80 protein-coding genes and 2 tRNA genes are annotated in these 81,269 nt (G+C 62.6%); 49 read left to right on the top strand and 33 right to left on the bottom strand.

Annotation, left to right across the window (positions count from 1 at the left end; genetic code table 11):
* Window positions 1-291, bottom strand: a 291-nt coding sequence (locus RMR13_RS07250; RefSeq protein ID WP_310599972.1) for a GTP-binding protein, incomplete at its 3' end; no start/stop codon positions are given.
* Window positions 292-325: 34 nt separating this feature from the next.
* On the opposite strand from RMR13_RS07250, the gene RMR13_RS07245 reads away from it, so the two are divergent.
* The 7 genes from RMR13_RS07245 to RMR13_RS07215 all read left to right on the top strand — a co-directional run bounded on the left by RMR13_RS07245 (window position 326) and on the right by RMR13_RS07215 (window position 10,511).
* Entirely contained in the window at window positions 326-1,597 is a 1,272-nt protein-coding gene (locus RMR13_RS07245) for a hypothetical protein (RefSeq protein WP_310599971.1), read from the top strand.
* A complete protein-coding gene (locus RMR13_RS07240) occupies window positions 1,594-3,144 on the top strand; it encodes an AMP-binding protein (protein WP_310599970.1) in 1,551 nt (516 codons plus the stop codon). Before RMR13_RS07245 ends, RMR13_RS07240 begins: the two co-directional genes overlap by 4 nt.
* Window positions 3,145-3,190: 46 nt before the next feature.
* Window positions 3,191-4,453, top strand: a complete 1,263-nt coding sequence (locus RMR13_RS07235) for a hydroxymethylglutaryl-CoA reductase (RefSeq protein ID WP_310599969.1) — start codon at window positions 3,191-3,193, stop codon at window positions 4,451-4,453.
* A gap of 81 nt (window positions 4,454-4,534) precedes the next feature.
* Window positions 4,535-5,491, top strand: a complete 957-nt coding sequence (locus RMR13_RS07230) for a UbiA family prenyltransferase (protein ID WP_310599968.1) — start codon at window positions 4,535-4,537, stop codon at window positions 5,489-5,491.
* Window positions 5,484-8,081, top strand: coding sequence for a PEP/pyruvate-binding domain-containing protein (locus RMR13_RS07225; protein ID WP_310599967.1), 2,598 nt, complete (start codon window positions 5,484-5,486; stop codon window positions 8,079-8,081). Before RMR13_RS07230 ends, RMR13_RS07225 begins: the two co-directional genes overlap by 8 nt.
* Window positions 8,074-9,174: a DUF3419 family protein gene (locus tag RMR13_RS07220; protein WP_310599966.1), complete on the top strand. Its 1,101-nt coding sequence runs from the start codon at window positions 8,074-8,076 to the stop codon at window positions 9,172-9,174. The genes RMR13_RS07225 and RMR13_RS07220 overlap by 8 nt, the downstream gene beginning before the upstream one ends.
* A 107-nt stretch (window positions 9,175-9,281) precedes the next feature.
* On the top strand, window positions 9,282-10,511 hold the full coding sequence (locus tag RMR13_RS07215) for a hypothetical protein (RefSeq protein ID WP_310599965.1): 1,230 nt from the start codon (window positions 9,282-9,284) through the stop codon (window positions 10,509-10,511).
* Between the two features lie 253 nt (window positions 10,512-10,764).
* Here RMR13_RS07215 and RMR13_RS07210 read toward each other — a convergent pair.
* Both RMR13_RS07210 and RMR13_RS07205 read right to left on the bottom strand, forming a co-directional pair.
* A tRNA-Asn gene (locus RMR13_RS07210) sits at window positions 10,765-10,840 on the bottom strand.
* A gap of 158 nt (window positions 10,841-10,998) precedes the next feature.
* Window positions 10,999-11,913, bottom strand: coding sequence for a 50S ribosomal protein L11 methyltransferase (locus tag RMR13_RS07205; protein ID WP_310599964.1), 915 nt, complete (start codon window positions 11,911-11,913; stop codon window positions 10,999-11,001).
* 362 nt (window positions 11,914-12,275) lie between these two features.
* On the opposite strand from RMR13_RS07205, the gene RMR13_RS07200 reads away from it, so the two are divergent.
* Together RMR13_RS07200 and RMR13_RS07195 are read left to right on the top strand one after the other, a co-directional pair.
* Window positions 12,276-12,845, top strand: coding sequence for a type I restriction enzyme HsdR N-terminal domain-containing protein (locus RMR13_RS07200; protein WP_310599963.1), 570 nt, complete (start codon window positions 12,276-12,278; stop codon window positions 12,843-12,845).
* Between the two features lie 79 nt (window positions 12,846-12,924).
* Window positions 12,925-14,274 carry a class II 3-deoxy-7-phosphoheptulonate synthase gene (locus tag RMR13_RS07195; RefSeq protein WP_310599962.1) on the top strand — a complete coding sequence of 450 codons (1,350 nt, stop codon included), beginning with the start codon at window positions 12,925-12,927 and terminating at the stop codon, window positions 14,272-14,274.
* A gap of 62 nt (window positions 14,275-14,336) precedes the next feature.
* On the opposite strand, the gene RMR13_RS07190 is transcribed toward RMR13_RS07195, so the two are convergent.
* From RMR13_RS07190 to lptA, 4 genes are read right to left on the bottom strand one after another with little or no spacing between them, the layout of a single operon-like run.
* A complete protein-coding gene (locus RMR13_RS07190; protein WP_310599961.1) occupies window positions 14,337-14,774 on the bottom strand; it encodes a PTS sugar transporter subunit IIA in 438 nt (145 codons plus the stop codon).
* Window positions 14,775-14,780: 6 nt separating this feature from the next.
* Entirely contained in the window at window positions 14,781-16,232 is a 1,452-nt protein-coding gene (rpoN, locus tag RMR13_RS07185) for an RNA polymerase factor sigma-54 (RefSeq protein ID WP_310599960.1), read from the bottom strand.
* A 44-nt stretch (window positions 16,233-16,276) separates the two neighbouring features.
* Window positions 16,277-17,008: an LPS export ABC transporter ATP-binding protein gene (gene lptB, locus RMR13_RS07180; protein WP_310599959.1), complete on the bottom strand. Its 732-nt coding sequence runs from the start codon at window positions 17,006-17,008 to the stop codon at window positions 16,277-16,279.
* A complete protein-coding gene (lptA, locus tag RMR13_RS07175; RefSeq protein ID WP_310599958.1) occupies window positions 17,005-17,556 on the bottom strand; it encodes a lipopolysaccharide transport periplasmic protein LptA in 552 nt (183 codons plus the stop codon). The genes lptB and lptA overlap by 4 nt, the downstream gene beginning before the upstream one ends.
* 244 nt (window positions 17,557-17,800) lie before the next feature.
* On the opposite strand from lptA, the gene argB reads away from it, so the two are divergent.
* The 19 genes from argB to RMR13_RS07080 all read left to right on the top strand — a co-directional run bounded on the left by argB (window position 17,801) and on the right by RMR13_RS07080 (window position 34,312).
* Window positions 17,801-18,688, top strand: coding sequence for an acetylglutamate kinase (argB, locus tag RMR13_RS07170; protein WP_310599957.1), 888 nt, complete (start codon window positions 17,801-17,803; stop codon window positions 18,686-18,688).
* Window positions 18,685-19,881 carry an aspartate aminotransferase family protein gene (locus tag RMR13_RS07165; RefSeq protein WP_310599956.1) on the top strand — a complete coding sequence of 399 codons (1,197 nt, stop codon included), beginning with the start codon at window positions 18,685-18,687 and terminating at the stop codon, window positions 19,879-19,881. The genes argB and RMR13_RS07165 overlap by 4 nt, the downstream gene beginning before the upstream one ends.
* 18 nt (window positions 19,882-19,899) lie before the next feature.
* Window positions 19,900-20,487, top strand: a complete 588-nt coding sequence (locus RMR13_RS07160; protein ID WP_310599955.1) for a manganese efflux pump MntP family protein — start codon at window positions 19,900-19,902, stop codon at window positions 20,485-20,487.
* 183 nt (window positions 20,488-20,670) lie between these two features.
* On the top strand, window positions 20,671-21,597 hold the full coding sequence (gene argF / locus RMR13_RS07155) for an ornithine carbamoyltransferase (protein ID WP_310599954.1): 927 nt from the start codon (window positions 20,671-20,673) through the stop codon (window positions 21,595-21,597).
* Window positions 21,598-21,644: 47 nt separating this feature from the next.
* Window positions 21,645-22,844: an argininosuccinate synthase gene (locus RMR13_RS07150; protein WP_310599953.1), complete on the top strand. Its 1,200-nt coding sequence runs from the start codon at window positions 21,645-21,647 to the stop codon at window positions 22,842-22,844.
* Window positions 22,844-24,247, top strand: a complete 1,404-nt coding sequence (gene argH, locus RMR13_RS07145; RefSeq protein ID WP_409070272.1) for an argininosuccinate lyase — start codon at window positions 22,844-22,846, stop codon at window positions 24,245-24,247. Before RMR13_RS07150 ends, argH begins: the two co-directional genes overlap by 1 nt.
* Window positions 24,244-25,293 (top strand): hypothetical protein, encoded by a 1,050-nt coding sequence (locus RMR13_RS07140; RefSeq protein WP_310599951.1) that lies wholly within the window; start codon window positions 24,244-24,246, stop codon window positions 25,291-25,293. Before argH ends, RMR13_RS07140 begins: the two co-directional genes overlap by 4 nt.
* 28 nt (window positions 25,294-25,321) lie before the next feature.
* A complete protein-coding gene (gene dapF / locus RMR13_RS07135; RefSeq protein ID WP_310599950.1) occupies window positions 25,322-26,182 on the top strand; it encodes a diaminopimelate epimerase in 861 nt (286 codons plus the stop codon).
* Window positions 26,183-26,254: 72 nt separating this feature from the next.
* Window positions 26,255-27,136: a 4-hydroxy-tetrahydrodipicolinate synthase gene (gene dapA, locus RMR13_RS07130; protein ID WP_310599949.1), complete on the top strand. Its 882-nt coding sequence runs from the start codon at window positions 26,255-26,257 to the stop codon at window positions 27,134-27,136.
* A gap of 22 nt (window positions 27,137-27,158) precedes the next feature.
* Complete coding sequence (dapB, locus tag RMR13_RS07125; RefSeq protein WP_310599948.1) at window positions 27,159-27,971, top strand: 4-hydroxy-tetrahydrodipicolinate reductase; 813 nt, start codon at window positions 27,159-27,161, stop codon at window positions 27,969-27,971.
* Window positions 27,972-27,996: 25 nt separating this feature from the next.
* Window positions 27,997-28,539: a 2-amino-4-hydroxy-6-hydroxymethyldihydropteridine diphosphokinase gene (folK, locus tag RMR13_RS07120; RefSeq protein WP_310599947.1), complete on the top strand. Its 543-nt coding sequence runs from the start codon at window positions 27,997-27,999 to the stop codon at window positions 28,537-28,539.
* A gap of 215 nt (window positions 28,540-28,754) precedes the next feature.
* A complete protein-coding gene (locus RMR13_RS07115) occupies window positions 28,755-28,955 on the top strand; it encodes a YHS domain-containing protein (RefSeq protein ID WP_310599946.1) in 201 nt (66 codons plus the stop codon).
* Window positions 28,952-29,596 (top strand): fructose-6-phosphate aldolase, encoded by a 645-nt coding sequence (gene fsa, locus RMR13_RS07110; RefSeq protein ID WP_310599945.1) that lies wholly within the window; start codon window positions 28,952-28,954, stop codon window positions 29,594-29,596. The genes RMR13_RS07115 and fsa overlap by 4 nt, the downstream gene beginning before the upstream one ends.
* Before the next feature lie 13 nt (window positions 29,597-29,609).
* Window positions 29,610-30,335 (top strand): lytic transglycosylase domain-containing protein, encoded by a 726-nt coding sequence (locus RMR13_RS07105; RefSeq protein ID WP_310599944.1) that lies wholly within the window; start codon window positions 29,610-29,612, stop codon window positions 30,333-30,335.
* Window positions 30,332-30,907, top strand: a complete 576-nt coding sequence (gene pgsA / locus RMR13_RS07100) for a CDP-diacylglycerol--glycerol-3-phosphate 3-phosphatidyltransferase (RefSeq protein ID WP_310599943.1) — start codon at window positions 30,332-30,334, stop codon at window positions 30,905-30,907. Before RMR13_RS07105 ends, pgsA begins: the two co-directional genes overlap by 4 nt.
* Before the next feature lie 132 nt (window positions 30,908-31,039).
* The gene (locus RMR13_RS07095; protein ID WP_310599942.1) at window positions 31,040-31,354 is read left to right on the top strand and encodes a hypothetical protein; all 315 of its coding nucleotides are present in this window, start codon (window positions 31,040-31,042) and stop codon (window positions 31,352-31,354) included.
* 27 nt (window positions 31,355-31,381) lie between these two features.
* A complete protein-coding gene (lepB, locus tag RMR13_RS07090; RefSeq protein WP_310599941.1) occupies window positions 31,382-32,032 on the top strand; it encodes a signal peptidase I in 651 nt (216 codons plus the stop codon).
* A 13-nt stretch (window positions 32,033-32,045) separates the two neighbouring features.
* On the top strand, window positions 32,046-32,978 hold the full coding sequence (locus tag RMR13_RS07085) for an aspartate carbamoyltransferase catalytic subunit (protein WP_310599940.1): 933 nt from the start codon (window positions 32,046-32,048) through the stop codon (window positions 32,976-32,978).
* Between the two features lie 59 nt (window positions 32,979-33,037).
* Window positions 33,038-34,312: a dihydroorotase gene (locus tag RMR13_RS07080; protein ID WP_310599939.1), complete on the top strand. Its 1,275-nt coding sequence runs from the start codon at window positions 33,038-33,040 to the stop codon at window positions 34,310-34,312.
* A gap of 32 nt (window positions 34,313-34,344) precedes the next feature.
* Here the strand turns inward: RMR13_RS07080 and queC are convergent, their stop codons facing one another.
* Together queC and sfsA are read right to left on the bottom strand one after the other, a co-directional pair.
* On the bottom strand, window positions 34,345-35,034 hold the full coding sequence (gene queC, locus RMR13_RS07075) for a 7-cyano-7-deazaguanine synthase QueC (RefSeq protein ID WP_310599938.1): 690 nt from the start codon (window positions 35,032-35,034) through the stop codon (window positions 34,345-34,347).
* Window positions 35,031-35,750, bottom strand: coding sequence for a DNA/RNA nuclease SfsA (gene sfsA, locus RMR13_RS07070; protein ID WP_310599937.1), 720 nt, complete (start codon window positions 35,748-35,750; stop codon window positions 35,031-35,033). The genes queC and sfsA overlap by 4 nt, the downstream gene beginning before the upstream one ends.
* Window positions 35,751-36,037: 287 nt before the next feature.
* Between sfsA and RMR13_RS07065 the strand changes: the two genes are divergently transcribed.
* From RMR13_RS07065 to RMR13_RS07030, 8 genes are all read left to right on the top strand, one after another.
* Entirely contained in the window at window positions 36,038-37,258 is a 1,221-nt protein-coding gene (locus RMR13_RS07065) for a glyceraldehyde 3-phosphate dehydrogenase NAD-binding domain-containing protein (RefSeq protein ID WP_310599936.1), read from the top strand.
* Window positions 37,255-37,731 (top strand): ribosomal protein S18-alanine N-acetyltransferase, encoded by a 477-nt coding sequence (gene rimI, locus RMR13_RS07060; RefSeq protein ID WP_310599935.1) that lies wholly within the window; start codon window positions 37,255-37,257, stop codon window positions 37,729-37,731. The genes RMR13_RS07065 and rimI overlap by 4 nt, the downstream gene beginning before the upstream one ends.
* On the top strand, window positions 37,709-38,884 hold the full coding sequence (locus RMR13_RS07055) for a phosphoglycerate kinase (RefSeq protein WP_310599934.1): 1,176 nt from the start codon (window positions 37,709-37,711) through the stop codon (window positions 38,882-38,884). Before rimI ends, RMR13_RS07055 begins: the two co-directional genes overlap by 23 nt.
* A 76-nt stretch (window positions 38,885-38,960) precedes the next feature.
* Window positions 38,961-39,716: a triose-phosphate isomerase gene (gene tpiA / locus RMR13_RS07050; protein WP_310599933.1), complete on the top strand. Its 756-nt coding sequence runs from the start codon at window positions 38,961-38,963 to the stop codon at window positions 39,714-39,716.
* Window positions 39,713-40,090 carry a preprotein translocase subunit SecG gene (gene secG, locus RMR13_RS07045; RefSeq protein ID WP_310599932.1) on the top strand — a complete coding sequence of 126 codons (378 nt, stop codon included), beginning with the start codon at window positions 39,713-39,715 and terminating at the stop codon, window positions 40,088-40,090. The genes tpiA and secG overlap by 4 nt, the downstream gene beginning before the upstream one ends.
* A 13-nt stretch (window positions 40,091-40,103) precedes the next feature.
* A tRNA-Leu gene (locus RMR13_RS07040) sits at window positions 40,104-40,189 on the top strand.
* A 239-nt stretch (window positions 40,190-40,428) separates the two neighbouring features.
* On the top strand, window positions 40,429-40,950 hold the full coding sequence (locus RMR13_RS07035) for a hypothetical protein (protein ID WP_310599931.1): 522 nt from the start codon (window positions 40,429-40,431) through the stop codon (window positions 40,948-40,950).
* A 476-nt stretch (window positions 40,951-41,426) separates the two neighbouring features.
* The gene (locus RMR13_RS07030; RefSeq protein WP_310599930.1) at window positions 41,427-43,304 is read left to right on the top strand and encodes a 5'-nucleotidase C-terminal domain-containing protein; all 1,878 of its coding nucleotides are present in this window, start codon (window positions 41,427-41,429) and stop codon (window positions 43,302-43,304) included.
* Window positions 43,305-43,433: 129 nt separating this feature from the next.
* Here the strand turns inward: RMR13_RS07030 and RMR13_RS07025 are convergent, their stop codons facing one another.
* The 19 genes from RMR13_RS07025 to RMR13_RS06935 form a co-directional block, all read right to left on the bottom strand.
* A complete protein-coding gene (locus tag RMR13_RS07025; RefSeq protein WP_310599929.1) occupies window positions 43,434-44,657 on the bottom strand; it encodes an HDOD domain-containing protein in 1,224 nt (407 codons plus the stop codon).
* 234 nt (window positions 44,658-44,891) lie between these two features.
* The gene (locus tag RMR13_RS07020; protein ID WP_310599928.1) at window positions 44,892-45,635 is read right to left on the bottom strand and encodes a hydrogenase; all 744 of its coding nucleotides are present in this window, start codon (window positions 45,633-45,635) and stop codon (window positions 44,892-44,894) included.
* 60 nt (window positions 45,636-45,695) lie between these two features.
* On the bottom strand, window positions 45,696-47,207 hold the full coding sequence (locus RMR13_RS07015) for a hydrogenase (protein ID WP_310599927.1): 1,512 nt from the start codon (window positions 47,205-47,207) through the stop codon (window positions 45,696-45,698).
* Window positions 47,200-48,627, bottom strand: coding sequence for a proton-conducting transporter membrane subunit (locus RMR13_RS07010; RefSeq protein WP_310599926.1), 1,428 nt, complete (start codon window positions 48,625-48,627; stop codon window positions 47,200-47,202). Before RMR13_RS07010 ends, RMR13_RS07015 begins: the two co-directional genes overlap by 8 nt.
* Before the next feature lie 2 nt (window positions 48,628-48,629).
* A complete protein-coding gene (locus RMR13_RS07005) occupies window positions 48,630-49,283 on the bottom strand; it encodes a hydrogenase (RefSeq protein WP_310599925.1) in 654 nt (217 codons plus the stop codon).
* Complete coding sequence (locus RMR13_RS07000; RefSeq protein WP_310599924.1) at window positions 49,283-50,197, bottom strand: NADH-quinone oxidoreductase subunit H; 915 nt, start codon at window positions 50,195-50,197, stop codon at window positions 49,283-49,285. Before RMR13_RS07000 ends, RMR13_RS07005 begins: the two co-directional genes overlap by 1 nt.
* 17 nt (window positions 50,198-50,214) lie before the next feature.
* Window positions 50,215-52,170 (bottom strand): proton-conducting transporter membrane subunit, encoded by a 1,956-nt coding sequence (locus RMR13_RS06995; RefSeq protein WP_310599923.1) that lies wholly within the window; start codon window positions 52,168-52,170, stop codon window positions 50,215-50,217.
* Window positions 52,171-52,497: 327 nt separating this feature from the next.
* The gene (locus tag RMR13_RS06990) at window positions 52,498-52,728 is read right to left on the bottom strand and encodes a hypothetical protein (protein WP_310599922.1); all 231 of its coding nucleotides are present in this window, start codon (window positions 52,726-52,728) and stop codon (window positions 52,498-52,500) included.
* A gap of 387 nt (window positions 52,729-53,115) precedes the next feature.
* Window positions 53,116-54,522, bottom strand: a complete 1,407-nt coding sequence (locus RMR13_RS06985; protein ID WP_310599921.1) for a sigma-54 dependent transcriptional regulator — start codon at window positions 54,520-54,522, stop codon at window positions 53,116-53,118.
* A 53-nt stretch (window positions 54,523-54,575) separates the two neighbouring features.
* Window positions 54,576-56,231, bottom strand: a complete 1,656-nt coding sequence (locus RMR13_RS06980) for a DEAD/DEAH box helicase (RefSeq protein ID WP_310599920.1) — start codon at window positions 56,229-56,231, stop codon at window positions 54,576-54,578.
* Between the two features lie 578 nt (window positions 56,232-56,809).
* On the bottom strand, window positions 56,810-57,592 hold the full coding sequence (locus RMR13_RS06975; protein ID WP_310599919.1) for an NAD-dependent deacylase: 783 nt from the start codon (window positions 57,590-57,592) through the stop codon (window positions 56,810-56,812).
* Window positions 57,593-57,595: 3 nt separating this feature from the next.
* The gene (locus tag RMR13_RS06970; protein WP_310599918.1) at window positions 57,596-58,123 is read right to left on the bottom strand and encodes a hypothetical protein; all 528 of its coding nucleotides are present in this window, start codon (window positions 58,121-58,123) and stop codon (window positions 57,596-57,598) included.
* Between the two features lie 153 nt (window positions 58,124-58,276).
* Window positions 58,277-59,155, bottom strand: a complete 879-nt coding sequence (locus RMR13_RS06965; RefSeq protein ID WP_310599917.1) for a TIGR02285 family protein — start codon at window positions 59,153-59,155, stop codon at window positions 58,277-58,279.
* 193 nt (window positions 59,156-59,348) lie between these two features.
* The gene (locus RMR13_RS06960) at window positions 59,349-60,512 is read right to left on the bottom strand and encodes a hypothetical protein (protein ID WP_310599916.1); all 1,164 of its coding nucleotides are present in this window, start codon (window positions 60,510-60,512) and stop codon (window positions 59,349-59,351) included.
* Window positions 60,513-60,515: 3 nt separating this feature from the next.
* Window positions 60,516-61,913 (bottom strand): TIGR01777 family oxidoreductase, encoded by a 1,398-nt coding sequence (locus RMR13_RS06955; protein WP_310599915.1) that lies wholly within the window; start codon window positions 61,911-61,913, stop codon window positions 60,516-60,518.
* Window positions 61,906-62,805, bottom strand: coding sequence for a TIGR01777 family oxidoreductase (locus RMR13_RS06950; protein ID WP_310599914.1), 900 nt, complete (start codon window positions 62,803-62,805; stop codon window positions 61,906-61,908). Before RMR13_RS06950 ends, RMR13_RS06955 begins: the two co-directional genes overlap by 8 nt.
* Before the next feature lie 97 nt (window positions 62,806-62,902).
* Window positions 62,903-63,676 (bottom strand): RMD1 family protein, encoded by a 774-nt coding sequence (locus tag RMR13_RS06945; protein ID WP_310599913.1) that lies wholly within the window; start codon window positions 63,674-63,676, stop codon window positions 62,903-62,905.
* 43 nt (window positions 63,677-63,719) lie between these two features.
* A complete protein-coding gene (locus RMR13_RS06940) occupies window positions 63,720-64,163 on the bottom strand; it encodes a hypothetical protein (protein ID WP_310599912.1) in 444 nt (147 codons plus the stop codon).
* A gap of 203 nt (window positions 64,164-64,366) precedes the next feature.
* Entirely contained in the window at window positions 64,367-64,612 is a 246-nt protein-coding gene (locus tag RMR13_RS06935) for a hypothetical protein (protein WP_310599911.1), read from the bottom strand.
* 225 nt (window positions 64,613-64,837) lie between these two features.
* Between RMR13_RS06935 and RMR13_RS06930 the strand changes: the two genes are divergently transcribed.
* Window positions 64,838-65,818 (top strand): 2-dehydropantoate 2-reductase, encoded by a 981-nt coding sequence (locus RMR13_RS06930; RefSeq protein WP_310599910.1) that lies wholly within the window; start codon window positions 64,838-64,840, stop codon window positions 65,816-65,818.
* Window positions 65,800-66,642, top strand: coding sequence for a 3-methyl-2-oxobutanoate hydroxymethyltransferase (gene panB / locus RMR13_RS06925; protein ID WP_310599909.1), 843 nt, complete (start codon window positions 65,800-65,802; stop codon window positions 66,640-66,642). Before RMR13_RS06930 ends, panB begins: the two co-directional genes overlap by 19 nt.
* A 70-nt stretch (window positions 66,643-66,712) precedes the next feature.
* Here the strand turns inward: panB and RMR13_RS06920 are convergent, their stop codons facing one another.
* Window positions 66,713-67,072, bottom strand: a complete 360-nt coding sequence (locus RMR13_RS06920; RefSeq protein ID WP_310599908.1) for a cupin domain-containing protein — start codon at window positions 67,070-67,072, stop codon at window positions 66,713-66,715.
* 49 nt (window positions 67,073-67,121) lie between these two features.
* A complete protein-coding gene (locus RMR13_RS06915; RefSeq protein ID WP_310599907.1) occupies window positions 67,122-67,421 on the bottom strand; it encodes an MTH1187 family thiamine-binding protein in 300 nt (99 codons plus the stop codon).
* 165 nt (window positions 67,422-67,586) lie between these two features.
* On the opposite strand from RMR13_RS06915, the gene pyk reads away from it, so the two are divergent.
* On the top strand, window positions 67,587-69,377 hold the full coding sequence (pyk, locus tag RMR13_RS06910; protein ID WP_310599906.1) for a pyruvate kinase: 1,791 nt from the start codon (window positions 67,587-67,589) through the stop codon (window positions 69,375-69,377).
* A gap of 164 nt (window positions 69,378-69,541) precedes the next feature.
* Here pyk and RMR13_RS06905 read toward each other — a convergent pair whose 3' ends face one another.
* On the bottom strand, window positions 69,542-70,069 hold the full coding sequence (locus RMR13_RS06905; RefSeq protein WP_310599905.1) for a hypothetical protein: 528 nt from the start codon (window positions 70,067-70,069) through the stop codon (window positions 69,542-69,544).
* A gap of 504 nt (window positions 70,070-70,573) precedes the next feature.
* Here RMR13_RS06905 and ettA point away from each other — a divergent pair.
* The 8 genes from ettA to RMR13_RS06865 all read left to right on the top strand — a co-directional run bounded on the left by ettA (window position 70,574) and on the right by RMR13_RS06865 (window position 78,226).
* Window positions 70,574-72,259 (top strand): energy-dependent translational throttle protein EttA, encoded by a 1,686-nt coding sequence (gene ettA, locus RMR13_RS06900; protein ID WP_310599904.1) that lies wholly within the window; start codon window positions 70,574-70,576, stop codon window positions 72,257-72,259.
* Between the two features lie 142 nt (window positions 72,260-72,401).
* On the top strand, window positions 72,402-73,556 hold the full coding sequence (locus tag RMR13_RS06895; protein ID WP_310599903.1) for a homoserine O-acetyltransferase: 1,155 nt from the start codon (window positions 72,402-72,404) through the stop codon (window positions 73,554-73,556).
* Complete coding sequence (gene metW, locus RMR13_RS06890) at window positions 73,540-74,175, top strand: methionine biosynthesis protein MetW (protein WP_310599902.1); 636 nt, start codon at window positions 73,540-73,542, stop codon at window positions 74,173-74,175. The genes RMR13_RS06895 and metW overlap by 17 nt, the downstream gene beginning before the upstream one ends.
* A gap of 23 nt (window positions 74,176-74,198) precedes the next feature.
* The gene (locus tag RMR13_RS06885) at window positions 74,199-75,167 is read left to right on the top strand and encodes a serine acetyltransferase (protein WP_310599901.1); all 969 of its coding nucleotides are present in this window, start codon (window positions 74,199-74,201) and stop codon (window positions 75,165-75,167) included.
* Window positions 75,164-76,090, top strand: coding sequence for a cysteine synthase A (gene cysK / locus RMR13_RS06880; RefSeq protein ID WP_310599900.1), 927 nt, complete (start codon window positions 75,164-75,166; stop codon window positions 76,088-76,090). The genes RMR13_RS06885 and cysK overlap by 4 nt, the downstream gene beginning before the upstream one ends.
* Before the next feature lie 89 nt (window positions 76,091-76,179).
* Window positions 76,180-76,611, top strand: coding sequence for an MOSC domain-containing protein (locus RMR13_RS06875; RefSeq protein WP_310599899.1), 432 nt, complete (start codon window positions 76,180-76,182; stop codon window positions 76,609-76,611).
* On the top strand, window positions 76,608-77,267 hold the full coding sequence (locus RMR13_RS06870) for a YkgJ family cysteine cluster protein (protein ID WP_310599898.1): 660 nt from the start codon (window positions 76,608-76,610) through the stop codon (window positions 77,265-77,267). Before RMR13_RS06875 ends, RMR13_RS06870 begins: the two co-directional genes overlap by 4 nt.
* A gap of 98 nt (window positions 77,268-77,365) precedes the next feature.
* Window positions 77,366-78,226 carry a DUF1186 domain-containing protein gene (locus RMR13_RS06865; protein ID WP_310599897.1) on the top strand — a complete coding sequence of 287 codons (861 nt, stop codon included), beginning with the start codon at window positions 77,366-77,368 and terminating at the stop codon, window positions 78,224-78,226.
* Window positions 78,227-78,368: 142 nt separating this feature from the next.
* Here the strand turns inward: RMR13_RS06865 and RMR13_RS06860 are convergent, their stop codons facing one another.
* Window positions 78,369-78,827, bottom strand: coding sequence for a hypothetical protein (locus tag RMR13_RS06860; RefSeq protein WP_310599896.1), 459 nt, complete (start codon window positions 78,825-78,827; stop codon window positions 78,369-78,371).
* Window positions 78,828-79,233: 406 nt separating this feature from the next.
* Entirely contained in the window at window positions 79,234-79,923 is a 690-nt protein-coding gene (gene aqpZ / locus RMR13_RS06855; protein ID WP_310599895.1) for an aquaporin Z, read from the bottom strand.
* A 174-nt stretch (window positions 79,924-80,097) separates the two neighbouring features.
* Between aqpZ and RMR13_RS06850 the strand changes: the two genes are divergently transcribed.
* Both RMR13_RS06850 and RMR13_RS06845 read left to right on the top strand, forming a co-directional pair.
* Window positions 80,098-80,646 carry a TusE/DsrC/DsvC family sulfur relay protein gene (locus RMR13_RS06850; protein WP_310599894.1) on the top strand — a complete coding sequence of 183 codons (549 nt, stop codon included), beginning with the start codon at window positions 80,098-80,100 and terminating at the stop codon, window positions 80,644-80,646.
* 39 nt (window positions 80,647-80,685) lie between these two features.
* Window positions 80,686-80,940, top strand: a complete 255-nt coding sequence (locus tag RMR13_RS06845; protein WP_310599893.1) for a hypothetical protein — start codon at window positions 80,686-80,688, stop codon at window positions 80,938-80,940.
* The last annotated feature ends 329 nt before the right edge of the window (window positions 80,941-81,269 follow it).

Here is an 81,269-nt window from a genome sequence, read left to right as displayed (position 1 = left end):
GTCCTCGGAAAAGTCCTGATGGCCGGGTGTGTCCAGAATGTTCACACAGTAGCCGTCATATTGAAACTGAAGCACTGAGGACGTGACCGAGATGCCTCTCTGCTTTTCAATTTCCATCCAGTCGGACGTGGCGGCGCGGCTGTTCTTTTTCCCCTTGACCGCGCCCGCCTGGGCGATGGCTCCGCCGTAGAGGAGGAGCTTTTCCGTCAGGGTGGTCTTGCCGGCGTCGGGATGGCTGATGATGCCGAAGGTACGTCGTTTCTGTATTTCCTTGAGGTGCTGACTGCTCATGTCGGTGCGGTGTTGGGCCTGGGTGTTTTCGGGTATGCCGCGCGGGGCGTCGCGCTATCGGTTGCCGGTGCGTGTCTTCCGGCGAATTCTGCGCCCTCGGGGCATTCAAAAAAAATGGGCCGGAAACCGGCCCATGTACATGCTCGCGGACTGCGCGGCAACCATACAGCATGTGGCGCAATTTGTCCATTCGTCATTCTTTCTGCGCCCCGGCACCGCTTGCCCGTTGGAGGCGCCGTGCGTGGCGGTCACAAGAAAGGGACGACGAGGGGAAAAAAGAAATGGTCAATTGATCCATATTGCGTATCCTGAAAGGAGTGCGGTCCGCGCCACCTCTGCCACCTCCACCACCACCTGTGCCATGTCTCTGCAGATATTCGATGTCGATCAGCTTCTCCCTGATCCGGACCTGGATGGATTCCGGCAAAATGCGCCTGACAAATGTCTGTTCGCCGGGGAAAGCCGCTGCGGCATATGGTTTGCCCGCCCAGGAAGCAACGGGGAACGCTATGGCGTAATCGGCCATTATGGCGCCCGGGACGGTCGTCAGAGCCAAGCATTGCTGACAGCGGCCTGCGATCTCCTGCGGGATGGAGGCTGCTCTGCCGTCTATGGGCCGATGGACGGCAACACCTGGAAATCGTATCGGTTCGTCACTTGGTCGAACGGTTCGCCGCCCTTTCTCATGGAGCCACGGAATCCGCCGCAATGGCCGGAATACTGGCGGCAATCCGGTTTCGCTCCCAGCCATGAATATATTTCCACCCTGGTTACCGATCTCGCCTCGATTGATCCAAGACTGGTAAAAGCGCGGACGCGCCTGCAGGAGGCTGGCATTACCTGGAGGCCGGTCGATCTCGGCCGGTTCGAGGACGAGCTGAAGCAGGTGTACCGGCTGTCCTTGGCGGCCTTCAAAAAAAATGTCCTTTATGCCGAGATCGACGAAACGAGCTTCCTGCGTCAGTATCTTCCCTTTGCCGGCAAAATCGACGCCGGATATGTGCTGCTGGCGCACGATGCGGCAGCGCGTTGCTGCGGTTTCATCTTCGCCATCCCCGACCTGCTGCAGCTACAGCAAGGTTCGTCGGTGGACCGTTTGGTCATCAAGACCCTGGCCGTGCATTCGCACAGAAGCACCGCCGGCCTCGGAGCGGTACTGGTGGACGAAGTCCAGCGGACAGCGGCAAAAAACGGCTTTACGTCGGCAATTCACGCCTTGATGTATGCGGGTAATGTTTCAGCCAATATCGGCAAGGGCAGCACCTTGCTCCGGCGCTACGCCCTTTTTGGCAAGACCCTGTCATGAACGTGGTCGAATTGCTGGCGGCACAGGCCGAACAGCGCGGCAACCAGCTGGCGCTTTGCCACGGCAGCAACAGCATCACCTTTCGCGCCTTGCACGAGCAATCCTGCCGGGGCAGCGCCATGCTGAGATCGCTGGGCTTTGAACCGGGGGATGCGGTCCTGGTTTTCGTGCCCATGTCGATCGACCTCTATTGCATCCTGCTGTCGTTGTGGCGATTGGGGATGACGGCCATGTTCGTCGATCCCTCGGCCGATGCGCAAACCATGCAGGCGTGCTGCGCCAGAGCGAAGCCCAGAGGATTCATCGGCACGCCGCTTGCCCAGTTGCTGCGACTGAAAATTCCGGCGCTTCGCAGCCTCTCGCCCGTCCTGACCACCGGGTGGCTGCCGTTTCACACGTGCTGGTCCGCCGCTTCCCGCTGGTCCGCGGACTTTGGTTCGGTTGCCTGCACACCGGAGACCCCGGCACTCATCACCTTTACTTCCGGGACAACCGGCACCCCCAAGGGAACCGTGCGCACCCACGGATTCCTGCTGGCCCAGAAACGCGTGCTCGAAAAAACGCTCAAGCTGCAAGCGGGCAAGGCCGACTTGGCCACCTTGCCCATCTTTGCCCTGATCAACCTGGCCTGCGGCGTCACCACCATTATTCCGCAAGCGAGCCTGAAACAGCCGGCCAAGGTATCGACCCGCCCTATCCTTGCGGACTGCGCCCGCTTCCGCCCGGCCACGGCGGTGGCTTCTCCCGCCTTTTTCGCGCGTCTGCTGGAAGATCCCCGGCATACGCAACTGCGTTGTCTTGAATCCTTGTATACCGGCGGCGCCCCGGTTTTTCCCGGCCTGCTCAAAAAGTTGGCAACAGCACTGCCCGGCACGGCCATAACCGCCGTCTACGGCAGCACCGAGGCCGAACCCATTGCCGAACTGCACTTCGGCGATATCAGCGACGACGATTACCGCCGCATGACGGAAGGCGGCGGTTTGCTTGCCGGAACGGTGGTGGCGGCAATCGACTGCCGCATCATGGAGGAATGCCGGGGCAGGGAGCTTGGCCGCCTGAGCGCGGCGGAGTTCCGCGGCCTGATCCGGTCGAGCGGGGAGGTCGGCGAGATCGTCGTCCAGGGCGAGCATGTGCTCACCGGCTATCTGGACGGGATCGGCGACGGGGCCAATAAATTTTCGGTCGAAGGCTCGGTGTGGCATCGCACCGGCGACCTCGGTTATTTCGATGCGAACGGACGCCTCTGGCTGCTGGGGCGCTGTTCCGCGGCCATACGGGATGCCAGGGGCGTCGCCTATCCCTTTGCCATTGAAACGGCAGCGAGACAGTTCGAACAGATCGCCAAGGCGGCCTTCTGCCAAGTGGGCGAAGACAGGGTGCTGATCATCGAAACCCATCTTCCGCCCGCTGAAGCCGACCGGCTGCTCGAACCGCTCATCAAAGGATTTCAGCTCGATCGTCTTGTCCTCGGCACCATCCCGATGGACAGACGGCATAATGCCAAGGTCAACTATCCGGAGCTGCGTAAACGGCTCGCATCATCTTGAACCGTTCTCCATATGCCTTCCCGTCCAACTTCACGCCGGTGATTTCATGACCCAGAATTCACAAAAAATTGAACAACTCGCTGCAACTCTCCTCGGCGAGCGATCGCAGGAGGAAGTCCGGAAACGACTCGAGGCGGACACCAAAACGCCGTATGCGCGGCTGGCCAACGTGAAGGGCACGGCCCCCGAGGCGTTGCGCGGCCGCTGGGAAAATCTGCTCGGCCAAGGCGAGCCGATTCCGCCGGCACTCTATAACGGCGAAGACATGGAAGTCTATGGCGCCAATATCGAAAACTGCATCGGCACGGTCAAGTTGCCGGTCGGCGTTGCCGGGCCGCTGCGGGTCAACGGCAGTTTTGCCAAGGGGGACTATTATCTGCCCCTGGCCACCACCGAGGCCGCATTGGTGGCAAGCTACCATCGCGGTGCCGTGATTCTGTCGAAATCGGGCGGATGTTCGGCGGTGATCCTCGCCGAAGGGGTGACCCGTTCCCCGGGCTTTGCCTTTGCCTCCATCGGCGACATGCTGATTTTCGCCCACTGGGCGCTGACCCATAAGGACCAACTGAAAGAGGTGGCGGCAACGACCACCAGGTTTGGCGTCCTCCAGGATATCCGCTTTGCGGCCCAGGGCAGCCATCTCTATCTCTTGTGCGATTTCTCCACCGGAGACGCCGCTGGACAAAACATGGTGACCATAGCGACCCAGGCAATCTGCGATTTCATTATCGAACAGGCGCCGATCGCCCCGCAATACTGGTTCGTCGAGGCCAACGCCTCGGGCGACAAGAAGGCCACCGCCCAGTCCTTCACCACGGTCCGGGGAAAAAAAGTGGCGGCCGAAGCGGTTATTCCGGGGAAATATATCGAACGGTTTCTCCACACCACCCCGGAAAAAATGGTGCAGTACTGGCAGATGTCCGCCCTGGGCGGGGTCATGACCGGTACGATCGGCGTCCAGGGGCACTATGCCAACGGTCTTGCCGCCCTGTTCATCGCCTGTGGCCAGGATGCGGCCTGCGTGGCCGAGGCGGCGGTCGGCATCACCCGGTTCGCCATCCTTGAGGACAATGGACTCTATGTCTCTGCGACGCTGCCCAACATGATTGTGGGCACCGTGGGCGGCGGCACCAAGCTGCCGAGCCAGCAAGCGGCGTTGCAACTCATGGGCCTGGCCGGAGCCGGTCATGCCAGGGCCTTTGCCGAGGTCTGCGCCGCCGCCGCCCTGGCCGGGGAAATTTCCATCATAGGATCCATGGCCGCGGGCGATTTTACCAAGGCCCACGACGATCTCGCCAGGAAACGATAACCTCGAGCGACCACGCACCGTCTCTCGCGAAAATACCCCTGCGGCACATGCCGCCAGGTTCATGGATGAGGAATAGTGACTATGTCGACTCCCCTTGCCGGACCAAGGATCGAGGAACGGAATCTCCCCTTTTACCGCCGATTCTGGATCTATCAGAAGGAACGCTTCCCGCTGGTGGCGCATACCCCGCTGATCCTGGCCTTCAGTTATTGCGCGGTCTCGATTTCATCGAGGCTCAGGGACGATGTTTGGCCGCAATGGCCGTCGGCGGCAGTCGCCTTTCTCACCTGCCTCCTCTTTTTTCTGCAGTTGAGAATCGCGGATGAATTCAAGGACAATGCGGAGGATGCCCGGTACAGGCCGTATCGGCCGGTGCCGCGCGGACTGGTCAAACTCGGCGAGCTTGGCCGGCTTTTTGCCCTGGCCGGGCTGCTCCAGTTGGCGGCGGCGCTTTGGTGGAGTCCGCCGCTGGCCGTCCTGCTGCTCGTCACCTGGGGCTATCTTGCGGCCATGAGCTTTGAATTCGGGATGCGGAACTGGCTCAAGGCCCGTCCCATCGTCTACCTCTGGACCCACATGCTGATCATGCCGCTCATCGATCTTTACGCCTCCTCGACGGACTGGATGGTCGCGGGTCTGGCCTTTCCCCCCCATGGCCTGCTCTTTTTCCTTGCTGCCAGCTTTTTCAACGGCGTTGTCATCGAGATCGGCAGAAAAATCAGGGTGCCTTCCCAAGAGGAAGAGGGGGTGGAAACCTATTCCTTCCTTTGGGGTTGTTCCAAGGCGGCGTTGGTGTGGTGGTTGATGGTGCTGGCGACGGCTGTTTTCGGCTGCTTGACCGCCTGGAAGGCGGGCGCGTTGGCCGCGATTGGCCCCTTGCTGCTTGTGGCCGCCTGCGGCTGCGGCATCGTGGTCGCGGTTTTTCTTTGCCGCCAAACGGAGCGGCTGGCGAAGATGTTCGAGCCGGCATCCGCCCTCTGGACCCTCTGCCTTTATCTGTCGCTAGGCATTCTGCCGGGAGTGATCGCCCATGGATGAAATGATACGGTTTTCGCGGCAAAGCATGCGCCTGGAGGATGTGGGCGGCAAGGCCGCCGCGCTGCATGCGCTGCGGGGACTGCCCATTCCCGAGTGGTTTGTCCTTACTCCGGCCGCCTTCACTGCCAGCGGTTGTATGGAAAGCGACCCATCCCGGTGGCGGGTGAGCGAGGCGCTCCGGGTGCAGCTCGACCAGGCCCTCGAACAACTGTCCGAGGAGGGCGGCTGCTTTGCGGTGCGGTCCTCGGCGATCGACGAGGACGGCCAGGGGTTTAGTTTTGCCGGCCAACTCGACTCCTTTCTGGGGGTTGCCGAAACCGAGGTGGCCGACAGGGTCGCCGATGTCTGGCGATCGGCGTTTTCAGAGCACATCAGGGCCTATCGGGCCGAGCATGGTCTCGGCGCGTGCGTGCCGCCCGCCGTGGTGGTGCAGCGCATGATCGACGCCCAATGCGCCGGTGTCTCCTTTGCCGTCGATCCGATAACCGGCAATTGGGATCATGCCCTGGTTTCGTCGGTCTGGGGACTTGGCAGCAGCCTGGTCGATGGCGAGCTCGATGGCGACACCTACCGCGTGGACCGAAGCGGCCGCATCGTGGAGAAACAGGCCGGCCCGAAACCCTTTGGCATGTATCTTCGAGACAGGGTACCGCAGAAACAGGAACACGATCGGGAAAGGGCCGGGGCCTATTCGCTCGACGACCGGGTGGCGGCGGAAATCGCGGCCTTGGCCAGGCTTTGCAGCCAACGGCGCGGATGTCCTCAGGATATTGAGTGGGCCTATGAAAAAGGGCGGCTCTATCTGCTCCAGTCGCGCCCCATCACCAGTCTCGGCCGGGTGCCCGATCCGGGTGGCAAGCTCAACATCTGGGACAATTCCAATATCGCCGAATCCTACGGCGGGGTGACCACTCCGCTGACGTACAGCTTTGCCCGTTCGATTTACGAGGAGGTCTACCGGCAGTTCTGCAAGATCATGGGGGTTCCGCGGCATGTCATCGAGGCGAACCGGGAAACCTACCGGGGCTTGCTCGGGCTGATGCATGGCCGAATGTACTACAACCTGATCAACTGGTATCGTTTGCTGGCCTGCTTCCCGGGATTTTCCATCAACCGCGGTTTCATGGAACAGATGATGGGGGTGCGCAAGGAGCTTGGCGAAGAACTGCTCCAACTCATTCCCAGGCCCAGAGCGAACCGTTTGCTCAGTCTCGTCTACCTGGGCAAGGCCCTGGCCGGAATGGGACTGAGCTATCTGCTGCTGCCCCGAAAGATAAAGCGGTTCTACACCCGGCTCGACATCGCCCTGGCCAGACCGGAGATTCCGTTGTCGGCGCAGCGGGCCGATGAACTGGTCGCCTTGTACCGGCAACTCGAGGACCGGCTGCTGTTGCGATGGGACGCGCCCCTGATCAACGATTTTTTTGCCATGATCGCTTTCGGCATGCTGTCCAAACTCTGCCGATCCTGGTGCGGCGACGGGCATGGCACCATGCAAAACGATCTCGTGGGCGGCAGCGGCAGGGTCGTCAGTGCCGAGCCGGCCAAACGGGTTGCCGAACTGGCCGCCTGCATCCGGGGCGACAGGGAGGCCATGGCGCTGTTCCAGAGGGGGGCGGACGCGGACATCCTGGCGTATCTCGACGGCAACGAGACCATGGGCCGCCTCTTTCGTCAATATCTCGAACGATTCGGCGACCGCTGCATCGACGAGTTGAAATTGGAGAGCGTGCCCCTGCATGACGATCCCTTGCCCCTGCTGCGGGCCATCGGCCACTTTGCTGCCAGAGAGGAGCGGCAAGGGGGCGGCCAAGCCGTGGATGCTCGGCTCGAAGCGGAACGCAGAGCCTTGGAGATCCTGTCGCAAAGCTCTCTGCGCCGACAGGTGTTCACGTTCATCCTCAAACATGCGCGGGCGCGTGTGGAGGACAGGGAGAACCTCCGCTTTGAGCGGACCAGGCTTTTCGGCCGAGTGCGGGAGATCATGGTCGAATTGGGCAAAAGGTTTGCGGCCCTGGGTGTTCTCAAGGACCACAACGAGATCTTTTACCTGGAAAAGGACGAAATCCTCGGCTTTGTCGAGGGGTTTGCCTCTTGTCCGGATCTGGGGGCCATCGCCGCGGTACGAAAATGCCGTTTTCAGGACTATGCCGCCCTGCCGCCCATTGCCGACCGGTTTCAGACCCGGGGCATGGTGTTCGTCGGCAACGATTTTTCCGTCACCGATGGCGAGCGGCAGCCCCTTGCCGACGAGCAGGGGCAGCGGCAAGGCATAGGGTGCTGTCCGGGCATTGTGCGTGGCCGGGTCCGCGTGGTCAGGGATCCCAGAGGAGTGGAGTTGCCCGCTGGCGCCATATTGGTGGCGGAACGGACCGATCCGGGATGGATCATGCTCTTCCCGGCGGCTGCCGGATTATTGGTGGAACGGGGCAGTCTTCTCTCGCATTCGGCCATTGTCGCCCGGGAATTGGGGTTGCCGGCGGTTGTCTCGGTGCCGGGGGTGACAAGCTGGCTGCAAAACGGTGACCTGGTTGAGCTGGACGGCGGTACCGGTTTGGTGCAACTGTTGCAGGAGGAAGACCATGTCTGATACGGAAATTGCCGCCAAGGCCTCCTTCGATGCGATCCGCTACGCCCAATGCTGGGAAGATGCCGACATCCTCCTCCAGGGCCTGAATGTTCAGGAAGGCGATGTCTGTCTGGGCATAGGTTCCGCCGGCGACAACTGCCTCTCGCTGTTGACCCGGCGTCCCCAAAGGGTGATCGCCGTCGACATGAATCCGGCCCAGTTGGCCTGCATAGCCCTGCGGGTAGCCGCCTACAAGAGTCTTGAACATCATCAGCTGCTCGAACTCATCGGCTCGCGGCCAAGTGAGAGGAGGATGGCCCTTTTCGAACGATGTACAGTCCACCTTGCCGATGAATACCGCGAGTTTTGGCGCAACAACCTCGGCGCCATTGCCGGCGGGATCGGGGGTGCTGGAAAATTCGAACGATATTTCGCTCTGTTCAGGAAATATGTGATCCCCCTGGTTCATCGACCCGACACGGTCAGGCGCTTGCTGGAGGGAGGCGATCGAGAACGCTGCGCCTCGTTTTACGACACAACCTGGAACAATCTGCGCTGGCGCATGCTTTTTCGTCTGTTTTTCTCGCGCTGGCTGATGGGCAGGCTGGGCAGGGACCCCTCGTTTTTCGCCTATGTCGAGGGATCCGTTGCCGACCGGATACTTGCCCGGACCCGACATGCCCTGCGCGAACTCGATCCCGGCAAGAACCCCTATCTGCACTGGATCCTGACCGGCCGGCATGGCGATGTCGTGCCGCACGCCCTGCGGGAAGAGAACTTCGAGGCCATCAGGGACAATATCGACCGGCTGGAAATCCGCCGGGGCACCTTGGAGTCCGTGTTGGCCGCGGAGGGGCCCAGTAGCGTGGACCGATTCAATCTCAGCGATATTTTTGAATATATGTCCGAAGAGACGGCCACATCGGTGCTCGCCCAGGTGGTTGCCGCCACCAGAAGCGGCGGGCGGCTCGCCTACTGGAACATGCTCGCCCCGCGCTGCTGCCCGGCCGAATGGGACGACAGGGTGCGGCGCAGGCACGATCTGGGCCAGCGGCTGCTGGCGGAAGACAAGGCGTTTTTTTATTCGGCCTTCATCGTCGAAAAGGTGCTGTGAATCCCTGGTCGGGTATTTTCTTGGTCCTCGGCAGTCTGACCCTTCTGCTTGCCGGTTGTCGGTACGGTGGCCAGAGGTTCTCGTTGTCGGCGGAACTGAGTCGCAAGATGGTGCATATGGGCATGGGGCTGATCTGTACGCTCTTCCCCCTCGTGTTCCAGGCAACTTGGCCGGTTTTCTTGCTGGCTGGAACCGCTGTCGCCGCTCTTCTGGTCGTCCGGTCTTCGACGGTTCTCCGCACAACGATCGGTTCTTCCCTGCATGGCGTGGAACGCTCGTCCCTGGGGGAAATCTTTTTCCCGGTCGCCGTGGCCGCCGTCTGGTATTTCTCCCTGGAAAAACCGCTCTATTTCAGCCTCTCCATCCTGGTGCTGACGCTCGCCGATGCCTTTGCCGCCCTGGTCGGCACGAAATACGGCCAACAGCAGTACACCACCATGGAGGGCTATAAAACATGGGAAGGAAGTTTCATTTTTTTTGCCGCGACCTTCCTCTGCATCCATATTCCCCTGCTGTTGCTGACAACCACCGGCAGGGCCGAGAGCGTGCTCATCGCCTTGCTCATCGGCATTTTGGTCATGATTGTCGAAGCCGTTGCCTGGCGCGGTCTCGACAATCTGTTCATTCCCCTCTGCGTCTGCATTCTGCTCAATGTCTACGGCAGTTTCAGCGCGTCGCAGATCCTGGTCCGGATTGCCTTTATCCTGCTCGTCATCGTCATCCTCTTTTTCCTGCGTCCCCGCACCAAACTCGATGACGCCTCGATTCTTGGCGCCAGCCTGATCACCTATCTGGCCGTCACCGCCGGCAACTGGCAATGGGCCGTTGCCCCCGTTCTGGTCTTTGTCAACTATGTGCTCCTGAGCAAAGCGAAGAACGCGGTTGGGGAACGGATTCACAATATCCATGCGCTCCTGGCAGTCACCCTTCCCGGTCTTTTGTGGTTGTTGCTCTACTACCGCCAGCAGCAGCAGATATTCTTTTTCAGCTACAACCTGGCCTACATGGCCGAGCTGGTCTGCATATTCATTGCCCAGTGGGCCTTCGAGTTCAAGGAGAGAAGCCTTGTCCGTATTACTTTGAAAAGCAGCCTGTTGAGTTTTGCCATGATTATGGGACCCTGCTTCATTTTCATCTACAGGGAGGTGGGCTTTGCCGGCGTTGCCCTTGCCTTTGTCTGCGCCATGATCAGCGGTCAGCTGTTTCGTTTCACGCAACCGCAGATACGGGACTGTCCGTTGGACAACCAGCGGTTTTTCCGGCAAGGCCTGATTGGTTTCGGTATTTCGGCGGTTCCATGGGTTGGCATGGTTTTTTCGATATCGTGGCCGCGATAATGGAGCGAGTCGACGTGGGGGATCTTGGTCAACAGCGTGAAACGGGGCGCATTCCCCGGCAGGTGGCATGCTGGGCGGTGATGGGCAGGCCCCGGAGGAGGGGCGAAAGGCGCGGTGCGTCTTGGCAGAGAGTTTGGAGTGTTGAGGAGGGAAATGCAAAACCGTCGTAACGACCTGTTGCAGGCAATGACGACGGCTTTGATTTGCTGCTGTTCAACAAAAAAAGGCCGCATTGCTGCGGCCTGACAAATGCTGGCTCCCCGGGAGGGACTCGAACCCCCGACAAGGCGGTTAACAGCCGCCTGCTCTACCAACTGAGCTACCGAGGAATGGAGCTCGTGAAAGGAATCGTACAATCCGCACGACCATTTCAAGACTGGCTAAATAGCACAGAGTATCCGGGCCGTCAAGAAAAAGTTGTGCGTGGATTGCGCCCTGTCCGTGGTGGATGCGCCATGCCGCCCGGCGCGGCCGCCGGCATCGGACTTCACTCCCGGTGCAGGAGCAGAGCCGTCCATTCCTCCTGGTGCAGCTGGGTAAGCGGCTGCAGGCCGAATTGGCGATACACGCGGATGATATTGGCTTCCTGGTCGCCGCTGAGGATGCCGGCCAGCACCACGTGGCCTCCCGGAGCGGTCAGGCGAGCCAGGGTTGCGGCCATGTCCACCAGGACATCATGGACGATATTGGCGCAGACCAGGGGAAAGGTGCCCTGGATGCGGTCCACCGGCGTGATGCCGACCTCGATTTTACCGGCCAAGCCGTTATTGGCGATATTGCCGCGTGCCACTGCCACCGCGTCGGGATCGTTGTCGATGGCCACCACCCGTTCGACGCCGGACAAGGCGGCGGCCATGGCCAGGATGCCGGTGCCGGTGCCGACATCCAGCGCCTCCCGGCAAGGGCCGGCTTCCAGACATTGCCGGATCAGCGCCAGGGCCATGCGGGTCGAGGCGTGCTGGCCGGTGCCAAAGGCCATGCCCGGATCCATTTCGATGACCGCCTGGCCCGGCTCCGGCCGGTAATGCTCCCAGGTGGGCTTGATCACCAGGCCGGGAACGATCTCGACCGGCTTGAAATACTGCTGCCAGCAGGTGGCCCAATCCTGGTCGGCGAGCAACTGGGCCGTGGCCTCGGCCGGCCCGCAGTCGTACAGGGCGAACAGTTCGGTCATCTCGCGTTCGACCCGGGCCAGGAGTTCGCTGGCCTCGTCGGCGGCAAGGGCGTTGTCGGTCGCACCCAGTTGGAAGAAGCCGCTGATCAGGGCGCCGTCATCGTTTTCCGGGCTTTGCTCCACCCCGGTGCCGCTGAGTACCCCCATGAGATCGGTGGCGGGTTCCAGCAGGGGAAGGGGGCAGAACAGGGTGATCTTCAGCCATTGGTGTCCAGTTGCAGAGGTCATCGGTTTTTATTCGGGAAAAGAAGAGGGGATTGCCGTGTCTCCGGCCGGTCCTGGCCAGCATACCCCGGTTTCGGGTCCGCAACCACTTTTTCCTTGCCGTCCGGCCGGGTGGCAAGGCGTGTTCCGTGGAGTGTCCACGGGTTGATACGTTGCGTAAGTAGGTGAAATTGATGATTGACAAAACCTTGGCACCACGATTAAGTAAGTAACTTATTACTTATTTCCAGCTGGCCGAGGTTTGCGTAGCGGCGGAAAGAGAGAGGAACAGAACGCCGAAACAGCCTTGACCGAAGTTTCTTGACGTATCGTTGTTTTCCCTCCGTTTTTTGTCTCTCATATCTCCGTGCTTCAGGATTGTTCCCATGATCGACACGTCGGGCCATCATATCGTCTACGGCGAATTGCGGGATTACCTCACCGGCGAGGTGCTGGCCGACACCGACGATGAGCGCATCCGCCAGGATCTGGCCCGGCTGCTGGTGGAACGGCTCGGCTATGGCAAACACGAACTCGAACCCCGGCTGACCATCGACACCTGCTACAACGGCATCCGGACGCACAGCCTGATCGAACTCGCCGTCCGTATCGACGGCCGGCGGCTGTTCATTGTCCGCTACGGTCCCGGCTCCCTGGTCACCAGGGAAAAAGCGGCGATTGCCGCCGCCCGCATGCTCGAACCCGATTACCGCATCCCCCTGGCCGTGGTCACCAACGGCCGGGACGCGGAGTTGCTGGAAACGGCGCGGGGCAAGGTGCTGGCCACCGGCATGGGCTGTATTCCCGACCGGGGCCGGGCGACGGCGCTGGCCGGCGAATACGCGTTCGAACCCTTTGCCGACCCTGAAAAACGGGACCAGGCCTTGCGCATCCTCAATGTGTTTGACCAGGAGGTGTGCTGTTTCGGCACCGGCTGCCTCAACGATGCTCGCTAAAAACAACGAAAAGCCGGTGTGGTGGCCGACAGCCGCCCAACCGGCACCCGATCAATCCCCCCACCCGACAGTGACAATCATGGAGAAAAAGCGTACCTGGAGCAAGACAAGCTGGCAGAACCATCCCGCCCTGCAACAGCCGAACTGGCCGGACAAGGAGCGGTTCGACGAGATCGTCGAAACCCTGTCCTTGCTGCCTCCGCTGGTTTTTGCCGGAGAAATAAGGGACTTGAAGGCGTTGCTCGCCAGGGCGGTCAAGGGCGAGGCTTTTCTGCTCCAGGGCGGCGATTGTTCCGAGGAGTTTTCCCGCTGCACCGCGCCCAATATCCGCGAGACCCTCAAGGTGTTGTTGCAGATGGCGGTCATTCTCACCTATGCCGGCAACAAGCCGGTGGTCAAGGTCGGCCGCATTGCCGGCCAGTACGCCAAGCCGCGTTCCAGCGATACCGAGAAGGTCAACGGCATCGAGATCCCCAGCTATCGGGGCGACATGGCCAACTCCGCCGAGCCGGTGCTGGAGGCGCGCATTCCCGATCCGGAGCGGATGCTCAAGGGCTATCATTTGTCGGCGGCGACGATGAACCTGCTGCGGGCCTTCACCCGCGGCGGTTTCAGTTCGCTGCACCGGGTCCAGGCCTGGAACCAGGAGTTTGTCAAGCAGTCGCCCATGGGGCGCTCGTACGAGCGCATGGCCAAGCAGATCAGCAATGCCCTCAAGTTCATGGAAACCATCGGCATCTCCACCGACATCCCCCAGATGAAGGAGGCCCAGTTCTTCACCTCGCACGAGGCCCTGTTCCTCGGCTACGAACAGGCCTTGACCAGGGAGGACTCGGTGGCCGGCGGCTGGTACGACTGTTCCGCCCACATGCTGTGGATCGGCGACCGCACCCGCCAGATCGACGGCGCCCACGTCGAATTTCTCAAGGGGGTGCGCAATCCGCTCGGCATGAAGGTCGGCCCCAATTACGATGCCGACGACATCCTGGCGATCATCGAGCGGTTGAACCCGGAAAACGAGCCCGGCCGCATCACCCTGATCACCAGGTTCGGCTACAAGGCGATCGACAAGCATCTGCCGCCCCTGTTGCGGGCGGTCAAGAAATCGGGCTTTAACGTGCTTTGGACCTGCGATCCGATGCACGCCAACACCTTCGAGGCCGAATCCGGGCTCAAAACCCGCGATTTCGAGAATATCCTTTCCGAGTTGCGGTGCTTTTTCGAGCTGAACTGGGTGGAGGGCACCGTGCCCGGCGGCGTTCATTTCGAGCTGACCGGCGACGACGTCACCGAATGCCTCGGCGGGGCGCGCCAGCTTTCCGACGCCCAACTCAGCCAGCGGTATCTCACCACCTGCGACCCGCGGCTCAATGCGGAGCAGGCTCTGGAGATGGCCTTTCAAATCGCGGAGATGATCCGCAGCAGTTGAGGCGGGAAGTCTCGGGGCGCGGTCGGGGAGAAGGGGTCAGGAGGGCCGGGCGACCGGCCGGGTCAGGCGGCGAAGATGGCGGCGATTTCGTCGCGGGAGGTGCTGTCGAGCAGCCGTTGCCGGTTGCCCGGCTGTTTGAGGATCTTGCTGACCATGGCCAGGGTTTTCAGGTATTCGCCGGCCTTGCTGGCCGGAGAAAGCAGCATGACGAACAGGTGCGCGGGCCGGTTGTCGATGGCGTCGAAATCGATGCCGGTCCTGCTGCGCCCGAAGCAGAGCAGGATTTCGTCCAGTCCTTCGAGCTTGCCGTGGGGGATGGCCACGCCGTTGCCGAGCCCGGTCGAGCCCACGGCCTCGCGTTCCAACAGGGCGTGCAACAGCGTTGCTTCGGTAAAACGGCCGCAGACCGTGGCGGCAACGCCCGCCAATTCGCGCAGGGCGGCTTCTTTGGTGGCTGCCTTCATATTGAGCAGCATGGCGTCGTGGTGCAGCCGGGGCATGGCGGATCAGTGAGTCTGTCTCCGGTGCTTGACCGGAAGAATTTTTAATTGTTCCCGGTATTTGGCAACGGTGCGCCGGGCAACGGTGATATTTTCCTTGACCAGCAGCTCGGAGATCTTGCTGTCGCTCAGCGGCTTGGCCGGGTTTTCGCTGTTCACCAGTTGGCGAATCCTGGTCTTGATCGCCTCGGCCGCCACCGAATCGCCGTCCGGGGTGGCCACCGCCGTGCTGAAAAAGTATTTCAGCTCATAGATGCCTTGGGGGCAGTGCACGTATTTGTTGGATGTCACCCGGCTGACGGTCGACTCGTGCATGCCGATGTCCTCGGCCACATCCCGCAGGATCAGCGGTTTCATCGCCGCCGATCCGTATTCGAAGAAATCCCGCTGAAACTTGAGCAGGCTTTCCATGACCCGGTAAATGGTCCGCTGCCGCTGCTCGATCGACTTGATGAACCACTCGGCATTCCGTTTGTTTTCGCGTAGATAGCCGCGCGACTCCGGTGAGAGGCCGTTTTTCTGCTTGAGCAGTTGCTGGTATTCGCTGGAAAGCTGCAGCTGCGGCATCCCCTCGTCGTTGAGCTGGATGACGAATTCGCCGTCGACCTTGTAGACGAACACATCCGGCACCACGTAGTTGGTCTGCTCGTTGCTGAATTCGTTGCCGGGGTAGGGGGTCAGCGTCTGGATGACGGCCACCGCCTCGTGCACTTTCTTGAGCGGGGCACCGGTTTCCTTGGAGATTTGGGCGTAGTTGCGCGATTCGAGCAGGCCCATGTGCTCCTCGACGATACGCCAGGCCAGGGGATGGTCCTGGTCGAGGCGGTCGAGCTGCAACAGGAGCGATTCGCGGATGTCGCGGGCGGCGACCCCGGCCGGATCGAGGCTTTGCACCAGAAGCAGCGCCCCTTCGGCCTCTTCGGGGCTGCAGTTGCCGAAGGTGCGGATATCCTCGATGCTGGCTTCCAGAAATCCGTGTTCGTCGAGGTTGCAGACGATGAAGGTGGTCAGCTCGACATCCAGCTCGGTCATGTCGAGGTGGGTCAGCTGCCACTGCAGGTAGGAGGCCAGGCCGGGCGTGACGGAGATGAAATCGAACTGGGACGGGGCGTCGGCCGGCGGGGCTTCGTGGGAAAAGGAGAGGTCCGAGTCGAAGGCGTTGGAATAATCGTCCCAATTGACCTCGCTTACACTGGCCGGATCGTCTCCCTTGATTCGGTCGGTAACCACCGCTTCCGCCTGGTAGGTGTTTTCTTCGGCGCTGAGCGCCTCGGGGTTGGCGGTCGGCTCGAGGACGTTCGGCACCTCTTCCAGCATGGGATTTTGCTCGATCTCCGCCTGCAGGGCCTCGGTGAGTTCCAGGCGACCAAGCTGCAGCAGCTTGATGGCTTGGCGCAACTGCGGCGTCATCACCAGTTTTTGCGCCAGCTTGAGGTTTTGCCTGAGTTCGAGGGCCATGGAAAATCGGATTTTTTATTTGCTGTTTTGCTGTCGGCGACGGGTCACATGGTGAAATGGTCGCCCAGGTACATTTTTCTCGCCACCGTGCTCTGAATGATGTCGTCGGCACCGCCGCTGGTGAGGATCTGACCGTTATTCATAATATAGGCAAAGTCGCAGACCTGCAAGGTTTCTCGGACATTGTGATCGGAGATCAGGATGCCCAGCCCCTTCTGTTTCAAGTCGCGGATTATATCCTGGAGATCGGCCACCGACAGGGGATCGACGCCGGCAAAGGGCTCGTCGAGCAGGATGAAGCGCGGTTTGGTGGCCAGGGCCCGCATGATTTCCACCCGCCGCCGCTCGCCGCCGGACAGGGCGTGTCCCTTGTTGCCGGCCAGGTATTCCAGCTTCAGTTCCGCCATCAGCTCGCCGATCCGGTTGTTGATCTCGTTGCGCGACAGCCCCAGGGGCTCCAGCACGATGCGGATGTTTTCCTCGACCGTCAGTTTCTTGAAGACCGACGGCTCCTGCGCCAGATAGGTGATGCCGCGCGAGGCCCGTTTGTGGATGGGCAGGGCGGTGATATCTTCCTCATCCAGGAGGATGGCGCCGCTGGTCGGGCGGATGAAACCGACGATCGAATAAAAGGTGGTGGTTTTGCCGGCGCCGTTCGGCCCGAGCAGGCCGACCACCGAGGAACTGTAGACCTGCACGTTGACCCGGTCGACCACCCGCCGGTCGCGGTACTCCTTGACCAGCCCCCGGGTTTCGAGGACAGAGGTTTCGGTCATGGTTTTTTCTTGGATTCCGGGTGGATGATCGCCCGGACCCGGTTGCTGCCACCGGTATCCGGCTCGACGACCGACCGTTTCTCGTCAAGATAATAAACGATGCTCTTGCCGGACACCATGTTCTGGCCCTGCCAGGCCCTGGCATTGCCGCTGAGTACCGCCTTGCGTTCCTTGGCGAAATAATCCATCCGTTCGCCGGCGCCCAGCCAGTCTCCCTGGCTGATCTTGACGTTGCCGGTACAAATCAGCTTCTCCACCTGGTTGGTGGGTTGGCCGGCCTGCTGCTGGCCCTGCGGCGCCTCACCTTTTTTTTCGGTATAGAACACGGTCATCTCGTCGGACTTGATGGTGAGATTGCCTTGGCGGGCATCGACCTTGCCGATGAACACCACCGAATTCTTGTTTTCCTGGGAAACCATGCGGTTGGCTTCGATACTGATCGGCTGGTCCGACTCCTCGGCGGCCGCCTGGCCAATGGCCGGGTCCGGCGGTAGGAGAAAAGTGGTCAGAAGCAGGGTGGTGCAGACGGCGGTATGAAAACGGCCCATGGCTGGCCCCTTGGTCGAAATAAAAAAGGTGGCAATATTTTTTCGGTTTGCTTTTTGCAAGAATTTCCCCATAATACTGGGTTCTCTACTGAATGTAAAGACCCGGAATGGAGACGAGGTCCTTTTCTTTGGCAAGGAAATAGAATGGTTTACACCGGGGGGAAGCGGCGGTACAATGGGCGTTCGCATTTCAGCCGGACAGGGGTAAACGGATTTTAGCATCGCAATCGGACAGGGAAAACACATGATACGCGAGGAAATCGCCAAGGCCAAGGTGCTGGTGGAGTCGCTTCCCTATATTCGTGAATTCAGGGAAAAAACCGTAGTTATCAAGTATGGTGGCCATGCCATGGTCGACGAGGCCTTGAAGCGCAACTTCGCCCTCGATGTCATCTTGATGAAATACATCGGCCTCAACCCGGTGATCGTGCATGGCGGCGGCCCGCAAATCAACCGCTTCCTGGAAAAGATGCAGGTCACCCCCAGCTATGTCCAGGGGATGCGAGTCACCGACGGCGAGACCATGGACGTGGTCGAGATGGTGCTGGTCGGCAAGGTCAACAAGGAGATCGTCGGCTTGATCAACCATTGCGGCGGCAAGGCGGTCGGGCTTTCCGGCCGGGACGGCGATCTGGTGCAGGCCCGCAAGCTGACCATCCAGGGCAAGCCCGCAGCCGAGGACCAGCCGCCGGAGTTGATCGACATCGGCCGGGTCGGCGAGGTGACCCGGGTCAATCCCGAAATCCTCACCGCCCTCGACCGGCAGGACTTCATCCCGGTCATCGCCCCGGTGGGCGTCGGCGAGGACGGCCGGGCCTTCAACATCAACGCCGACCTGGTGGCCGGGGCGATCGCCGCCGAGCTGCATGCGGTCAAGCTGATGCTGCTCACCGATGTCGAGGGCGTGAAGAACCAGAATGGCGAGCTGATTTCCACCATTTACCGCGACCAGATCGACGACTTGATCGCGGCCGGGGTGATCAAGGGCGGGATGATCCCCAAGGTCAATTGCTGCAAGGCGGCCCTGGACGGCGGCGTGACCAAGGCACACATCATCGACGGCCGCCAGGAGCATGCCGTTTTATTGGAAATTTTTACCCGGAAAGGAATCGGGACGGAGTTGGTGGCATGACAAACGCAGAATGGGCGACGAGGGGTAACAAGGTGTTCATCGGAACCTACAGCCGGTTTCCGGCGGCCATGGTCAAGGGCAGCGGTTGCCGTCTCTGGGATGCGGACGGCAAGGAATATCTCGATTTCCTGGCCGGGATCGCAGTCTGTTCGCTGGGGCACTGCCACCCGGCGGTCACCGAGGCCATTTGCCGCCAGGCCGGTGAGCTGGTCCATGTCTCGAATCTCTTCCACACCCCGCCGCAGATCCGGTTGGCCGAGTTGCTCGTCAACAACAGCTTTGCCGACCGGGTGTTCATGTGCAATTCCGGGGCCGAGGCCAACGAGGCGGCGATCAAGCTGGCCCGGATTCACAGTGGCGAGGGCCGTTACGAGATCATCTCGCTGGCCGGCTCGTTCCACGGCCGGACGCTCGCCACCGTGGCCGCCACCGGCCAGCCCCGGTTCCACCAGGGGTTCGAGCCCCTGCCCCAGGGATTCGTCCACGCCGAGTTCGGCGATCCGCGCACCATCGAGGCCCTGGTCTCGCCCAAGACCTGCGCCATCCTGTGCGAACCCCTCCAGGGCGAAAGCGGGGTCCGGCCCCTGGAGCCCGAGTATATCCGGGCGATCCGCGACATCTGCGACCGGCACGGTCTTTTGCTGATTTTCGACGAGGTCCAGACCGGTCTCGGCCGGACCGGCACCCTGTTCGCCCATGAACAGCTGGGCGTGACGCCGGATATCATGACCCTGGCCAAGGCCCTGGGCAACGGCCTGCCGCTCGGCGCCATGCTGACCACCGAAAGCATCGCCGCCTCGCTGACCGTGGGCACCCACGCCTCCACCTTCGGCGGCAATCCGGTGGCGACGGCCGCCGCGGTCGAGGTGCTCACCCTCATGCTGGCGGACGGGTTCATGGCGTCGGTCCGCGAGAAAAGCGCCTATTTCGTCGACAAGCTCCAAGGGGTGGCCACCCGCTATCCCCAGTGGGCCACCGGCGTGCGTGGCCGCGGGTTGCTGCTCGGCCTGATGCTGACCGACAAGGGCATCGAACGCGGCGCGGACATCGTCCAGCGGATGTTCGAGGAAGGGGCCTTGATCAACTTTGCCGGCAACCGAGTCCTGCGTTTCGTGCCGCCCCTGATCGTCGGCACGGCCGAGATCGACGCGCTGATCGACAAGCTTTGCCTGGTGCTCGACCGGCTGGCCTAGGCCGCCGGTCTGCCCTCCATGGATGCCGTTTCCCTGGTGGCCGTGGCCGTGGCCCTGGCCATGGATGCCTTTGCCGTTGCCCTGGCCGCCGGCGCCGTCCTTCATCCCCTGACCTTCCGGCCCTGTTTTCGCCTGGCCTTTCATTTCGGCCTTTTTCAGGCGATCATGCCGGTGATCGGCTGGCTGGCCGGACTCACGGTGCACGCCTTTGTCGCCACCTGGAGCCACTGGATTGCCTTTGCCCTTCTGACCTATATCGGCGGGCGGATGGTGTGCGAGGCCCTGAAGGGCGAGGAAGAGGGCGCGCAACCCGCCGACCCGAGCCGGGGCCTGACCATGGTGGCCCTGTCGGTGGCCACCAGCATCGACGCCCTGGCAGTCGGTCTGACCCTGGCCATGCTCGACGTGGTCATCTGGATTCCCTCGCTGGTGATCGGTCTGGTCGCCTCGGCCTTTACGCTTGTGGGGCTCTTTCTCGGCACCCAGGCCGGCCGGCGCTGGGGTCGATGGGTCGAGGTGGCGGGGGGCGTCATTTTGATCGGCATCGGCCTGAAGATACTCCTCACCGCCCTGTTCTTCGAACAAGCGACTGCGGGTATGGGTTAACCCCTTTTGCACCGCCTTTTTCGCCCTGTCGAATGAGGGATTTGCCCGCGAAATCCCTTTGCAACGATCCCGTTTTCTTGTATGAATTGTTTTTTCTCAGGAGCGGTGCGGTGTCTCGAAAGGCCCGATGCACCGGCATGCGTTGGTGTGCCGCCGCTCCCGGATTATCTTGGGAAGAGCGCTATGAACAACCATCTCTTGGCGTTGGGCGATTTTTCGCGGGAAGCACTGCGTTCCTTGATCGATCGAGCCCTCGCGCTGAAAGCCGACCGCAAGCGGGGCCTCCGCAATCAGGCCCTTGCCGGCCGCACCATCTGTCTCCTGTTTGAAAAACCATCGACCCGCACCCGGGTGTCCTTCGAGTCCGGCATGTACGGCCTGGGCGGCCAGGTGATCTTCATGTCCGCCAAGGAATCCCAGCTGGGGCGCGGCGAACCGCTCAAGGACACGGCCCGGGTGCTCTCCCGCTATGTCGACGCCATCGTGGTCCGCACCTTCGGCCAGGATGTGGTCGAAGAGCTGGCCCGTTATGCCACGGTCCCGGTGATCAACGCCCTGACCGATCTCCATCATCCCTGTCAGGTCCTCAGCGACCTGATGACCGTGCTCGAGGTGAAGGGCACGCTGGACGGCGTCAAAACCGTCTGGATCGGCGATGGCAACAACATGGCTAACTCCTGGATCGAGGCGGCCTCGGTGTTCGGTTTTCCGCTGACTCTGGCCTGTCCGGCCGGTTTTGACCCCAACCAGGCCATTCTCGCCAAGGCGCGGGCGCGCGGTACCCTGCCGATCAGCGTCGTGCGCGACCCGGCCGAAGCCATCCGCGGCGCCGAGGTGGTCAATGTCGATGTCTGGGCTTCCATGGGCCAGGAAGCGGAGCAGGAACAGCGGATCGGCCTGTTCCAGCAATACCAGCTCGACGCGGCCCTGCTGGCCAAGGCGGACCGCAAGGCCGTGGTCATGCATTGCCTGCCTGCCCATCGCGGGGAAGAGGTCACCGAGGAGGTTCTGGAAGGACCGCAGAGCGTGATCTTCGACCAAGCGGAAAACAAGATGCACATCCATGCGGCCATCCTGGAGCATTTCATCCTTAAAAGCGGGGCCGCATAACCTCTTCAACCATCGTCAGGCCGCGCGGCCTGTTATAGAGCAAATCTATGAGCGCAAAAAAAATCGTTCTCGCCTATTCCGGCGGACTGGATACCTCGGTGATCCTCAAGTGGCTGGCCAATGAATACGGCTGCCCGGTTATTGCCTATTCCGCCGACATCGGCCAGAAGGAGGATTGGGACGCGGTCCGGGCCAAGGGCTTGGCCACCGGCGCGGAGCAGGTAATCGTTTCCGACCTGCGCGAGGAATTTGTCCGCGACTATATTTTTCCGGCTTTTCGCGCCAACGCCATTTACGAGGGTTCCTACCTGCTGGGCACCTCGCTGGCCCGGCCGCTGATCGCCAAGGAACAGGTGCGGATCGCCGCCCAGGAAGGTGCGGATGCGGTCAGCCATGGCGCCACCGGCAAGGGGAACGACCAGGTCCGCTTCGAATTGAGCTACATGGCGCTCAACCCGAAGCTGGGCATCATCGCCCCCTGGCGCATCTGGGACCTCAATTCCCGGCAGAAGCTGGTAGCCTTTGCCAAGGAACACGGCATTCCGGTGCCGGTGACCAAGAAGAATCCCTACAGTTCGGACGAAAACCTGCTCCACATCAGCTTCGAAGGCGGCATTTTGGAAGACCCCTGGAACGAGCCCGACGAGGAGATGTTCAAGCTGACGGTTTCTCCGGAAAAGGCGCCGGACAAGGCCACCTATGTCGAGATCGAGTTCGAGCGGGGCACGCCCGTTGCCATCGATGGCGAGCAACTCTCGCCGGTGGCGCTGATGACCAAGCTCAACGCCCTGGGCGGGGCCAACGGCATCGGCCGCCTCGACATGGTCGAAAACCGCTTTGTCGGCATGAAGTCGCGCGGCGTCTACGAAACCCCCGGCGGCACCGTCCTGCGGGCCGCGCACCGGGATCTGGAAACCATCACCCTGGACCGGGAAGTGCTCAACATCCGCGATTCCCTGGTGCCCCGCTATTCGCAGCTCATCTACAACGGCTTCTGGTTCTCGCCGGAGATGCAACTGCTCCAGCGCACCATGGACGATGCCCAGGCCACGGTCAACGGCACGGTCCGGCTCAAGCTCTACAAGGGCAACTGCATCGCCGTGGGCCGCAAGTCGGCGAATTCTCTGTATTCCGAGTCGTTTGCCACCTTCGAGGAGGACGAGGTCTACAACCAGGCCGACGCCACCGGCTTCATCCGGCTCAATGCCCTGCGCCTGCGCATCCAGGCCCACCAGCGGATGAAATGATGGCCGAGTCGAGCAGACCATCCGACAAGATGTGGGGCGGCCGTTTTGCCGAGGCCACCGCCGCTTCGGTGGAGGCCTTCTCCGCCTCGATCCAGTACGATGCCCGGCTCTACCGCCACGACATCATGGGCTCCAGGGCGCACGCCCGGATGCTGGCCCGGCAGGGATTGATCACCGGGGAAGAGCGGGATGCCATCCTCCAAGGCCTGAGTGAAATCGAGGCTGAAATCGACCGGGGCGAGTTCGTCTTCAAGCCCGAGCTGGAAGACGTCCACATGAACATCGAAAAGGCCCTGACCGATCGGATCGGGCCGGCCGGCGCCAAGCTGCACACCGCCCGCAGCCGCAACGACCAGGTCAATCTCGACTTCCGCCTCTACCTCCGCGACGAGGCCGACGCCCTGGATGGGCTGCTTGCCGGGGCGCAGCGGGCCTTTGCCCGGCTGGCCCGGAAATATTTGGGAGCGGTCATGCCCGGCTACACGCACCTCCAGCGGGCGCAGCCGGTCCTGCTTTCGCATCACCTGCTCGCCTATGTCGAGATGTTCCAGCGCGACCGCGACCGTCTGGCCGGCTGCCGACAGCGGATCGACGTCATGCCGTTGGGCGCGGCTGCCATGGCCGGTACCGGCCTGCCCATCGACCGCCAGGCGGTGGCCGAGGAATTGGGATTCGCCGCGATCACCGCCAACTCGATGGACACCACCGGCGACCGCGATTTCGCCCTGGAGATGCTCTTTTGTCTCAGCCTGATCCAGGTGCACCTCAGCCGGCTTTCCGAGGAGCTGGTGCTCTGGTCCACCAAGGAGTTCGACTTCGTGCGCATCGGCGACCGCTATTGCACCGGCTCGTCGATCATGCCGCAGAAGAAGAACCCCGATATCCCGGAGTTGATCCGCGGCAAGACCGGCCGGGTCGCCGGCGCCCTGGTGGCCCTGCTCATGACCGTCAAGGGCCTGCCCCTGACTTACAACCGCGACCTGCAGGAAGATAAGGAGCAGGTTTTCGATGCCCTGGACACGGTCAAGGCCAGCCTGGCGATCACCGCCGAGCTGCTCGACCATACCGAGTTCAAGATCGAACGGCTGCGGGCGGCCACCGCCGGAGGCTTCATGACCGCCACTGACCTGGCCGACTACCTGGTCCGGCACAACATACCCTTTCGCCAGGCCCATGGAGTGGTGGGCCGGATCGTGGCGTTCTGCCAGGAGCGCGGCTGCGAGCTGGTCGATCTCACCTTGGCGGAATTGCAGCAATTTTCCGAATTGATCGAGGCGGATGTGTTTGCCGTTCTGTCGGTGGACGGCTCGGTGAACAGCCGCCTGTCCGCCGGAGGCACCGGCCGGCCGCGGGTCGAGGAAGCCCTGGCGCACGTGGAACGCCAGCTGGGGATGGCATCATGAACGGATGCATCCACCAACGATCGGTTTTTTCCGTCCTCCTCCTCGTCCTGCTGATCCTCGGCGGTTGCGGATACAAAAATGCGCCTGTTCCTCCCCGGAACGTGCTGCCGGTGGCGATCCATGATCTCCGGGCCGATCTCGACGAAAAGGGGGCGACGCTTTCCTGGACCTTTCCCAAGAAAACGATGGTCGGCGATTCCGTCGAGGAAATCAGCGAATTCCAGCTGTACCGGGCCGAGGAGCCGGTCGATGGCTACTGCCCGACCTGTCCGGTTCCCTATGCCGCCTGGATGACCGTGCCCGGCGGCCTGCTGGCCTCGGACGAGGATCGAACCGCGACCTGCGAGGTCAGGGGATTGCGGCCGGGCTATCTCTACTTCTTCAAGGTGCGGAGCAAGGCCGGCCTGTGGATCGAGTCCCAGGATTCCAACGAGGTGAGTTTTTTCTGGCAGACACCGCCCGCGGCACCGGCCGGGGTCAGCGCCGCCAGCGGCGATGGCCGCAATACGGTGCAATGGCAGCCGGTCGGCACCGGCGCCACGGGTGCTGAAGCCGGGGTGCTGCGGTATCAGGTATATCGCGCCGTCGGCGCCGCCGCCGCGGCCAAGGTCGGCGAGCCGGTGGCTGCCCCGCCGTACACCGACACCGCCGTCGAAAACGGCATGGTCTATACCTATCAGGTCCAGACCATCGCCACCTATCCGCGCGGATCGGTTTACAGCGGCTTGAGCGCCACCGCCGAGGCCCGGCCCTTGGATCAAACCGCGCCGTCGGCACCGGGCCGGGTCGAGGGCCTCAGAACCGATGTCGGGGTGAAGATTTTCTGGGATCATGCCGCCGGAAAGGATCTGGCGGGCTACCGGGTCTATCGCCGGACCGCGGGCGAGGGCAAGGCGACATTGGTGGGCGAGGTCGAATTGCCCTACAACATGTTCATCGATGTCAAGGCACCCGGTACGACGCTTTTTTACTCGGTATCCAGCATCGATACTCGCACCCCGGCCAACGAAAGCAGCCGCTCGGCGGAAATCCGGATCGACAACTAAGGCCTGGCTGCGGGAGCACGTACGCGCGATGAAAAACATTCCTTGGCCGATTTCTTTTTGGAAAATGAGCGGGGCGGGCAACGATTTCATCGTCATCGACCATCGCAAGCCTGTCATCCGGCCGGAGCAGATGGCCGAATTTGCCCGCCTGGCCTGCCGCAGGAAATTCTCGGTGGGCGCGGACGGCTTGTTTCTGCTCGAACGTTCGGATCAGGCGGATTTCAAATGGCGGTTTTTCAACGCCGACGGCTCCGAGGCGGAGATGTGCGGCAACGGGGCGCGATGTGTGGCCCGCTTTGCCTACATGCAGGGGATCGCGGCGGCACGGATGCGGTTTGAAACCCTGGCCGGCATTGTCGATGCCACCGTGGCCGACACCCAGGTGACCGTCCGCATGACCCCGCCCCATTCGTTCCGCTTCGATCGCCAGCTCGAGGTGGCCGGGCAGATGCTCATGGTGCACAGCGTGGACACCGGCGTGCCCCACGCGGTGATTTTCGTCGACGACATCGATGCGGTCGACGTGGTCGGTCTGGGCCGGCAGATCAGGTTCCACCCCGCGTTTGCACCGGCAGGCACCAATGTCGACTTTGTCGGCCGGACGGCGAACGGCTGTCTGATCAGAACCTACGAGCGCGGCGTCGAGGACGAGACTATGGCCTGCGGCACCGGTGTGGTCGCCGCGGCGTTGATTGCCGCAGCCAAGGGATACGCCGGTTCGCCGGTGGAGATCGTCACGTCGGGCGGCGTCGCCCTGACGGTGCATTTCACCGGCAAGCAGGGGGAAGGGGCGGAGCAGGTACTGCTCAAGGGGCCGGCCCATCTTATTTACAAGGGTGAACTCACGGCCGAGGCGCTGGTCGAACAACGAACCGGCTCGGGTGAGTGAACGACGCCTCGCCGACCGCCGCGCAGTCGTGCCGCGACGGGTGTCGGGAATCAGTTACGGAAGGAGGACAGGATGAGACGATTTGAGGGCGCCATTACCGCAATGGTCACACCGATGCGTGACGGTGCGATCGACGAGCAGGGGTTGATTGATTTGATCGAATTTCAGATCGCCGGCGGCATCCACGGGATCGTGCCCTGCGGGACCACCGGGGAATCCGCCACCTTGAGTTTCGACGAGCACAAGCGGGTGATCGAGTTGACCGTCAAGACCGTCAAGGGGCGGGTGCCGGTCATTGCCGGAACCGGGGCCAACAACACCCTGGAGGCCATCGAACTGACCGAGTCGGCCAAGGCCAGCGGGGCCGATGCGGTGCTGTCGGTGGTGCCCTACTACAACAAGCCGAGCCAGGAGGGCCTGTTTCAGCACTTCAAGGCGATTCTTGCGGCTGTCGACATCCCAATGATCCTCTACAACGTGCCGGGCCGCACGGTGACCAACATGCTGCCCGCGACCGTGGCCCGGCTGGCGGCCCTGCCCAATGTGATCGGCATCAAGGAGGCCAGCGGCAACCTCAGCCAGATCAGCGAGATCATCCAGCTCTGCCCCGAGGATTTCATCGTCTTGTCCGGCGACGACTTCACCGCCATGCCGACGGTGACGATCGGCGGCAAGGGTGTGATTTCGGTGGTGTCCAACCTGGAGCCGGGCAAGACCGCCGCCATGATCGAGGCCGCGCTCCGCAACGATGTGGCCAAGGCCAAGGCGCTCCACTACGAACTGTTTTCCTTGATGGGCGCCATGTTCTGCTACCCGAGCCCCGCACCGGCCAAAAAAGGATTGGCCCTGATGGGGCGGATCGCGTCGGAAGAGGTACGGCTGCCCATGACCCGGATGGATGCGGCCAGTTTGGAGCGGCTGAAGAAGGACATGGCGGCCGTGGGCTTGCTGTAATCGATATCACGGGGAAAAAGAGATGACCAGAGTGATAGTCGCCGGCGCGGCCGGCCGCATGGGACAGCGGATCATCCACATGGTGCATGCCCAGCCTGGGTTGCAGTTGAGCGGCGCTTTCGAGCGGCCCGGCAGCCCGGCCATCGGCAAGGATGCGGGCCTGGTCAGCGGGGTGGGGGAAACCGGGGTGACGATCACGGAGGGGCTGGCCTCGGTGATCGACCGGGCCGACGTGCTCATCGATTTCACCTTCCATGAAGCGTCCATCGATTTCGCCCGGCAGGCCGCCGCCCGTAAGGTCGCCATGGTCATCGGCACCACCGGCTTGTCCGTCACCGAACTGGCAACCCTCAAGGCGCTGGCCGAGGCGAATTTTCCCTGCGTCCAGTCGCCGAACATGGCGGTCGGGGTCAATGTCCTTTTCAAGTTGGTGGAAAAGGCGGCGGGCATTTTGGGCGATGCCTACGATGTCGAGATCGTCGAGGCGCATCACCGCATGAAAAAGGATGCCCCTTCGGGTACGGCCCTCAAGCTCGGCCAGCTGGCCGCCGCCGCCCTCGGCCGCGATTTGGCGGAGGTCGGCGTGATGGAGCGCAACGGCATCATCGGCGAACGGACCGACCGGGAGATCGGCATCCAAACCATCCGGGGCGGGGATATCGTCGGCGAACATACCGTGTATTTCGCCGGAGCGGGCGAGCGGCTGGAAATCACCCACCGGGCGAGCAGCCGCGACAACTTCGCCCGGGGCGCGGCCCTGGCCGCCGCTTGGGTGGCCGGCAAGCCGAATGGGCTCTATTCCATGTTCGATGTGCTGGAGCTGAATACTTTCTAAGACTTCTTCACATCGTTTTGCCGAGGTGAAATCCCACGCAGCCGACGCCGGAACGGACGGCCACGTCGCCGCCCTTGGTTTCGGATCCAACCTGGGGCAATCCCGCGCCATTCTCGCGGCAGCCTGGCGCGAGTTGGGGCATTGCCCCGGAATCGCCCCCATCGTTTTGTCTTCCCCCTATCGCAGCCAGCCGCTCGATATGATCAGCGACAACTGGTTTGTCAACGCTGCGGCTCTGGTGCGGACGACGCTGTCCCCGGAGGCCCTGCTGCGCGTGTTGCAGGCGGTGGAAACCAGGCATGGCCGGCGGCGCGATTCCGCCGCATCCGCCATCCATCGGGACCGTACCCTCGATCTCGATCTATTGCTGTACGACAATCTGCTCTTGACGACCGAGTGTCTGGTCGTCCCCCATCCGCGCCTGGCACAACGCCTGTTCGTGCTCGCTCCCCTGACGGAAATAGCCGCCAGCCGCCTGCACCCCGGTTGCGGCAAGACCATCGGCACCCTGTTGGCCGAATTGCAGCAGAGCGATCATGATCAGCTCGTCGAACAGATTGCCTGGTAAAGACGGCCGCAAGATGCGCTCCGGCCGGCCCCGTCAAAAAGGTCCGGCCAAGACAAATCAGTTCGACATTTGATTCGCCCCAGCTATAATGGCATCATGCTGAACAGGAAACACCACACGCTTGCCACAACGCCACGCCGGTCCGCATGATTCCGTTACGACTGTTGATTTTGGCGTTGTTGTTGTATGTCGGCTGGCGTGTCCTTCGTGGGCGTTTGCCGAAAAAACGGACGAACGCCGCCCCGGAGAGCGAGTCCACCCCGCAAGATGTGCTGGTCGAGGATCCGGTCTGCCATGTCCTGATTCCGAAACACCAGGCCTTGCGCCTACGCCAGGGAGAAAAAATCTATTATTTCTGCAGCGAACAATGCTGTGACCAATTTGCCGGCAAGCCGGAACAACAAGGAGAAGTATGAAATTTTTTATCGACACCGCCAATATAGAAGAAATCAAAAAAGGCCTGGAACTCGGCATGGTTGACGGCGTGACCACCAATCCGTCGCTGGTCGCCAAGGAACCCCGTCCCTTTGTCGAGATCCTGAAGGAGATTTGTGCACTGGTCGAGGGTCCGGTCAGCGCCGAGGTCGTCAGCCTCGATGCGGACGGGATGGTGGCCGAGGCGAAGGAATTGGTCAAAATCGCCGACAATATCGTCATCAAGATCCCGATGATCGAGGAGGGACTGAAAGCGGTCAAACGCTTGAGCGCCGAAGGGATCAAGACCAACGTGACGCTGATTTTTTCCACCGCCCAGGTTTTGCTGGCGGCAAAGGCCGGCGCAACCTATGTCAGCCCTTTTGTTGGCCGCCTTGATGATATTTCGGTTAACGGTCTTGAGTTGATTGCCGATATAATGACAATACTGCGGAATTACGGCTTTGCCACCGAGGTGATCGTTGCCTCGGTCCGCCACCCGATGCATGTGGTCGAATCGGCCCTGCTCGGTGCCGATATCGCCACCATTCCGTACAAGGTGATCGCCCAGCTCGCCAAGCACCCGCTGACCGATATCGGCATGCGGCAATTCCTCGCCGACTGGGAAAAACGCAAAAAATAACAACAGGGTCTCTATGCCTTTCCGCCTCTTGCCAGGACTTCTTTTTGTCGCGCTCATGCTGCCCGTGGCGGCCAGCGCGGCAATGTATGCCTATGTCGATGCCCGGGGAGTCTGCCATTACACCAATACCCCCGGTGACGGCCGGTACAAGTTGAGCGATCGGAGCCCACGGCGGATTGATTCTCCTGAAGACCGCCTGGTCAAGACCATTGCCCGGCGTTCGAGCAGCGGGCTTGCCCGCATGGGGATGGATGGAGTCGGCAGCGATGACGGCTATTTCAGATCGTTTCGGAGCGCACCGCAGGCCCTGGACCGCTACATCAAGCTGGCGGCCGCGAATCATCAGGTCGACCCGATGCTGATCAAGGCGGTCATCAAGGCCGAATCCAACTTCGACCCCGGCGCGATTTCCCCCAAGGGGGCCCAGGGGCTGATGCAGTTGATGCCGGGAACGGCCAAGGACCTGGCGGTCAGCAACCCTTTGGATCCTCTCCAGAATATCAACGGCGGCACCAAGTATCTCCGTTATCTCCTTGACAATTTCAATGGAAATGTGGAACTAAGCTTGGCCGCGTACAATGCGGGCCCCGGCAATGTCGCGCCCTACGGTGCCATTCCCAATTTCCCGGAAACCCAGAATTACGTGGCCAAGGTCATGGAGAACTACCGCGCCTACCGTAACAGCAGGCCATCGCTTTCCTCGAACATCAAAGTCAGGCAATTGGTAACCGTCAATTGAGCCGCAGTTCGAAAATTTTCAATCTTCCCAATCTCATTACAGGCAGCCGGTTTCTTCTCTCCGGCTGCCTGATGTTGCTTTTGCTCCAGGAACAGACCGAGCGGGTGAGCCTGGTCGCGTGGCTCGTTTTTTCTGTCGCCGCCGGATCGGACTGGATTGATGGGTATTTCGCTCGGAAATACAAAGAAATAACAGTTCTGGGCAAGCTGATGGATCCCCTGGCCGATAAGGTACTGGTGGCCACGGCGCTGATTATGCTGATCCCCGTCGGCGAATTGCCGGCCTGGGTGAGTCTCATCATCCTCTGCCGCGAAATCGTGGTCACCGGGTTGCGGGGGGTCGCCTCCTCGTCGGGAATTGTGGTTGAGGCCAGTAGCCTGGGAAAATGGAAATCGACCATCCAATACATCGGCTTGGGCACCCTGATTTTCCCTGAGGGCGTGTTGCCGATTCCCCACCTCCACCAGATCGGCTTGGGCATTGTCTATGTGGCACTGACACTGACGGTTTGGTCCGGCGTCGACTATTTCTACAAGCTGCGCAGAATTTTTCTCGAAGACGAACGCGCGTGATTGGCTCGCGCTTGCGGCAACACGCATCCTGAAGCGAGGAGACGGATTCCGTACTCCTGTCTCGGGCCGATACGGCCGATTTGCCTGGCTGGTGGGCAAAGTGCTCCGAACGGACGGCACCGCGCCACATCCATGGTTGCCGGCACTGCAAAATCCCTCGATGCGTTTCGCCGTATCGATTTCGAACCCTTCCTGCTCGTCTCCTGCTTGCCGCCAAGGCATCTTCATCCGATCAAAGATCTCCCGGTTGCGCAAACCGGTCTTTTCCCGTCCCCGCACAAGGCGCTCGGTGGCCGGTGCGAGCCCTTCTTTGACCGTCGCTTTTGGGAGAGTGGCGCGGTCCTGCGCCGGCCCAACGGCAAGCGGTTCCGGCCGCCGCCATGGGGCGCCGATAAAACCTGCTTGAATTTTGCTGTGCCATCGGGTAGCCTGGGCTCGCTTTTTTAACCTTGCCCTCTACTTACAGGCACGTACGTGACAGATACTTCCCCAAAGCCCCAAAAATCCGCCATCCGGGAGAATATCGAGGCGATTGTCATCGCCCTTCTCCTGGCTTTGTTCATCCGCACCTTCATCATCCAGGCATTCAAAATACCTTCCGGATCGATGCTGCCCACCCTGCAGATCGGCGACCATCTTCTGGTCAATAAGTTCATCTACGGCGTCAAAATGCCCTTCACCGGCGCAACCCTGATCCCGATTTCCGACCCGAAGCCCAACGACATCGTCGTGTTCGAATTTCCCAAAAATCCGGAACTCGACTATATCAAGCGGGTGATCGCGGTGGCCGGCGATATCGTCGAAATCCGCGACAAGCATGTTTTGATCAATGGCAAGCCGTTCGACGACCTCCACGGGGTTTTCAAGGATCCGACCATTCATCCGGCCGCCCTGGATCCGCGCGACAATTTCGGCCCGGTGACCGTGCCGGCCAACAAGATTTTCACCATGGGCGACAACCGCGACAATTCCTTTGACGGCCGTTTCTGGGGATTCGTCGACCTCAAGGCAATCCGGGGCAAGGCCTGGATCATTTACTGGTCCTGGGACGTACAGGCCCCCCTGTTCTCGCTGGAGCGGCTTCGGTCGATCCGTTGGAGCCGGATCGGCGATACCGTTCATTGACCTCCGGAGGCATATGGCATCGGGCAGCACCTTTGCACACCGCCACATCCTGGGCCTGGAACAGCTTTCGCGCGAGGATATTTCCCATATTCTCGCCACGGCCGACTCGTTCAAGGAAATTTCGACCCGGTCGATCAAAAAGGTGCCGACCCTGCGGGGACACACCATCATCAACCTCTTCTTTGAACCATCCACTCGCACCCGCCTTTCGTTTGAAGTGGCGGCCAAGCGGATGAGCGCCGACACTTTCAATATCAGCCCTTCGACCAGCAGCACCACCAAGGGCGAAACCCTGGCCGACACCGCCCGCAATATTTCGGCCATGCATCCGGACATCATCATCATCCGGCATGCCTGCTCCGGGGCGCCCCTGCTGCTGAGCCGCCATGTCAAGGCGGCGGTGATCAACGCCGGCGACGGCGCGCACGAACATCCCTCCCAGGGACTGCTCGACCTGATGACGGTCAAGGAGCGGCGGACAACGCTGAGCGGGCTCAAGATCGCGCTTGTCGGCGACATCGCCCACAGCCGGGTGGCGCGTTCCGACATCATCGGCTTCACCCGCATGGGTTCGGCGGTCCATGTCTATGGCCCGTCAACCCTGATCCCCAAGGGCATCGACCAACTGGGCGCCATCCTGTGCAGCTCGCTGGAAGAGGCGGTGCGCGACGCGGACGTGGTTATGACCCTGCGCATCCAGCATGAGCGCCAGAACGATCCCCTGTTGCCCTCCTTGCGCGAGTATGCGCGCCAATTCGGCATTTCCGGCCGTATTTTGTCCCTGGCCAAACCGGATGCCATCGTCATGCATCCCGGCCCGGTCAACCGGGGGGTGGAACTGCCCCCCGAGGTGGCCGACGGTCCCCAATCGGTGATTCTCGACCAGGTAACCAACGGGGTGGCGGTGCGGATGGCCCTGCTGTACCTGGTGATGGGGACCTCCTGACCATAGTCTTGGGCGGTTTTTTCGCCGAACGCGATTTCTTTTCCCGAGGTGTGTTGCCGATGAGCGCTTCCTGGTGCATCAAGAACGGCCGGATTATCGACCCGGCCAACGATATCGACCGGATCGCCGACTTGTTGGTGGTTGATGGCCGGATCGCCGGGATGGATCAGCCCGTCCCGGTCGATGTGCCGGAAATCGACGCCTGCGGGTTGTGGGTGGTGCCGGGCTTGATCGACATGCATGTGCATCTGCGCGAGCCGGGCGAGGAGTACAAGGAAGATATCGTCTCGGGCGCGCGGGCGGCCGCGGCCGGCGGATTCACCGGCGTGGCCTGCATGCCCAACACCCGCCCGGTCAACGATTGCGCCACGGTGACGGCCATGATCGTGGCCAGGGCGGCCGAGGCGGTGGTCCGGATTCACCCGGTGGGGGCGATCAGCTTGGGCTGCGAGGGCAAGCGATTGGCGGAATTCGGCGAGATGCGCCATGCCGGAATCGTGGCGGTGAGCGATGACGGCCGGCCGGTGCGCGACAGCCAGCTGATGCGCCGCGCCTTGGAGTATGCCTCGGATTTCGGGCTGCCGGTGATTTCCCACAGCGAGGAGGCTGCGCTCAGCGCCGGGGTGATGCACGAAGGGCCGGTGGCGACCCGGCTCGGCCTCAAGGGCATCCCCGCCGCGGCCGAAGCGATCATGGTGTACCGGGAGATTGCCCTGGCCGAACTCACCGGCGCGCGGGTGCATATCGCCCATGTCAGCACCGCCATGGCCATTGAACTCATCCGGGCGGCCAAGGGGCGAGGGGTGCGGGTGACCGCCGAAACGGCGCCGCACTACTTTACCCTGACCGACGAGGCGGTGCTGGGCTACGACACCAACACCAAGATGAATCCGCCGCTGCGTTCCGCTTCGGACCGGGAGGCAGTCCGGCAAGCCTTGGCCGACGGCACCCTCGATGCCATCGCCACCGACCACGCGCCCCATTCCATCCTGGAAAAGGAGGTGGAATTCGATTTGGCGGCCAACGGCATTATCGGCCTGGAAACGGCCCTGCCGCTCACCCTGGCCCTGGTGCGCGACCGGGTCATTGCCGAACGGCGGCTGGTGGAATTGCTTGCAACCGCGCCGGCGTCCATCCTGGGCCTGGCGGGCGGCACGCTCCGACCCGGCGCGGCGGCGGATATCACCGTGATCGATCCGCAGCGGCAATTCGTCTACGCCGCCGACCAGGTCGTCTCCAAGAGCCGCAATTCACCATTCCTCGACCAGACCTTGCAGGGCAGGGCCGTCCTCACCATGGTCGACGGCACCATCCGCCACAGTCTCTTGGCCTGAAAACCGCCCGCTCCCCAAATTATTTTCTACCATCACCGGGCGGCGTACGAAACCGGATCGACCAGGCCGGCCTCGCGGAACCCTTGCAACCGCAACCGACAGGCGTCGCAGCGGCCGCAGGCCCGGCCGCCAACCGGATCGTAGCAGCTGTGGGTCAGGCCGTAATCCACGCCCAGTTCCGTTCCCTTGAGGATGATCTCCTTCTTGCTCAGCCGGATGAGCGGCGCGTGAAAGTGGAACGGGGTGCCGGCTGCTCCGGCCTTGGTGCCCAGGGCGGCCATTTGGGCGAAGGCATCGAGAAACTCGGGCCGGCAATCCGGATAGCCGCTGTAGTCGATGGCGTTGATCCCCAGGAAGATGTCGGCCGCGCCGAGGACCTCGGCCCAAGAAAGGGCATGGGCCAGGAAAATGATATTGCGTCCGGGCACGTAGGTGACCGGGATATCCTGCTCCATGTCGGCCAGGGGACGATCCTTGGGCACCTCGATGGCATCGGTCAGGGCCGAGCCGCCGATGGCGTCGAGATCGACTCGCAACACAAGGTGCCGGGCCGCACCGTAATGGCGGGCAATGACCCGGGCGCGTTCCAGTTCCACTGCCTGGCGCTGGCCGTAGTCGAAGCTGAGACAGTTGCAGGCAAATCCCTGGGAGCGGGCAATGGCCAGGACCGTGGTCGAGTCGAGCCCGCCGCTGAGCAGCACCACCGCTTGTTGTGCGTTCATAGGCAATCCGTTGAATATCCCGCAGGGTAAAAGGGTATTTTTTCGCGGATCGTGACCGCCTGCGGGCAGACTTCCGCCCGGTAGGCGAGAAAGCGGACTCCCCGGCCGGCCGCCCAGGCCACGGTGTCGGCGTACACCGGATCGATGGCCGCCGCCGGCGCGCAGCGGGCGGCATCGCTTCTCTGGACACAGAACAGCACCGTCGCGCCGTATCCATCGGCCGCCAACTGAACCAGTTCGCGCAGATGCTTGGCACCGCGCTCCGTGACCGCATCGGGAAACAGGGCCACCCCGTTTTCCGCCAGGGAACAATTCTTGACTTCCAAATAGACCGTGCCGGCCGCGGTTGCAAGGCGAAAATCCAACCGGCTGTTGGCTGAAACCTTCACCTCCGGGGTGATCGAGCGCAGGGCGCCGAAATCGTCGATCACCCCGTTTTCCAGAGCTTCCCGAACCAGATGGTTGGTCCGTCCGGTATGGACCCCGATCCAGATGCCGTCCTCCTGAATCATTTCCAGGGTCCAGGGATATTTTCTTTGCAAGTTGTCGGAGCGGCTGATCAGCACCGGGCTTCCCGGGGTCGAGCAGCCGCGCATGGAACCCGAATTGGGACAATGGACGGTCAGGGATTGCCCGTCGGCCAAAAGGACGTCGGCAAGAAACCGTTTGTACCGTCGCAGCAGGGTGCCAGTCCGGCAGTCGGTCAGCAGGAGCATGGCGGCGTCAGTATCGGAAAAACGGGGCCGACCGGGGGGCCGCGCTGGAATTTCTTGCGCAAATCATGTATTTTTCGACGAGGATATGGTATCGAGTAACAATCGGCGCAGGCGCGATGTCCCCGGACAGCAACCGCCGGACAACGCCTCTGGTTTTTCTGCTTTCGATGCATGGGCAACAGCGGCAGGCATGTCCGCCGGCCTGCCCCATTCAAACGTGCAAGATCTTATCTTTCCGGCATATAACAATTTCTCCCTCATAATCCAACCGCAAAGGAGCATCCTCTATGAAACTCGGGCTCAATGGTCTTGGACGAATCGGCAAGCTGACCTTATGGAACCAGCTTTCTCGGCAATATTTTTCGGAGATCGTCGTCAACCTCGGCCGGAATGTCGGCGGCGGGCTTGAGGACATCGCCTCGGCCATCGAAAAAGATTCCACCTACGGGCGGCTCAGCATGTACCTCCACGGGTTCAAGGGCGGCCGGGTGATCGAGAACCTCAACGAGGAAAAAGGCTCGATGACCATCAACGGCATACCGGTAACCTTCCTGCGCAAGGCGCGCAATCCCAAGGATATTGAATGGAAGGCCAACCAGGTGCGGCTGGTGGTCGATTCGACCGGCGTCTTCAAGGATCCCACCGCAGATCCCAACGAAGGCAGGGGGGCGGCGCGCGGCCATCTTCTGGCCGGGGCGGAGAAGGTCATGGTTTCCGCTCCGTTCAAGATCCAGGCCAAGGGCCTTGACATGCCCGAGGACGCGGTGACGACGGTGATGGGCATCAACGACGACGATTACGATCCGTCCCGGCACAACATCATTTCCGCCGCATCGTGCACCACCACCTGCCTGTCCTACATGATCAAGCCGCTGCTCGACCACTTCGGCGCCAGCCGGATGCTGTCGGCTTCCATGGTCACGGTGCACGCGGCCACCGGCTCCCAGGAGGTGCTGGATCGCCTGCCCGCCGCAGGAGCTTCGGATCTACGCAAAAACAGGTCGATCCTCAACAATATCATCCTGACCACCACCGGCGCCGCCAAGGCTCTGGGGCTGGTCATTCCCGAGATGAAGGGCATCGGCTTCATCGCCGAGTCGGTGCGCATCCCGACTTCCTCCGGATCGCTGATCGTTTTGGTGCTCAATCTCCAGGACGAACTCGAAAACCCGATCAAGCGCGACCTGTTGAACTCGATCTACGAAGAGTACTCCAAGACCAGCCCCTATCTGGTTTTTTCCAAGGAACAAAACGTATCGTCCGACATCATCGGCATGCCCAGGGCGGCGGTGGTGATCGAGTCCACCGAGATCCACACCCGGACGGCCGCCATCAAGGTCAATCTGCAGAACCTGAAGAATTTCAAATGCGAGACCGGCGGCACCCCGCCCATTTTGGAAGTGCCGCTGACCCAGGCCGTCATTTACGGCTGGTATGACAACGAATTGGGCAGTTACACCAACATGCTCGCCGAGCTGACCGTATCGGTGGCCGAACGGATGGTGTGATCGTCCGGCCGTTGCACCCCGAGGATCTGGCCCGGATCGAGCGGATCGAACAAGGAGCCATGCCGTCGCCCTGGAGCGGGGCGGCGTTACGGGAGGAAATCGGGGCGGCCAACGGCTTCGCTCTGGTGGCGGCATGCGGGGAGACGGTCTGCGGCTATGCCTTTTTCCGGATCGTCCCGCCGGAGAGCGAACTTTTGCACCTGGTGGTGGACCCGGAGTGGCGACGGCGACAGGTGGCCACAACCCTGCTGGACCGGGCCATGGCCGAGTTGGCAGCCCAGGGCTGCATCGTCTGTTTTCTTGAGGTGCGGGCGTCGAATGCCGCAGCCCTGCGACTCTACGCCCGAACCGGTTTCGTCCGGACGGGGACGCGCAAACATTATTACAGCCAGCCGGTCGAGGATGCCCTGTTGTTGACCAGGGACATGGCGCCGGCAGGGGAGGAACGAAATGAAGACACTGCGGGATGTTGAACTGGCGGGCAAGAAGGTTCTGGTGCGGGTCGATTTCAATGTACCCATGAACGATGCCGGCGAAATTACCGACGATCTGCGCATCCGCAGCGTGTTGCCGACCCTTCGGTATTTGCTGGAGCAAAAGGCCCGGGTGATTGTCTGCACCCACATGGGGCGGCCGAAGGGACAGCGGGTGGAGAAATACTCGCTGGCACCGGTGGCGGCGCATCTGGCCCGGCTGTTGGAGCATCCGGTGCCGCTGGCCGGCGATTGCATCGGGCCGGTGGCGGCTGAGGCGGTCGCACGGCTCAAGGACGGCGATATCCTCATGCTGGAAAACCTGCGCTTCTATGCCCAGGAAGAGAAGAACGATCCCGATTTTTCCCGCCAGCTGGCCGCGCTCGCCGATGTATACGTCAACGACGCCTTTGCCGTCTCGCACCGCGCCCACGCCTCCGTGGTCGGGGTCACCGAGTATGTCAAGGAAAAGGCGGCCGGTTTTCTCCTCCAGCAGGAGATGGAATATTTCCACCGGTCGATCGACAATCCCCAGCGGCCGCTGGTGGCCATTGTCGGCGGCGCCAAGGTGTCCGGCAAGCTTGAGGCCCTGCGCAACATGCTGGAACGGGTCGACAAGATGATCATCGGCGGGGCCATGGCCAACACCTTCCTCAAGAGTCAAGGGCATGGCGTGGGCGCGTCCAAGGTCGAGGACGACCTGCTCGACACCGCCACCGAATTGCTGCGCCGCGCCAAGGAGCGGGGCGTCAAGATGTACCTGCCGGTGGACGTGATCGCGGCCGACCGTTTTGCCCCGGATGCGATTTGCAAGCAGGTGACGATTCAGGATATCCCGGAGAGCTGGATGGCGCTGGATATCGGCCCGGCCTCGGTTATCTGTTTCAACGAAGTGCTGGCCGACGCCAAGACCATCGTCTGGAACGGCCCCATGGGTGCTTTTGAAATGGCCGCCTTTGCCCGCGGCACCATGGCTCTGGCGCACACGGTCGCGGCTTCGCACGCCTTGAGCGTTACCGGCGGCGGTGATTCCAATGCCGCCATCAACCAGTCCGGCGAAGCGGCCAACATTTCCTACATGTCAACGGGCGGCGGCGCCTTTCTCGAGCTGATGGAAGGCAAGGAGTTGCCGGGCATCAAGGCGCTGGCATAGGCGTGGGGCGCCTGATCGTTTGTCTGTGCCCACACCGATCATCTCTTCGATCCATCTTTTGCTGTAGGAGCGTGCCATGAACAGACGTCCGTTGATTGCCGGCAATTGGAAAATGCACCTGACCGTCGCCGAAGCCGTGCGGCTTGCCCAGGCAGCCGCCGCCGCCAGTGGCGCCTGTCCGGACCGCGATGTCATGGTGGCCCCCGCCTTCACCGCCTTGGCCAAGGTCTGCGAAGCGGTCGGGGATACGCCGCTGCAAGTTGCCGCCCAAAACGTTGCCTGGGACAAAGAGGGTGCCTATACCGGCGAAATTTCGGCGCTCATGCTGACCGACCTCGGCGTTCGCCTGGCCATTGTCGGGCATTCCGAACGCCGCCAGATTTTCGGCGAGATCGATGCCATGATCAACCGCCGCCTGCTCGGAGCGCTGGCCGGCGGTCTGCAACCGGTGCTCTGCGTCGGCGAAACCTTGGAAGAGCGGGAATCGAACCGCACCTTTTCCGTGCTGGAGCGACAGATGCGGCAGGGCTTGCAAGGGGTGGCAAAAGAAGAGATGTTCCGGCTCGTCCTTGCCTACGAACCGGTCTGGGCTATCGGCACCGGTAAGACGGCCACCAAGGAGCAGGCCCAGGAGGTGCATGCCTTCCTGCGGCAATTCCTGGCAGATGCGTACGAGAAAAATATTGCCGATGCCGTACGGATACTGTATGGTGGCTCGGTTAAGCCAGAGAATATTGACAGTTTGATGGCGCAGCCGGATATCGACGGGGCGCTGGTCGGCGGCGCGGCTCTGAACGCCGAATCTTTTGACAGGATCATCCGTTTTCAATGACAACCCTACTGATCGTTGTTCATACCATTGTCTGCTTGTTTCTGATCTGCATCGTTTTGTTGCAGCACGGCAAGGGTGCGGATATCGGTGCAACGTTCGGCGGATCGAGCCAATCGCTGTTCGGCACCGAGGGCCCTCTTCCTCTGTTGAATAAAATAACGACGTTTGCCGCGATTGTCTTCATGGGGACATCGATCACCCTGGCCTACCTTTCCGCCCATAAGAGTTCGGGGACGATCATGAAAGACCTGAAGGTGCAGGAAGGACAAGCCCCGGCACAGCAACCGGCGGCACCGATCACTGTGCCGATGCCCGTTGCTCCGCAGACAACGAATGAGGCTCCGAAGGGGGCTGGAGAGCAGCCGGCGAAATAATAAGGGATAAGTTGCCGAAGTGGTGGAATTGGTAGACACACTATCTTGAGGGGGTAGCGGCCCACGGTCGTGCGAGTTCGAGTCTCGCCTTCGGCACCAAACTAAGGTCCAAAGAGTTCCATGGCAGCCCATTGACCCTGTTAAACCAGATGGTTTAACAGGGTTTTTTCTTGCCTTTTGCTTCGTTGGCATCCTCGGTTAAACCGGGTACAAAACAGGTTCATGTAAGAGGCAACAAATATCAGGAGGTACACGTGCAACACGTCGCGTTTCCGCTTTCCGGAGCATATGCTGGCACGACAACCTGCGGACGGCTTTGCGCCGGCAAAGAGAAAGCCGTGATCTTTTCCAACATGGACACTAACAACCAGGATGAATGGGTGCCGATCATCGAGGCCTTGCGCTCCAGAGGTTACATGCTGCTGACTTACGCCTATCCCTGCCAGGCGGACGATCAATCGGGTATTCTCCGCGATGCCGTGGCCTTCGTCCGCTCTGCCGGTGCCGAAAAGATCGTCCTCATCGGTGCGAGCAGGGGAGGAGTGGCATCGGTGAAAGTCGCCACCGAGGCCCAACCAGGCGACTGGCTTGCCGGCCTGGCCGCCATCTCGGCGCCCATCTCCTATGAAGGGGTCACGTTCTACCATGATGACGAACTCCGCCGAATACGGGTTCCCATGCTCCTCGTCAATTCCGAGCACGATATGTGCGCGGAAGGAACCTGCCGGATGCACGAAATCGTCGTCGCTTCCAAGGAATTGGTGCTCTATCCCGGAGCAGGCCACGGCACTGAGATCTTCAACGATAGCCGCGAAGCCCTGGTCGAACGACTGACGACATTCGTCGCGCGCGTGCTGTAGGTTCAAGAGAAGCGGTGTTCTGCTTTCTAGGCCGTGTCCCCCAACAAGATCTTGCGGTGCCGCTTCGAATAGATTTTTCCTCCGCATTATCTGCGTGAAGTGGCCCTGCTGATCCTCTGCGTTTGTTACGCGACAAACCTCAGCTCGGTCCGCTGAACGCCCCGCTCACCTGAAGGGACGAAACAGCGGCACCCTCTTTGTCCCGACTTCCATTGCCGATCGCGGCAATGGGTGCGTCAATCCATGCTTCAACGCTTGTGTGTCCGTCCAGCGAGAAAAACGAAACAGGTGGATATGGCGATTCTTTGCGGGTACCCGTCAAAGTGATTTGCCGCGATGCAAAAAAAGAGTTCCCTGGTCAACTCCTTTATAATAGAGGAATTCTATCGATAGCAGTGCACAGCTGCATTGTGCGTTGAGATCCCCTGCCACGACGACCCAGTTGTTTTCATTATCCTTAAACCAGGGAGCGAAACATGCGCCAGGCCGTTTGTACCGTTGGTCTCATTCTGTCCCTTGCCCTCGCGAGTTGCGGAACCGCACACCGGCCGAGCGCCGTCGATGCGGCTGGCGGCTCGCAGCCCTTCGAACTGACCGTGCTGCACATCAACGACCACCACTCCCACCTCGATCCGGAGCAGACCACCCTGCTGCTGGACACCGGCCACGGCAAGCGCGAGGCGGTGAACGTCGACCGAGGCGGCTTTGCCAAGGTGGCCGGCGCGATCAAGGCGCTGGAAAAAGGGTCCGCCCAGGTGCTCAAAATCCACAGTGGCGATGCCAGTACCGGCGATCTCTACTTTACTCTCGCCGAGGGCCAGGCCGACGCCGACCTGATGGAGACGGTCTGCTTCGATACCTTCACCCTGGGCAACCACGAATTCGACAACGCCGACGCCGGCGTCAAGAAAATGATCGGCTTCCTGCGCGCGGGTACGTGCGCGACCCCGGTTCTCAGCGCCAACGTCCGTTTCGGCCCTTCTTCGCCGATGCGCGACGCCGGGCTCGGCGAAGCCGTGGTCCCCTCAGTGGTGCTCGAGCGCGGCGGCCAGAAGATCGGCATCGTCGGGCTGACCGTGGCCGGCAAGACCAAGAACTCGTCCCGTCCCGATCCCGACACCATGCTGCTCGACGAGGCGACCGTGGCCCAGGCCGAGATCGACCGCCTCCGCAACCAGGGGATCGACAAGATCATCCTCGCGACCCACATCGGCTACCAGGCCGACCAGGCCCTGGTCAAGAAGCTCAGCGGCGTCGATGTGGTGATCGGCGGCGATTCACATTCGCTGCTCGGGCCGGAACAGCTCAAACGCTACGGCTTGACCCCCGAAGGCCCCTACCCGACCCGGAGTTCGGATCGGGACGGCAAGCCGGTATGCATCGCGCAGGCGTGGCAGTACGGCTACGTGGTCGGCGAAATGCGGGTGCGCTTCGACGCCAACGGCGAGGTCAGCGACTGTACCGGCACCCCCTGGTTGCTGATCGGCGATCAATTCAGCCGTGGAGGCCAACCGTTAAATCCGGAAGAGACCGCTGCCGTACGCAAGGACATTGCCGCCAGCGGCGTGTTGCGGATCACCCTGCCCGATCCCCGGGCGGAGGCCCTGCTCGCCCCCTATGCCCGGCAAAAGGAAGCGATGGGTGCCACCAGGATCGCCACTGCCACCGACAACCTGTGCCTGCGGCGGGTTCCGGGCAGCAAACGCGACCCCTCGCGTTCTTCCCTGGGCGATGCCTGCAACGCCAACGAACGGGTCAACGCCCATGGCGGCGACATGCAGCAGTTGGTTGCCGAGGCGTTTTTGCAGCAGGGCCGAACTTTTTTCAATGCGGATCTGTCGCTGCTGAATGGCGGCGGGGTCCGGATCGATCTGCGCAAGGGGCCGGTCACGGTCAAGGATCTGTACACGGTCCTGCCGTTCAAGAACACCCTGGTACAGCTCAACGCCACCGGCGCCGAGATCAAGGCGGCTCTGGAGGATGCGGTGGAAGGCGTGGTCGGCCCGGCGGCCAACACCGGCTGCTATCCCTATGCCGGTGGTTTGCGCTGGCAGGTCGATCTGACCAAGCCCGCGGGGGCGCGATTCTCCCATTTGGAAATCCGGGCCGCCGACGGCAGCTATCGGCCCCTTGACCCCAAGGCGACCTACAAGGTGATCACCATCTCCTTTCTTGCCGACGGCAACGATGCCTTCACCGCGCTGAAAAGTATTACCGGCGAGCGCCGGGTCGAGGTAGGGCTCGATTACGCCGAGGCGTTCCTCCGCTATATCGAAAAGCTGCCGGGCGAACAAAAGGAACTGCGGCCCTTGCCGGTCAAGGAGTACAGTACCCAGCGGTTCATCGACCGGTGACGGCTGGCGCCGCCGAGCAGCGGTATGGTTGGTGGGCGTGGTCCGAATGCGTTCGGACGCTCGGGCGCGGTCCGGACGGAGTCGGAAGCGGCGGCGGGGAAAACGATGGCCTATTACGGCACGTTGGAATTAGAGGAAATTATCCTCAAACTTATCCGCCCAGTTCAGAGCCCGGAAATAGGCGTCGATCATGGTCTCCGGCGAGATGCCGAGCTGTTGGAGATAGTTGGCGCATTCGTGGAATTCGCCTCTTTCGTAGGTGGTGATCGCCTGAAGATAGGGCGCCAGCGGCCCGGTCCGCGTGTTGAGGGCGTTTTTCAGCTCGTCGGTGAGCGGCAGCTTGGCGGTGAGTTCGGCCATGGGCATGTCGAGCATGGCATCGAGCAGGGAGAAGAGGCCGAGGAGGAAGAGTTGGGATTCGTCGATCTGCTCCTTGCGGAGCGCGCCCACAAGCTGGCAGAGCCGCGCCCTGACCATCGACAGCCGCATCAGTTCCGAGGGCTTGCCGGCCGAGATTTCCGAGGTGGCGGCCAGGGAAATAAACTGGCGGACCCCACTTTCCCCCAAATAGGCCAAGGCGTAGCGGACTGAGGTCACCTTGCTGACCAGCGAATAATAGGCGGAATTGAGGTACCGGAAGAGCTTGTAGGAAAGCGAGACGTCCGGTGCGACCAGCCGTTCGATCTTGCGCAGATCGACCTCCGGCAGGCAGGCCTCGGCCAGCAGATTGAGCAGGACGATCTTCGAGGTGTCGATGGTCTTGTTTTTGAGCACCTCTGGCTTGTCGAGGAAATATCCCTGGAAATAATCGAAGCCGAGCGAAAGCGCGAGCTGGAATTCCTGGTAATTCTCGATCTTTTCGGCCAGCCAGGCAACGTCCGGATAGCATTTCATCCGGGCCATGTCTTCTGCCAGGCGTTCCCGGTCGACCGCCTGCAGGTCGACCTTGACGATGTTGACCAGGGGAACGAGCTGTTCGGACTGGGCGTTGAAGTCGAAATCGTCCAGGGCCAGGGTGTATCCCTGTTCCTTCAATTCCGTGCAGGCCGCAAAGACCTTGGGCGACGGGAGGATGGATTCGAGAATTTCGACGATACAGCGTTTCTGGGGCAGCTGGAGCGGGGTTTTTTTCAGGAGGTGGTTTTCGGTAAAATTGATCAGGGCTCGATGGGGGCCGGTGATCGTATCCAGACCGATATTGAACAGGACATGGGCCAGAACGGTATGGGTGGCCTCGTCGCTGTCGATCTCTTCGGGAAAGATGTTGACCATGCTCGACCGAAAAAGCACCTCGTAGGCGAAAAGACGCTTCTGGCGGTCGAAAACAGGCTGTCGCGCAATATAAACATACATCGTCTGTACATGCCCTACGGTGGAAAGGCAGCCGAACAACGGTGCTGCGTACCGGCTCGGCGCTCCAATTCTCCAAGCCGATGTTATTAACGATATCGTAATGTTATCAAAGGAGAAAGCATTTTTCTCCAAAACGGAAAAATTCTTCGTCCCGCTTGGAAGGAGCGCCTTGCCGGCCTGCACCCTGGGGCGGATACAGGCTGACGGCGGAGGCGTTCGGTCCGCTTTTACGCGTTATTTGAAAAAGGCCAGCAGGGCGTGCAAGGTGGTCAGGGGATGGGGGGGGCAGCCGGGGATATAGAGATCCACGGGGACGAGCGTGTTCAGATCGCCGATGATTTCTTCCGATCCGTAAAAAGGGCCGCCCGAGATGGCGCAGCAGCCGCTGGCGATGACCACCTTGGGGGCCGGCACGGCGGCGTAGGTATCGAGCAGGGCGGTACGCATGTTGCGGGTGATCGGTCCGGTGACGTGGATGCCGTCGGCATGTCGGGGCGAGGCGACGAAATCGATGCCGAAGCGGGAAAGATCGAAAAACGGGGTGTTCAGCACGTTGGTGTCGGCCTCGCAGGCGTTGCAGCCGCCGGCCGAAACCTGGCGGAGCTGGAGCGAGCGGCCAAACAGCTTCTTGAAATGGGCCTTGGCCTGGCTGGCCAGATCGGGCAGGGCGCCCTTGAGGATCAGATCCTGGCGGCGGGCGGCACCCATCTCGAAGTTGTTGCTGAAACGGACAAAAGCCCCGTCGTCCACCTGGCCGCAGGCGCCGCAAAAAGTGCAGCGGCCCAAATCGATGGTTTGTTCGTCGGCCGAGATCGCCTCCTGCGGGCAGAGATCCGCGCATCGGCGGACAATGGCCGGGTCGCAGGCGGCATTGATCTCGGGCAGGCCGCGAAACCGGGCCGAAAGGCGCGCCGGCCGCTTGGGATACGGGCTGGTGCGGTAGCCCTGGTCCAGCCTGGTGGCGATTACCTTCAACATGCCGCACTCCTGTCGATGTGGCCGGCCTCGGCCGGTTGCCCTTTGTCCATCTTGGTCCCCTTACAGGTCGAAGCCGCAGTAGCTGAGATTGAAACTCTTGTTGCAGAGCGGAAAATCGGAGATGGCCTGGTTGCGCAGGGCCATGGCCAGTCCTGTCCAGTTGTGGAAGGAAGCGTCCTTGACCTTGTACCGCAGGGGCGCTCCGTTGTTGTCGGTGAGCAGGCAGTGGGACACCTCGCCCCGCCACCCCTCGTTGAGGGTGACCACGAAACTCGCCGGCGCAAGGCTGTGCTCGGCCTGGAGCACCGGCCGGTAGGCCTCCTCAGGCATGGCTAACAGCCGTTCGATCAGGTCGAGCGAATGCATGATCTCGTCGCGCCGGACCATGGCCCGACTGTAGACGTCGCCGTTGGTCGCCCAGTTGGTGTTGGCCGGCAATTCTCCGTACCGCTCGGTGGGGAAGAATTCGCGCACGTCGTATTCCAGCCCGGAGGCCCGGCCGCAAGGCCCCACCAGGCCCAATCGGTCGGCCGTGTTTCGCGTGACCGTGCCGGTGTATTCGAAACGGGCCAAAACGGTGTGGGCCGAGAAGAGCAAATCGCAGACCTGCGCGAGTTCTTTTCGCAGTTCGTCGATCTTCAAGCGGATGATCCGACGCTGCTCGGCCCCGGCCACCTGGGTGACGCCACCCGGACGCACCAGGCTCTTGCCGAAACGGTTGCCGCTCAACTCCAGCAGCAGGTTGAGAAACTCGCCGCGGATACGGCCGAAATAGGCCGCGGGCGGGTTGAAGGCCACATCGCCGCTCAGGGCGCCGAGATCGCCGATGTGGTTGGCCAGTCGTTCCAATTCCAGGGCCATGGTGCGCACCGTGCGGGCGCCCGGCTCCACCTCCAGCCCGGCCAGGGCCTCGATCGCCTGGCAGCAGCAGAGGTTGTGGCCGATGGCGGTGTCGCCGGCAATGGATTCGCAGAGCACGGGCCAGCGCCGTTGCGGCACCGAGGTCAGCAGCCGTTCCACCCCCCGGTGCTGGTAGCCCAGCTGGATCTCCAGGTGGAGCACTTCCTCGCCGGCGCATTGAAAACGAAAGTGGCCCGGTTCGATGATGCCGGCATGCACCGGCCCGACTCCCACCTCGTGGATGGCCTCGCCCTCGACCCGATAGTAGTCGTAGTTGCCGGGGATATCGACCCGGTAGTCGTTGCCGAAGACATCGGGCAGGCCGGTCGCGTTGGCGTGGTAACGCACCATCTTCAGCCAGGGGTGCCCGTTGGGGCGCAGGCCGTATTGCTCGGCGATCTCCCGCTCGAACAGGTGGAACTTGGTGCCGCCCATCAGGGTCAGCGAGGGGAAATCCCGCTCCACCTCCGTTTCCACCACATGGAGATCGCTGTTGCGGAGCACGGCCAAAAGCCGCATCCGTTCCCCTTCGGCATAGGCGAAGAACTGGACGATGTAGCCGTTGCAGCGGACAAAGTCGGTCAGGATCCGCAGGAAACGGGGGAAATCGACCCGGGGAATCCGGCTGCGAGGCACCGCTTCGCCGTTCCCGATCCGGAGAGGGCTATCCATGGACGGTGCCTCCGATCATGGCAATGGTGTTGACGATGGTCCGGTACAGCGGCTCGGGCATCCAGATGCAGAGCAGCACCGAGGTCAGCAGCAGGGCCAGCGGCGGTATGGTCCGCACCGGCTGTTCCTGCACCAGCACCTCGTTCCGGACCGGGCCGAAGGCCATGGCGGTGGCGATCCGGGCGAAGCCGGCCACCACCAGCAGCAGCGCGGCGACGAACAGGCCGGCGGCCACCGGGTGCCCGGTTTGGAGGGCCCCGATCAGGATCATCAGTTCGCTGACAAAGATGCCGAACGGCGGCAGGCCGGAGATACCGATGAAGCCGGCGAAGAAACCGAGAAAGGTTCGGGGCAGCAGGCGGGCCATGCCGCCGCATTGGGCGGCCAGCTTGGTGCCGAAACCGAGCACCAGGTTGCCGGCCGAAAGAAAGAGCGAGGACTTGAGCAGCGAGTGGTGGATCAGATGGAGCATGGCGCCGTACAGGCCCAGGCCGCCGACCCCGATGCCGACGGCGATCACCCCCATGTTCTCGATGCTCGAGTAGGCGAGCATCCGCTTGTAATCGGGCTGGTTGAGGATGAAGACCCCGGCCACCACAATGGACAGAAGGCCGAAGCCGATGAGCAGGTTCCCGGAAAAATCGCCGAGCCCGGCCAGGACCAACAGGCAGTGCACCTTGTAGATGCCGAGGAAGGCACAGTTGAGCAGCGCCCCCGAGAGCAGGGCCGAGGCCGGGCTGGGGGCCTCGCTGTGGGCATCCGGCAGCCAGGTGTGCATCGGCGCCAGGCCCATCTTGGTGCCGAAGCCGATGAGCACGAAGATGAAGCCGGTCCGCAGCCAGAGCGGATCTAGCTGGCGGGCGGCATCGTTTAAGGCCGAGAAGGTCAGCGGCACGTCGATGCCGGGCCGGTCCATGGACAGGGTGACGAAAAAGAAACCGAGCAGGGCCAGGGCGATGCCGACCGAGCAGATCAGCACGTATTTCCAGGTGGCTTCCAGGGCTTTTTTTGAGCGGTTGATGAAGATGAGAGGGGCGCTGGCCAAGGTGGTGGCCTCGATGGCGATCCACAGGACAACGGGGTGGTCGGCCAGGGCGGCCATGCTCATGGTGCCGAGGAACAGCTGCATGCAGCCGAGAAAGATCGGCTCGCTGTGCATCTCCTGCTCCCGCATGTAGAAAATGCCGTAGGGCGCGATGCAGCAAAAGATGAACGAGGTCACCAGCAGCACCAGGATCCCGGCCGGGCTGTTGCCGAAATAGTGGGGCAGATGCGGGGCCGGGGCCAGCAGCCAGCAGAGGACGGTCAGCAGCAAATGGAGCAGGGCCACCGTCACCAGCATGGCGCGGCCCAGCCTGACCGGCAGGAACAGGGTCAGTAAGCCGGTGAACAGCGGCAGGGAGAAAATGGCTTCCAGCATGGTCAATCCTTGAGTTGCTCGAGATAGGCGGTGTCGACGTCGTCGAAGGTGCGGTTGATGTTGTGCAGGATGATCCCCATGATCATCACCCCGACCAACAGATCGAGCAGGACACCGAACTCGACGAGATAGATGCTGTGCGACTGGCTGGTGAGCGCCGTTCCCACCAGGTAGATTCCGTTTTCCAGCATCAAATAGCCGATGACCTGGGTGATGGCCTTGGTGCGGCTCATCATCAGAAACAGGCCGCCGCCCAGGGTGGTGATGGCCGTGACCAGGAGCAGGGTGGCTTTGTCGGTCGAGGGAATGCCCAGGTGGCGGGTGATGTAGGCCGACAGCAGGATCAGGCCGAGGCCGGCGACCAGCGAGGCGTGGTAGCCGACCAGCGGCTCGACTTCCCGCTTGATCGCTACCCTAGTCACCGCCGTGAACAGCAGGACCGGGATGAGGACCGCCTTGACCAGGAACATCAGCTGAAAGAAGAAAATGCCTTCGTGGCTGAGCGAGCTGTGCTTGTCGAGCAGCAGGGGGGCAACGGACACCATGGCGCCCTGCAGGGCCATGATCTTGACCAGGGCCATCATCCGGCTGGAGGCCAGCGACAGCAGAACCGACAGCAGGGTGATGACCAGGACGACATCGATGCTGGTGACCATCAGGCAATCTCCAGGGTGAGGATAATGGCGAAAAAGACCAGGGCGAACGAGGTGAGAATGTATTTGGGCACCATGTCCATCTTCAGGCGGGCGGTGATCGATTCGGTGATGCCGATGGCCACGTAGACCACGGCCATCATGCCGTAGAAAAACAGGATGTTGGCCAAGGGGCCGGCAAGGTCTGCGGGTTTGAGCAGGTCGGCGATCAGGGCGGCGTAGAGGAAAAGCTTGTAGAAGGCGCCGAGTTCGATCAGGGCCAGGTCCGGGCCGCTGTGATCGAGGATCATCACCTCGTGGATCATGGTCAGCTCCAGGTGGGTGGCGGGATCGTCCACCGGCACCCGGGAGTTTTCGGCGAGCAGGAGCATGAACAGGGCGACCACCGCCAGAATGAGCAAGGCCCCCTGGGGACCGGTGATCGAGATCGGCTGGCTGCCGGTGAAGTAGCCGCCCAGGCTGAGCGAACCGTTGAGGCGGAAGAAGAGGATCAGCACGGCGAAGACCGCCGCTTCGGCCAGGGTGCCGAAAAAGGCCTCCCGGGCCGCGCCCATGCCCTCGAAGGGCGAGCCGGTGTCCAGGGCCGCGGCGATGGTGAAGAAGCGGCCGAGCCCCAGCAGGTAGAACAGGACGATGACATCGCCGTGGAAAGAAACCAGGGGCGCCAGGCCGGCGAAGGGAAAAAACAACAAAACCGCGATCGCGGCCGCGCAGCCGACCAGGGGCGCCAGGCGGAAGACGAAGGTGGTGGTGGTGCTGTAGACCGAGCCCTTGCGCAGCAGCTTGATCAGGGTCCAGTATTTGATTAAAAGCGGCGGCCCTTTCTTGCCGGCGAACAACGCCTTCACTTTCAGGATGAGGCCGGGAAAGAGCGGGGCCAGCAGCAGGGCCAGGCCGAGGGAGAGAACGGATTCCATGACGTACCTTCTCGGAGCTAGACCGTCAGCAGCAGGACGGCGATGGTCAGGACGATGTAGCCGATATACAGCTGGATGTGGCCGTGCTGAATCCAGCGCAGTTTGTCCGCGATCAGCAGGATTGGCGCGACCAGCAGGCGGCGGAGCCCGATTTCGGCCCAATCATCCACCTTGCTGGCATAATGGACCGGATCGGGAAAAATCTTGGCGATCGGGCTGCGCTTGGTGTGGATCTTGACGAAGGGGCGGTGGAACTCCACCATTTCCCGGGCATAGGATGTGCCGGTGTATTGAATCCGGGCGGTTGGCCGGGTAAAGCCGCAGCCCCAGGTGGCGGCGCGGGCGATCGGCTTGGCGCGGTAAACGCAATGGCGGCAGAGGGCGAGCACCAGCAGCACCGCCAGGAAAATCCGGGTGGCCAGGGCCAGGTTGCCCGGCAGGGAGCCGAGCAGGGCAGGCTGGCTGGCCGCTGGCAGGGCCAGATCGCTCAGGCCGTGGAGGGCCAGGCGGATGAACGGCTCGGGCCAGAGGCCGATCGCCAGGCAGGCCAGCGCCAGGACGACCATGGCCGCGCGCATGGACAGCCCCGCCTCGGTGACCGTGGCGGGCAGGGGACGGCGCGGCTCGCCGAGGAAGACCATGCCCGCCGCCCTGGTGAAACAAGCCGAGGCCAGACCGCCGATGAGCGCCAGGGCAAGGATGGCGGCCATGGCGAGCAGTCCATCCGGGCCGTGGAGGCGCACGCCCTGGAACGCGGCGAAATAGATGAGCAATTCGCTGACAAAGCCGTTTAAGGGCGGCAGGCCGGCAATGGCCACCGAACCGGTGAGAAAGGTTCGGCCGGTGACGGGCATCCGCCGCATCAGGCCGCCCAGCTGATCGAGGTGGCGGATGCCGGTTTGCTGGATCACCGCCCCGGCCCCCATGAACAGCAGCGATTTGAACAGGGCGTGGTTGAACACGTGCAACAGGCCGCCGGCAAAGCCGAAGGCGGTCATCGTCTGGTTGCCCGAGGCGATACCCACCATGCCCAGGCCGCAGCCGATGAGCACGATGCCGATGTTCTCGATACTCGAGTAGGCCAGCAGCCGTTTGATGTCGCTTTTGCCGAGGGCATAGGCCACCCCGAGCACACCGGAGACCATGCCCAGTCCGAGTACGGTCCGACCCAGGATCGGCGCCGGGTCGTCGATGAGGAAATAAAAGCGCAGCAGCCCGTACACCCCCATCTTGATCATCACCCCGGACATCAGGGCCGAGACATGGCTGGGCGCGGCCGGATGGGCATGGGGCAGCCAGATGTGCAGCGGCAGGATACCGGCCTTGGAGCCGAAGCCGGCCAGGGCCAGGAAAAAGGCGGCGAGCTTGATCGCGTGCGGGGCCTGCGACCATTGGGCAAAGGCAAAGGCGCCGGTGGCCTGGAAGAGCAGGCCGAAGGCAATGAAGAGCAGCAGGGCGCCGGTCTGGGTGAAGAGCAGGTAGAGGGTGGCCGCCTTCCGGCTCTCCTCGTGCTCGTGGTCGTACAGCACCAGGAGATAGGAGGAGAGCGACATCAGCTCCCAGGCCAGAGCAAAGGCCGGCAGGTTGTCGGCCAGGGTGACCAGGACCATGGCCGCGGTCAGCAGGCTGAAGCAGAACAGGTGCGCGCCTGCCTGCCAAATGGGGGCGTCACGGTCGAGATAATGGTAGCCGTAGAGCGCGATCACCGGGGCCAGGAGGAAGATCGGCGCGAGAAAAACCGAGCTCAGCGAGTCCAGGGCAAGCGACAGGGGCAGGGTGTGCAGCCAGGTGCATGAAAAAACGGGAGCAATCCCCTGGCCCCAGGTCCGGGCGAGCGCGGCCAGCCCGGTCAGGCAGCCGGCGGTCAGGAGGATGAGGTGCACGATTCTGGCGCAGGCGGGCCGGCGCAGCAGCGGCAGGGGCGCCAGGCCGGCGGCCAGAATGAGGCCCAGGGCTGTCAATAAAAGTTCCATGGCAAGGTACCGGTCATGCCGGCGCGGGGTCGAAGGAAGACAAGATCCCGGTCGGGACGCTCCGCCGGTTCAGGCGCGCGGCAGGGCAGCGGGGCGTGGCCGGGATCGGCGGGAGCAACCGGGAAATGCAAGGGTGTGGAGAAGGCGTGCATAAGACGATTGAGTGGCGGCAACATATCCGAGACCGGCAAGCCGAGATCGGCCGGCCGGGGAGGGAATTTAACTGGACGCGGAAAAAAGGGACATGAAATCCACCGGGAAACAACGGGGCTTGGTGCAAAAGCGGGGGAAGGCCTCGTCACCGAAGCCCCGTGTCCTTACAGCAGGTCATCGTTCAAAGAAAAAGCCGTACCAGGGGCTGTCCGGGTTATCGGCGGTCCCCATGTCGACGATCTGGCAGTCGTCGGTCTTCTGCTGCATGCTCCGTTGCCAGGCCAGGGCCTCGTCTTTGGAGGAGAAAGGACCGACAGCGGTCAACGGGGCGGCGCGCAGCCCCAGGTTCTCGTATAATTTATCCACCTTGTCCTGTTGCTGATGGATACCGATCATCATGGTCATGGAACACCTGTGTCTTGGGTCGTTGATGGCATTTGGGGATTTTTGTCCTCAAACCAAATGAAAATGCACAATTCGTGCCCAAATGCCGTGTGCGGTTGCGGAGTCGTTGCTGGGTCGGCAGACATTAAATAGCGAACGCAGAAAAAATCCATTTATTGGCCGGATATGCGGCGCAAGCGGCGGAACGGTCGGCCGGTGGGCAACGTGTTCCCCGCCGATGTCTCCCCATCGCCGCATGGCCGCAAGCAAGGTCGTTGGTGAGGAAGACGGCGAAACAGCGCTGATATCGATAGTCGGTCGGTGTTGGCGGGCCAGCGTCGCGCTTGGGGATGCTGACCATTTTTCCGGGGCAATTTGTCCCTGTGGGGCAAAACGCCCCGCATCGGGCTAGGCGCCGAAGAGACCGGGAAACACCACCGACGGCGAGGATTCCGGTTCGTGCTGGTGGTGCAGCTTTCGGTAAAGGGTCTTGCGATCGATCTGGAGAATCTGGGCCGCCAGGGTCCGATTGCCGCCGACCATGGCGAGGACATGGTGCATGTATCGGTGCATCATCTCCGCCATCGGCACCAGTTCGCCCGGGCTCGGCAGCCCCGGCGCGGAAGAGGCCGGTTCGTGCCGGAAGGAAAGAATGCGCTCGGGGAGGTCGTCGGCGATGATTTTCCGGTGGTTGGTCAGGGTGACCGCGTGTTCCATGGCGTTGCGCAATTCCCGGACATTGCCCGGCCAGCGGTAGGCCAGCAGTTTGTGGGCGGTGCCGTTGGCCATGCCGGTGATGTTCTTGCCCTGGCGGGAGGCGTAGAGTTCGATGTATTTCTCGGCGAGCAGCAGGATGTCCGTGCCCCTGGTACGCAGCGGCGGCACCTGGACGGTGATCACGTTCAGGCGGTACAGCAGGTCTTCGCGGAAGGTGCCCTCGGCCACTGCGGCTTCGAGATCCCGGTTGGTGATGGCGATCACCCGCACGTCCAGGGGCTTTTCGGTGGTGCTGCCCAGGGGCCGAACGCAGCGGTCCTCGAGCACGCGCAGCAGCTTGGGTTGGAGGGACAGCGGCAGTTCGCCGATTTCGTCGAGGAGCAGGGTGCCGCCGTTGGCGGCCAGAAACAGGCCCTTGTAATCGGAATGGGCGCTGGTGAAGGCCCCTTTGACATGGCCGAACAGCTCGCTTTCCAGCAGGGATTCGGGCATGGCCGAACAGTTGATGGCCACCAGGGGCTGCTGGGCGCGCCGACTGTACTTGTGGATGGCCCGGGCGGCGAGCTCCTTGCCCGAGCCGCTTTCACCGGCGAGCAAAACCGACGCCTCGGAATCGGCAATCCGGAGCAGCTTGGAGAACAGGGCCTGCATGACCTGGCTCTCGCCGATCAGTTCGTCGAACGAACGGGTCCGCTCCAGGGCCTGGCTGAGCTGTTTGACGCTTTCCTGCAGCCGGCGGTGGTTGATCGCCCGGGCCAGGACCAATTCGAGCAGGTTGATGTCGAAGGGCTTGGTGATGAAATCGTAGGCCCCGGCCCGGATGGCGGCGATGGCCGCTTCCATGCTGCCGAAAGCGGTCATGATCACCACCGGGATCTCCGGCCAGCGGGCGGAAAGTTCCCGGCACAGTTCAAAACCGTTGAGGTCGGGGAGGTTGATCGCGGTCAGGATGACGTCGACCGAATCGCTGGTCACCGCGGCCAGGCCCTGGTGGCCGCTGGTGTGGAGGGCGACGGTGCATCCCAGCAGCGACAGGCGCATGCACAGCATCTGCGCCAGCTCTCGGTCGTCTTCGATGATGAGGATTTTTCCGTCCATTGCGTCGATGTGTCCCTGGCACGCGTCCGTTCGCTCAGACCCCTTCCAAGTCCTTAGGCCCGTTCCAAATTGACGGTGCGCCTGCCGATCCGGTAGGCGCCGTTTTTGGACAGCAGGCGGCCGACCAGGGACTCGGGCACATCGACCAGGGTGTGGTTGCTTTCAATCCGGATCTTGCCCAACTGGCCGGAATTGACGCCGGAATAGTGAGCCAGCGAGGCCACCACGTGATTGACGCCGATGCCGTCCGCGCGGCCGATGTCGAGTTTGAGCGGCACCATGTCCTTGTCGCGCTCCGGCCGTTTGCGGGCCGCCGAGGACGGGCCGGCGTGGGTATCGCGGCGGAAGGTCCGCTCGCCTTTCCGCTCGCGCGGGCGCAGCTGTTCTTCCTTGATCGGGGTGAGGGGTTCGATCGGCCGTTTTTTCTCGTCGCTCCGGGCCAGTTTCAGGGCGGCGGCGGCAACGTCCTCCGGCTGATGGCCGGTTTGGATCAGCATGTCCACCACCTCCCGCTCACGGCGGCAGCGGCCGCGCCGGATCCACACCTCCAACTGTTCCATCAGCAGGGCCTGGCGGTGGTTCTCGATCTGCTGGATGCTGGGCAGCTCCGCCTTTTCCAGCCTGAAGTGGGTGTATTCCTCGATCCGTCGCAGCTGCCAGCGGTCCCTGGGGGTGAGCAGGGAGATGGCAATGCCGTCCCGTCCCGCCCGCCCGGTGCGGCCGACGCGGTGGACATAGACTTCCGGGTCGTCGGGGAGATCGAAATTGAAGACATGGGAAATGTCGTCGATATCCAGGCCGCGGGCGGCGACGTCGGTGGCCACCAGCACCTTGATCTGGCCGTTGCGGTAACGGGTCAGGACCTGGATGCGGGCCTCCTGGCTGAGATCGCCGTTCAGGGCCTCGGCGGCAAAGCCGCGCGCGGTCAGCTGGTTGGCCAATTCGCCGGTGCCCAGCCGGGTGCGGACAAAGATCAGGGCGCTGTCGATGGTCTCCATCTCGAACAGCCGGGCCAGGGCCGCTATCTTGTCTTGCTGGTTGACCAGGTAGTAGCGCTGGACAATGGTGGCGCCGGTCAACTGCTTGGGGGTGATGGACACCGATTCCGGTTCGCGCAGATAGCGGGCGGCCAGCTCCTGGACCCGCTTGGAAATGGTGGCGGAAAAAAGCATGGTTTGGCGCTCGGCCGGGGTGCGTTCGAGGATGCGCTCGATATCCTCGATAAATCCCATGCTGAGCATCTCGTCGGCCTCGTCGAGGACCACGGTGTGGACCGTGGAAAGGTCGAGCGCGTCCTGGTCGGCCAGGTCGAGCAGGCGGCCGGGGGTGCCGACCACCACCGCGACCCCCTGGCGGAGGCTGCGGAATTGCTGCTGGTAGGATTGGCCGCCGTACAGGGCGAGCACCGCGATGCCCCTCTGCCGGCCATAGCGGTCGAGGGAATCGGCCACCTGGATGGCCAATTCGCGGGTCGGGGCCAGCACCAGGGCTTGGATCTTGCGGCGGTCGGGATCGATCCGGTGCAGCAGGGGCAGTCCGAAGGCCGCGGTCTTGCCGGTGCCGGTCTGGGCCTGTCCGATCAGGTCCCGGCCGTCGAGCAGCAGGGGGATGGCGGTCTGTTGAATGGGGGTGGGGTCGGTGAATCCGAGCTCGGCAACGGCGTGCATCAAGTCGGGGTGCAGGCCGAAATCGGCGAATGTGGCAGTCATCGGGGTCCTCCTCTGGGCGATGTGGTGACGATAATCTTGGGGTTGGGTAATGCCTTGCGGCGGTTGTCCCTGTTGTCCGTTAACAGATGACCCCCATCCAAGAAGAGAAGAGCCCGACTGTCAAACCCGGCCGCGCCCGACTTTGCCAGGCAAAGATCGAGGATTTCGCGGACGTCTACAACAAAAAAGGCCTGACCGAAAGGGTCAGGCAACCATCCTGTGCCCGGCTGGGCCGCGACAGGATCAAAACGCAGGTCAGATAGCACGGAACATACAGCATATGGCCTGCAAACGCAAGCAATCGTCGCTGGTGCCGGGGCAAGTCGATCGCTCCGCGAACCGACGGCGGCGGCCCGTGCCGCCACGGCCTGCCCGCCGCGCAACTCCGCACGTCGTACCACGGCGACAGGCCTTGCAAATGGCAGGAGATGGCAGAAAGACGATGCGAACAGGAAAACGGGAGCGATCCGGCTCGTGCTGCAAGCGACCGCCTTCTCCGGTCGTGCCGGCCGGGCTACAGTATTGCGCTTTGGCGGGAAAGGCAAGGGCAGGACGAAAAGGCGGTAAAACAGGCTGGTTCAGCGCGGGCCGCAGGCGTCGGCCAAAGCCGGCAAGGTGCGGAGGACATCGCCCTGGAACAGGAAATCGCCCCGGCCGACAACGGTGCCCAGGGAGGGTTCCCGGTTGAATTCCATGATCCGGCCGCCGTGTTGCCGGACCAGAGCGGGCAGGGCCGCGGCCGGATAGACCTGGGCCGAGGTGCCGATCACCAGCAGGAGGTCGCAATCGGCCAGACAGTCGTGAATGGCATCGAGGTCACGGACCGCTTCGCCAAAGAGCACCACGTTCGGCTTCAGCGGAAAGCCGCACATGGCGCAGCACGGGATATCGGTTGCGTCCAGGTGGCCGGGGAGCAGCGGCACGATCGCCCCGCATTGCAGGCAGTGGAGATGCTGGTGGTCGCCGTGGATTTCAAAGACCCGGCTGCTGCCGGCCTGCTGGTGGAGATTGTCGATGTTCTGGGTCACCACGGCCTGCAGCCAGCCCTGGCGTTCGAGTTCGGCCAAGGCCTGGTGGGCGGCGTTGGCCCGCTTGCCGACCAGCACCTTGCCCAGCGCCCGGAACAGCTCCCAGGCCTTGGCCGGGTGACGACGGAATACCTCGATGGTGGCGTATTCCTCCGGGGAAAAGACGCTCCATAGTCCGCCCGGACTGCGGAAGTCGGGGATACCGCTGCCCACCGAGATGCCGGCCCCGGTCAGGGCCACTGCCTTGCGTGCGGTTTTTAGCAGACCGGCGGCCTCGCAATAGGCCTGGCCGCCGGTCTCGGTGACGATCGTTTGCTTGGGGGATGTCGGCATGGTTCAGTGGAGGAGCGGGTTGCTCCGAGGCGAAGGGGCGGGGCGCCCGGCACCAATATCGACGAAAGTACCGCCGATCAGGGCACCCGGTTGATAATGACAGACCCTGATCAGCCGCTCGACCTCGGGCGCGCCGGCATCCGGCCGGTAATTGACGACGAGCCAATCGTCCCGCTTGATGGGGAGCGGGTCGGCGATGGCCAGCAGCAGACCCTTGGGCGAGTGATCGACGATCGCGCACTGCCGGGCCCGGTTTTTGGGGGTGGTCAGGGCCCGCAGGCTGCCGGGAATATCGGACTTCTGCCGATAGTCCTGGCGGAATTCCAGGTCGACTTCAAAGCTCTGGGAACAGGCGCAATCGACCCGGATGGAATGTTTCCTGGACTTCAGTTCGGTAACCGAGAAGGTCTCGGTTCGGCCGCAGGCCCTGCATTTGATGGTGACCATTTCCTTGCGGCTGACATAGTATTTCTGCCGTTTTAAACCGTGCTCGGCCGTGCTGGCCGTGGGGCGCTTGGGTGTTGGCATCATGGCGGTATCCTCCAATCCTTGGGAGCACTACTCTTGGTATTTTTATAGATAATATTGCCTACAAAATACGCACGATCTCCCTGTTTTGAAGGGGGCGTTCCATCTTGGCCGCATTTTTTTGCCAACCCCGGCGAAAGTCGGACAGAGAGGCCGCTAGGGGGTCTTTTGCACAAAAACCTCCCGGTACACCCGGCGGTATTGTTCGATGGCGTTGGGGTCCAGCCAGCGTTCGTAGGCGGCCCGGTAGCGCTCGGAGGGGCGCTGCTTGACGAGGATGGCATTGATCCTGTCGATGACGGCCCTGCCCCAGGGGGTTTTCGAACACCCCACCGAGCTCAGCCACGAATCGTAGCCGCTTTGATTCTCCTCGATCGACAGGGTGAGCAAACGGTCCCTGATCCCCATCTGTTCCGCCTGGAACAGCGCTTCGTCGGGCAGGGCGACAATGCCGTCCAGCCGGCCTTTCATCAGCATCTTGAACAGGTTGCGCGACAGCTCGAGGCCGGTGATTTCGAGGATATTGCACCCCCCACGGTAGGTATCAAGGATCGCATCGGTGTCCATGCCGTAGGAGCGGTCCTTGTTCACCCCGATCATCATGTTCTTGGCGCGCAGCACCTCGGCCAGCCGTACCGTGGTCTTGCCGCCGAACTGGGGCAGCGATTCCTTCTTGATGATGATCACCGCCGGCAGGGTCAGGAAGCTGGGGATGGAAAAATACATGAATTCTTCCCGTTCCGGGCTCCGGAACAGACCGGCGCTGCACACCTTTTCCCCTTGCTTGAATTTATAGAAATGGCGGCTGACGTTGGTGATCACTTCCTTATGCTCGTAGTCGGCCAGTTCGCTCTGGATGATCCGGGTGATGACGTCGCCGTAGCCCTGGTCCTTGAAGGCGCCCTCTTGAATCAGGTACGGCGGCATGGCGGCTTCCATCCAGGTGATCGAATCCTTGGCCCCTGCCGGCGCGGCCAGGGCCAGTACCGGACAGACGAGTAGGACCAGGGTCAGGGAAAAAAGACGGAACGCCATCGAGTGCCTCCCGAAACCGGTGGAATTGCGGCCACCCGCCACGGGCGGCACGAATGCGCACAAGCATCACAACCTGTTTTTGTAATGAATTGTTCCGGCGGCTGTCAAGCGGAGACACGGGCCAGCGGCCGTGCACCATAACGGCTCGGCCTCGTGGCGTTGCCGCGTTGCGTTCGTAGGCGCGGCTGAGGGTTTATCCTGTCCGGCCAGGCGGGAGCACCGGGTCGGGATGCAGGCTTTGATCCCGGACGGCGGTGAGCTGGCGGTCGACCGCACCCTGAATGAAGAAGAGGCGGAGCAGCAGCCAGGTATAAGCCAGGACCGCGAGCACGGCGAACACGGGCTGGAAATAGCCCAGCGGGCACAGCACCAGCACGGTCAGCCAGTGGAGCAGGATGACCTGGCGGGAATGGAGTTGCAGGGGGAAATCGCCGTGGCGGCCGATCACGGCCAGCCCGCTGAGATTCCAGCCGTAGAGGGCGGTGAAGGCGTGGAGGCGGAGCAGGGGATGGCTGATTTCCGGGGTGTACCAGCTTGAAAAAGAGAGCAGGATGTAGGAGATGCCGGTGAGCGAGGTGACCAGCAGAAACAGGATGCCCGAGGTCAGGTAGGCCTTCTGCTGCAGCGGGATGCCCTCGTGCCAGTACAGGAAAAAGATGTAGGCCACGGTCACGAACAACAGGCTGGCGATCGCCACCTGGGAGGTGAACATGCCGGCCAGGATGAAGCCGAAAAAGACGATCACTCCGAGATTGACGGTCCAGAAGGCGGCCTCCTTGAGCACCCGGGTGAGGGGGAGCGCCTCCTTCTTCATCAGGCTGAAGATGACCGACATGGAGATCAGGGAGACGGGAAAGGAAAAGCCGAGAAAAAAGGTGTCGAGCCGGAGTTTCTCGATGGCGAACCAGTGCAGGTAGATCGAGTTGCAAATCACCGGGCTGGAAAGAACCAGGCCGCAGGAAAGGCAGAGCAGGGCGGCCTGGTGGAATTTGCGCGCGACCGGTTCGTGGCGGTCGAAGAGCGCCCGCGGCAGCAGGCTGCCGAAATGGTCGATCCGCGCCCGTTCCACCAACCAGGCCAGGGGCAGGGGAATGATCGTCGCTAACAGGTACCACTGCATGAAGGCGCAGATCGAGAAGGCCAGGGCCAGGGTCAGAAAGAGCAGGGTGCGACGGGTCAAGACCGGCCGGCCCTCGGTGTAATACATCAACAGAGTGCCGCCGCTGCACAGGTTGAACAGGAAAATGTGGAGCCGTTCGAAGTTGATGGCCGCCGGAGGCACCAGGTGGTGGAGAAAGCCGCAGGCCAGGGCGGTGGTCATCATGGCCACCAGGATGGTTTTGAATTGCCAGTTCACTGCTCAACGCTCCGGGGGATTGCGTTCACATCTGCCGAGAAGGTGGCGCAGGGCCAGGTCGAGATCGGCATGGCGGAAGGCGTAGCCGGATTGCTGCAATTTGTCGGTGGCCACTCGGCATCCGCCCAGTAATACCTCGGAAGCCATCTGGCCGTAAAGGGATTTCAAGACAAGGGCCGGAATCGGCGGCAGCAGGGGGCGGCTGGTCGCCTGGGCCAGGCTGTGCATCAATTGGCGGTTGGTCACCGGATTCGGCGCGGCGATGTTGACCGGTCCGGCCAGGGTGTCGCGGGTCAGGGCGTGGAGGATGGCACCGACCATGTCGTTGATGGAGATCCAGCTGAGGTACTGGTCGCCGCTGCCGAACCGCCGGGGAAAACCGAGCATCGAGGAGGCAAGTAGCCGCCTGAGGGCGCCGCCCCTGGGGGTGAGCACCACGCCGATGCGGAGAAAGACGGTGCGGATGCCGGCCGCCTCGGCGGGCTGGGCCGCATGCTCCCACAGGGAGCAAACGTCGGAGATGAAATCGGCGCCGGCCCGATCTTCCTCGCGCATGCAGCAGTCGAGGCAGTTGCCGTAGAAGCCGACCGCCGAGGCGCTGAGCAGCACCTTGGGGCGGACCGGCAGCCCGGCCACGGTTCGGGCGATCAGGCCGGTTCCCCGGACCCGGCTGTCGATCACCCGTTGCTTTTTCGCCGCGGTCCAGCGGCCCTCGCCGATGTTGTCGCCGGCCAGGTGGATCACCCCGTCGAACGGCGGCAGGCCGGCGAGGTTGAGCGCGTCTTTTTCCGGGTTCCAGTAGATTTCCCGTTGGCGCCGGTCGGGCTGGCGCCGGACCAGGGTCCAAACCTCATGGCCGCCGGTGGTCAGCAGGGGAATCAGGGCATTGCCGAGCACGCCGCTGGCGCCGCTGATCAGCACCCGCAACGGGATACGGCTGCATTGCCGGTGCAGGAGCAGGTCGTCGCGGAGGGTGGCGTGACGGTAGCGAAAAATCCGTTCCAGGGTCCGCTCGACCATCCGGACGGCACAGCCGGGCAACACGGCCTGGCCGGGCAGGGCAAAATCGATTTGGTCCTCCAAGCGGGCGCCGTCCGGGGTGTCGGCGAACCGGTGGGTGTGGGTCCAGCGGGCAAAGGGGCCGCGCTCCTGGATATCGCGGAACAGGATACCGGGCACATCCTCGATGTGGCGGGCGTGCCAGTGGTAGGGAAAGGGGCCGGCCCGCATGGCCATGACCACCCGGCCGCCCGGCTCGATGCCGCCCTCGCGGGCCACGACCCTGGTGGGTTCCCACGGGGGGACGAGCCGTTCCAGGGCGCCGGGCCGGCTGTGCCATCGGTAGAGTTCCTCGGCGGAACAGGGGAAAAGGGAGGTGGCAAGAAAACGATGCTCAGTCACCGATAATCTCCCGCAGGGCCGCCGGCAGGTCCGGATAGGTGAACAGGTAGCCGCTGTTGATCAGTCCCTGGGGCAGCGCCTTCTGTCCCTGGAGCAGGGAGCGGCCGAACTCGCCCAGCAGTCCCATGGCAAAGGCCGGAGCCGGCAGGCAGGCGGGACGGTGGAAGGCCGCGCCCAGCTGGCGGGCGAACTCTTTCTGCCGCACCGGCTGCGGCGCGGTGAAATTGAAGGGGCCCTTGCATTCCTCGGCGCCGAGGAGAAACACCACGGCGTTGACCAGGTCGTCGAGATGAATCCAGGGAAACCATTGCCGGCCGTTGCCGATCGGCCCGCCGAGGCCGAGTTGAAAGGGGATGCGCATCGTGGCCATGGCCCCGCCGTCCTTGCCCAGGACCACGCCGAAGCGCATCAATGCCACCCTGGCGCCCTTGTCGGCCGCCCGCCCGGCCTCGGCCTCCCAATCCCGGCAGACCCGGGCCAGGAAATCGCTGCCCGGCTCGCTGGCCTCGTCCTTTTCGCTTTCGCCGCCGTCGCCGTAGTATCCGGCCGCCGAAGTGCTGAGCAGCACCGTCTCGGTGGTTTCGGGCAGGGCGTCCACCAGGTTGCGGGTGGTGAGGATCCGGCTGTCGCGGATCGCCTGTTTATAGCGCTCGGTCCAAAGGTTGAAGACCGACCGGCCGGCCAAGTTGACCAAGGCGTCCTGTTCGGGCACCAGCCGTTGCCAGTCGCCGGGCCGGGTCGTGTCGGCCACGACGTGAACGAGTTGCGGATGCGGGGCGGGATGGTGACTGACGCTGCTGCCGATGACCGTGACCTCGTGGCCCGACTCCAGCAGCCGCCGGCTGACAGCGGTGCCGACAAAGCCGGTGCCGCCGGTGATGAGTATTTTCATGGGAACCTCCGTACGCGATTGTTGACCGTGCTTTCCTGTTGAGCACCATAAACATCCCGCCGCTGCCGGGCAAAGGGGCCGGCCGGTTCGGTCCGCGTTATTTGATGAAAAAGAGCACGATTTCGATGGCGATCAGGGCGATGATGATCCATTCCAGCATGCTCGAATGGCTGTGCTTCTGCTCGTCGGCCATCATTGCCAGCAACTCCTGGATCATTTCCAGCCGGTTTTTCAGCACCGTGGCCCGGGGCGCGATTTCCAGATAGCGCGACAGGGCCAGGTAGTACTGCTCCAATTCCGGATATTCCCAGATGAACTCCGGGGTGTCCAGGAGATTGAACTGAAGGATGATGCGCGATTTTTCCAGGTACACCCGGCCGCGCTCCCTGGCGAGTTTGGCGCGCGGCATGGCGATCGAGCCTTTTTTCGCCAGGGCCTCGGGAATGTACATGGTCTGCTTGATCATCTCCTCGATCGACGACTCGAAAAAGGCCAGCTTGGTCGACTGGGCCAGGGCATGGCCGAGCGACAGGCAGGTGAGTTCGGCCAGGTCGTCGAGCTCGATCACGTCGTTGCGGATGCGGATGCCCGCTTCATCGCCGCGCCGGTATCCCAGTTCTTCCTCGACCGGGGTTTCCAAAGGCGCGACCGCGTATTTGCGCAGCAGATCGACGAGCCGTTTTTCCGCCTCGTAGTCGTACCGGAAGAGGACCGCGACGCCGTAATCGAAAATAAAGGCGTGGACGCCGTCGTCCTGCGCAAGGCGGATAACGTTGCGCATCCGGGTGGCGTGGGGCTGCCGGGAGAGGAATTCGGAGAGCGCCTCGAACTGGAAGCGCTCGGCCAGACACAGGGCGCGGAGTTTGTCCATGGATGCGATGGGCGGCCGCCGCGAACCAAGGCGGCAGGGGCGTTCAGCCCGCAGGAGGTTGTTCGGTGCCGTTGGCGGCGGTCTTCTGTTGCAGTTCCGGATAGTATTTTTCGATGCAATCGGGGCAGATGCCGTGGGTGAATTCGTTGGCGGCCCGTTCCTGGACGAACTGCTTGATGTCGTTCCAGAAGGCGGGGTCCATCCGGATCTGGCGGCAGGAGGCGCAGACCGGCAGAATGCTCTCCAGGTAGCCGATCCGGGTGAGCAGCTTATAGGTGTGGCGAATGATCAGGCCGCCGACAATGGCGATGACGATGCTTTCGAAGGTGGATTCCCGCCAGTTGATCGGGGTGGCGACGCTGCCGAGCAGGAGATGGGGAATGTCGAGAATTTCGTCGAACCAGGAGAGGGCGATGACGAACAGAATGGCGGCGGATTCGTACCAGCAGACCTTTTTGGCGATCAGGTTGGTTGTATGCTGTTCCATGGGGCGGGCATCCTCGGCGTATCGACTTTCGGGAAAACCGGCCGTCGCATCCGGGGCGGCGGGCATCCGATGGCAAAAAACCGCTGGCAGGCGATCCGGCCCGTGGCGGAACGGATCGCCCCATCATACTGCGTTTGCCCCTCGATGCACAGGGGAAAAGCGCGGCGCGGCCAGCCCGGGCGGCGCTGCACCGCCGTCCGTCCTTACCGGCCGTCGACGTGGCTGATGACGATCCGAGGCGCATCCAGAGGGATGATTTCGGGTTGCAGTCGCCGCAGCTCGTCGACCTGCCAGTCGCCGCTCCGGTCCAGGAGCGCCAGGGCCTCCTCCCGGGAGGCCGCCAGCACGACCACGTCGGCCTGAAGGTAGTTTTCCTTGCGGATGTGCGGCTCGTCGAGCATGGACCAACTGGAAAAATGCTTGCTGTGGCGCCAGACAAAAAGATGCATGGGATCTCCGGAGGTTGAGGCGGGTGGAAAACGGCTGGAAGGCGCATGCGATTGCCCCACTGTACCCCGATGCGGCCGCCGGAGCAAACCTCGGCTTCCCGTCCGCAAGGGCCGGGTTCGGCGTTGACCTTTTCGGTCGATGGTATATAACTGTCGCCAGCAGAAAATCGCCGGTATGGCGGACAAATGGGCTCCGGCCGCAGTTTCGGCCGCAAGGGGAGAAGCATGGAGATTTTGATCATCGGCGCCGGTGCCATGGGCGGTTTGTTCGCAAGCCTGCTCGCGCCCCATGCCCGCGTCCGCCTGCTCACCACCAATCTGGACCATGCCCGCGCCATCAACGCCAGGGGTTTGATGCTCACCGCCATGGACGGCTCGGTGCGCACGGCAACGGTCACGGTCCTGTCCGGACCGGGGGAGGACGACCGTCGGGCCGACCTGGTACTGATCTGCACCAAGGCCCGCGCCACCGAAGCCGCGGCCGCGACCGCCGGCCGGTTCCTGGCCGGGGACGGTTTGGCGCTCACCCTGCAAAACGGGCTCGGCAACCTGGAGCGGCTTGCCGCGACAGTGGGCGCGGACCGATCGGCCGCAGGCGTCACCTCCCAGGCGGCCACGCTGCTGGCTCCCGGCCATGTTCGCCACGCCGGCCGCGGTCCCACCGTGCTCGGCCGCATCCCCGGCCAGGCCGGGCGGCTTGCGACTGTCGCCGATCTGTTCAACCTGGCCGGCATCGACACCGAGGTGGCCGACGATGTCGACGCCCTGCTCTGGTCCAAGCTGATGGTCAACGTCGGCATCAACGCCCTGGTCGCCCTGCTGCGGGTACCCAATGGGGCGCTGCTGCTGGCGCCGGAGTGCGAGGCGCTGATGGCCGAAGCCGTGGCCGAGGCCGAAGCCGTGGCCGGGGCGCTGGGCATCGAGCTGCCCGGAGGCCGGCAGACGGACCGGGTCAGGCAGGTGTGCGCCCAGACCGCCGCCAACCGCGCCTCCATGCTCCAGGACATTCTCCGGGGCGCGCCCACCGAGATCGACGCTATCAACGGCGCCATCGTTGCCAAGGGACAAGAGCTGGGCATTCCCACCCCGGTCAACCAGCTGCTCACCCGCCTGATCAAGGCCCTGGAAGCCACCGCTTCCTATCGGATCGAATCTTTTTCTTCCGCCACCTCACCCCAGGAGAGCCCATGCACCAGAAAAAGCTGACCATTCCGGACATCCGCAGCCGCAAGAACGGCACCCCCATTTCCGAAATAACCGCCTACGACTATCCCCTGGCCCGGATGGCGGATGCGGCCGGGATCGACATCGCCCTGGTGGGCGACAGCCTGGGCATGGTGGTGCTGGGGTATCCGGACACGGTGTCGGTGACCATGGAGGAGATGCTGCACCATGCCAAGGCGGTGGTGCGGGGGATCGAACACGCCCTGGTGGTGGCCGACATGCCCTTCGGCTCGTACAACAGCTCGATTCCGCAGGCCATCGGCAATGCCAACCGCATGCTCAAGGAGGCACGGGTCGACGCGGTCAAGATCGAGGGCGGAGTGACCATGGCCGAGACCGTGGCGGCCATTGTCCGCGCCGGCATCCCGGTGCAGGGCCATATCGGCCTGACCCCGCAGACTGCCACCAGCCTCGGCGGCTTCAAGGTTCAGGGCAAGAGTGCCGAGGCGGCGCGGCAATTGATCGACGACGCCCGCGCCCTGGAGGATGCCGGCTGTTTCTCCATCGTGCTCGAAGCCATTCCCGCGCCCCTGGCCGAGCACATCACCAAGGCGGTGGCCATTCCCACCATCGGCATCGGCGCCGGTCCGGGCTGCGACGGCCAGGTGCTGGTGATCCACGACCTGATCGGCCTCTACGATCGGTTCGTGCCCAAATTCGTCAAGCAATACGCCAAGATCAGCGAACAGGTGATCGCCGCCCTGGGCCAATACAAGGCCGAGGTGGAGAGCCGTGCCTTTCCGGGCGCAGCCCACAGCTTCACCATGAAAACGGAAGAGCTGGACAAGCTGACGCGCTTGTATTGAAGACCGCGAATAGCGACGGTTCGCCCGCCCTGCCGCTCCAACTGCGGGGGCACGGCAACGGGCGGGCGGTTTACGGGGCGGGCTCGGCCCGGTCCAGGTCGCAATAGGCGGCGGGGACGAAGCGCGGCGTGCAGATGGCGAGGAAGACGAGGTCGTCCGGGCCGGCGTTGGCGATCCGCTGGCGGCAGCCGGCCGGAATGCGGACCACGTCGTTTTGCCGCACCTCGCGTGGCGCCCGGTCGCCCACCTCCACCCGGCCGGCGCCCTGCACGATCAGGTAGCGTTCCTCGATGCCGGCAAGGCTGTGCCAGCGGGTGGTGCGGCCCGGCTCGACCCTGGCCCTGGCCACCGAAACCGCCGGGTCGGCCGGGGTATTGTGCAGCTCGACGATGAAGCAGCCTTCCTCGAAGTAATATTCGTCCGGCGTCACGACGCGACCGTCCCCCGGCCGGGCCGGCCGGTTGCCCGGAAGCCGGGTCTCATCCGAGTTTTTGCTCGACGCTTCGCACCTTGTCGGCCATGCTCTGGTCGCGGTCGGTGCGTGTGCCCAGCTTGATGGTGGTGGTGATGCGCGGCGCGCCCATCTCGTGGACCCGCTGGTGGCACCGTTTGACCGCGGCCATCACCGCATCCCACTCGCCCTCGATGTTGGTGCCGTAGGCGTGCAGTTGCGACTTGAGTCCCGCCTCCTGCAGCACCCGGTGGCATTCGGCCACGTATGGGGAAACCGAAACGCCAACGCCCAGCGGCACCAGGCACAAATCCAGAATCACATGCATCTCTTCCTCCTTCACTCCGGCAAAACCGGGGTGGCGGTTGTTGGGTAACAGGGCTGAAATCCGGTCTTTTGGATGGAAAGCCGAAATCCTTTTTCTTCTGTACGCTTTCCACTATGCTACAGAGAACCACCGAAGACAACCCGTAATTCCGCCTCCGAGGTTGCCATGCGTATTCTCGTGCTCGAAGAGTCCAAGTCCACCCGCAACCTGCTGCGCACCCGGTTGGAACGGGCCGGCTACACGGTCGATACTGCCGATAACGGGCATCAGGGATTCCAACGGGCCACGGCCAACGCCTACGACGTCATCCTTTGCAACATCGCGATGCCGCACTGGGACGGCTTCAAGTTCATCGAGGCCATCCAGGTGGTCGCCCCGCATCTTCCCATTCTGGTCATCGTTCCGGCTTCGGGCGACCATGCGATCCGGGCTCGGCTGCACCAGTATTCCTCGGTGCTGGGGATTCTTGCCGAACCCTTCGATTTCGATGCCCTGCTCAAACGGCTGGCCGCCGTGCCCCGCCAGACCCACGCCAGCGTCAACAAAAAGGCCAAGATTGTCTGCACCATCGGCCCGTCGAGCAATACCCCGGAAATTTTGGGCAAAATGATCCTGGCCGGGATGGATGTGGCCCGGCTCAACTTTTCCCACGGCAGCTACGAAACCCACGAGGCAGCCCTGGCGGCGGTGCGCGAGGCGGAAAAGGCCTGGGAAAAGCCGATCGCCGTGCTTCAGGATCTGTGCGGCCCCAAGATCCGGACCGGGCCGATGCAGGGTGGGGCCGTCCAGCTGCTGGCAGGCGAGGTGCTGGCCATCCAGGCCGATCCGATGGAGGGCACGGCCCAACGGTTTTCGACCGTCGCCCCGGAAATCCTGGCCGATCTGCGAACCGGCGATCCGGTGCTGCTCGACGACGGCCTGCTGGAGTTGCGGGTGCTCAGGGAAGGCGCCAGGGAGGTGCTGTGCGAGGTGGTCGTCGGCGGGATGCTCAAGTCGGGCAAGGGGATCAACCTGCCCCAGACCGACCTCTCCCTGCCCGGCATCACCGCCAAGGACTGGCAGGATCTCGACTGGGGCCTGAATCATTCGGTCGATTACCTGGCCCTGTCGTTTGTGCGCAGCGCCGAGGACATCCGGCGGATCAAGCAGGCCATCGCCGTGGCGGGCAAGCGGCATCTCAAGGTGGTGGCCAAGATCGAGAAACCGGAGGCGGTGCGGGACATCCGCGAGATCGCCGAGGCGGCCGATGCGGTCATGATCGCCCGGGGCGACATGGGGGTCGAGCTGCCGGCGGCGCGGGTGCCGCGCATCCAGGAGCGGATCATCCAGTTGTGCTGGGAACTGAACACCCCGGTGATCACCGCCACCCAGATGCTCGACTCGATGACCGTCAATGTCCGCCCGACCCGCGCCGAGGTCACCGACGTCAGCATGGCGATCAAGGAGGGCACCGACGCGGTGATGCTTTCCCAGGAGACCGCCACCGGCATCGACCCGGTCAACGCGGTCCGTACCATGGCCTCGATCATCTGCGAGGAGGAGCGGCACGCCCGGCCCAGTGCCGAGCATTTCCGCGAGCTGGAGAAGGACGCCGCCGTCTACCCGGCCCTGTCGGCGGTGGCGCAGTTTGGCGCGGCCAGCGCCATCCTGCTGCTCGATCCGGACGGCACGCTCTATCCGCTCCTTTCCAAATGGAACCGCAAGGCGCCGATCCTGCTGGTGACCGGGTCGCTGCATGTGGCCCGGCACGCAAGCCTCTACCACAGCATTTTTCCGTTGATCGTCAAGGAGGAACTGGATCGGGCCGACATGGTCCTGCGTTCCCTGACCATGGCCAGGGAAGGGGGATACATCCACGCGGACGAGTCCATCGCCGTGGTCGAGGGGTCGCGGATCACCCGGCGCGGAATCCGGCAGATGGCCTCGGTCCAGGTGATCCGGATGGAAAGGGAGTAGAACGGACGGCCGCGGGGCTATGGCTTCCGATTCAGTCCGGGCGGGAAGTCGGGCGAGTTGTGGGCGGGGCGTGACGGCCAGGCCCTTGCGGCGAAGATTCGGGGCCGCAAGGACCTGGCGGATTCGACTGGAAGGACGCCCTGAGGGGCGGGCGGAGAAAACGGCTACTGGCAGTGGAGCATGGCCATCTGCATGACCAGGGGCGTCTCGAAGACCGCGCCGGCCTTGCCCCACTCCCGATAGCCGACACTCACCCACTCGCCCTGCTGCTCCCAGAGGTCGAAGCCGAATTTCCAGCCGCCGCACTGGTCGGCGCAGGTGTACTCGTGCGCCGGACCGTAGTAGAGAAAGCGCAGGCCGTCGTCGTCCTTGCTCTGCCGGGTCTGGCCGATCAGCACCTGATTGGCCCCGCGGGTCCTGGCCTCGGCCAGCACGGCGGTTTCCATGTCCTTGCCCGAGTATTTGGCCGGAAACTGCACCAGCGCCTCGGCGAACACCCGGCACGCTCTGTCCACCTGGCCCGGTTGAAAGGCCACGGTGACCGCCTGGGTGGGCGGATAGACCGGGCCGGTGTAGTCGGTCGGCGCGGCCCCGTCCAAACCGACCCATTTCTTGACGGTATTCTTGGCGCCGCAGCCCGTGAGGGCAACAAGGGCGGTCACGATCACAAGGCAACGAACTGTTCTCGACATGGACACACTCCGCAAAAGTTTCGATTGCTTGCCCGGAGCAGGCGCGGTTGCCACCGCGTCCGGGCGCGTTGCCCCAACAAAAGCAGGAGCCGAAAAAGAAAGCAAGCAGAAAAAGAACCGCGCTTTCGACCGGGGGAGGCGCGGTGCACGGGCCGCCCCTTGTGGGTCGCTTGTCCTGTTTCGCCGAGCCACGGCAGCTTGTTTTTGCGATAACTCGGTATAATGCGCCGGCACTTGGTTTTGCACGGCAACCATTTGAAAAACATACGATTATTTGCCTGGCAAACAATGTTGCCGAAGAGCGGAAAATCGATTAAAAACTCAATGAAATTGAGTAGCTAAAGGGCTGCCTTGTGCGCGCCGGGCATCGCTTGGCGGTCAAAGATATTGAAAGCATTTATTGGTGAATTCAGATAATTGTCGACAGCGGCCGATTGCGCCGCTCGACCGGGTTGTCGCTTGGACGGCCCGGTTTGAATAAAAAATACCAAAACAAGGAATTACATGGCTAGCGAACCGAACAAGATCATCTACTCGATGATCAAAGTAAGCAAGAAATACAACCAGAAACAGATTCTGAAGGATATCTCCCTTTCCTATTTCTACGGGGCCAAGATCGGCGTCCTGGGCCTCAACGGCTCGGGCAAAAGTACCCTGCTCCGCATTTTGGCGGGGATCGACAAGGAGCACGAGGGCAAGACCATTCTCTCCGAGGGCTTCACCATCGATTATCTGCCGCAGGAGCCGCTGCTCGATCCGCAGAAAACGGTGCGCGAGATCGTCGAGGAGGGGGCCCAGGCCACGGTCGACCTGCTCAACGAGTTCAATGCCATCAACGAGAAATTCGCCGAACCCATGGACGACGACGCCATGCAGGCCCTGATCGACCGGCAGGCCCAGGTGCAGGACAAGCTGGACGCCATCGACGCCTGGAACCTGGATTCGCGGTTGGAAATGGCCATGGACGCCCTGCGCTGTCCGCCGGCGGAGATGCAGTGCGGCGTGCTTTCCGGCGGCGAGAAACGGCGGGTGGCCTTGTGCCGCATCCTGCTGAAAAATCCCGATATCCTCCTGTTGGACGAGCCGACCAACCACCTGGACGCCGAATCGGTTTCCTGGCTGGAGCAGCACCTGCAGAAGTATCCGGGCACGGTCATCGCCGTCACCCACGACCGGTACTTCCTCGACAACGTCGCCGGCTGGATTCTGGAGTTGGACCGCGGCCAGGGCATCCCCTGGAAGGGCAACTATTCCTCCTGGCTGGAGCAGAAGCAGAAGCGGCTGGCCGTGGAGGAAAAAAAGGAGACCGAGCGCCAGCGCACCCTGGCCCGCGAGCTGGAATGGATTCGCATGAGCCCCAAGGGACGGCGGAGCAAATCCAAGGCGCGCATCACCGCCTACGAAAGCCTGCTCAACCAACAGGGCGAGAAGGCGGCGGGCGAGATGGAGCTCTACATCCCGCCGGGACCGCGGCTGGGCAAGTTGGCGATCGAGGCCGAGGGGTTGTGCAAGGGCTACGAGGGCAAGCTGCTGCTGGACAACTTCAGCTTCTCCCTGCCCCCCGGCGGCATTGTCGGCATCGTCGGCCCCAACGGGGCGGGCAAGACCACCTTGTTCCGGATGATCACCGGCCAGGAGCAGCCGGACGCGGGCACCATCCGCATCGGCGAGACGGTCAAGCTGGCCTATGTCGACCAATCGCGGGACAGCCTCGATCCGAAGCAGACCATCTGGCAGGCCATCTCCGAGGGCCAGGAGACTGTCTGGCTGGGCACGCGCGAGGTCAATTCCCGCGCCTACGTGGCCAAGTTCAACTTCACCGGCAGCGACCAGCAGCAGAAGGTGAGCGAGATCTCCGGGGGCCAGCGCAACCGGGTCCATCTGGCGCGGATGCTCAAGGAGGGCGGCAACGTGCTGCTGCTCGACGAGCCCACCAACGACCTCGATGTCAACACCATGCGCGCCTTGGAGGAGGCCCTCGAAAACTTTGCCGGCTGCGCGGTGGTCATCAGCCACGACCGCTGGTTTCTCGACCGCATCGCCACCCACATCATGGCCTTCGAGGGCAACAGCGAGGTGGTGTGGTTCGAGGGCAACTACTCCGACTACGAACAGGATTACAAGAAGCGCAAGGGCGCGGACGCCGACCAGCCGCACCGCATCCGCTATCGCCAGCTGACCAGGGACTGAAGCCCGGCCGCCGTATTTTTCCGTAGCGGAACTCCTCGACTGTGCTTATGATTCTTGCCACGATTGCCGGGGGCGGCAAAGAGGGTGCGCTCCTACATCGTGGCAAGAGATCGGTCCGGGGCATGGGAGAGGAGATGCAGCGATGAACAGTGCGGAAGGACAGGCCGCGGCGCACATGCTGGTGGAGCGCAAGTACTACACCTTTGCCGACCCGCCCGGGGAAATGGTCCTGGACAGCGGCGCCCGGCTGGGGCCGATCACGCTTGCCTACGAGACCCTGGGCCAGCTGAACGCCGACCGCAGCAACGCCATCCTCATTCTCCATGCCTTTTCCGGGGATTCCCATGTGGCGGGCTATCTGCGCGAAGACGACGAACGGCCGGGCTGGTGGGACAACATGGTCGGACCGGGCAAGCCGGTGGACACCGACCGCTACTTCGTCATCTGCTCCAACATCCTCGGCGGCTGCTCCGGCTCCACCGGCCCTTCCTCGGTCAATCCCGCGACCGGCAAGCCTTACGGCCTCGGCTTTCCCATGGTCACCATCAAGGACATGGTGCGGGCCCAGAAACACCTGGTCGACCATCTCGGCATCGGCAAGCTGATGTCCCTGGTCGGCGGCTCGGTGGGGGGCATGCAGGTGCTGCGCTGGTGCGCCGACTATCCGGAAAGGGTGGGCTCCGCCATTCCGCTGGCCACCACCACCCGCCACTCGGCCCAGGCCATCGCCTTCAACGAGGTGGCCCGCCAGGCGATCATGGCCGATCCGGAATGGAACAACGGCGACTACTACGACGGCTCCGGCCCGGCGCACGGCCTGGCGGTGGCGCGGATGATCGGCCACGTCACCTATCTGTCCGATTCGGCCATGCGGGAAAAATTCGGCCGCCGCCTGCATCGCAGTGCCCTGTCTTTCGATTTTACCGGCGATTTCCAGGTGGAAAGCTATCTCCACCACCAGGGCAAGAAATTCGTCAACCGCTTCGATGCCAACTCGCTGCTCTACATTACCAAGGCGGCCGACTATTTCGATCTCGAGCGCGACGGCGCCAGCCTGCTGGTCAACGAAACCCTGGCCGACGTGCCCTTCCTGGTGGTTTCCTTTTCCTCGGACTGGCTCTACCCCACCTATCAGTCGCGCAACATCGTCTCGGCGCTCAAGAAGAACGGCAGCGACGTCAGCTTCTGCGAAATCGAGGCCCAGTGGGGCCACGACGCCTTTCTCCTGCCGAACAAGCGGCTGGATGGCCTGATCGGCGGTTTTCTCGACCGGGTGTACCATGAACGCTGTCTATAATCCGGAGCTGGGTTCCATGCGGTTTGACCTCCAGGTGATCGCCTCCTGGATCGAGCCGGGCTCGCGGGTGCTCGACCTGGGCTGCGGCGCCGGCGATTTGCTCGACTACCTCAAACACAACCGGCAGGTCACGGGCACCGGTATCGAGCTTTCCGAGGAAAAGGCGGCGCGCTGCATTGAGCGCGGGCTCACCGTGCTTCAGGGCGATTTTCGCCGGGAGGTGCGCGATTATCCCGAAGGACGCTTCGACGTGGTGGTGCTGAGCCAAACCCTGCAGCAGATCACCGATCCCAAGGAGCTGCTCACCGACCTCTTGTGGATCGGCAAACGGGTGATCGTCAGCTTCCCCAACTTCGCCCACTGGTCGGCCCGCTTGCAGTTTTTGCTGACCGGCATGGCGCCCATCACCGACCAGCTGCCGTACGAATGGTACAACACGCCGAACATCCGGGTCATTTCAATCAATGATTTCAAGAGGTTCTTGCGGCTGTTCGGGGTGCGGATCGTGCGCGAGGTGGCGATCAACACCCATCACCACGACTACAAGGGCAATATCGTGCGGACATTGAAAAACCTGCGGGCCACCTACGGCATCATGATGCTGGAGCGAGTGGGATGACGCGCTGGGTTCAGGAGTTCATCATGGGAAAACAGGACATTCTCGCGAGCAGTTGCCGGACCGAATCCGTCTCGGCCGAACGGGTCGGCAGCCCCATTCCCGGGGCGGTTGCCGACCTGGCCGACGGGTTCAAGAGCGGCCGTTGGGCCAGCCACATCGAACCGGTGCCGATCCCCTCCAAGCATGAGGTGGTCGCCCTGATCGAGCAGGCGCAACGCATTCTCTTCCCCGGCTTCTTCTCCCCGGAGATCCTTCGGCCGGAGAGCCTGGAATACCATCTGGGGCAGCAGCTCAGCCTGTTTTACGAAAACCTGGCCAGCCAGATCAGCTCGGCCATCCGCCACGACTGTTTCCGCCACAACCAGGCCTGTACCCTGTGCAGCGAGCGGAGCTACGAGATCGCCGCCGCCCTGGTCGACAGCCTGGCCGCGATCCGCAACCTCCTTGAAACCGATATCGAGGCCACCCTGACCGGTGACCCGGCCGCGGCCAATTCGGACGAGGTGATTTTCAGTTATCCCGGCCTGTTCGCCACCATGGTCTACCGTCTGGCCCATCGGCTGCACCAACTCCAGGTGCCGCTCATCCCCCGCATCATGAGCGAGCAGGCTTACCATCGCACCGCCATCGACATCAATCCCGAGGCCACCATCGGCTCGCATTTCTTCATCGACCACGGTTCGGGCGTGGTGGTCGGTGCCACCACCACCATCGGCAACCGGGTGCGGCTCTACCAGGGCGTCACCCTGGGCGCGCTCAGCCTGCCCCGCGACGCCGGCGCCCGGCTGCGCGATGTCAAGCGCCACCCCACCATCGAGGACGATGTCATCGTCTACGCCAACGCCACCATCCTCGGCGGCGAAACCGTGGTCGGGGCGCGGTCGATCATCGGCGGCAACGTCTGGCTGACCGAATCGGTCGGCCCGGACACCAGGGTGATGCTGGAACAGCCCCGGCTGGTCTACATCGGCCGGGAGGAAGGAGGGAGATGATGCACTCCGCCATTTGCGACGATTTTTCTAGGGCCACGGGCAACACGCCCCTGGTGCGCCTGGCCCGCCTGACCACCGATGCCGAGCTGCTGGCCAAGGTCGAATCCATGAATCCGCTGGGCAGCGTCAAGGACCGGGTGGCCGTGGCCATGGTCGACGATGCCGAGCAGCGCGGCCTGCTCAAGCCGGGCGGGACCATTGTCGAGCCGACCAGCGGCAACACCGGCATCGGCCTGGCCTTTGTCGGCGCCGTCCGGGGATATACCCTGATCCTCACCATGCCGGAGAGCATGAGCATCGAACGCCGCAGGCTGCTGGCCCATCTGGGCGCCCGCCTGGTGCTGACCCCGGCGGCCGAGGGGATGAAGGGCGCGGTGGCCAGGGCCAGGGAGATGTGCACCCAAACGCCCGGCGCCTGGATGCCGGACCAGTTCGCCAATCCCGCCAATCCGGCCATGCATCGGCAAACCACCGGACCGGAGATCTGGCAACAGTGCGACGGCCGGATCGACGCCTTGGTCGCCGGGGTCGGCACCGGCGGCACCATCAGCGGCGCCGGCGGTTTTCTCAAAGAGCGCTATCCGGACCTGCGGGTGGTGGCGGTGGAGCCCGCGGCCTCGCCGGTTTTGTCCGGCGGCGTTGCCGGGCCGCACAAGATCCAGGGGATCGGGGCCGGATTTGTCCCGGACAATCTCGACCTCTCGCTGCTCGACGAGATCATGACCGTGGGCAACGAGGAGGCCATCGACGCCGCCCGCAACCTGGCGCGCACCGAGGGCATCCTCTGCGGCATCTCCGGCGGCGCGGCCCTGGCCTGCGCCCTGCGGCTGGCAGCGCGCCCGGAATACGCGGGCAAGCGGATCGTGACGGTCCTGCCCGACACCGGCGAGCGGTACCTGAGCACGGAACTGATGCGCGAATAACGGGCCGCGGCCGTGCCTGCTGGCCGCACTCGGCGGCAATTTCGAACAAAACCGTTGATCAACACCCTATAAATGGAAGCATTGCAACTATGGGAAAAATCGTTTCGCTGAATATCAGCCGGGAAAAAGGCGTCAACAAGGAGCCGGTGGAATCGGTCGAGGTCAAGATCGACCACGGCATGGTGGGCGACGCCCACGCCGGTGACTGGCACCGCCAGGTCAGTTTGCTGGCCGAGGAATCGATCGATTTCATGCGCAACAAGGGGCTGGAACTCGACCCCGGCGCCTTTGCCGAAAACATCACCACCGAGGGGCTCGAACTGGCCAGCCTGCCGATCGGTACCCGGCTGAGCAACGGCCAGGTGGTGCTGGAGGTGACCCAGATCGGCAAGAAATGCCATCACGGCTGCGCCATTTTCAAGCAGGTGGGCGACTGCATCATGCCGCGCGAGGGTATCTTCACCAAGGTGATCACCCCCGGCATTCTCCGTCGGGGCGACAGCCTGGACGTCATGCCGTGAGCGCCGCCTGCAGGCGGTGCGGCACCTGCTGCCTGCAGGGCGGTCCGGCCTTGCATGGCCCGGACCTGGCCTTGATCCGGGCCGGTTGGCTGCATCCGGACAACCTGATCACGGTCCGGCGGGGCGAACTGGCCGTCCAGCCGCTGGCCGCCGGCCCGGAACCGGTTGCGCGGGAATTCCTCAAGCTGGCCGGGCAGGGCGGCAGCTGGTGCTGCCTGTTTTACGATGGGGCCGCCGGCGGATGCCGATGCTACGACCACCGGCCCATGGCCTGCGGCCTGCTCGATTGCGCGGACACCGGCCCCCTGCTGGCCGTGGCCGGACAGGATCTGCTGACCCGGTTCGACTGCCTGGAGGCGGACGACCCCCTGGTGCCGCTCATGCGCGAGCACGAACGCACCTGCCCCTGCCCGGATCTGGAGGCGGTCGGCCACGACCTGCGCGGTGCCCAAACCGCCCGCGAGCGGCTGGCAAGGCTGGAGGCCGCCGTGGCCCGCGATCTCCGCTTCCGGGAACGGGCCGCCCAGAGCCTGGGGCTTTCCCTGGGCCGGGAACTGTTTGCCTTTGGCCGGCCGCTGTTCCAACTCCTCCTGCCCCTGGGCATCCAAACCCGCAACACCCCGGACGGCATCCGCGTAACGCTCGCCTCCGGCTGAATCGCTGCCCGGCTTTCCGGGATCTCCCTTGACGCTCCGAGGAAAACTCTTTAGAGTGCCGCACTTTTGTTTTTCCTTCCCACTTTGCCGAGGCCGACATGAGCGATTTCGATATCAAAGGCATGCTGTTTTCCTTCGACCAATTGAGCGACACCTACCTGCACGATGAGGTCGAGGAGGCCCTGCGCCACCGCGAGGAGGCGACGCCCCACCTGATCAAGGTAATCGAGAGCGTGGCCGACAATCCGCTGCTCTACAGCCTGGAACAGCGCAACGCCCATGTCTATGCCGCCGCCATTCTTTCCCATCTCGAGGAGACCGCCGCCCATCGGCCGTTCATCCGCGCCTTTTCCATTCCGGAAGAGCAGCTGGTCGACATCTGGGGCGACATCACCACCGAGATCCTGCCCACCTTTTTGTTCCGGACCTGCGGCGGCTCGCTGGAGGCGATCAAGGAGTTGATCGGCAACCGGGAAGTGGACCAATACGTGCGCTGCGCCGCCATGGAGGCCCTGTCCTATGCGGTGGTGGCGCAACCGGAGCGGCGGGCTGAAGTGGTTCGCTTTTTCCTGGGCCTGTTCACCGGCGAGGAGGCCGAGCGCGACTCCTTTTTTTGGGCCAACCTGGCGGCAACCCTCTGCGATCTGCATCCCGGCGAATCCATGGAGGTCTTGCGCCGGGCATATGAGGAGGGCTTGATCCACAAGGGGTTCATTTCCCTGGAGGATATCGAGAAGATCAACGACATGGACTTCGATGCGACCATGGAACGCCTGCGCGGCTGGACCGCCGACCGGGCGCCGGCCGATGTCCACGCCTACATCTCGTGGTTTGCCGAATTCCACCAGGAGGAACTGGAGCGGATGTCGCCGCCTGCCAAGGATAAGGGCAAGAAAAAGAAAGGCCAGGCCAAGGCCAAGCCGGCGAAGAAATCGGGCAAGAAGAAAAAACGCCGATAAATCAGCAGTTACCGCTCATAGTGGTGGACGGCCGGGGAGAAGAGATCGATCCGTGGCTGTTCGCCTCCCCTCCCATATCCTGCCGCGATCACGGCGGCAGCTTGCCATCTTGCCCGCCCGAACGATCCGCGCCTGGCGGATTTCACACCAATTTACCGATGATATAGCCGATGACGATGCCCACGATCAGGGCGACGGTCACGCCGCGATAGGTGAGCACGTCTTTGGAGTAGCCCCGGCGAATGGCGACAAAGGAGACCAGGTAGCCGACCGCGTTCAGCAGCCAGATAAAACCCAGAGACAGGATTTTGACGATGAGTGGCCCCACCAGAGGAACCACGGCGATCACCCCGAGTAGCCAGGCGAAGGCGTTGGAAAGCAGGCCGATGAGAAATACGCTGCTGGCGATGATGTGTTTGTCGATGTGGAAGTGAATGCCCAGCCAGATGAAGGCGGCAATGATGCCCCAGGTCGGCAGCATGAACTTCCAATTCATCCACCAGGGAAATGGTGCGTCGGTGCCGTTGTCCTGGTTCTGGGCGGACGGGCTGTCCGGTTCGGTCCCCATCGGGACTTGGTCGCTGTCGTGGTTGCTGTCCATGGGCTGTGCGTCCGAATGGGGGCGTCGGCAGGAAGCGGTGGCCGTGCCCTTTAGGAGTGGCCGCGCCGCAAACCGGCGGTCGCGAAAAGATCGTTGCCGCCCATGCCGGCCGTGGTCGGCAGGGCGCATCGGGCGGCAACGGCTTGAAAGAAGAGGGCAGCCCCTTGGCGCCTCACGGTGGTTTGGGCGGGTTGCGTCCGTGCAACCAGCAACGGCGATGGAGCTTGTCGTCGTACAAGCGGTCGCCGTTGCCGGGGCGCCAGGTCAAGACCCACAAGGGGCTGTATGCGTCGGTTTTTAGTGTGGCGGTTGCGCGGGCCGGCGCGGCTCTGCGTCCGGCGTGGCCGTTCTGGCGCGGATCGTTGCCGGTCCCTCGTCCGCCTGGCCCGCGAGGTCTTGTCTCAGCTTACTTCTGCTCGCCACCGATAAGCCGGTAGACAATCGCGCCGATTACGGCGCCGACGATGGGTGCGGCCCAGAACAGCCAGAGCTGGGCAATGGCCCAATCGCCCACGAACAGCGCCACGCCCGTGCTGCGGGCGGGGTTGACGGAGGTGTTCGTGACCGGAATGCTGATCAGGTGGATGAGCGTCAGGCACAGGCCGATGGCGATCGGGGCGAATCCCTGGGGGGCGCGTCGATCGGTGGAGCCGAGAATGACCAGCAGAAACATCATGGTCATGACCACTTCGGTGATCAGCGCGGCCACCATACTGTAACCGCCGGGGGAGTGCGCGCCAAAGCCGTTGGAGGCGAAGCCGCCGGCCAGATCGAATCCCTGCTTACCGGTGGCGATGAGGTACAGCACGCCGCCGGCTGCAATCGCGCCCAACACCTGGGCGATGATATAGGGCACGATGTCCTTGGTCGGAAACCGGCCGCCGGCCCAGAGTCCGATCGTTACCGCCGGGTTGAGATGGCAGCCGGATATGTGGCCGATGGCAAAAGCCATGGTCAGCACCGTCAAGCCGAATGCCAGCGAAACGCCGAGCAGGCCGATGCCGACATTTGGGAAAGCCGCGGACAAGACCGCGCTGCCGCATCCGCCGAGGACCAGCCAAAAGGTTCCAAAAAACTCCGCCCCATACTTTTTCATTCTCTTTCTCCTTTGTTGAAGTGATGTCAGGGAAGTCTCCCCGTCGTGGTCTGTAAGTCATTAATTTGAACCGAATCTGATAGTTACCGGTTTTATTCCGCCTGTAAAGGATTTTGTGCGGCCAGCCTTTTTCTTTCCATCGGACCGTTTTCGGGAAAGGATCCGCTTGAAAGAATGCCGGTTTCTCTTCGTTTCCCCTGGCCGTCCGGCTGCCATCGTTTTTTTTACCGGCTTGCCAGGATTCGCACACTTTGTTTCGCGAGCAAAATAATAATGATTATCGTTAAAGCAAAGAAAAAGATGGCCGCGAACTCAGCCGCGCGCCGGCCCCGGTCGGGCGAAACGCTGGATGGGAGGGAGGTGAAAATGGAACCACTTGAAATCAAAGGAAGAAAAATCCTGGTCGATGCAAATGGCTACCTTGCCGATAAAAACGATTGGAACGAGGATGTCGCCACGATACTGGCCGAACAGGAAGGTCTCGGACCACTGTCGCCGGAGCAGATGGACATTATCCGGTTCATGCGTGAATATTACCTGCAATACAGGGTGTTCCCGATGCTGAACAATATCTGCCGCCTGTCGCATCAAACCAAGGAATGTGTCCCCAGGCAATTTGTCAACCCTGAAAAAGCCTGGAAAATAGCCGGATTGCCCAAGCAGGAGGGGGTCCACTTCGTCAGTATGGATGGCGAGCATTATTTCATGGAATCCTACTGCTGAGGCAAAACGCCGGTCAAATCCCGCCAAGGAGGTATGGTCATGTATACGGCAAGAGAATTGTGCGAGAAAATCACTTCGATCTATCCGGATGTCGGCATGTGCGGCGTCGATATCAACGTCGATTTCAATGAACGGGAAAAAACCTGGATGGTGCATATGCTCAAGGGGTCGCACTCGTTGGACCATTTTCTCGAGGTGATGGACGCCGACCGCTGCATGCACGGCCGGCAGTGCCTCTCCTTGGGGCTCGAGATAGCGCAGATGCGGAAAAATATCGAAGGCGAGCAGTTTTAAGGTCGGGAGCCGCGATCCTTGAGGGGCGAAACCGGCACCGTCGGCATCGCGCTCCCCGGCAGCGGGCAACCGTTTGCCCGGTTGGCTGCGGGCGGGAGGTGGATCTCGGCCGCCCGTCACCAACTTAACCCGGATTATTCATAAAGACTCAAGTTTCGGGGTTGGCATGACCGAGGGAAATCGACAGTCAACCTTTTGAAATAATGTCGTTTTAACGTGAAAAGCCTTTTGCTTTCCGATACATTGGATTTGCGAAAATACCTAATGATATCAAAAAGAAAAGGCTCAGATGAACCATACTCAATGCCACCGGGAGCAACAAGAGGCAA

Source organism: Desulfobulbus sp. (assembly GCF_031547805.1).
Lineage (GTDB): Bacteria > Desulfobacterota > Desulfobulbia > Desulfobulbales > Desulfobulbaceae > Desulfobulbus.
Note: the sequence above shows the minus strand (reverse complement) of the source record. Positions and strands in the feature narration are given on the sequence as shown.

What these genes read in the sequence shown, in the direction of transcription:
- dapA (WP_310599949.1), top strand. Translation starts at nt 26,255, where the DNA reads ATGAGACGATTTGAGGGCGCCATTACCGCAATGGTCACACCGATGCGT.
- RMR13_RS06965 (WP_310599917.1), bottom strand. Translation starts at nt 59,155, where the DNA reads ATGGCGTTCCGTCTTTTTTCCCTGACCCTGGTCCTACTCGTCTGTCCG.
- RMR13_RS06850 (WP_310599894.1), top strand. Translation starts at nt 80,098, where the DNA reads ATGCCGGTTTCTCTTCGTTTCCCCTGGCCGTCCGGCTGCCATCGTTTT.
- RMR13_RS07190 (WP_310599961.1), bottom strand. Translation starts at nt 14,774, where the DNA reads ATGCCCCGGCTGCACCACGACGCCATGCTGCTCAATATGAAGGCAGCC.
- RMR13_RS06915 (WP_310599907.1), bottom strand. Translation starts at nt 67,421, where the DNA reads ATGCATGTGATTCTGGATTTGTGCCTGGTGCCGCTGGGCGTTGGCGTT.
- RMR13_RS07240 (WP_310599970.1), top strand. Translation starts at nt 1,594, where the DNA reads ATGAACGTGGTCGAATTGCTGGCGGCACAGGCCGAACAGCGCGGCAAC.
- RMR13_RS07230 (WP_310599968.1), top strand. Translation starts at nt 4,535, where the DNA reads ATGTCGACTCCCCTTGCCGGACCAAGGATCGAGGAACGGAATCTCCCC.
- RMR13_RS07000 (WP_310599924.1), bottom strand. Translation starts at nt 50,197, where the DNA reads ATGGAATCCGTTCTCTCCCTCGGCCTGGCCCTGCTGCTGGCCCCGCTC.
- RMR13_RS06975 (WP_310599919.1), bottom strand. Translation starts at nt 57,592, where the DNA reads ATGCCGACATCCCCCAAGCAAACGATCGTCACCGAGACCGGCGGCCAG.
- argB (WP_310599957.1), top strand. Translation starts at nt 17,801, where the DNA reads ATGATACGCGAGGAAATCGCCAAGGCCAAGGTGCTGGTGGAGTCGCTT.
- RMR13_RS07165 (WP_310599956.1), top strand. Translation starts at nt 18,685, where the DNA reads ATGACAAACGCAGAATGGGCGACGAGGGGTAACAAGGTGTTCATCGGA.
- RMR13_RS07105 (WP_310599944.1), top strand. Translation starts at nt 29,610, where the DNA reads ATGCCTTTCCGCCTCTTGCCAGGACTTCTTTTTGTCGCGCTCATGCTG.
- RMR13_RS06985 (WP_310599921.1), bottom strand. Translation starts at nt 54,522, where the DNA reads ATGGACGGAAAAATCCTCATCATCGAAGACGACCGAGAGCTGGCGCAG.
- rpoN (WP_310599960.1), bottom strand. Translation starts at nt 16,232, where the DNA reads ATGGCCCTCGAACTCAGGCAAAACCTCAAGCTGGCGCAAAAACTGGTG.
- queC (WP_310599938.1), bottom strand. Translation starts at nt 35,034, where the DNA reads ATGAACGCACAACAAGCGGTGGTGCTGCTCAGCGGCGGGCTCGACTCG.
- RMR13_RS06980 (WP_310599920.1), bottom strand. Translation starts at nt 56,231, where the DNA reads ATGACTGCCACATTCGCCGATTTCGGCCTGCACCCCGACTTGATGCAC.
- RMR13_RS06860 (WP_310599896.1), bottom strand. Translation starts at nt 78,827, where the DNA reads ATGGACAGCAACCACGACAGCGACCAAGTCCCGATGGGGACCGAACCG.
- RMR13_RS07020 (WP_310599928.1), bottom strand. Translation starts at nt 45,635, where the DNA reads ATGTTGAAGGTAATCGCCACCAGGCTGGACCAGGGCTACCGCACCAGC.
- panB (WP_310599909.1), top strand. Translation starts at nt 65,800, where the DNA reads ATGCACCAGAAAAAGCTGACCATTCCGGACATCCGCAGCCGCAAGAAC.
- RMR13_RS07085 (WP_310599940.1), top strand. Translation starts at nt 32,046, where the DNA reads ATGGCATCGGGCAGCACCTTTGCACACCGCCACATCCTGGGCCTGGAA.
- RMR13_RS07160 (WP_310599955.1), top strand. Translation starts at nt 19,900, where the DNA reads ATGGATGCCGTTTCCCTGGTGGCCGTGGCCGTGGCCCTGGCCATGGAT.
- RMR13_RS06950 (WP_310599914.1), bottom strand. Translation starts at nt 62,805, where the DNA reads ATGAAAATACTCATCACCGGCGGCACCGGCTTTGTCGGCACCGCTGTC.
- pyk (WP_310599906.1), top strand. Translation starts at nt 67,587, where the DNA reads ATGCGTATTCTCGTGCTCGAAGAGTCCAAGTCCACCCGCAACCTGCTG.
- RMR13_RS07220 (WP_310599966.1), top strand. Translation starts at nt 8,074, where the DNA reads ATGTCTGATACGGAAATTGCCGCCAAGGCCTCCTTCGATGCGATCCGC.
- argF (WP_310599954.1), top strand. Translation starts at nt 20,671, where the DNA reads ATGAACAACCATCTCTTGGCGTTGGGCGATTTTTCGCGGGAAGCACTG.
- RMR13_RS06935 (WP_310599911.1), bottom strand. Translation starts at nt 64,612, where the DNA reads ATGCATCTTTTTGTCTGGCGCCACAGCAAGCATTTTTCCAGTTGGTCC.
- RMR13_RS06845 (WP_310599893.1), top strand. Translation starts at nt 80,686, where the DNA reads ATGTATACGGCAAGAGAATTGTGCGAGAAAATCACTTCGATCTATCCG.
- RMR13_RS07235 (WP_310599969.1), top strand. Translation starts at nt 3,191, where the DNA reads ATGACCCAGAATTCACAAAAAATTGAACAACTCGCTGCAACTCTCCTC.
- RMR13_RS07225 (WP_310599967.1), top strand. Translation starts at nt 5,484, where the DNA reads ATGGATGAAATGATACGGTTTTCGCGGCAAAGCATGCGCCTGGAGGAT.
- RMR13_RS07245 (WP_310599971.1), top strand. Translation starts at nt 326, where the DNA reads ATGCCGCGCGGGGCGTCGCGCTATCGGTTGCCGGTGCGTGTCTTCCGG.
- RMR13_RS06995 (WP_310599923.1), bottom strand. Translation starts at nt 52,170, where the DNA reads ATGGAACTTTTATTGACAGCCCTGGGCCTCATTCTGGCCGCCGGCCTG.
- sfsA (WP_310599937.1), bottom strand. Translation starts at nt 35,750, where the DNA reads ATGCTCCTGCTGACCGACTGCCGGACTGGCACCCTGCTGCGACGGTAC.
- RMR13_RS07030 (WP_310599930.1), top strand. Translation starts at nt 41,427, where the DNA reads ATGCGCCAGGCCGTTTGTACCGTTGGTCTCATTCTGTCCCTTGCCCTC.
- tpiA (WP_310599933.1), top strand. Translation starts at nt 38,961, where the DNA reads ATGAACAGACGTCCGTTGATTGCCGGCAATTGGAAAATGCACCTGACC.
- RMR13_RS06905 (WP_310599905.1), bottom strand. Translation starts at nt 70,069, where the DNA reads ATGTCGAGAACAGTTCGTTGCCTTGTGATCGTGACCGCCCTTGTTGCC.
- RMR13_RS07215 (WP_310599965.1), top strand. Translation starts at nt 9,282, where the DNA reads ATGGTGCATATGGGCATGGGGCTGATCTGTACGCTCTTCCCCCTCGTG.
- RMR13_RS06945 (WP_310599913.1), bottom strand. Translation starts at nt 63,676, where the DNA reads ATGGACAAACTCCGCGCCCTGTGTCTGGCCGAGCGCTTCCAGTTCGAG.
- secG (WP_310599932.1), top strand. Translation starts at nt 39,713, where the DNA reads ATGACAACCCTACTGATCGTTGTTCATACCATTGTCTGCTTGTTTCTG.
- RMR13_RS06940 (WP_310599912.1), bottom strand. Translation starts at nt 64,163, where the DNA reads ATGGAACAGCATACAACCAACCTGATCGCCAAAAAGGTCTGCTGGTAC.
- RMR13_RS07065 (WP_310599936.1), top strand. Translation starts at nt 36,038, where the DNA reads ATGAAACTCGGGCTCAATGGTCTTGGACGAATCGGCAAGCTGACCTTA.
- RMR13_RS07015 (WP_310599927.1), bottom strand. Translation starts at nt 47,207, where the DNA reads ATGGATAGCCCTCTCCGGATCGGGAACGGCGAAGCGGTGCCTCGCAGC.
- lptA (WP_310599958.1), bottom strand. Translation starts at nt 17,556, where the DNA reads ATGGGCCGTTTTCATACCGCCGTCTGCACCACCCTGCTTCTGACCACT.
- RMR13_RS06865 (WP_310599897.1), top strand. Translation starts at nt 77,366, where the DNA reads ATGAGCGATTTCGATATCAAAGGCATGCTGTTTTCCTTCGACCAATTG.
- RMR13_RS06970 (WP_310599918.1), bottom strand. Translation starts at nt 58,123, where the DNA reads ATGATGCCAACACCCAAGCGCCCCACGGCCAGCACGGCCGAGCACGGT.
- cysK (WP_310599900.1), top strand. Translation starts at nt 75,164, where the DNA reads ATGATGCACTCCGCCATTTGCGACGATTTTTCTAGGGCCACGGGCAAC.
- RMR13_RS07010 (WP_310599926.1), bottom strand. Translation starts at nt 48,627, where the DNA reads ATGCTGGAAGCCATTTTCTCCCTGCCGCTGTTCACCGGCTTACTGACC.
- RMR13_RS06930 (WP_310599910.1), top strand. Translation starts at nt 64,838, where the DNA reads ATGGAGATTTTGATCATCGGCGCCGGTGCCATGGGCGGTTTGTTCGCA.
- RMR13_RS07150 (WP_310599953.1), top strand. Translation starts at nt 21,645, where the DNA reads ATGAGCGCAAAAAAAATCGTTCTCGCCTATTCCGGCGGACTGGATACC.
- lptB (WP_310599959.1), bottom strand. Translation starts at nt 17,008, where the DNA reads ATGACCGAAACCTCTGTCCTCGAAACCCGGGGGCTGGTCAAGGAGTAC.
- RMR13_RS06885 (WP_310599901.1), top strand. Translation starts at nt 74,199, where the DNA reads ATGGGAAAACAGGACATTCTCGCGAGCAGTTGCCGGACCGAATCCGTC.
- RMR13_RS07195 (WP_310599962.1), top strand. Translation starts at nt 12,925, where the DNA reads ATGGAGAAAAAGCGTACCTGGAGCAAGACAAGCTGGCAGAACCATCCC.
- dapB (WP_310599948.1), top strand. Translation starts at nt 27,159, where the DNA reads ATGACCAGAGTGATAGTCGCCGGCGCGGCCGGCCGCATGGGACAGCGG.
- RMR13_RS06990 (WP_310599922.1), bottom strand. Translation starts at nt 52,728, where the DNA reads ATGACCATGATGATCGGTATCCATCAGCAACAGGACAAGGTGGATAAA.
- argH (WP_409070272.1), top strand. Translation starts at nt 22,844, where the DNA reads ATGGCCGAGTCGAGCAGACCATCCGACAAGATGTGGGGCGGCCGTTTT.
- fsa (WP_310599945.1), top strand. Translation starts at nt 28,952, where the DNA reads ATGAAATTTTTTATCGACACCGCCAATATAGAAGAAATCAAAAAAGGC.
- RMR13_RS06875 (WP_310599899.1), top strand. Translation starts at nt 76,180, where the DNA reads ATGGGAAAAATCGTTTCGCTGAATATCAGCCGGGAAAAAGGCGTCAAC.
- RMR13_RS07140 (WP_310599951.1), top strand. Translation starts at nt 24,244, where the DNA reads ATGAACGGATGCATCCACCAACGATCGGTTTTTTCCGTCCTCCTCCTC.
- dapF (WP_310599950.1), top strand. Translation starts at nt 25,322, where the DNA reads ATGAAAAACATTCCTTGGCCGATTTCTTTTTGGAAAATGAGCGGGGCG.
- RMR13_RS07080 (WP_310599939.1), top strand. Translation starts at nt 33,038, where the DNA reads ATGAGCGCTTCCTGGTGCATCAAGAACGGCCGGATTATCGACCCGGCC.
- ettA (WP_310599904.1), top strand. Translation starts at nt 70,574, where the DNA reads ATGGCTAGCGAACCGAACAAGATCATCTACTCGATGATCAAAGTAAGC.
- RMR13_RS07095 (WP_310599942.1), top strand. Translation starts at nt 31,040, where the DNA reads ATGGTTGCCGGCACTGCAAAATCCCTCGATGCGTTTCGCCGTATCGAT.
- RMR13_RS07025 (WP_310599929.1), bottom strand. Translation starts at nt 44,657, where the DNA reads ATGTATGTTTATATTGCGCGACAGCCTGTTTTCGACCGCCAGAAGCGT.
- RMR13_RS07055 (WP_310599934.1), top strand. Translation starts at nt 37,709, where the DNA reads ATGAAGACACTGCGGGATGTTGAACTGGCGGGCAAGAAGGTTCTGGTG.
- metW (WP_310599902.1), top strand. Translation starts at nt 73,540, where the DNA reads ATGAACGCTGTCTATAATCCGGAGCTGGGTTCCATGCGGTTTGACCTC.
- RMR13_RS07005 (WP_310599925.1), bottom strand. Translation starts at nt 49,283, where the DNA reads ATGGTCACCAGCATCGATGTCGTCCTGGTCATCACCCTGCTGTCGGTT.
- RMR13_RS06895 (WP_310599903.1), top strand. Translation starts at nt 72,402, where the DNA reads ATGAACAGTGCGGAAGGACAGGCCGCGGCGCACATGCTGGTGGAGCGC.
- aqpZ (WP_310599895.1), bottom strand. Translation starts at nt 79,923, where the DNA reads ATGAAAAAGTATGGGGCGGAGTTTTTTGGAACCTTTTGGCTGGTCCTC.
- RMR13_RS07205 (WP_310599964.1), bottom strand. Translation starts at nt 11,913, where the DNA reads ATGACCTCTGCAACTGGACACCAATGGCTGAAGATCACCCTGTTCTGC.
- RMR13_RS07200 (WP_310599963.1), top strand. Translation starts at nt 12,276, where the DNA reads ATGATCGACACGTCGGGCCATCATATCGTCTACGGCGAATTGCGGGAT.